The following is a 111,930-nucleotide window of genomic DNA, read 5'->3' on the forward strand; positions in this document are numbered from 1 at the left end:
GAAGAAGGGGTGCGTCTCTTCCTGCGGCTCGTCCGGGTCCCAGTCCGTCGACGGCTGCTGTTGTTGCTGCTGCTGCTGTTCGGCTGCGGCGTCGCGGCGGCCCGGAGGCTGCGGCGGAGGGTAGGCCTCAGGGGTGCCGTAGTAGTCCTGCGATGCGTCGTAGCCACCGGGCTGCTGGGCGTACGGGTCCTGGGGCTCGCCCCCGTACGGCATCGCGGCCTGCTGCCCGGTGTCCCAGCCGCCGTTGTACTGCGGCTGGGAACCCGGCTGCTGGGCGTACGGGTCCTGCTGGGGCGTGCCGTACTGCTGGTGGTTCTGCTGCTGGTGGCTCTGGCGTTGCTGGGCGTACGGGTCCTGCTGAGGCGTGCCGTACTGCTGGGGGTTCTGCTGCTGGTGGCTCTGCTGCTGACCGTACTGCTGATGCTGGTCGTACGGCTGCTGCTGCGGGTACTGCTGATGGTTCTGGTGCTGCTGGGCGTACGGGTCCTGCGGATAGGACTGCTGCTGGTCGCCGTACTGGCCCTGGCCGTGGGCGGCCTGCTGGCCTCCCCATCCCTGGTCCCCGTACAAGGGGTCCTCGGGATGCCACGGTTCGGAGCCGGGGCCCCGGCCATACTCAGTCATCGATCCCCTAGAGCCGCGAGACGACGTTCCGTCTCTTCGCTTCGCTGTGCGGTGTTTGTTCGAACACCGCCGCATCGCGCGGAACGTTACCGTATCGCGATCAGACAACCACTTCGACGCCCTCACCCGGGGGATTGCCTGACGCCCGTTCGGACTCCAGAGCGTTCTGAAGGATCACCACAGCGGCAGCTTGGTCGATGACAGACCGGCCCTTCTTGGACTTCACGCCCGAGGCGCGCATCCCCTGAGCCGCCGTCACTGTGGTCATCCTCTCGTCCACCAGCCGCACCGGAACAGGTGCGATCGAGCGGGCGAACACCTGGGCGAACTCCCGGACCTTGACGGCCGCCGGTCCCTCGCCGCCGCCGAGGGAGCGCGGCAGGCCGAGGACGACCTCGATCGGCTCGTACTCCTCGACGAGTTGGCGGAGCCGCCGGTGGGCGGCCGGGACGTCACGTCCCGGCACGGTCTCCACCGGCGTGGCCAGGATCCCGTCGGGGTCGCACGAGGCGACCCCGATCCGGGCGTCCCCGACGTCGACGGCGAGCCGCCGGCCTCGGCGCATCTGCGTCATCGCGCTCGTCACGCCGTCTCGGTGACGAGGCGTTCGACCGCGGCGACGGCGTCGCCGATGGCGGCCGGGTTCGTGCCGCCGCCCTGGGCGACGTCCGGCTTGCCGCCGCCACCGCCGCCGAGGGTCTTGGCGGCGGTGCGCACGAGGTCACCGGCCTTGAGACCGCGCTCGCGGGCGGCCTCGTTGGTGGCGATGACGGTGAGCGGGCGGCCGTTGGCCGTGGTGAACAGGGCCACGACGGCCGGCCGGCCGCCCTGGATGCGTCCGCGCACATCGAGGACCAGCTTGCGCAGGTCGTCGGCGGAGGTGCCGTCGGGGACCTGGCCGGTGACCAGGGCGACGCCTCGGACGTCCTTGGCGGACTCGACGAGTCCGGCGGCGGCCTGAAGGACCTTCTCCGCGCGGAACTTCTCGATCTCCTTCTCGGCGTCCTTGAGCTTGCCGAGCATGCCCGCGATCTTCTCGGGAAGCTCCTCGGGACGGCCCTTGACCAGCTCCTGGAGCTGGGCGACGACCGTGTGCTCCCTGGCGAGGAAGTTGTACGCGTCCACGCCGACGAGGGCCTCGATACGGCGCACGCCGGAGCCGATGGAGGACTCGCCGAGCAGCTTCACCAGACCCAGCTGGGCGGTGTTGTGGACGTGCGTGCCGCCGCACAGCTCCTTGGAGAAGTCGCCGATGGTGACGACCCGGACCCGCTCGCCGTACTTCTCGCCGAACTCGGCGATGGCGCCCTGCTTCTTGGCCTCGTCGATGGACATGACCTCGGCCTGGACGTCGAGTTCCCGCGAGAGGACCTCGTTGATCCGCTGCTCGACGTCGGTGAGGACCGTGCCGGGGACGGCGGCGGGCGAACCGAAGTCGAAGCGGAAGCGGCCGGGCGAGTTCTCCGAGCCGGCCTGGGCGGCCGTCGGGCCGAGAGCGTCGCGCAGCGCCTGGTGCGTGAGGTGCGTGGCGCTGTGGGCGCGGGCGATGGCGCGGCGACGGGTGTTGTCGATGGAGGCGAAGACGGGGGCCCCGACCGTCACCTCGCCGACCTGGACGACGCCCTTGTGCACATGGACGCCGGGGACCGGCTTCTGGACGTCGCGGATCTCGATCACGGCGCCGGTGTCGAGCCGGATGCGGCCGGTGTCGGCGAGCTGGCCGCCGCCCTCCGCGTAGAAGGGGGTGCGGTCGAGGACGACCTCGACCTCGTCACCCTCGGTGGCAGCGGGCGAGGGCACGCCGTCGACCAGCAGGCCGACGATGGTGGACTCGCCGGCGGTGGAGGTGTAGCCGGTGAACTCCGTGGCGCCGGAGTTGTCGGCGACCTCGCGGTAGGCGGACAGGTCGGCGTGACCGGTCTTCTTGGCGCGGGCGTCGGCCTTGGCCTTGTCGCGCTGCTCCTGCATGAGGCGGCGGAACCCGTCCTCGTCCACGGAGAGCCCCTGCTCGGCGGCCATCTCCAGGGTGAGGTCGATCGGGAAGCCCCAGGTGTCGTGGAGCAGGAACGCCTTGTCGCCGGCGAGGACCTGGCCGCCGGCGGCCTTGGTCTCGGTGACGGCGGTCTCCAGGATGTTGGTGCCGCCCTTGAGGGCCTTGAGGAAGGCGGCTTCCTCGGCGAGCGCGACCGTCTCGATGCGCTTGCGGTCGGTGATCAGCTCCGGGTACTGGAGGCCCATCGTGTCGATCACGACGTCGACCAGGTCCTTCACGACCGAGCCGGTGGCGCCCATGAGGCGCATGTTGCGGATGGCGCGGCGCATGATGCGGCGCAGCACGTAGCCGCGGCCCTCGTTGCCGGGGGTGACGCCGTCGCCGATGAGCATCACCGACGTACGGATGTGGTCGGCGACGACGCGGAGCGAGACGTCCGTTCCCTGCTCGGCGCCGTAGCGGACGCCGGTCAGCTCGGTGGCCCTGTCCATGACGACGCGCAGGGTGTCGGTCTCGTACATGTTCTGTACGCCCTGCAGGATCATGGCGAGGCGTTCGAGGCCGAGACCGGTGTCGATGTTCTTCGACGGCAGGTCCCCGAGGATCGGGAAGTCCTCCTTGCCGTCGCCGGCGCCGCGCTCGTACTGCATGAAGACCAGGTTCCAGATCTCCACGTAGCGCTCGTCGTTGACGGCCGGGCCGCCCTCGACGCCGAACTCGGGGCCGCGGTCGTAGTTGATCTCCGAGCACGGGCCGCAGGGTCCGGGGACGCCCATGGACCAGAAGTTGTCCTTCTTGCCCAGGCGCTGGATGCGCTCGGCGGGAACGCCGATCTTGTCGCGCCAGATCTGCTCGGCCTCGTCGTCGTCGAGGTAGACCGTGATCCAGAGCTTCTCGGGGTCGAGGCCGTAGCCGCCGTCCTCGACGGAGTTGGTCAGCGCCTCCCAGGCGAGCTGGATGGCGCCTTCCTTGAAGTAGTCCCCGAAGGAGAAGTTGCCGCACATCTGGAAGAAGGTGCCGTGGCGGGTGGTCTTGCCGACCTCTTCGATGTCCGGCGTACGGACGCACTTCTGCACGCTGGTGACGCGCGGCGCGGGCGGCTTGACCTCGCCGAGGAAGTACGGCTTGAAGGGGACCATGCCCGCGGGGACCAGCAGCAGAGTCGGGTCGTCCGCGATGAGCGACGCCGAAGGCACGGGGGTGTGACCGCGCTCCTCGAAGAAGCTCAGCCAGCGGCGGCGAATTTCAGCCGACTCCATCAGTGGTCCTCATTCCGGTTGTTCGAGTTGTAGGGGAGCTTGCGGTACGTGTGCGTGGTCGCGGGCGGTTCGGCCGCTTCGACGGCGAAGTGCCGCTGTACGGGAAGGTCGGGGTCGACCGGCGCTTCCAGGCCCAGGGCGCCGCCCAGTTCGGCTTCGCGCCGGACCATGCCCTCGCGTACGTCGAGGGCGAAGTCCTTGAGCTTGTGACCGGCCTCGATCGCCTTGTCCGCGGCCTGCGCCGCGAGGCTCTCGGGGGTCAGCTGCTTGAGCTTGCGGTTGACCTTGGTGGTGGCCCACACACCGGCGGCTGCGCCGGCGGTGAACCAGAACGTGCGGCGGAACATCGCTCGATCAGTCCTTCTGTCCGCGGGCATTTCGGCGTTCGCGCCTGCGTCCGCGCGCCGAGGGTACGGTCCGGCCGACGATCACCGTGCGGCGGGCGGAGCCTCGGCCCCGCGCCGGTTCCGGTTCGGGCTCGGGAGCGGTGCGGCGGCCGAGGGCCTGCCGTACGCCGTAGCCGAACGCGGCGACCTTGACGAGAGGGCCGCCGAAGGTGGAGGCGACGGTGGTGGAGAGCGCGGAGGCGTTGGAGGTGACCTCCTGGACGTCGCTCGCGATGGCGTCGACCTTGTCGAGCTGGGTCTGCGCGGAGCGCACCGTCGCCGATGCGTCGGCCAGCAGCGGAACGGCCTGGTCGGTCACGTCCGCCACGAGTTTGGTGGTCGCCCTGAGCGTCTGGGCGAGCCTCACCAGCACCACGGCGAGGAACGAGACCAGGATCGCCCAGAAGACGGCCACGAGGATCCCGGCCACCTCTCCACCGGACACTGTGCACCGCTCTCTGCTCGTCGATCGGACCCTGCCGGGTCCTGTCTCCGTCGGTCGCGTCCGGGCCTCGGCCCGCGCGCCCGATCGTCGTCGCACGAGCCTATCGCGCCGCGCATCTCCTCCCCTACCGCATTCTCCGCGGGCCGGGCGGGAGTTGCCATAACGAGATTGTACGGAGAGCTTTCAAGCCAGTACGCTCCGTGTTTTATGCGACGCCTGCAGGACCCCTGCCCGAATTCCGGCGATCCGGACGCCCGCCCCGCGGCGGCGCCCGGCAACCTCCCTGCCGAACTGAACCCCTTCCTGGGGCGCGAGAACGAACTGGCCGAGCTGGGCGGGCTGCTGGAGGAGTCCAGGCTCGTCACCGTCGCCGGAGTGGCGGGCGTGGGCAAGACCCGGTGCGTCATCCGGGTCGCCGCACTTCGGGAGAAACGGTACTGCGACGGGGTCCTGCTGGCCGAGCTGTCCGCCGTCCGCCATCCCGACCTGCTGGAACATGCCCTGATCGACGCGCTGGGGCTGACCGATCACACCAGCAGACCCCCGCGCGCCGTCCTCGTCGAACATCTCTCCGAGCGCCGGACGCTGCTGGTGATCGACGGCTTCGAGCACCTCGTCGATGCCTGCGCCGACCTCGTCACCGAGCTCCTGCGCCGGGCCCCGCGCCTCCAGGTGCTCGCGGCCGGCCGCTGCCCCCTCCGGGTGGACGGGGAACGGACGTTCCCGCTCGCCCCGATGTCCGACGGGGACGCCGTGGAGCTCTTCACCGAGCGGGCGCGCGGGGTGCGGCCGGGCTGGGAGCCGACGGCGGGTGAGCGGGCGGCCGTGCTGGAGCTCTGCCGCCGCCTCGACGGGATTCCGCTGGCCCTCGAGCTGGCGGCCGGGCGGCTGCGCGCGCTCTCGGTGGAGCAGGTGCTCCTGCGCCTGGACGACCGGTTCCGGCTGCTGACGGGCGGCCGTCGCGGCGCGCCGCCCCGCCATCAGACGCTGCGAACGGCGATCGGCTGGAGCCATGAGCTGTGCACGCCCGAGCAACGGCTGCTGTGGGCGCGGCTCTCGGTGTTCGCCGGGCAGTTCGACCTGGAGGCCGCCGAGTACATCTGCGGCGGGGCGGATCTGCCGGCCGACTCGGTGCTCGATGTGCTGGACGAGCTGCTCGCCCAGTCGGTGGTGGAGCGGGAGGACGGCCCGGCCGGCGCCCGCTACCGGCTGCTGGACACGGTCAGCGAGTACGGGGCGCAGTGGCTGGCGGCCGCCGGGGACGCCCCGCGGCTGCGGCGTCGGCACCGGGACTGGTTCCTGGGGCTCGCGACCTGGTGCGAGCTGGACTGGTTCAGTCCGCGCCAGGCGGAGGTGGCGGCGCGGATCGACAGCGAGCTGCCCAATCTGCGCCGAGCGATGGAGTGTTCGATGGAGAGCCCCGACGAGGTGCATCTGGCGCAGTACCTGGCGGGCACCCTGTGGTTCTACTGGGCCGGTTGCGGGCGGCTGTCCGAGGGGCGGCACTGGCTGGACCACGTCCTGGAGGAGCCGGCCCCGCACGATGCCGCACGGCTGAAGGTGCTGTGGGTGCTGGGCTATGTGGCCGTGCTGCAGGGCGACGCGGTCGGCGCGATCTCGGCGCTCCAGGAGTGCCGGGAGGAGGCCGAGCGCTCCGGGGACGCGACGGCACTGGCGTACGCGGTGCACCGCACGGGGTGCCTGGCGATCGTGACCGACGACATGCCGCGCGCCGAGGAGCTGCTCCGCGACGCGCTCGGCCGGTACCGCGAGGTCGGCGAGCTGAACAGCAATGTGCTGATGGCGCAGGTGGAGCTGGCCATGGCGGTGGCGTTCCTCGGCGATCTGGACGCGGCGGCGACGATCTGCGACGAGGTCCGGGAGATCTGCGAGGACCACGGGGAGCGGTGGGCGCTGGCGTACGCGCTGTACGTCCTGGCGTACGCGGCGCTGCGGCGGGGGCGGCCCGCCCGGGCGCGGCAGATGCTCGGGGAGTGCCTGACGATCGGCCGGACGTTCAACGATCTGCTGGGCACGGTGCTGTCGCTGGAGCTGCTGGCCCTGGTGACGGTGGTGGAGGGGGACGCCGGGGAGGCCGCCGTGCTCCAGGGAGCGGCGGAGGGCATCTGGCCGTCGGTGGGCCTGCAGCTGTTCGGCTCGGCGTTCTACGGGCGGCCCCGGGCGGAGTGCGAGGAGCAGGCGCGCCGGGAGCTGGGCAACGCGGCGTACGAGGAGGGGCTGCGGGCGGGCCGGCGGCTGGATCCGGGGGCCGCGGTCGACCGGGCCCTGGCCGGCGGCGGACCGGCCTCGGCGGCGGACGGGCCGGGAACGGGCGGGGCACCGACGGGCGGATCCGGGGGAACGCGAAGGCCCGCCGCCTCCCGGATGACAGGGAGGGGCGGGCCGGAGCGCTGGTGAGAGCGGCTACGCCTGGATCAGCGGGCGTAGTACTCGACGACGAGCTGCTCGTCGCAGATCACCGGGATCTCCTTGCGGTTCGGGTCCCGGTCCAGGCGGAAGGCCAGGGCCTTCAGGTTCACCTGGAGGTAGCGCGGGGTCTCACCGTCGGTGTCGTAGCCACCCTCGCGGGCCACCTGGAAGGGGACCTTGGTGCGGCTGCGCTCGCGGACCTGGACGACGTCGTCGGGGCGCACGCGGAAGGACGGCTTGTCGACCTTGCCACCGTTGACCTCGATGTGGCCGTGGACGACCATCTGACGGGCCTGGTAGATGGTGCGGGCGATGCCCGAACGCAGGACCAGGGCGTCGAGGCGGCGCTCGAGCTCGACGACCAGCGCCTCGCCCGTCTTGCCTTCGGCCTTCTTGGCACGGTCGTAGGCGCGCGCCATCTGGCGCTCGCTGATGTCGTACTGCGCACGCAGGCGCTGCTTCTCCAGCAGACGGACCTTGTAGTCCGAGTTCTGCTTGCGGCCACGGCCGTGCTCGCCCGGCGGGTACGGACGAGCTTCGAAGTACTTGACAGCCTTCGGCGTCAGAGCGATGCCGAGGGCACGCGACTTCTTGACCTTGGGACGCGACTGGTTAGGCACGTTCTCCAGACCTCCGTTGTAGGTTAGGTTAGGCTTACCTTACTCAAGGAGATCGCATGTCTCGCCCTGGGAACACCACTCACGTCACGGACAGCACAGACAGCGGCAGCACACCAGAAGGTGCTGCTACGACGGAAGGCCGATCTGATCGTGGTCAGCCGCGTCCCAGCGGGCTTGAAAACACTCGGATGCCGTCAGCAGCCGAGCGCACACGAACTCTCGTACAGAGTACCTGCTCCGCGCTGCTCGTCGTACCGGGGCTCGATCTGGCCCCTGCCGAACCCCTGATCCCGGACAGCAGGAGCGTGGGCCCCGAGGGCGACCTGTTCCTCGAATTCCCCGCGGATTCCCCGGCAGTTCGGGCCGCGACGCACGCGCAGGGCGACGAACTGACCGCCGTGCTGGAGATCACGGACGTCGCTCCGGTCTCCGTACCGCACCGGATCCGCGGCCGGGCGTGGGTCTCCGGCTGGCTCACCTCCGTCCCCGGCCTGGCCCAGCCCGGCCGGATGATGCTGCGCCTGGAGTTCGGCGAGGCGTACGTGGACGACCTCTGGGGCGCCGAGGACATCGAGCCGGAGGACTTCCGGGACGCGGCTCCCGATCCGCTGGTCCTCCACGAGCCGGAGCTGCTCCAGCATCTGCACTCCGCCCACGACGAGCAGATGCGCACCCTGTGCGGTCTGCTGGGCGAGCGCACCGCCCGCGCCTGCTCCTCCCACCAGCCCACGGCCGTGCCGGTCGCCCTGGACCGCTTCGGGCTGCGGGTCCGCTTCGTCGAGGACCAGGGTTCCTGCTTCGACGCCCGCTTCGAGTTCCCCGAGCCGGTCCGCGACGTCGTCGAGCTGCGCCGCGCCATGCACACGCTCTTCGAGGCGGCCGCGTCCTGATCCGGCGGCCGCCTCGGCCCTAGGACGGCTCCGCGCTCTCGCCGGAACGGCCCAGACGCTCGCGGACGCGCTCGACGACGTCCGCGTACCGCGCCTCGGCGCCGTAGCGGGTGGGGGTGTAGTACTGCCGGTCGCGGACCGCGTCCGGGGCGTACTGCTGGGCGGCGATGCCGCCCTGCACGTCGTGCGGATAGACATAGCCCTGGGCGTGGCCGAGCTTGGCCGCGCCCTTGTAATGGCCGTCGCGCAGATGGGCCGGGACGGGCCCCGCGAGCCCCCTGCGCACGTCGTCCTGCGCGGCGGAGATCGCCAGCGTCGCCGCGTTGGACTTGGGGGCGAGCGCCAGGGCGATGGTGGCGTGGCTGAGGGTGAGCGCCGCCTCCGGGAAGCCGATCATGGCCACCGCCTGGGCGGCGGCCACGGCGGTCGGCAGCGCGGTGGGATCGGCCAGGCCGATGTCCTCGCTGGCCGAGATCATCAGCCGGCGGGCGATGAAGCGCGGGTCCTCCCCCGCCTCGATCATGCGGGCCAGGTAGTGCAGAGCGGCGTCCACGTCGGAGCCGCGGATCGACTTGATGAGCGCGCTGGCGACGTCGTAGTGCTGGTCGCCGTCACGGTCGTACTTCACGGCGGCGCGGTCGACGGTCGCCTCCAGCGTCTCCAGCGTGATCTCCGCCTCGCCCGTGGCGATGGCCGCGCCCGCCGCGGCCTCCAGCGCCGTCAGGGCCCGGCGCGCGTCGCCGCCCGCGATGCGCAGCAGATGCGCCTCGGCATCCTCCGGCAGGGTGACCGCCCCGCCGAGCCCCCGCTCGTCGGTCAGCGCCCGCCGCAGCAGATCACGCAGGTCGTCGTCGGTCAGCGATTCCAGGGTGAGCAGCAGGGAGCGCGACAGCAGCGGGGAGATGATCGAGAAGTACGGATTCTCCGTGGTGGCGGCGATGAGGGTCACCCAGCGGTTCTCCACCGCGGGGAGCAGGGAGTCCTGCTGGGCCTTGGAGAAGCGGTGGATCTCGTCCAGGAAGAGGACGGTCTCCTTGCCGAAGCCGCCGGTGGCGCGGCGCGCGCTCTCGATGACGGCCCGGACCTCCTTGACGCCCGCGGTGATCGCGGAGAGCTCGACGAAGCGCTTGTTGGTCGCCTTGCTGACCACGTACGCCAGAGTCGTCTTGCCGGTGCCGGGCGGGCCCCACAGGATGACCGAGGACGCGCCGGCCGGGCCGCCGCTCCCCTCGACGAGGCGGCGCAGCGGCGAGCCCGGCTTCAGCAGATGCTGCTGGCCGACGACCTCGTCGAGGACACGGGGACGCATCCGGGCAGCGAGGGGGCTGCTGGACGGGTCCTTCTCCTGGCGGTCTTCGGCTGCTGCGGTAAAGAGGTCGGGCTCCACGTCATGAAGCCTATGCGACCCCACTGACAGCACCGTCGGGGGCGGACCGCCTACGAGATCGGCAGGTGACCGTCAGCTGGTCCAGAAGTCCCACCAGCGGGTCAGGATCAGCATGCCGATGATCCCGATCCACATCACCGGAAGCACCCAGGGGAACTCGGTGAGCCCGCCGCGCAGCCAGGCCGGGGCCGGGAGGATGCGGTGCTTGACGTTGTGCGTGGTCACGTAGCAGAACATGACGATGGTGGCGACCCAGGCCAGGCAGCACCACAGGCAGAGCGAGTTGATGTTGTACAGCGACTGGTACTGGAGCCAGGTGCAGAAGCCGACGCCGAACAGCGTCCCGGCGTTCAGCCCGAGCCAGAACCAGCTCCGGTAGCGGGCGCCGGCGAGCAGGCCCATCCCGATGGCGATGACCATGCCGTACGTGACCAGGCCCAGCATCGGGTTGGGGAACCCGAACGCGGAGGCCTGCTCGCTCTTCATGATGTTGCCGCACGCGACGACGGGGTTGAGGCTGCACCCGGGGGTGAAGGAGGGGTCCTCCAGCAGCTTGAACTTGTCGATCGTGATGATCCAGGAGGCCAGCAGCCCGGCCGCGCCGGTGATCACCAGGAGCAGGGCGAGACCGCGTCCGGCCCCGAAGGCGCGCTTGCGGCCGCCCTCGTCCTGATCGGAGGAGAGATCGTGGTCTACCGCTGCAGTCGTCATATCGCCGTTCCATCACCGAGTGGTCAGCCGGGCAAGGTCATTGTGCCGTACCCCCGTACGGATCAACCGTTCGATGGACATAAAGGTGTGCGCACATGAGCGCCCCTGCGGGTGGACTCCGGGGGCTGCGGGGCCGGGACGACGCACGATGTACGTGTCCCCGGCACCGGTCCGGCGACGCCGACCGCGCGGGCGGCCCCAAGTCGGGGTCACCGGCCAGGATGAATCCACGCTCGCCGAGTTGACGGTGGACGAGAAAGGCGCGGGCGGCGGGACCGAGGTCCCGCCGCCCGCGCCCCGCTCACGCCCCGGTCAGCCGAGGCGCTTCGTCAGCTCCGCCGCGACATCGGCCAGCGGCACCGGGCCCTGCTCGCCGGACTCCATGTCCTTGAGCTGGACGACGCCCTCGGCGAGATCGCGCTCGCCCGCGACCAGGGTGTAGCGCGCGCCCGAGCGGTTGGCGCTCTTCATCGCGCCCTTCAGACCCCGGCCGCCGAACGCGAAGTCCGCGGCGATCCCCGCGCGGCGCAGCTCGGTGACGACGCCGAACAGCACCCGGCGGGCCTCGTCGCCGAGCGGGACCGCGTACACGCTGGTGGCGACGGGCAGGTCGAGCTCGACGCCCTCGGCCTCCAGCGCGAGGACCGTGCGGTCCACGCCGAGCGCCCAGCCGACGGACGGCAGCGCGGGGCCGCCGATCATCTCGGACAGTCCGTCGTAGCGGCCGCCGCCGCCCACCGCGGACTGCGAGCCGAGGCCGTCGTGGACGAACTCGAAGGTCGTACGGGTGTAGTAGTCGAGGCCGCGGACCAGCTTCTCGTCGTCCTCGAACACCACGCCGGCGGTCGTGAGCAGCGCCCGGACCTCCTCGTGGTACGCCCTGCAGGCGTCGCAGAGGTAGTCGCGGAGCTTCGGGGCGTCGGTGAGCTGCTTCTGTACGTCGGCCCGCTTGTCGTCCAGCACGCGCAGCGGGTTGATCTCGATGCGGCGGCGGGTCTCCTCGTCGAGGTCCAGGTCCCGCAGGAAGGTCTGGAGCGCCTCCCGGTAGACCGGGCGGCACTCCTTGTCGCCCAGCGAGTTCAGCAGGATCCGGAACTGGCGCAGGCCCAGCGAGCGGTACGCCTGGTCGGCGAGGATGATCAGCTCGGCGTCCAGGACCGGGTCCTCGGTGCCGATGGCCTCGGCGCCGACCTGCGAGAAGTGGCGGTAGCGGCCCTTCTGCGGGCGCTCGTAGCGGTAGTACGAGCCGGAGTACCAGAGCTTGACGGGGAGGTTGCCCGCCTTGTGGAGGTTGGCCTCCAGGGCCGCCCGCAGCACGGATGCGGTGCCCTCGGGGCGCAGGGCGAGCTGGGAGCCGCCCTTGGTGGTGAGGGTGTACATCTCCTTGGTGACGATGTCGGTGGACTCGCCGACACCGCGCGCGAAGAGTTCGACGTCCTCGAAGCCGGGCGTCTCGATGTAGCCGTAGCCCGAGTCGCGCAGCGGGGCGGCGATGGCCTCGCGCACCGCCAGGAACTTCGCGGAGTCCGGCGGGGTCAGGTCGTACGTGCCCTTGGGGGCCTGAAAGGTGCTCACGATTACGTCTCTCGTCTACATTCCTCGGCGCGGCGCCGCGTCCAGACCGTTCAGATACGGGTTGGAGGCGCGCTCGCGGCCGATGGTCGTCTGGGGGCCGTGGCCGGACAGCACCACGGTCGAGTCGTCGAGCGGCAGGCACACACGGGCCAGCGACTCGAGCAGCTCGGCGTGGTCGCCGCCGGGCAGGTCGGTGCGTCCGACGGAGCCGGCGAAGAGCAGGTCGCCCGAGAAGAAGACCGGCGGAATGTCCGCGGCCTCGGGCATCCCGAACGTCACCGACCCCTTGGTATGGCCGGGCGCGTGCGAGACGCCGAACTCCAGACCGGCCAGGGTCAGCTTCGAGCCGTCGGTCAGCTCCTTGACGTCGTCCGGCTCCCCCACGGTCAGCTCGCCCATGAGCGGCATCCCGATCGAGCGGCCGAGCGCCTTCTCCGGGTCGCTCATCATGTAGCGGTCCTCGGGGTGGATCCAGGCGGGGACGTCATGGGCGCCGCAGACCGGGACGACCGAGGCGACGTGGTCGATATGGCCGTGGGTGAGGACGACGGCGACGGGCTTGAGCCGATGCTTCTTCAGCGTTTCCTCGACGCCCTGGGCGGCCTGGTGGCCCGGGTCGATGATCACGCACTCCTCACCGGCGGCGGGGGCGACCAGGTAGCAATTGGTCCCCCAGGCCCCGGCGGGGAACCCGGCAATGAGCACGATCGTCCTTAATGTTCGTCCGGAGGATGCGGCAGCGGCGAAGGATGCGGCAGATCAGAGCCTACCGGCGCTCCTCATGACACAGGTAACCCATATACGGTACGGGCAACTCAGGCCCTCATCTCACGACGTAACAAGGAGCCCAACCGGTGTCCAGCAGCGAACAGCGGCGGCGGCAGCTCGCCCGGGAAAAGTTCGAGCGCCAGCAGAAGCGCCGGGAGGAGGCCCGCAGCAGGACGAGGCGCATCACCGCGATCGTCGCGGCCTCGGTGGCCGTGGTCGCCGTCGTGGGCGTGAGCGCGTTCGTCGTGGCGGGCAAGGACGACGACAAGGACAAGAAGAGCGACGCGGCGTCGAGCCAGAGCCCCACTCCGGAGCCTTCGGAGAGCGAGAGCAAGGCTCCCACGCCGCCGATGGAGATCGACAAAAAGGCGAAGTACACGATGTCGCTCAAGACGAGCCAGGGCGACATAGCGTTCTCGATGGACGCGGCGAAGACTCCGGAGACGGTGAACTCCTTCAAGGCGCTCGCCGACAAGGGCTACTTCGACGACACCAAGTGCCACCGGCTGACCACCCAGGGCATCTTCGTGCTCCAGTGCGGCGACCCGAAGGGCGACGGCACCGGCGGTCCGGGCTACAACATCCCGGACGAGAACCTGGACGCGCTCGGCAAGGCGGGCGCCGACGGTACGGTCGTCTACCCGCCCGGCACGGTGGCGATGGCCAATACCGGCCAGCCGAACTCCGGTGGCAGCCAGTACTTCCTGGTCTACAAGGAGACGAAGCTCCCGCCCACCTACACCCCGTTCGGCACGATGGACGAAGCCTCGCTGAAGGCCGTCCAGAAGGTCGGCGAGGCCGGCGTCGAGGGCGGTGCGGGCGACGGCGCCCCGAAGAAGGCCGTGACGGTCGAGAAGGCTTCGGTCGAGAAGGGCTGAACCGGCGGGACGGAACCGACGGTACGGCGACCGGCCGGGCGGCCACCGGCGGGGCAGAGCGCTGCCCCGGACCGGGGCGAAGAATTTCGGCCGTGCTGAGTGCGGACAGCCGGGCGGCCGGTCGCCTAGATTGGCGTTGTGCAGGGCGGGCGATGCCCGCCCCAGGAAACTGTGGACGATGCCCGGGGGGCGAACCCCCTCGCAGGCATCAGGTGGAGGAGGCGCTGTGAGCAGCGACCCGTGGGGCCGCGTCGATGAGACGGGCACCGTGTACGTGCGTACTGCCGAGGGCGAGCAGGTCGTCGGATCGTGGCAGGCCGGTTCGCCCGAGGAGGCTCTGGCCTATTTCGAGCGCAAGTACGACGGCATTGTGGTCGAGATCGGCCTCCTCGAACGGCGGGTGAAGACCACCGATCTGTCGGCGAAGGACGCGACGACGGCGATCGACCATCTGCGGCAGCAGGTCGACGAGCACCACGCGGTGGGCGACCTCGACGCGCTGCGCAAGCGGCTGGACGCGCTCGTCGCGACGGTCGAGGCGCGGCGCGAGGAGCGCAAGGTCCTCAAGGCCAAGCAGACCGACGAGGCCAAGCACGCCAAGGAGGCGCTGGTCGCCGAGGCGGAGGAGCTGGCGCAGAGCGAGCAGTGGCGCTCGGCCGGCGAGCGGCTCCGGGCACTGGTGGACACCTGGAAGGGTCTCCCCCGCCTCGACCGCAAGTCGGACGACGAGCTGTGGCACCGCTTCTCGCACGCCCGCTCGGCGTTCTCCAAGCGGCGCAAGGCGCACTTCGCCGCGCTGGACGCCCAGCGCGAGGACGCCCGCAAGGCCAAGGAGAAGCTGGTCACCGAGGCCGAGGCGCTGTCCGGCTCCACGGACTGGGTGACCACGGCCGCGCGCTACCGCGACCTGATGACCGAGTGGAAGGCGGCGGGCCGCGCCCAGCGCGAGTCCGAGGACGACCTGTGGAACCGTTTCCGCGGCGCCCAGGACGTCTTCTTCGCCGCCCGCAGCGAGGTCTTCGCCGAGCGGGACGCCGAGCAGGGCGAGAACCTCAAGCTGAAGGAGGAGCTCGCCGCGGAGGCCGAGAAGCTGGTGCCGGTGAAGGACCTCAAGGCGGCCCGTGCCGCGTTCCGGTCCATCAACGAGCGCTGGGAGGCCATCGGCCACGTACCGCGTGACGCCCGCCCGAAGGTCGAGGGCCGGATGCAGGCGGTGGAGCGGACGCTCCAGGAGTCCGAGGAGTCGGAGTGGCGCCGGACGAACCCTGAGGCGCGGGCCCGCGCCGCGGGTCTGACCGGTCAGCTCCAGGCCGCCGTGGACAAGCTGCGCGGCCAGATCGACACGGCCCGCGCCCAGGGCAACAACGCCCGTGCGGACAAGCTGGCCAAGGAGCTGGAGGGCCGCCAGGCGCTGCTGGACCAGGCGCTCAAGGGCCTGGAGGAGTTCGGCGGCTGAGACGGCTGCCAGAAGGCCCCGGTACGCATCTCGCGTACCGGGGCCTTTCCGTTGCCGCCGCCAGGGCCGCGCCGCTAGGGCCTGCGGGCCGAGGTGACCCGGTAGACGTCGTAGACGCCCTCCACGCCGCGTACGGCCTTCAGGACGTGGCCCAGGTGCTTGGGGTCGCCCATCTCGAAGGTGAAGCGCGAGGTGGCCACCCGGTCGCGGGACGTCTGGACGGCCGCCGAGAGGATGTTGACGTGCTGGTCGGAGAGGATCCGTGTGACGTCGGAGAGCAGCCGGGAGCGGTCCAGCGCCTCGACCTGGATGGCGACCAGGAAGACCGAGGACTGCGTGGGCGCCCACTCGACCTCCAGGATCCGTTCGGGCTGCTGCGAGAGCGACTCCACGTTGACGCAGTCGGCGCGGTGCACGGATACGCCGCTGCCCCGGGTGACGAAGCCGATGATCGGGTCGCCGGGGACGGGCGTACAGCAGCGGGCCAGTTTGACCCAGACGTCCTCGACGCCCTTGACGACGACGCCGGGATCCGCGTTGGCGCGGCGCTTGCTGCGGCCGCCGTGCGAGGGCGGGGTGGACTCGGCGAGGTCCTCGTTGGCCTCGTCGTGGCCGCCGAGCGCCTGGACCAGCTTCTGCACGACGCCCGCCGCCGCGACATGGCCCTCGCCGATCGCCGCGTACAGCGAGGAGATGTCCGGGTAGCGCATCTCGTGGGCGAGGGTGACCAGGGAGTCGCCGGTCAGGATGCGCTGGATCGGCAGGTTCTGCTTGCGCATGGCGCGCGCGATGGAGTCCTTGCCCTGCTCGATGGCCTCGTCGCGGCGTTCCTTGGAGAACCAGGCGCGGATCTTGTTGCGGGCGCGCGGCGACTTGACGAAGCCGAGCCAGTCCCGGGAGGGTCCGGCGCCGGCCGCCTTGGAGGTGAAGACCTCGACCAGGTCACCGTTGTCGAGCGTCGATTCGAGCGGGACGAGCCGCCCGTTGACGCGTGCTCCTATGGTCCGGTGGCCGACCTCGGTGTGGACGGCGTACGCGAAGTCGACGGGGGTCGCACCGGCCGGCAGCGCTATCACGTCGCCCTTCGGCGTGAACACGAAGACCTCGTTGCGCGAGAGGTCGAAGCGCAGGGACTCCAGGAACTCGCTGGGGTCCTCGGTCTCCTTCTGCCAGTCCAGGAGCTGACGCAGCCACGCCATGTCGTTGACGGTGTCCTGGCCGCGCCCGGTGTTCTTGGGGACGTCGGTGCGCACCTTGGAGGCGCCCGCGACGGCCTCCTGCTTGTACTTCCAGTGGGCGGCGATGCCGTACTCGGCGCGGCGGTGCATGTCGAAGGTGCGGATCTGGAGCTCGACGGGCTTGCCGCTGGGACCGATCACCGTGGTGTGCAGTGACTGGTACATGTTGAACTTGGGCATCGCGATGTAGTCCTTGAACCGCCCGGGCACCGGGTTCCACCGGGCGTGGACGGTGCCGAGCGCCGCGTAGCAGTCGCGGACGGTGTCGACGAGGACGCGGATGCCCACCAGGTCGTAGATCTCGGCGAAGTCGCGGCCTCGCACGATCATCTTCTGGTAGACGCTGTAGTAGTGCTTGGGGCGGCCGGTGACGGTGGCCTTGATGCGGGCGGCGCGCAGGTCGGCCTGGACCTCGTCGGTCACTATGGCGAGGTATTCGTCGCGCTTGGGGGCGCGCTCGGCGACGAGCCGGACGATCTCGTCGTACATCTTGGGGTAGAGGATCGCGAAGGCGAGGTCCTCCAGCTCCCACTTGATGGTGTTCATGCCCAGCCGGTGTGCCAGCGGGGCGTAGATCTCCAGCGTCTCGCGGGCCTTCTTCTCCTGCTTCTCCCGCTTGAGGTAGCGCATGGTGCGCATGTTGTGCAGGCGGTCGGCGAGCTTGATGACCAGGACCCGGGGGTCCTTGGCCATGGCGACGACCATCTTGCGGACGGTCTCGGCCTGCGCGGCCTCGCCGAACTTGACCTTGTCGAGCTTGGTGACGCCGTCGACGAGCAGGGCGACCTGGTCGCCGAAGTCGCGGCGCAGGGTGTCCAGGCCGTACTCGGTGTCCTCGACGGTGTCGTGCAGCAGGCCCGCCATCAGCGTCGCCGGGTCCATGCCCAGCTCGGCGAGGATCGTGGTGACGGCCAGCGGGTGGGTGATGTAGGGGTCGCCGCTCTTGCGCTTCTGGCCCCGGTGCCAGCGCTCGGCGACCTGGTAGGCCTTCTCGATCTGGCGGAGCGTGGCCGTCTCGATCTTGGGGTCGTTGCCCCTGACCGTACGCAGGAGGGGTTCCAGGACCGGGTTGTACGGGCTGGAGCGCTGTACGCCCAGTCGGGCGAGGCGGGCCCGCACACGGTTGGAGGAGCCGCCGGTGCGCGAGGCGGCCCCGGTGGTGGCCCCGGCCTTCGCGGGGGGCCCGGGAGGCGGGGGCTTGGGCGCGGCGGCGGCCGGTTTCCTGGCCGGCGGCTGCGCCGGGCCCGTCGTCCCGGCCGGGTCCGGGGGCGTCTCGGGGCCCGCGGGCTTCGCGGGAGGGGCGGCGGCCGGACCGGCGGGCTTCGCGGCGGCCGGGGGGCGCACGGCGCCGGCGGCGGGCGCGGGCTCCGGCGCGTTCGAGGGCGCGGCCTTTTCCGGCGTGGCGGGGGCCGCCACGGGCTTGTCGGGCTGCGGGGCGGCGGCTGACTGGGCCTCGTCTGGCAAGAGCGCTCCTCGTGCGGATCCGGGGTACCCGGAGAGCCCATGGTATCGATCCCCCGGCGGGACCTCGCCCGGGGACGGTGGGAGCCCGCACAACGACGGATGGGCACCCGGTGTTCCCGGGTGCCCATCCGTCGTGCTCGGTGTCCGTCGCAGGTCGCTGACCGGCGGATCAGACCGTGATCAGGGACTCCAGCGGTGCGCCCGCGAGGCCCGGCTCCAGGCGGGCCCGGCCCGCGAGGAAGCCGAGCTCCATGAGGACCGCGACGCCCGCGACCTGGGCGCCGGCCCGCCGGATGAGCTCCAGCGAGGCCTCGGCGGTGCCGCCGGTGGCGAGGACGTCGTCGATGACCATGACCCGGTCCCCGGCGTCGAGGTCCTCGGCGTGGATCTCGATCTCCGCGCTGCCGTACTCCAGCTCGTAGGGCTGGCTCAGCGTGGCACCGGGGAGCTTCCCGGCCTTGCGGACCGGGATGAACCCGATGCCCGCCCGGACCGCGACGGGCGCGGCCAGGATGAAGCCGCGCGCCTCCAGGCCGACGATCTTCGTGGCGCCGTGCCGTACGCACAGCTCCGCGAGGGCGTCGGTGAGCGCCGTGAAGGCCACCGGGTCCGCGAGCAGCGGAGTGATGTCCTTGAACATCACGCCCGGCTTCGGGTAGTCCGCGACATCACGGATCCGGCTGAGCAGCAGCTCCCTGATGGATTCGGTGGTGCTCGTCATCGTTCAGCGCTTCCCGGGGGTACGGCCGTGCGACCGGGGGCGGCCGATCGCCGTGCCGGCCGTCTCGGCGTCGTCGCGCAGGTCCTCGGGGCCGTCGTCGTCGGGCGACTCGCCCTTGGCGGCCGCGGCGGCCCGCTTGGCGAGGATCCGCTTCTTCAGGGCCTTCATCTGCGGCTCGCGTTCCTTGAGGTCGGCGACGAGCGGCGTGGCGATGAAGATCGAGGAGTAGGCGCCGGCGGCGAGACCGACGAAGAGCGACAGCGAGATGTCGTTCAGCATGCCCGCGCCGAAGACGCCGCCGCCGATGAACAGCAGACCGGCCACCGGCAGCAGCGCCACCACGGTGGTGTTGATGGAGCGGACGAGCGTGCTGTTGATCGACCGGTTGGCGATCTCGCTGTAGGTGAAGCGGGTCTGCTTGGTGATGTCCTTCTGGCCCTCCTTGAGGCTGTCGAAGACCACCACCGTGTCGTACAGGGAGTAACCGAGAATGGTCAGCAGACCGATCACCGTGCCCGGCGTGACCTCGAAGCCGACCAGGGCGTAGACGCCGACGGTGATGGTGATGTCGTGGATCAGCGCGATGAGGGCGGCGACGGCCATCCGCCACTCGAAGGCGATGGCCAGATAGATCACCACCAGGATCATGAAGACCCCGAGGCCCGTCCAGGCCTTGTTCGCGATCTGCTCTCCCCAGCTGGGGCCGACCAGGTCCGCGTTGATGTCGTTGGCCGGGATACCGAGCTCGTCGGAGAGCGTCTCCTTGATCTCGTTGGCCTTGGCGGTGTCGACCTCGGTGATCTGGATGCGCAGACCGCCGTTGCCCAGCTCCTGGACGATCGCCATGTGGCCGGATGCCTCGGTCGCCACGTCGGTGGCCTGGGCGGTGGAGATCTGGGCCCTGGTGTCGGTCGTGAAGACCGCGCCGCCCTTGAACTCGATTCCCATGCGGAGGCCGCCGACCGCCACGCCGATGATGGCCGTGATGGTGATCAGGATCGAGATGCCGTACCAGATCTTGCGGTTGCGGATGAAGTCGTAGCCGACCTCGCCTCGGTAGAGCCGGGCGCCGAGATTGCCGAGTCGCGACATCTCACGCCTCCTTCGGTTCGGTGGGGGCGTTGACACGGCGCGAGCGGCGCAACGGCGGCTGGGCGCCGAGCCGCTTCGGGTCCAGCCCGGACCACGGACCGCCCTTGGAGAAGAACTTCGTCCGGCCCATGAGCGTCATCAGGGGCTTGGTGAAGAGGAACACCACGACGACGTCGAGCAGGGTGGTGAGCCCGAGCGTGAAGGCGAAGCCCTGCACCTTGCCGACGGTGACGATGAAGAGGACCGCCGCGGCCAGGAACGACACGAAGTCGGAGACCAGGATGGTGCGCCGGGCACGCGGCCAGGCGCGCTCGATGGCCGGACGGAGCGTGCGTCCTTCGCGGATCTCGTCTCTGACGCGTTCGAAGTAGACGATGAACGAGTCCGCTGTGATGCCGATGGCGACGATGGCGCCGCAGACCGCCGGTAGGTTCAGCGCGAAGCCGATGGCCGGGCCCAACAGGGCCATGATCGTGTACGTCAGTACGCCGGAGACCAGGAGGCTCAGGAGCGCGATGAACGCCAGGCCCCGGTAGTAGACGACCAGGTAGATGACGACCAGTGCCAGACCGATGGCGCCGGCGATCAGACCGCCCTTGAGCTGCTCGCTGCCGAGCGCGGCGGTCACCGTGGTGACGCTGACCTCCTCGAAGGTCAGCGGCAGTGCGCCGTAGGACAGGATGTTGCCGAGGTCCTCGGCCGACTGCTGATCGAAGCTGCCGGAGATCTGGGCGTTCTTGCTGAGCGCCGTGCGCACCGAGGGAGCGGAGACGACCTCACCGTCGAGGACGATCGCGAACTGGTTCATCGGCGGCTGCTGCTGCGAGAGCCGGCTGGTGATCGTCTGGAACTTCTTGGCGCCGGCGGAGGTGAACTCCATCGACACGATCCACTCGCCGGTCTGCTGCTCGATGGCGCCCTTGGCGTCGTCGACGTCGCTGCCGGAGACCTCGGCCGGGCCGAGGACGTACTTCTCGTAGCTGCCCGGGACGTTCGAACCGCAGGCGACGATCGAGTCGGTGGGCTTGGCGTTCTGCCCTGCCTCCGAGCGCTGCTTGGGGTCGGTGCAGTCGAGCTTGGCGAACTCCTCCTGGAGCTTGGCCGTGGCCGGGTCCGCGGAGGGCGATGCCTCGGGGGAATCGGACGGCTTCGGCTTGTCGGAGGCGCCGGGGGTCGGGTCGTCCTTCGTCAGGGCGCCGGTGACCGCGCGGCCCTGGGTGGTGGCGCTCGCCGAGGGGGTGGCCTCCGAACCGGTGGCCTCCTCGCCCTTGGGCTTGTCCGCGCCTTCGGCGGACTCACCGGGCTTCGGGGTGGCGCTGCCCGAGGGAGTCGCGGAACCGGAGGGCGTGGGCTCTGCGGGGCCGCTCGCCTGCACCGTCAGAACAGGCCGGAAGTAGAGCTGGGCGGTGGTGCCGACCTGCTCCTGGGCCTGCTTGGAATTCGTCCCCTTGGGGATGTTGACGATGATGTTCTTCGAGCCCTGGGTCTGAACCTCGGCCTCGGAAACGCCCAGACCGTTGACACGCCGCTCGATGATCCCGACCGCGGTGTCCATGTTGGTCTTGTTGATCGCGTTCGGCTTGCCGGGCTGGTTCTGCGCCTCCAGCGTGATCGACGTCCCGCCGGCCAGGTCGATGCCCAGCCGGGGCGTGGTGTGCCCGGACAGGAACAACCCGCCGGTGAGCGCGACCATGGCGATGAGGATCAGAGCCAGGGCACGCCCCGGCCTGCCCTGACCGCCGGACGGCCCTCGGCCCTTCTTGGGTGCTGCCACCTTCTCGTTTCTCCCTGTCCAACCGCCCCGCGCCGGGTACGCGCCCGAGCGGCCACGAAGTGTAGTGGGGACCCTGCCCCCGCAGACGACCGCACGGTCCCGGGGACGCCGCGCGCCGGTGGGCGCGCGACGTCCCCGGGATCGTGAGAACTACTTGGAGTCGGCCTCGCCGTCGGTCTTGCTCTCGCCCTTGGCGTCCTTGACGTCCTTCGCGTCCTCGACCTCGGCGTCGTCGGCCGCGTCGTCCTTGGCCAGGTCGATCTTGGCGACACCGGCGTCGTCGGACTCACCGGTCAGCGAGGAGGCGTCGTCGGGAACGACGGTGCCGTCCGCGTCCAGCTCCTGGTCGTCACCGTGCACGATGCGGTTGTACTCCGCGTCGTCCAGGACGGCGCCGATGGAGTTCTTCGCGTAGATGGCGTGCACGCCGGGAGCGACCTCGAGGAGAACGGTGTCGTCGTGGACTTCCTTGACGGTGGCGTACATGCCCCCGATCGTCCGGACGCCGGTGCCCGGCTGCATGTCGTTGCGCATCTGCGCGGCCGCCGCCTGCTTCTTCTTGGCGGAGCGGGTCATCAGGAACATGGCCCCGATGAGCACGATGAAGGGGAGGAGAGTCAAGATATCCACGGGACGGGAATTCCTTCGCACGACCGCGCTGGAATGCGGCCTGTATATACGGGGGTGGGTACACCGACCGGTAAGGGCGGCATCGGCGGAGTCTAAGCGAGTCCGCATCGATGGAACAACGCCCAGCATGGCACCGGGGTTCCTGTACACGCGAACCTGTGACGCATCACGCCCCGAACAGGCCCTGTTGTCCCTTTGCTCCGTGCTGCGGCGGGACCAGTCCCAGATGTGCCCAGGCCGCCGGGGTCGCGACGCGGCCGCGCGGGGTCCTGGCCAGCAGTCCTTCCCGTACGAGGAAGGGCTCGGCGACCTCCTCGACGGTCTCCCGCTCCTCCCCCACCGCGACCGCCAGCGTGGACAGGCCCACCGGGCCGCCGCCGAAGAGTTTCAGCAGGGCGCCGAGGACGGCGCGGTCCAGCCGATCGAGTCCGCGGGCGTCAACCTCGTACACCTTGAGGGCCGCCTTCGCGATCTCCCGGTCGATCGTGCCCTCCGCCTTGACCTGGGCGTAGTCGCGGACGCGGCGCAGCAGGCGGTTGGCGATACGGGGGGTGCCCCGGGAGCGTCCGGCGATCTCGGCGGCGCCCTCCACATCGATGCCGACGTCGAGAAGACTGGCGGAGCGGTGGATGACGCGTTCCAGCTCTGCGGGGGCGTAGAACTCCATGTGCCCGGTGAAGCCGAAGCGGTCGCGCAGCGGGGGCGGCAGCAGTCCGGCCCGGGTGGTGGCCCCGACCAGGGTGAAGGGCGGCAGTTCGAGCGGGATCGCGGTGGCGCCGGGGCCCTTGCCGACGATGACGTCGACCCGGAAGTCCTCCATCGCCATGTAGAGCATCTCCTCGGCGGGCCGGGACATGCGGTGGATCTCGTCGAGGAAGAGGACCTCGCCCTCCTGGAGGGAGGAGAGGATCGCCGCGAGGTCGCCGGCGTGCTGGATGGCGGGGCCCGAGGTGATCCTGATCGGGGCGTTCATCTCGGCCGCGATGATCATCGAAAGAGTGGTCTTGCCGAGGCCGGGGGCGCCGGAGAGCAGTACGTGGTCGGCGGTGGCACCACGGGCGCGGGCGGCCTTGAGCACCAGGTCGAGCTGTTCGCGGACCTTCTCCTGGCCGACGAACTCCTCCAGGTCCTTGGGGCGCAGGGCCGCCTCGACCGCGGTGTCCTCGCCGTCGAGATGGCCGGCGTCGACCAGCCGGTCGTCGAGGACCGGGCCGGTCGGCTCATCGGTCTCGGTTCCGGTCTCGTCCCAGTTCATCAAGGCCTTCTTCGGTGGTTCGGTGCCGGTCAGCGTGCGCGGTTGAGAGTCTGCAGGGCGGCCCGCAGCAGCTGCGGCACGGGGGGTGCCGTGCCCTCGGCGACGGCGGCCTCGGCCTGCGGGGCGACGGCGTTGACGGCCTCGTCGGCCTCGCGGCTCGCGTACCCGAGGCCGATCAGGGCGGCCTGGAGCTGGTCGCGCCAGCCGGAGGTGACGGGGGTGCCGATGCCCTGCTGGCCGATGTGCGCGCCGACCGGTTCGCCGAGCCGGTCCTTGAGTTCCAGGAGCAGCTTCTGCGCACCCTTCTTCCCGATGCCGGAGACGGCGGTGAGCGCCTTCTCGTCGCCGGTGGAGACCGCGAGGCGCAGGGCGTCGGGGCTGTGGGTGGCGAGCATGGCCTGGGCGAGGCGCGGTCCGACGCCGCTGGCGGTCTGGAGGAGCTCGAACACCTGCCGCTCGTCGTCGTCCCGGAAGCCGTACAGGGTGAGGGAGTCCTCGCGGACGACCAGCGAGGTGGCGAGCCGGGCCTCCTTGCCGACGCGCAGGTCGGCGAGGGTGTGCGGGGTGCACTGGACCGCCATGCCGATGCCGCCGACCTCGATGACGGCCGTGGTCGGGGCGAGGGCGGCCACCGGGCCGGAGACGAAGGCGATCATGCGGTGCGGCCTTTCGACGTGCGGGGCGTGCGGGAGATGCCGGGTGCGGCCTGCGTGCGGTGGGCGGCGACGGCCTGCTGGAGCCGGTTCTGCGCGGGGGCGCGCCAGATGTGGCAGATGGCCAGGGCCAGGGCGTCGGCGGCGTCGGCGGGCTTGGGCGGTGCGTCCAGTCTCAGCAGCCGGGTCACCATCGCGCCGACCTGGGCCTTGTCGGCGCGGCCGGATCCGGTGACCGCCGCCTTGACCTCGCTGGGGGTGTGCAGGGCGACCGGGATCCCGCGGCGCGCGGCGCAGAGCATGGCGACCGCGCTGGCCTGGGCGGTGCCCATCACCGTGCGGACGTTGTGCTGGGCGAAGACCCGCTCCACGGCCACGTAACCCGGGGAGTGCTCGTCGAGCCACTGCTCCATGCCGCGCTCGATGGCGACGAGCCGGTCGCCGAGCTCCGCGTCGGCGGGGGTGCGCACGACGCCGACGCCGATCATCGTCAACGGGCGGCCCGCGACGCCTTCGACCACGCCGACACCGCACCGGGTCAGCCCCGGGTCAACACCCAGAACCCGCATGGAGCCCCCTGTCCTCGACGCTCGTCACGCCCACTCGTTCATCTGTTCCCGCAGGCTATCGGCTCGCGCTGACAATCCGCCGCAACCGAACCGTCGCGACCGACAAGACGACGGGCCGACGGGGTGTCCCCGTCGGCCCGTCGCACCGAGCTGTGCCGGCCGCGCCTCAGGCGTCGACCTTCTCCATGACCTCGTCGGACACGTCGAAGTTGGCGAAGACGTTCTGCACGTCGTCGCTGTCCTCCAGCGCGTCGATGAGCTTGAAGATCTTGCGGGCGCCCTCTTCCTCCAGCTCGACCTGCATGGTCGGGAGGAAGTTGGCCTCGGCGGAGTCGTAGTCGATGCCCGCCTCCTGGAGCGCGGTGCGCACCGCGACCATGTCGGTGGCCTCGCTGACCACCTCGAAGGTCTCGCCGAGGTCGTTGACCTCCTCGGCGCCCGCGTCGAGGACCGCGCCGAGGACGTCGTCCTCGGTCAGCTCGCCCTTGGGCACGATCACGACGCCCTTGCGGTTGAACAGGTACGAGACGGAGCCCGGGTCGGCCATGGAGCCGCCGTTCCGGGTCATCGCGACACGTACGTCGGACGCGGCACGGTTGCGGTTGTCGGTGAGGCACTCGATGAGCACCGCGACACCGTTGGGGCCGTAACCTTCGTACATGATCGTCTCGTAGTCGGCGCCGCCCGCTTCGAGACCGCCGCCGCGCTTGACCGCGGAGTCGATGTTCTTGTTCGGGACGGAGCTCTTCTTCGCCTTCTGGATGGCGTCGACGAGCGTGGGGTTGCCGTCGGGGTCCACGCCGCCGGAGCGCGCCGCGACCTCGATGTTCTTGATCAGCTTCGCGAAGAGCTTGCCGCGCTTGGCGTCAATCACGGCCTTCTTGTGCTTCGTCGTAGCCCATTTAGAGTGGCCGGACATCTGCCTTCTCCTTCGCGTCACCAAAATCGAGTCGAACCCGAGAGATCCTACCGGGGTCCGCTCAGTTCACTGCGCGCACCATGTCCACGAACAGAGCGTGTACGCGATGGTCGCCGGTCAGTTCGGGATGGAACGACGTGGCGAGGGCGTTTTTCTGCCGGACGGCCACGATATGCCCGCCGTGTTCGGCGATGACCTCGGTCTCGGCCCCGACGGACTCGACCCACGGCGCGCGGATGAACACACCGTCCACCGGGCCGCCTTCGACGCCGCCGACCTCGACCGCGGCCTCGAACGACTCGTTCTGCCGGCCGAAGGCGTTGCGCCGCACGATCATGTCGATGCCGCCGACGGTCTCCTGGCCCGAGCGCGGGTCGAGGATCTTCTCGGCGAGCAGGATCATTCCGGCGCAGGTGCCGTAGACCGGCATCCCGGCCCCGACCCGCTCGCGGAGCGGGTCCATCATGCCGAAGAGCACGGCCAGTTTGGACATGGTGGTGGACTCGCCGCCCGGTATGACCAGGCCGTCGACCTCGGCGAGTTCCTCGGGGCGCCGGACCGGCCTGGCCAGGGCGTCCGCCGAGGCCAGGGCGATCAGGTGCTCCCGTACGTCGCCCTGGAGAGCCAGCACGCCGATCAGGGGGGTGTCGCTCATCAGTGGTTACCAGCCGCGGTTGGCGTAGCGCTCGGACTCGGGCAGGGTGTCGCAGTTGATGCCGACCATGGCCTCGCCCAGGTTGCGGGAGGCGTCCGCGATGACCTTCGGGTCGTCGTAGAAGGTGGTGGCCTTCACGATGGCGGCGGCGCGCTTGGCCGGGTCGCCGGACTTGAAGATGCCGGAGCCGACGAAGACGCCCTCGGCGCCGAGCTGGCGCATCAGCGCGGCGTCGGCCGGGGTGGCGACGCCACCTGCGGAGAACAGCACGACGGGCAGCTTGCCGAGCTCCGCGACCTCCTTGACCAGCTCGTAGGGGGCGCGGAGGTCCTTCGCGGCGGCGTACAGCTCGTTGTTGTCGAAGCCGCGCAGCCGGGCGATCTCGTTCTTGATCTGACGCAGGTGGCGGACGGCCTCGACGACGTTGCCGGTGCCGGCCTCGCCCTTCGAGCGGATCATGGCCGCGCCCTCGGCGATGCGGCGCAGGGCCTCGCCCAGGTTGGTGGCGCCGCAGACGAAGGGGGTGGTGAAGGCGAACTTGTCGCTGTGGTTGACCTCGTCGGCCGGGGTGAGGACCTCGGACTCGTCGATGTAGTCGACGCCGAGGGACTGGAGCACCTGGGCCTCGACGAAGTGGCCGATGCGGGACTTGGCCATGACGGGGATGGAGACGGCCCCGATGATCTCCTCGATCATGTTGGGGTCGGACATCCGGGCCACGCCGCCGTCCTTGCGGATGTCGGCCGGGACCCGCTCCAGGGCCATGACGGCCACGGCGCCCGCGTCCTCGGCGATCTTCGCCTGTTCGGCGTCGACGACGTCCATGATCACGCCGCCCTTGAGCTGCTCGGCCATGCCGCGCTTGACGCGGGCAGTGCCGGTGGCGGGGTACTCGGCGGACTGCGGGGTGCTGGGAAGCGTGGACACGGGACCTCACTCGGTGAAAGACGCTGGATACTGCAACGCCGAGCATACGCCCCGGGACCAGTCCACAGCAAGGGCCAATGGACAGGCCGTGGATCGTTTTGGCCCTGCCCCGATCCCCGGACCGGTCCGGGGATCGGAGGCTTTCAGGTGCCGGGGCGGTCCGCGAGGGCCACCGGCGGGGCGTCGTCCATCTCGAAGGCGAGCGGGAACGGCGCGTGCCCGGCGAGCCGGAAGAGCCGGACGGTACGGTGCCGGCGCAGGGCTCGGGCGGCGCGCACGGAGTCGTTGTGGAAGCGCCGGGCCATGGGGACGCGGCGTACGGCGGCGGCCAGTTCGGTGGCCGCGTCCTCGCCGCCGGGGATCTCCTTCACCGCGTCGACCTGGGCCGGTTCGCCGAAGACGGCGCGCAGGGCGGTGCTCAGTTCGCTCTCGGCGACCTCGCGGTGGTCCTCCTCGGCCTGGCGGGCGGCGTGCGCGGCCTCGTACAGGACGATCGAGGCGGCCGGGTCCAGGACGCCGGAGGTGGCCAGCTCCTGGGTGACCGAGGCGCGGCGCAGCAGTTGGGCGTCGAGGGCGGCGCGGGCGGCGTCGATCCGGGAGTGCAGGCGGTCGAGCCGGCCGGCGGTCCAGCTGAGGTACACGCCGACCGCGATGAGGGCGACGACGATCCAGACGATGAGGGTTACGGTCACGGGCCCACACGCTACCGTCGCCGAAGGCCCCGGCCCGCCCCCGCGTCAGGTGCGGGCCCCGGGGCTCAGTCCCGTGCGAGTCCGAACCGGGCCCGCAGCCCGGAGCGTTCGTCCGCCGCGACCGACGCGGCCCCGTCGGTCACCGTCTCGTACACCGCGAGGATGTCGGCCCCCACCGTCGCCCAGTCGAAGCGCCGTACGTGGGCCTCGCCGCGTTCGCGCAGTCCGGCCCGGCGCTCCGGGTCGCCCAGCAGCCGGATCGCGGCGGCGGCGAGCGCGTCGGCGTCCTCGTTGGCGAACAGGTCGCCCGCCGCGCCCTGGTCCAGCACCTGCGCGAAGGCGTCCAGGTCGCTCGCCAGCACCGGCGCACCGGCCGACAGCGCCTCGACCAGGATGATGCCGAAGCTCTCCCCGCCGGTGTTCGGGGCCACGTACACATCGACGCTGCGCAGCAGCCGGGCCTTGTCCTCGTCGCTGACCATGCCGAGGAACTCGACGCGCTCGCGCAGTTCCTTCGGCAGGGTCTCCACGGCCTCCTCCTCGTCGCCGCGCCCGGCGACCAGCAGCCGGGCCCCGGGCCGGGCGGCGAGGATCGCGGGCAGCGCCTTCATCAGGACGGGCAGGCCCTTGCGGGGTTCGTCGATGCGGCCGATGAAACCGAGCGTCTGGCCCTGCCATTCGGCCTTCGGCTCGGCCTTGGCGAAGAAGCCGACGTCCACGCCGTTGGGGATGACGACGGCGTCGCCGCCGAGGTGCTCGACCAGGGTGCGCCGGGCGTACTCGCTGACGGCGATCCGCGCGCTGATCTTCTCCAGCGCGGGCTGGAGGATCGGGTACGCGGCGATCATCGCCCGGGAGCGCGGGTTGGAGGTGTGGAAGGTGGCCACGATCGGCCCCTGCGCCGCCCAGCAGGCCAGCAGGCCCAGCGACGGGGAGGTCGGTTCGTGGATGTGGATGACGTCGAACGTGCCGTCGTGGAGCCAGCGCCGTACCCGGGCCGCCGACAGGAAGCCGAAGTTCAGCCGGGCGACGGAGCCGTTGTACGGGACGGGGACGGCCCGGCCCGCCGAGACGACGTACGGCGGCAGCGGCGTCTCGTCGTCGGCGGGGGCCAGGACGGAGACCTCGTGGCCGAGCCGGATCAGGTGCTCGGCCAGGTCCCGGATGTGGAACTGCACGCCACCCGGTACGTCCCAGGAGTACGGGCAGACGATGCCGATCTTCACGTGGGTTCCCCCCGGGGGTCCAGGTCGTCCAGCCAGAGCCGCTGGAGCATGTGCCAGTCCTCCGGGTGCTCGGCGATACCGCCGGCGAAGGCGTCGGCCAGGGCCTGGGTCATGGCGGAGGTCCTCTCGGCGCGGGTGCCCTCCTGCGGCATCTCGACCGCCGGGTGGATACGCCCGCGCATCACCGACGTGCCGTCGTACCAGAGGGTCACCGGCATCAGCAGCGCGCCCGTCTGCTGGGCGAGCAGCGCCGGGCCCGCGGGCATCCGGGCGGTGGCGCCGAAGAACGACACCTCGACGCCGGACGCCGACAGGTCCCGGTCCGCGACCAGGCAGATCAGGCCGCCCGCGCGCAGCCGGCGGGCCAGGGTCCCGAAGGCGGCCCCGCCGCTGTGCGGCAGGACCTCCATGCCCAGGCCCTCGCGGTAGGCGACGAACCGGTCATACAGCGTCGCGGGCTCCAGGCGTTCGGCGACGGTGGTGAAGGGAACCTTCAGATCGGTGGTGACCCAGGCTCCCGCGAGGTCCCAGTTGGCCAGGTGCGGCAGGGCGATGATCACGCCGTTCCCGGCGTCCAAGCCCTCGGTCAGGTGGTGGACGTCGGCGATGTCGATGCCGGCCTTGATGCGCTCGGGGCTCCAGGCCGGCAGCCGGAACGACTCCATCCAGTAGCGCATGTAGGAGCGCATCCCGGCCCGCGACAGCTCCGCCAGTCGCTCCGGGGAGGCGTCGGGGACGACCCGGGCCAGGTTCGACTCCAGGCGCAGCACGCTCTTGCCGCGCCGCTTCCACACCTGGTCGGCGATGGTGCGGAAGAGGCGGGCGGCGGTGGGCTCGGGCAGCCTCTTGACGGCGCCCCAGCCCAGTCCGTACAGCCCGTCGGTGAGCCGGCCCTTCAGGTCGGACGTACCGGCGCTCATCGGTCGCCCTCGCTCCCCCGGCCGGCGGGACCGGCGGCGGACGGGCCGGCGGCGGGCTGCCCCGCGGCGGCCTCCGCGGCGTCCGCCTCGGCGGATTCGCGGCGTACGGTCACCACGCGCTGGATCAGCGTCACGAGGCTGCCCGCGGCGACGATCCACAGCGCGATCGGCAGCAGGATGTCGATACCGGGGACGCCGAACGTGTGCAGTCCGGCGAGGCCCGCGGCGACCAGCGAGATCACCAGGCGCTCGGCCCGCTCCACGAGGCCGTTGACCGCGACCGGCAGGCCGATCGACTCGCCGCGCGCCTTGGTGTACGAGACCACCTGGCCGCTGGCCAGGCAGAAGATCGCGACGGCGCACAGGATGTTGTCGTCGCCGCTGCCCGCGTACCAGAGGGCGAATCCGGCGAAGATCGCCCCGTCGGCGACCCGGTCCAGCGTCGAGTCGAGGAACGCGCCCCACCGGCTGGAGATCCCGGCCTGCCGGGCCATGTTGCCGTCGACGAGGTCGGAGAAGACGAAGATCGTGATGACGATCGTGCCCCAGAAGAACTCCCCCATGGGGAAAAAGACCAGCGCACCTGCCATCACTCCGGCCGTGCCGACGAGAGTGACCGCGTCGGGGCTGACCCCGAGGCGGAGCAGCAGAGCGGCGAACGGTGTGAGGACACGCGTGAAGAATGCACGCGCGTACTTGTTCAGCATGGCCTTCCCGAGGGTTCGGTTCGCCGAGCGGCCCCTTCGGCCACCGGCTGGCCCATCGTAGTCACCGCCGGTGCCTTCCACCGGACGGGCACCCGCCGCCGGGTGTCACGCGCTCTCCCCGCCCGGCCCGGACCGCGCCCCCGTGCGCGACGCGGGGGCCCGGACGGTGCGCGGCGTGCGGACCGTGCCGTGCGCGACGTATGGACGAGGCCCCGTCACGGTGCCAAGCTCGAAGGACCGCGGGCGTCGCCGAAGCCGCCGCGGCGGCCTCCCGTGCCCGTGACCACCGCTGCTCCGCGCGCGGTCGCCCTCCCCGGCACCGCGCCATCGACCGGGAGGCACGCACCATGGGCGACAAGGCACACGCACACCCCGGAGCCGCCGGAGGAGTACCGGCGGCCGGCCACCCCTCCGCCGTACGGAACGTGGTGCTGGTCGGCCCCAGCGGATCGGGCAAGACCACGCTGGTCGAGGCCCTGGCCCTGACGGCGGGAGCCGTGAACCGGGCCGGGCGGGTCGAGGACGGGGCGACCGTCTCCGACTACGACGAGATCGAGCAGCGCCGACGGCGTTCCGTACAGCTCTCGCTGGTCCCGGTGGCCTGGGACGGCTGCAAGATCAATCTGCTGGACACCCCCGGCTACGCGGACTTCGTCGGGGAGCTGCGGGCCGGTCTGCGCGCGGCGGACGCGGCCCTGTTCGTCGTCTCGGCGGCCCAGGACGCGGCGTCCGTGGCCGCGACCACCCGGGCCGCCTGGGAGGAGTGCGCGCTGGCCGGCACACCCCGTGCGATCGTCGTGACGCACCTGGACACCGCCCGCACCTCCTTCGACGACATGACCCGGATCTGCGCCGAGGCCTTCGGGGGCGAGGACCCCGACGCCGTCCTGCCGCTGTACCTGCCCGTGCTGGGGCCCGAGGGCGCCGACGGACACGCCCCGCTGACCGGCCTCACCGGGCTGCTGAGCCGGCGGATCCTCGACTACTCCTCGGGGGAACGCGCCGAGCGCCCCCCGGCGCCCGACCAGGAGGAGCCCCTGCGGGCGGCCCGGGACCGGCTGATCGAGGGGATCATCGCCGAGAGCGAGGACGAGTCCCTGATGGACCGCTATCTCGACGGCGAGGACATCGACGTCGCGACGCTGATCGCCGACCTCGAACGGGCCGTCGCCCGGGGCTCCTTCCACCCCGTCCTCACCGCGGCGCCCGCGGCCGAGGGCGCCCGCCAGGGCATCGGAACCGTCGAACTGCTGGAGCTGATCACCCGCGGCTTCCCGACCCCGCTGGAGCGCACCCCGCCCGCCGTCACCACCCCGTCGGGCGCCCCGCGGCCCGCCCCGGTCTGCGATCCCGGGGGCCCGCTGGTCGCCGAGGTCGTCAAGACGGCCTCCGACCCGTACGTGGGCCGGGTCTCGCTGGTCCGTGTCTTCTCCGGCACCCTGCGCCCCGACGACTCCGTACATCTCTGCGGCCACGGTCTGGACGCGACGGGACACGCGCCGCGCCCCTGTCACGAGGCGGAGATCCGGGTCGGGGCGCTCACCTCACCGTTCGGCCGCCGGCAGCACGCCCTGGACCGGTGCGTCGCGGGCGATCTGGCGTGCGTGGCCCGGCTCGGCGAGGCGGAGACCGGCGACACGCTCTCCCCGGCCGGCGACCCCGTCCTCATCGAGCCCTGGTCGACGCCCGACCCGCTGCTCCCGCTGGCCGTACGGGCGCACGGCAAGGCGGACGAGGACAAACTGTCGCAGGGCCTGGCCCGGCTGGTCGCCGAGGACCCCACGCTGCGCCTCGAACAGAACCCGGACACCGGTCAGGTCGTCCTGTGGTGCCTGGGCGAGGCCCATCAGGAGGTGGCCCTGGAGCGGCTGCGCAGCCGCTACGGCGTCCAGGTCGACGCGGAACCGCACCGGGTGCCGTTGCGCGAGACGTTCGCCGGACCGGCCGCCGGACGCGGACGGCACGTCAAACAGTCCGGCGGGCACGGCCAGTTCGCGATCTGCGAGATCGAGGTGGAGCCGCTGCCGCCGGGCTCGGGCATCGAGTTCGTCGACAAGGTCGTCGGGGGTTCGGTGCCGCGTCAGTTCATTCCCTCGGTGGAGAAGGGCGTGCGGGCCCAGGCCGCCCGGGGGCTGGCCGCCGGGCACCCCCTGGTCGACGTGCGCGTCACGCTGCTGGACGGCAAGGCGCACTCGGTGGACTCCTCGGACGCCGCCTTCCAGACCGCCGGCGCGCTCGCGCTGCGCGAGGCCGCCTCCGACGCCCGCATCCAGCTCCTGGAACCGGTGTGCGAGGTGAGCGTCCTGGTCCCCGACGACTACGTGGGCCCGGTGATGAGCGATCTCTCGGGGCGGCGGGGCCGCGTGGTGGGCACCGAGCAGAGTCCGGGCGGGCGCACCCTCGTACGGGCCGAGGTGCCGGAGATCGAGGTCGGCCGGTACGCGGTGGACCTGCGCTCCCTGTCGCACGGCACCGGCCGCTTCGACCGCGCGTACGCCCGGCACGAGGCGATGCCGCCGCAGGTGGCCGACCGGGTCCGCGCGGAGCGGGCGGACGGGTCCCCCGGCGCGTGACCGGCGCACTGTCGCACACACCGTTCGATGCACGCGGGTGACGGGTGGTGGTGTGATCCGGACGATACGCTGTGGTCGCAGCTCAGAAGGTATGCCGCGTACGGTAGTTGGGCACACCGCAGGAGCAGACGTGCGGCGAGTGGGGGCGACAGGTGGCCAACGACGGATTCGACTTCTCACCCGGGGCCCAGATCCCGATCCAGGGCTCGGGCGGCCAGACCGTGGCGACCAATGCCCTGGCCTCGGCGGCATACAGGGACAGTCCGGTGGAGACGATCCTCGACGCCAACAGCGAGTGGCACAAATCGGCGGTGAAGGCGGGCTCCTCGAAACTCTTCAAGTCCGACTACTTCAAGCCGAATCTCGGCGAGGCGTTCGCCCGTGCCGTCCAGGAGCGGATGCTCGGCGGCGCCCGCAAGGCGCTCATCCAGTCCTTCGGCACGGACCCGCAGACCGTGGTGGAGCACTGCCTGTCGGCGAACAACCTGCGCAAGGCCCGTGACACCCGGCTCACCCTGGTGACCGTGGTGTTCGGTGTCCTGTTCCTGCCCGGCATGCTGGCCTGGGTGATCGCCTTCCGGATCCGGGACGCGCTCAACAAGTCCAAGGACACGGCGTTCCGCGCGGTCGGCACGGTGCTCCTGGCGGCCTTCGGGATCGGCGCGCTGGTCCTGATGGTCAAGCTCCCCCTGGACGGGCTGCTCGCGCTCTACGTCCGGGGCGCGCTCGTCGCCCCGGTGATCGGCTGGCTTATCGCCAAGCGGATCGCGGAGACCTCGGCCAAGGACATGCGGGCCCGCTGGGACGGTCTTCTCTCCGGCACCGGGGTGATCGCGAAGATCCCCGAGGCGGTGCCGAAGAACCCCAACGAGACCGCGCGCGAGGCGCTGCGCCAGGGGCTGGAGAAGCTCTCGGCCGAGCAGCAGTCGAACGCCGTCTTCTACGCCGGGCCCAAGGGCGTCCTCGGGATGGGCACCCGCTGGGGCAGCTGGCAGCTGGCCGAGGAGCTGCACCCCAAGGACCCGACGAAGGAGATCCACCAGTTCCGCAGCTGGGACCTGATCCGGATCATCCACGACCAGCTGAAGATGCTGGAGCGCGGGCCGCTGAACACGGGCGGCTTCCCGAAGCCGGACGTGAAGCACTGGATCGTCTCGCCCATCGGGGAGGGCGCCGACTCCGTCACGCGTCCCGAGGGGGAGGACGTCGCCACCTTCCAGGTGAAGCCCCACGAGATACAGCGGATCTGCAACCACCAGCAGTTCGGCAGCGGTGACCGGCACTACCTGGGCGTCCAGTTCACCCTGTGGGACGGCCAGTTGGTGATCACCATGATGATCACCGTCACCGTGCTCCACGAGACGCTGCGCATCGAGGTCACGGGCCATGCGCTGGGGCCGGTGCACGGGCTGTTCCTCTCCAAGCCTGCGGCGAAGACGAAGACGGTCAACAAGACCGTCCGCTTCTGGGAGACCCGGGACATCCAGCTGGCGCTGGTGGACGCGAAGGAGGTCGTCCGGCTCGCCCTGCGGGCCCCCCTCACCTGGTATCCGCCGCTGCTGGACTACCTGGGCGGGAAGATCGTGCTGCCCGAGCCGTTCGGGCTGCGGCACGCGTGGGCGGCCAAGCCGTGGAACCACCGCTTCATGGCGGACGACGCGATGCGCGCCGCCACCCCGGTGCTGCGGGCCGTCCACACGGCGGCGATGCGCGTCCTCGCGGAGAACGGCGTCGACACGGAGCGCTTCGACAACCGCTCGTCGATACTGAGCGGCCTCGTCCAGGACCCGGCCCCGCGCAAGGCCGACGTCTACGACGCGTAGGCAGGAACGGTACGGGGAAGGGGGAGGCCCGGCCGGGCCTCCCCCTTCCCCGTACCGTGCTCAGCGGGCCGGCAGCTCACCCGCAGGCCAGGCGTCGGCCAGCATCGCCCGGGTGTCGCCGAGCAGCTGGGGCAGCACCTTGGTGTGACCGATGACCGGCATGAAGTTGGTGTCCCCGCCCCAGCGCGGCACCAGATGCTGATGCAGATGCGCGGCGATCCCCGCACCGGCCACGGAGCCCTGGTTCATGCCGATGTTGAAGCCGTGCGCCCCGGAGGCCGCCCGCAGCGCGACCATCGCCCGCTTGGTGAAGTCCGCCAGCTCCGCCGTCTCCGGGCCGTCCAGCTCGGTGTAGTCGGCCACATGACGGTAGGGGACGACCATGAGGTGACCGCCGTTGTACGGATACAGGTTCAGCACCGCGTAGACGTGCTCGCCGCGCGCCACGAGCAGCCCGTCCTCGTCGGATTTCGCGGGGATCGAACAGAACGGACAGCCGTCCTCGGCGCCCGGGCCGCTCGGCTTGTTCTCGCCCTGGATGTACGCCATCCGGTGGGGAGTCCACAGGCGCTGGAATGCGTCGGGCGTCCCCACGCCGATCTGCTGCTCCGGCTCACTCGTCATGCCGATCAGCATATTGCGTCACCCCGGCGGAGCGTGTCGCCGGGGCCGCACCGCTCGGCCGCCCGCGATGCTGAGGCGATGAGCGACCGACCCGCCTCCGATCCACCCGCCCGGCTGACCCGCTGGGAGCAGCGCACGGAGGTTCCGCTCTTCGCCGCGGGGCTGCTCTTCCTGGCCGGGTACGCGGTCCGGGTACTGACCCCGCACGACGACGAACCCTGGAACGACCTCGCCCTGATCCTCGTCTGGTCGACCTGGCTGCTGTTCCTCGTGGACTACGGGACACGGCTGCGGCTCAGCGGACTGGGAGCGCGCTTTGTGCGTGTGCACTGGCTCGACACCCTGGTCCTGCTGCTGCCCCTGCTGCGCCCGCTGCGCATGGTCAAGGTGTACACGGCGGTGCAGCAACGCCGTGACCGCCCACGGCTCAGCCTGTACGCGCGGGTGATGTCGTACGCGAGCCTGACCGCCGCCCTGCTCGGTTTCGCCGCCTCGCTCGCGGTCTACCACCTGGAGCACACGGCCCCCGACGCCTCCATCCGCACCTTCGGGGACGCGGTGTGGTGGGCGTGCGCGACGCTCACGACGGTCGGTTACGGGGACGCCACGCCGGTCACGTTCTGGGGCCGGACGGTCGCGACGGGGCTGATGGCCGGCGGCCTGGCGCTGCTCGGCGCGGTCACGGGGTCGTTCTCGTCCTGGCTGATCCAGGTGTTCACCCGGGAGGACGAGAAACGGCCCCCGGAGCGCGGGTAGCGCTCCGGGGGCCGTTTCCGCGTGACGGATCAGACCTGTACGCGGTCCTCGACGGCCTTCGCGATCTTGGCGAGGGCCTCGTCGGCCGGGATGCCGTTCTCCTGCGAACCGTCGCGGTAGCGGAAGGAGACGGCGCCGTTGGCCATGTCCTCGTCGCCAGCGATGATCATGAAGGGCACCTTGGCCTTCTGCTGGTTGCGGATCTTCTTCTGCATCCGGTCGGAGGACGCGTCCACGTCCACCCGCAGCCCCTGCTTGCGCGCCTTGGCGGCGAACTCCTGGAGGTAGGGGATGTGGGCGTCGCCGATCGGGATGCCGACGGCCTGGACCGGGGCGAGCCAGACCGGGAACGCGCCCGCGTAGTGCTCCAGGAGCACGGCGAAGAAGCGCTCGATGGAGCCGAACAGGGCACGGTGGATCATGACCGGGCGCTGCTTGGAGCCGTCGGGCCCGGTGTACTCCAGGTCGAAGCGCTCCGGCAGGTTGAAGTCGAGCTGCACGGTCGACATCTGCCAGGTGCGGCCGATGGCGTCCTTGCACTGCACGGAGATCTTCGGTCCGTAGAACGCGGCGCCGCCCGGGTCCGGGACCAGGGGCAGGCCCTGCTTCTCGGCGACCTGACGCAGGGTCTCGGTGGCCTCTTCCCAGGTCTCGTCGGAGCCGACGTACTTCTCCGGGTCCTTGGTGGAGAGCTCCAGGTAGAAGTCGGTGAGCCCGTAGTCGCGGAGCAGGTTCAGCACGAAGGTGAGCGTGCGGTCGAGCTCCTCCGCCATCTGCTCCTTGGTGCAGTAGATGTGCGCGTCGTCCTGCGTGAAGCCGCGCGAGCGGGTCAGGCCGTGCACGACGCCCGACTTCTCGTACCGGTACACGGTGCCGAACTCGAAGAGGCGCAGCGGCAGTTCGCGGTAGGAGCGGCCGCGCGCGTCGAAGATCAGGTTGTGCATCGGGCAGTTCATCGGCTTGAGGTAGTAGTCCACCCCGTCGTCGAGCTGCATGGGCGGGTACATGCCGTCGGCGTACCAGTCCAGGTGGCCGGACTTCTCGAAGAGCTTGCCCTTGGTGGCGTGCGGGCTGTAGACGAACTCGTAGCCCTCCTCCTCGTGACGGCGGCGCGAGTAGTCCTCCATGGCCCGGCGGATGACGCCGCCCTTGGGGTGGAAGACCGCGAGGCCGGGGCCGATCTCGTCGGGGAAGGAGAAGAGGTCCAGCTCGTTGCCGAGCTTGCGGTGGTCGCGCTTGGCGGCCTCCTCCAGGAACTCCAGGTGCGCCTTCAGCTCGTCCTTGGTCGGCCAGGCGGTGCCGTAGATGCGCTGGAGCATCGGGTTCTTCTCGCTGCCGCGCCAGTACGCGGCGGCGTTGCGCATCAGCTTGAACGCCGGGATGAACCGGGTGGTGGGCAGGTGCGGACCCCGGCAGAGGTCCTTCCAGCACAGGTCGCCGGTCTTCGGGTCGAGGTTGTCGTAGATGGTCAGCTCGCCGCCGCCCACCTCGACGTCCGCGCCGTCGTCGGAGGAGGCGGAGCCCTTGATGCCGATGAGCTCCAGCTTGTACGGCTCGTCGGCCAGTTCCTCTCGGGCGGCCTCGTCGGAGACCACGCGGCGGGAGAACTTCTGGCCCCGCTTCTGGATCTCCTGCATCTTCTTCTCGACGGCCTTGAGGTCCTCGGGCGTGAACGGCTTCTCGACGTCGAAGTCGTAGTAGAAGCCGTCCTTGACCGGCGGGCCGATGCCGAGCTTGGCGTCGGGGAAGAGCTCCTGCACGGCCTGGGCCATGACGTGCGCGGTGGAGTGGCGCAGGATGTTCAGGCCGTCCTCGGAGGAGATCTCCACCGGCTCGACGCTCTCGCCGTCCTGGAGCTCGTAGGAGAGGTCCTTCAGCTCGCCGCCGATGCGCGCGGCGACGACGGTGCGCTGACCGGGGAAGAGCTCGCCGGCCGTCGTGCCCGTCGTCACCACGTGCTCTTCCCGCTCGGAATCGCGTTGGATGATCACACGGACGTCTGACACCGGTCTCTCCTGACTGAGGGGGTTGCCTGTCTTCGTATTGCCTAGGCAAGGCGAATCGTACCGAGCCGTACGCCCCCGACGCGAACGCCTTCCGGGCAGCCCTACGCCTCCTCCCCCGCGCACGCCTCCTCGAAGTAGTCCACGTTCTCCTGGAGTGCCTTCATCAGCCGGTCCCGCTCGGCCTCGTCGACCTGGACGGGCGCGACCTGCGAGGCCCCGGTGAGCCGCCGGAAGCCGCCCCGGTTCTCCAGCCGCCCCTCCACCCGCAGCGGCAGCCCGACCAGATGGGCGTGGCCCGCGATGCGGTACGCCTCCTCGTCCAGCTCCACCCGGACATGCGCGACCTCGGCCCCGGCCAGTACCCGCAGCCGTACGATCCCGGCGCCGCGCGGCCCCGAGCGGCGCAGCCGGACCACCGCGCCGGTCAGCCGCACCTGCACGGCGGGTTCGTCGCGGAGGTAGCGGGCTCCGGCGGCTCTCAGGGCGGGCAGGTCGCCCGGGGAGAACTCGACGGGCGCGGGGCGGGCCGGGCAGCCGTCCGGGGCGCCCGCGGCGGGCGCCCACCGCAGGTCGATCCCGGCCCCCTCGGAGCCGCGCACCAGGGCGATCAGCGCCTCGGTCAGCTCCCGGCCGACGCCCGCCGCGACCGCGCTGTCGAAGGCCTCCATGCCGCCGGTGGCCCGCTGGTAGTCCACCGCCTCGCGGGTGGCGTGCAGGGCGTGGCAGAGCCGCACGGCGACGGCGCGGCCGGAGTCGACGGGGACGTACGCGGTGAGGCTCCGGCCGCCCGCTCCGGGCCCGATCAGGGCGTCGTCCAGGGCGGCGCGTGCTTTCCGGCGGTGCCGGGCCCCGTGGTAGCCGGCCCGGCCGCGTGCCGCGAGGGCGCCGGCCATGAGGACCTGCCGGGCGGCCGAGCGCAGCTCCTCCGCCTCGGTCCAGCCCGAGGCGCCCGCGGCTCCGGCCGCCGACTCGGGGACCTCGCGCCACCAGCGGATCTCGTCGCTGGGCACGGTGAGGGAGACCAGGATGTCGCGGGCGGAGGGGTCGGGGCTGCGGCCCAGGGCGAGAAGGGCCTCCTCGATCAGTTCCCCGCTGTCGGGAAAGGCCGCGCTCTCGGGCACCAGCAGGCTCGTCGTCCCGGCGGATCCGGGCGGGGTCCAGCGACCGTAGCGTCCCGGCGCTCCGCCGCGCCGCTGCCAGCCGTGCCGGTGCAGGAGGGCCCCGAGGACGGCGGGGTCGGGCAGTTCCTCACCGGCCCCGGCCAGGGGCGGGGGCCCGGGGCGGGCGGTGGGGTGCGAGCGGGCGGCGGGCAGTCCCGCTCCTCCCGTGGGCTCGTCCATCGACCGGTGCATCAGGGTCTCCCTCCGGCCCCGACCCGGGCCATGATGTCGCAGAGTGCGCGGTCGTCGAAGATCCGCGAGGTCGGGATGCGCACAGTGGTCCGGTACCGGCCCGTCACCGCGTGGCCGGCCAGGTTGGTCCAGTAGCAGCAGTGGCGCAGGTCGAGGCCCCCGGGCCCGGCGCGCAGCCAGTCGTCCTGGCTGCGGGGCACGATCATCACGACCAGGATCTTGTGCACCGACACCGGGGTGCGGGCGAGTTTGACGAGGTGGGCGTTGTCCAGCGTGAAGGAGAACGCCCCGCCCGCCGGGTGCGGCGGTATCTGGTAGGTGCACTTGAGCTGCACCTTGATGGTCACTTCGTCGTCGACGGTGTGGGCCGGGGCGCCGTGGCTGACGTGCCAGTCGATGCCGTTGTCGGGGAAGGGCTGGGACAGGGAGCATCCCGCCGCCGCCGCGACGGCGTGCAGATAGCCCACCTGAAGGGTCTCCATGCAGGCGGTGGTGGCGAGGGAGCCGCGCAGCGGCGTGTCGAGCTGCTGCGGCAGCCGCGGCCCGGGGGCCTCGGCGCGGGCGGTTCCCCCGGGGTCGGGCTGCGCGAGCGCCATGGCTCCGTGTGCCTTCCGGGCGTGCCGATCGATGGCAGGTGGCCTGCCGGCGGGGTGTCGTGGGCTGGACGAATCGACGGACGTCGGCAGCAACTTCCCGGCGCCTCAACTGTGTTGTCACCGCATCGGACCGCCCGCAAACGGCGTATCAGGCAAACAGCCCGGGTATCACCGATATCGGGCAGAGGAATCACTCCATCTGCCGTGCGGGTGCGAGGAGTTCGGGGATGATGCACTGGTTCGAGGGGCCACTGGCCGCTTTTGACACGGAGACGACGGGCGTGGACGTCGAGCGGGACCGGATCGTTTCGGCCGCTCTCGTCGCGCAGGACACCGCGGGCGGTCGCGTCCGCGTCACGCGCTGGCTGGTCAATCCGGGGGTTCCGGTCCCGCCGGGGGCGACCGAGATCCACGGTCTGACCGACGATCACCTTCAGCGCAACGGGCGTTGGCCCGCCCCGGTGATGGACGAGATAGCCCGGGCCCTGGCGGAGAGCTGTGCGACGGGCCGGCCGCTGGTCGTGATGAACGCTCCCTTCGATCTGACGCTGCTGGACCGGGAGCTGAAGCGGCATCGGGCGTCGTCGCTGGCCGGGTATCTCGACGGGGTGCCGATGCGGGTGGTGGACCCGAGGGTGCTGGACAAGCATCTGGACCGCTACCGCAAGGGCCGCCGGACGCTCACGGATCTGTGCGCGAGTTACGAGGTGGTGCTCGACGGAGCCCATGACGCGGCGGCCGACGCGACGGCTTCGCTGGAGCTGGTGCGGGCGGTGTGCCGGCGCTTCTCGACCCGGCTGGAGCGGCTGTCGCCGTCCGAGCTGCACGCCCTGCAGGCGACCTGGCACGCGGCCCAGGCGCGTGGCCTGGAGGCGTGGTTCGCGAAGAGCGGGACTCCGGAGAGGGTGGATCCGGCGTGGCCGCTGCGCCCGGAACTGCCCGCGGCGGCCTGAGGGATCGAGGGGTGGGGGAATGCGAAAGCCGGTCCGCGTGATGCTGCGGACCGGCTTTCCCCGGTGGGCGATACTGGGTTCGAACCAGTGACCTCTTCGGTGTGAACGAAGCGCTCTCCCACTGAGCTAATCGCCCGGGAACGGGTTGAACCATACAGGGCTCCGCGGGCTTCGTTCAAACTCCTTCCGGTCGGGCCCTACTCAGGGAGCCGCGGCCGGGAAGTGAGTATCCGAGCGCATGTACGGGTTGTGTGGCCGGGGCCACACTCCCGTACATGGAACATGTGCCCCCGCCCGCCGAGGAACTGGCCCGCCTCGACCGAGAACTGGCCGAGCTGGACGCCCGCCGGGCCCAGCTGCTGACCCGGCGCGCCTGGCTGCTCGCCGCGCTGCGACCGCCCGCGCCGACGGCCGCCCCGGGCTGGAACCCGTCGGCCTGGGGCGCGCCTCCGTCCGGTCGGCCGGGTACTCCGGCGCAGCCGTGGGGCTATATGCCGAAGCAGCCGTCCGCCCCGCGCAGCGCGCAGAACGTCCTGCTGACGCTGGGCGGTCTGCTGTTGGCGGTCGCGGCCGTCGCGTTCACGCTGGTGAGCTGGGGTTCGATGGGGATCGGCGGCCGGTCGGCCGTGCTGGCCGCGGTGACCCTGGGCGCGCTGATCGCCCCGGCGGTGCTGCTGCGCCGGGGCCTGGCGGCCACCGCCGAGGCGCTGGCGGCCCTGGCGCTGGTGCTGACGCTGCTGGACGTCTACGCGGTCCATGCGGTGGCCGCGCCCGACACGGACGGGCTCGGCTTCACGGCCGTCGCGTCGGCGGTGCTCGCGGTGCTGTGGACGGCGTACGGGCTGGCGCTGGGCAAGCTGCGCCTGCCGTTGCCGGCCGCCGTGGTGATGGCCCAGTGGCCGCTGCTGTTCTGGGCGTGGGCCGCGGGCGCACCGGCGCTGGTGGTCGGGTGGGCGCTGCTGGCGACGGCGGTGCTGGACGGAGTGATCGCACGGTGGGGCAAGGGCCCCGGGGTGCGGGTCACGGCGTGCGTCGGCGGGTCGGCGATGGGCTTCTCGGCGCTGATGGTGGGCCTGGCGCTGTCCACGACGGCCTCCGGGCCGCTCGGGGCGGCGGCGCCGGGGGCGCTGCTGCTGGCAGCGGCGGCAGCCGCCCTGGCCGGGGCGTGGCGCGCGCCGAAGGGGTTCGCGCGGACGGGCGGTGTGGTGGCGGGCCTCGCGGCGGTGGCCGCGGTGGGCGGCGTACCGGCCGCTGCGCTGTCGGACGGCTGGCGGGTGCTCGCGTATCTGCTGTGCGGCCTCGCCCTGACCGGGGTCGTACGGGCGGGGCTGCCGAGGGACGCGGCGCGCGGGGTGCTGGCGGCGTCCGGGGCGGTGGTGGCCGGCGCCCTGGTGTGGGCGCTGCCGTCGCTCGCGGCGGTGCTGCTGGGTCCGGTGACGCTGCTGTCGGACGTGTGGGCGGGGTCCCCGGAGGGCTTCCGGTCCGCGCTGGGGTCGACGCTGCCGTGGTCGGAGCTGGCGGCGGCCCCGGTGGTGCTCGCGCTGGTGGCCGGGCTGCTGGGGTCGGCGTACCGGTGGTGGCCCTCGGTCGTGCGGATCGTGGCGCCGTTGGGCGCCCGGGAGGAGACGCCGAAGCCGGACGCGGCGTCGAGCGCGGCGGGTACGCCGGGCGCGGCCTGGACGGCGCCGCCCGGCGCCGGGGCGCCCTGGTACACCGTCGCTGGGGCCGGTGCCCGCGGGCGGCCTTCCGGGGCGGCTCTGCGCGGGGCCGCCGGTGCGGGGGCGCTGGCTCTGGGCTGGGGTGCGCTGCTGCTGGCCGGGGTCGTGCTGGATGTGCCCTACGCGGTCGCGGTGGCCGGGGAGACGGCTCTGGTGGGCGGGCTGCTCGCGCTGGCGGTCCGGGGCGCCGGGAGCGGCCGGGGCGCACCGGCGGTGCCGGTGACCGCGCTGGTGGGGGCGGTGTCCGGGGCGGTGAGCGTCGGGCTGCTGTCGCTGGCGTCCGAGGGGGCCGCCTACGCGGTGTTCGGCGCGCTGACGGTGCTGTTCGCCGGGGCGGCGGTCCGGGTGGGGGCCGAGGTGCCGCGTGCGGTGTTCGCGGTCGCCTCGGTGGTCTGGGGCACCGTGCTCACGGGGTTCGCGGGCCGGTCCCTGGACCTGGACCCGCACGAGGCCGCTCCGCTGGTACTGCTGGTGCCCGCGCTGACGGTGCTGCTCGGGGCACGGCTGCGGCGGAACCCGGTGGCGTTGCCGGTGGAGCTGACCGGCGCGCTGGGTGCGCTGGTCGCCGTGGGGCTCGCGGTGTCCGACGCGCCGTTCCTGGCCCTGGTGCTGGCCCTGTGCGGGGTGCTGGCGGCGGGCGTGGCGGTGCGGCCGGAGCGGCGGCCGGTGGCGGGTTATCTGGCGGCGGCACTGTTCGTGCTGGCCACGTGGGTGCGGCTGGCGGCCTCGGAGGTGTCGTTCCCGGAGGCGTACACGCTGCCGGTGAGCGTGCCCGCGCTGGTGGTCGGGGTACTGCGGCGGCGTGGGGACCCGGAGGCGTCCTCGTGGACGGCGTACGGGCCGGGGCTCGCGGCGACGCTGCTGCCGAGCCTGGCGGTGGCCTGGACCGACGCGGACTGGCTCCGGCCGCTGCTGCTGGGGGTGGCGGCCCTGGTGATCACGCTGCTGGGCGCGCGCCACCGCCTCCAGGCGCTGCTGGTGCTCGGCGGGGTGGTGCTGGCGCTGGACGGGCTGCACGAGCTGGCGCCGTACGTGGCGCAGGTCGCGGGGGCTCTCCCCCGCTGGCTGCCGCCGGCCCTGGCCGGGCTGCTGTTGCTGGTGGTCGGAGCGACGTACGAGCAGCGGCTGCGCGACGCCCGTCGGCTGAAGGACGCGCTGGGGCGGATGCGGTGAGCCACACCCGGTCCGGGGGCACGCTGATCGCGGCGGCCCCCGGGCCGGGGCCCGACGGGCAACGCAAAGGGCCCGGGAGACGGATTCCGTCTCCCGGGCCCTTTGTCCGGGTGGGCGATACTGGGTTCGAACCAGTGACCTCTTCGGTGTGAACGAAGCGCTCTCCCACTGAGCTAATCGCCCGGGCGCACCGCAAACATTACCCCATGTCAGCGGTGCTCCTGGACCGTCCCCCGGGCTACTCGCTGATCTTCCACGGCATGGTGAGCCCGAACTTCCAGACGTAGATCCCGGCCAGCACCGCCATGATCACGAGCCCCAGCGTGGTGAGGATGATGTTGCGTCGCCGGACCTTGGGATCGAGGGCCCGCTGGGCCGCCTCGGTGACCTTGCGCTTGGTCCAGCGCAGGACCAGCTGGGCCCAGACGAACTCGGTCGCCCAGATCGCCATGCCGCCGAAGATCACCAGCCAGCCGGGGCCCGGCAGCACCAGCATGAGCACACCCGCGACCACCACGCCGAGACCGACGATGAAGACGCCGACCTGCCAGCTCAGATGGAGCGCTTTCGACGCCTTGATGAAACCCGGCGCCCGCGAGCCCAGCTCGCGTTCCGCCCGGTCCGATTCCCCCGTGGCGGACGCCGGGGCCGCCTGCTCGGCGACCTCGCTCCGCTCGTCACTCTCCGCGTTCATGAAGCTCAACTTACCCGACCCGTCTTCGTCACTGGAATGGGCGCATAACTCAAAGTTACACGCCGCTGAGCGAGGGACCCGAAGCATCACAAATGGGTCAGAGGGGTTTACAACGCCACCGTAGGTGGCATGTCGATTTCGCCGACGTGCGAATCCCCGAGCGCACACTGAGCGAAAGGCCCTGGCGCTTATGAACACCACGGTCAGCTGCGAGCTGCACCTGCGCCTCGTTGTGTCGAGCGAGTCCTCACTGCCTGTACCCGCGGGCCTGCGGTATGACACGGCCGATCCCTATGCCGTGCACGCCACCTTCCACACCGGAGCGGAGGAGACGGTCGAATGGGTATTCGCCCGTGACCTCCTTGCCGAGGGGCTGCACCGGCCCACCGGCACCGGAGACGTCCGCGTCTGGCCATCTCGTAGTCACGGTCAAGGCGTCGTATGCATCGCCCTGAGCTCCCCAGAGGGAGAAGCCCTGCTCGAAGCCCCGGCGCGGGCCCTGGAGTCGTTCCTGAAGAGGACCGACGCCGCGGTTCCACCCGGCACCGAGCATCGTCACTTCGATCTCGACACGGAGCTCTCCCACATCCTGGCCGAGAGCTGAGCCAGGCAGAGAGCCGCTCGACGCCGTCCGAACTCGGGGCGACGGCGTCGTGCCGACAACCGCATAGGGCAGACACCGGCGCCGTCGTCGCGGAATCCACCGCGACGACGGCGTCGGTGCGTCCACCCCCGCACCTCCCCTCCCAGGAGCCGGAGGCGCCCGTTCCGCTCCCTGGCGGGCCCGCACGGGGCCTGGCACCGGCGGGCCGAGCCAGTAGAGTCAGCCGCCATCGGCAGGCGCCCGCCCGCCGGAAGGCCAGGGAGCGAAGCGTGCTGATCCCTCACGACACCCGGATCGCCCTCGACACGGTGGTCGATCTGGTGAACACCGCGCCGGAGGACGAGCTGCCGCGGGACGAGCCCTCGGACGGCCCCCAGGGCGGATCCGAGGACGGTCTCGCCGATGTCGCCGCGCTGTACGCCTTCGCGGAGCGGCATCTCATCAGCGGAGTCGGCACGCTCGGCGAGAAGGACCTGACCGCCGTGCGCGACGTCCGGGCCCGTTTCGCCGAGGTCTTCGCGGCGCCCGACCCGCGCGCCGCCGCCGACCTGGTCAACCGGCTCGTCGCGGCGGCCGGGACCACCCCGCAGCTCACCGACCACGACGGCTACGACTGGCACGTGCACTACTTCGCCCCGGACGCCTCGATCGCCGACCATCTCGCGGCCGACTGCGGCATGGCGCTGGCCTTCATCATCGTGGCGGGCGAGCAGGAGCGGCTGCGGCGCTGCGAGGCGCCGGACTGCGGGCACGCGTTCGTCGACCTGTCGCGCAACCGCTCCCGCCGCTACTGCTCCAGCCGTACATGCGGAAACCGGCTCCACGTCGCGGCGTACCGGGCCCGGCGCAAGGAAGCCGCGGGCTGACGCCGGAGCGGCCACCCCGCGCGGTGGCGCGACGCGTCACAGCACGAAGAGATCGTGCAGGGCGGCCATCAGCAGCAGACCCCCGATCACCGTCAGGAAGATCATCAGGGGCGGCTGGGAGAGCGCGAAGAGACAGCCGCGGGGCTCTTCGGCGGGGGGTGCGGGGGCATCGCCCCGGGAAGTGTCCACCATCTCGGGGTGATCATGACGCACCCACCGCCGGGTTGGCGATCAACCGGGGTCATTCCCCCGGGAGTTCACCGTCCCGTGGCCATCGATAATCGCTCCGGCGTACGGGTCGCCGTCAGGCATTCGGACCGGCGGCCCGAGCGCCCGCGCCCGCAGGGCCGGCCGCTGTCTCAGATGCCGTGCTTCTTGAGGATCGCCTCGATGTCGCTGAAGTCGTCGCCGGGCGCGGCGGCCTCCTGCTTCTTCTTCGGCTTCGGCTGTGCCTGCGGCTTCGCGGCCGCCGCGGGTCCCGCCGTGCCGCCCGCGCCGAGCGAGGGGGCGGAGGCGGCCGGGGCGACCGCCTCGTTCCGCCCGGCCGCCCGTGCCGCCTTGCGTTCGGCGCGGGTGGTGCCGCTGCGGCGCTCGACGGCGCGGGTGGTCATGAACAGCAGCCAGGAGAGGCCGAGGACCCCGAAGCCGAGCCAGATGCTCGGCTTGAAGGCGATCCCGGCGACCCACTCGACGACCCCGGTCAGCACGAGCCCGACCGGGACGAGGGAGTAGGCGGCGATCCTCGTCGCCGCGAGGAACCGTTTGCGGTACGCGGTCACCGCGGCGATGCCCAGACCGGCCGCCGACGCCGCGGAACAGATGGTCTCGGCAAGCATCGGGGCCTCCAGGCGCAGGGAATACGTCCCTTCCATCCTGCACCGACGACCGCCGTCGGGGCCACGGTGGTCGTCCACCTCAGGGACATTTCAGGGCCGGACTCCTCCCCAGGGGGTGGCCCGGTCCCGGTTGGGACGCGCCCGCCCGGCCTGAAAGACTGGGCGCATGAGCGATTCCTCCCCCGCGGCACCGGTCGTCCTCGACCTCTGGTGCGATCTCGAATGCCCCGACTGCCACCGAGCCCTCGACGACGTGCACGCCCTGCGCGCCCGGTACGGGGACCGCGTCGAGATCCGGCTGCGGCACTTCCCGCTGGACAAGCACAAGCACGCCTACGCCGCGGCCCAGGCCGCCGAGGAGGCGACGGACCAGGGCAAGGGCTGGCCGTACATCGAGGCCCTGCTGTCCCGCACCGCCGATCTCGGCCGCACGGGCGAGCCGGTGCTCCTCGACGTGGCACGGGAACTGGGCCTGGACGCCGAGGAGTTCGACACGGCGCTGATCGACGGCCGGCATCTGCTGATCGTCGACGCCGACCAGGCGGAGGGCAAGGCCATCGGCGTCACCGGTACGCCCACCTATGTGATCGACGACGAGCGGCTGGACGGCGGCAAGAGCCAGGACGGGCTGCGCGAGCGGATCGAGGAGATCGTCGACCGCGTCCTGGCCGCACGGGAGCAGTAGACCGGCTGCGGCCGGTGGCCCGGTAGCTGTCGGTGGCCCGGGGCGCGGTCGGTGGCCCGGCGGCGCCCCGCAGACCGGCAGCGGCCGGGAAGGCCGCTACAGCGCCTTGGCCAGGTTGTACCGCGTCGTCGTGTAGCCGAGGGACTCGTACAGCCGCAGGGCCGGGGTGTTGGTGGCGAAGACGTGCAGGCCGAGCCGGTCCGCGCCCCAGGCCCGGGTGACGTCCTCGGCGAGCAGCATCAGGGTCCGGCCGTGACCCCGGCCCCGGTGCTCCTCGCGCACCTCGACGTCGAAAACGAATCCGGCCGGGCCGCCCGGCGGCAGCTCCCGCTGGGCCACCCACACATGGCCGACGACGGCCTCGCCCCCGTGCACCAGCACTCGGAAGGTCACCCCCTCGGTCGCCAGTCCGTCCGGCAGGAGGGCGGCGTGGTCGGCCTCGGACTTGAGCCGGGCCTGCTCGGGCGGCACCGCACGATCGATCCAGTCCTGCGCGTACGCCCGTACCGCGTCCTGTCGCCAGACGGCGAACTCCTCCTCGCCCATCGCGCGCGCGATGAGCCCGGCGGGGAGCGGGGCGCTGTCCGGGCCGAGCTCCTTGACCATGTTGCGGCTGCGTTCGGTGTAGCCGAGGGCGGCCGCGAGGCGGCGGGCCGGGTCGTTGTCGGCGGGGACCTCCACCCGCACCCGGGTGCAGCCCCACCCCCGCAGCACCTCTTCGGCGGCGAGCGCGGCGATGGTGCCCCGGCCGCGTCTGCGCCGGGACTCCTCGACGCCGAGCGAGCGCAGCACCCCGGCGGTCGCGCCGAACGCGTCGTCGGTACTGATCGCGACGGTGCCGACGGGCCGCCCGTTGTCGCAGACGTCGTAGTCGCGGGCCCGTGCGCCGTCGGCGCCCTGCTGAAGCGGCCCGGACGGCCGGAGTGTCGTGGTCATCAAAGGTTTGTATCCCCTGCGCAACGCCCCGTCACGCGCTTTTCGGGGCGGGACCGGGGCCCGCTACGGGTCGAGGTCGTCGCCGGACCGCTCGGCGAAGATCCGCATGGCCTTCGCCGTCACCGGTCCGATCTCCGGGGTCAGCTCGCGGTCGTCCAGGCGGTGCACGGCCTGGACGTCGCGGAGCGTCGAGGTCAGGAACACCTCGTCGGCCTCGGCGAGGACGTCCATCGGAAGGTCGGTCTCCTCGGCCCCGGTCCACTCCACGGCCAGCGCGCGGGTGATCCCGGCGAGACAGCCGGAGGCCACCGGCGGGGTGTGGATGCGGCCGTCCAGGACGACGAACACGTTGGAGCCGGTGCCTTCGCAGAGGCGGTCGGCGGTGTTGGGGAACAGCGCCTCGGACGCGCCCCGTTTCCGTGCCCGCGCCAGGGCGACGACGTTCTCGGCGTACGAGGTGGTCTTCAGGCCGGCGAGCGCGCCGCGTTCATTGCGTGTCCACGGGACGGTGATCACCGCCGTGCTGTCCGGACGGCGGTTCACCCCGTCGAGGGCGACGACGAGGCTCGGCCCGTCGGTTCCCCGGTCGGAGCCGAGCGGGGACAGCCCGCCGGTGTAGGTGATCCGCAGGCGCCCCAGGGCGACGGGATTGGCGTCGATGACCGCGGCGGCGGCGCGTCGGACCTCGTCGTGGTCCGGATCGGGCAGACCCAGCCCCCGGGCGGACCGGGTGAGGCGGTCGAGGTGCCGGGTCAGCGCGAAGGGGCGCCCCTCGCTCGTACGCACCGTCTCGAAGATGCCGTCGCCCACGGTCAGGCCGTGGTCGAGCACCGACAACCGGGCGTCGTCGGCGTCCCGCAGTCCGCCGTTGACCCAGATCCTCATATCGCGGTCCTTCCTGTCTCCGGATGCGCACCCGACGCTACAGCGAGCAGTCGGGAGGCCTTGAGTTCGGTCTCGTCCCATTCGCGCTCCGGGTCGGATCCCCAGGTGATCCCGGCCCCGGTCCCGAACCGCAGCAGCGGCGCGGGCCCGGTCCGGTCGATCCAGAACGTCCGTATGCCCACCGCGAGGGAGGCGGTGCCCCGGTCGGCGTCGACCCAGCCGACCGCACCGCAGTACGGCCCGCGCGGGGCCCGCTCCAGCTCGGCGATGATCCGCAGCGCGCTGGACTTCGGCGCCCCGGTGACCGAGCCGGGCGGGAAGGCCGCCGCGAACAGCTCGGGCCAGCCCGCCCCGTCGGCCAGCCGGCCCCGGACGGTGGAGACGAGGTGGACGAGGCCGGGGTGCTTCTCGACGACACAGAGATCGGGCACGCTCACGCTTCCGGTGGCGCAGACCCGGCCCAGGTCGTTGCGGACCAGGTCCACGATCATCACGTTCTCCGCGTGGTCCTTCGCCAGCAGGTCGTTCTCGGTCCGGCCGGTGCCCTTGATCGGCCCGGACTCCACGATCCGCCCGTCGCGCCGGAGGAAGAGTTCGGGGGACGCCGTGGCGACCTCCACGCCGTGGCCGGGCAGCCGGACCGTTCCCGCGTACGGGGCGGGGTTGCCGCGTGCGAGCAGAGAGGTCAGGGCGTCGACGTCGGCCCCGGCCCCGCCGTCGGGGAGCGGTGCGGACAGCACCCGGCAGAGGTTGGCCTGGTAGACGTCGCCCGCCGCGATGTGTTCACGGATCCGCCGCACGCCCGCCGTGTAGGCGTCACGGTCCAGCGAGGAGTCCCAGTCCCCGGTGGCGGGCCCCCGCCACGCTCCGGGCACGGGAGGGGGCACCGCCTCCTTGCGCACGTCGGAGAAGCGGGCGCAGACGGTACGCCCTTCAAAATCGGCACATACCGCCCAGAAGCCGGATGAGTCGAGAGCTGCGGGATCGTCGGTCACATCCAGCAGACCGGTGGCGATGAGGCCGTCGAAACGGGCCAAGGGGGCGAGGTCGGACACGCGAATGAGTCTAGGACGGTGTGCGGTGACCTGCGTCGGGGCGAGGTCACCGCAGCACGCTGCACAAACGCGTTTTTGTACTGGCCCAGGAATCCGCTAGAGTTCAACACGTCGCCGGGACGCGCAAGCGGGCCGGGAAAGACAAGCGGACGTAGCTCAGTTGGTAGAGCGCAACCTTGCCAAGGTTGAGGTCGCCAGTTCGAACCTGGTCGTCCGCTCGCAGAAGGTGGGGGATTCTTCCCGAGCCCCCACCCCTGGTGGAGTGGCCGAGAGGCGAGGCAACGGCCTGCAAAGCCGTCTACACGGGTTCAAATCCCGTCTCCACCTCCAAGGACGATTAGCTCAGCGGGAGAGCGCTTCCCTGACACGGAAGAGGTCACTGGTTCAATCCCAGTATCGTCCACTGATCCGCAAGGATCATCGGTCCGCAAGGATCCCCGCGCGATTAGCTCAGCGGGAGAGCGCTTCCCTGACACGGAAGAGGTCACTGGTTCAATCCCAGTATCGCGCACGCAGTACACGCAGGGGCACCTGCGCGATTAGCTCAGCGGGAGAGCGCTTCCCTGACACGGAAGAGGTCACTGGTTCAATCCCAGTATCGCGCACCACCGAGAACCCCCGGTCGTCTCCACGACCGGGGGTTCTTTCGTCGTACACGGTCCGTCCCCTCCGTGCCCCGGTGGCGCGGTGGCCGCCGGGGCACGGAGGGGCGATGGAGACGGTCAGGACGAGAACAGCATCCGGCCGAAGCCCTTCTGGCGGTGGTGGCCGTAGTGCCCACCGTGGCCGCCGTGCTGCGGCGCGCCCCAGGCGGGGGCGTGGGCGGCAGGTGCGGCCGGGTAGGCCTGCGGGGCGGGGGGCGCCGGCGGAGCCTGCTGGGACCACTGGGACTCCAGACGGGTCAGCGACTCCAGCTCGCCGTAGTCGAGGAATATCCCCCGGCAACCGCTGCACTGCTCGATCTGAACGCCATTGCGGTTGTACGTGTTCATCTGCGCGTGACACTTCGGGCACTGCATCATCGGCTCGGCTCCTCGCCCTCGTTGTGCCGTCGCCGGAATGTCTGCCCGGCGGCGGTCCGTTCACCCTACGACGCGTGGTCGGCGGCCAACTCGGGCGGCAACGTAGCGATTCGGGCACAGGATTCGATCATCAGCTGTTCGTGCTCGTCCGGACGCCGTTGCTCCGCGGCGCACTTGGCCAGGGCGAGGGCCGCCGTCTGCACCGTCAGCGCGCGGGCCGGGACGTCCAGTTCGGGCCAGGGATCCCCGTCGGCCGGTACCGCGGGCCCTCCGGCGGACCGGTAGGCGTCCAGGAAGGCGAACCAGTCCTCGGGGGCCAGGAGTCCGGAGGCGTACCAGGCGGCGGGCCGGCCGAGGTCCCAGGCCGGATCGCCCGTCCCCGCGTCGTCCACGTCGATGAGCAGCCAGGGCCCGTCCGGAGCGGGGTGGCGTACGAGCTGGCCGAGGTGCAGGTCCCCGTGGCACAGGAAACCGGACCTCCGGGCGGGTGCCGGGACCTCGCCCCGGGCCCAGGCGGGCAGGGCCCGCCAGCCGGCCAGCACGGGCAGGACGGCCGGGTCGCCGGGAAGGGCGGCACGCATCCGGGCGACGGCCCGCGCGGCCTTGGCGGGTCCGCGCATCGCCGGGAGCCGGAACGGGGGCTCCGTCCGGTGGAGGCGGGCGAGCAGGACCGCGGCCTCGGCCCAGGGGGCCGCCTCGGGGTCGGTGGGGTCGACGGGCGCGCCGAGCGGCCAGAGGGTGACCGGACGCGGGGCGGGCGCGGGCGGCCCGGAGGGCTCGGGGTGTTGGGGGCCGCCGGAGGGCTCCGGGGCTGTGAGCGACCGCCCGGGGGCGGTGAGCGGCGGGAGCAGGATCCCGGTGAGCTGCGGGGCGGCGGCCAGGGCGATCCGGGCCGCCAGCGCCTCGTGGTCGCTGTCGGCGGCGTGGGCCTTCGCGACGATCGCGCCGCTGCGGACCACCGTGCCGTCGGGCCGGTCCGCGAGGACCTGCGGCGGCTCGCACACGCAACGCGCCCCGGCGGGGTGGGAGAGGCGGTGCGCCAGGGTGCCCAGGTCCTGGACGACTGAGGTCTGGGTGGTGGTCAACGGCTCCCCCGGCGGCGGTCGGCCCGGCGTGGCACCGGACCCGCCGTGAGCGTAACGCGGGAGCCCGCACGGGAGGCCGACCGGTCCGGAAGCGGTGCTGCGCGTCGGTCCGGCGGGGAAACGCAGGGGCCCGGGCAGCGCGATGCCCGGTCAGCTCCCCAGCTGACCGGACAAACGCTGCCGTCCGCCGCACCCCCGTCCCCACGGGGCTGTTGGCCGGATGTGCGGGTCCGGACCGCTCTTCCGGACCCCGGGCGCCGCTCAGCGCCCCAGCATCACCGCCACGGACGACGCCTGTGTGACCACCGCTTCCCAGCCGCCGAAGACGACCGCGAGCAGGGCCGCCAGGGGAAGAACCATCGCCGTCGCCACCAAGGGGTGACGGGTGCCGGACGAACGGGCGCCGAACGCGGCGTACGCCTTGCGTCCCTGCGTGCGGACCATCGTCCGCGTTGCCGTGTCCGACATGGTTCCTCTCCTGACCTGATGGGGAGCGGCGGGCGTGTGACCTCGGGGGACGAGTGCTGCGCCCGCCGCTTGACCTCAACATTAGGTAACCGGCGAGCACGGGGCGTCATGCCCGCGTACCGAATCCCGGGCCTCCCGGAGGATGAGCCGTCGCCGATCGGCGTACTCCCCTGGGTGGAGACGGACCATCGGAGGTTGGGGTCATCCCGGAGGGGACGCCGGGGCCGTCCGGCACGTGTCCGGTACGCCTCCCTGACCTCGCGGGCAGGCCGGCCGGGTGACTTCACTCACGCCCACCACCCCCGGCGGGCGGCCGCCCCCGCGCCGGGGTCCACCCGGGACACCACCATCCCGTACGCCCGGGCGGTGGCAACGGCCTCCGTGACGGCCACGCCCCGGCGTTCCCGCGATGATCCAATCCCCCTTGCCCGGGGGCTCATTGGGCGGACCGGCCGGCCGAGGGGCCCGGATCCGCCGCGCCCTGACCCCTCTTCACCTGTCCCGCCCGGCACGGACAATCGAATCCCCGGCGAGGGCGCGGCCTCTGAGCGCGCCGGGCGCGGGGTACGTAAGCTGTGCCTCGTCAGGCGGACCAGGCAGCGGGGATGGGCAGACGATGGCGATGATGCGGCTCCGGCGCGAGGACCCGCGTCTCGTCGGCTCGTTCCGGCTGCACCGGCGGCTCGGCGCGGGCGGCATGGGCGTCGTCTACCTCGGTTCCGACCGGCGCGGCCAGCGGGTCGCGCTCAAGGTGATCCGACCCGACCTGGCGGAGGATCAGGAGTTCCGTTCGCGGTTCGCGCGCGAGGTGTCCGCGGCTCGGCGGATCCGCGGCGGCTGTACGGCCCGGCTGGTCGCCGCCGATCTGGAGGCGGACCGCCCGTGGTTCGCGACGCAGTATGTGCCCGGCCCCTCGTTGCACGACAAGGTCGCCGAGGAGGGCCCCCTGGCCGCCGCCGAGGTCGCCTCGATCGGGGCGGCGCTATCCGAGGGTCTGGTGGCGGTGCACGAGGCGGGGGTGGTCCACCGCGACCTGAAGCCGTCCAACATCCTCCTCTCCCCCAAGGGCCCCCGCATCATCGACTTCGGCATCGCCTGGGCGACCGGGGCGAGCACGCTCACCCATGTCGGTACGGCGGTGGGGTCGCCCGGGTTCCTCGCGCCCGAGCAGGTCCGGGGAGCGGCCGTGACGCCCGCGACGGACGTCTTCTCGCTCGGCGCGACGCTGGCGTACGCGGCGATGGCCGACTCCCCCTTCGGACACGGCAGTTCCGAGGTGATGCTGTACCGCGTCGTGCACGAGGAGGCCCAGCTCCACGGAGTGCACGACGCGTTGGCTCCCCTGATCAGCGCCTGTCTGGCGAAGGACCCGGAGGAGCGGCCCAGCACGCTGCAACTGTCCATGCGGCTCAAGGAGATCGCGGCGCGCGAGGCGCAGGGTCTGCACGAGAGCCGGCCGCCCGTGCAGCGCTCCGCCCAGGACGCCGACCGGCCGACCGGCCGGATGGCCGATCCGTACGCCGATCAGCACACCCGCCGTTCGGAGGGCCCGTCCGCCTCCCGCCCCCAGCCGAGCAGGCGCGGGGCGCCCGCGCGTTCGGGACCGCCGCGCACCGGTGGCTCGCGTCCGCAGCAGGCGTCGCGCGACACGACGCGTTCCGGGAAGCGGCGGGGGGCTCCGGCCGGGACGAACAGTCGGCCGGGGACCCGCTCCGGGGGACGCACGACCTCGGCGGGGCGGCGGCCGGCCAATCCGCGGCTGCTGCGTCAGCGGCTGGTGGTGTTCGTCGTGGTGACGCTGCTGGTGGCGCTGGGCATCGCGGCGGCGCAGGGCTGCCAGGGGCCGGCGCGTGGGCTGGGCGGCACCGATCCCGGCACCGGGACCGGCATCGGGATCGAGCAGCAGAACCGGGCGTCGCAGGTTCAGGAGCCGACGCAGGCGTCCTGACGGCCGGGCCGGCCGGGGCCGACCTGGTCAGTTCTCCGGGCGTCCCGTGGCCACCGCGTAGAAGGCCACGGCGGCCGCAGCGCCCACGTTGAGCGAGTCGACGCCGTGCGCCATCGGGATGCGGACCCATGCGTCGGCGGCCATCAGGGCCTGCGTGGACAGCCCGTCGCCCTCCGCGCCGAGCATCAGCGCCACCCGCTCCAGCCGGTGCGGGGCCGCCTCGTCGATGCTGGTGGCCTTGGCGTCCGGGGTGAGGGCGAGGAGCCGGAAGCCGGCCTCCCGTACCCCTTCCAGGGCCTTGGGCCAGGCTTCGAGGCGGGCGTAGGGGACGGAGAAGACCGCGCCCATGGAGACCTTGACGGAGCGCCGGTAGAGCGGGTCGGCGCAGTCCGGGGAGAGCAGGACCGCGTCCATGCCCAGGGCCGCCGCGCTGCGGAAGATCGCGCCGATGTTGGTGTGGTCGTTCACCGACTCCATGACCACCACCCGGCGCGCGGTGGCGAGCAGTTCGTCGGAGGCGGGCAGCGGCTTGCGCTGCATGGAGGCGAGCGCACCGCGGTGGACGTGGTAGCCGGTGACGCGTTCGGCCAGCTCGGGCGCGACGGCGTACACCGGGGCCGGGACCTCGTCGATGACGTCGCGCATGACGTCGACCCACTTGGCCGAGAGCAGCATCGACCGCATCTCGTACCCGGTCTGCCGGGCGCGACGGATCACCTTCTCGCCCTCGGCGATGAAGAGGCCTTCGGCGGGTTCGCGCCGTCGTCGCAGCTCGACGTCGGTCAGGCCGATGTAGTCGCTCAGCCGCGGGTCGTCAGGGTCGTCGACGGTGATGAGATCTGCCACAGGGTGATACTGCCTTGTCCGGTGTGTGGTGCCAACGCCTGGGATGGAGATAGGTAACCGCGGGTTACTTCACTCCTGGTCGCCCGGCCGGTCCTGGCCGGTCGTCGGTGCGGAGTGCGGGCCGACCGCGACGACGTCGCCGATGACGATCACGGCGGGCGGGCGCACGTCCTCGGCGACCGCGCGCTCGCCGACGTCCGCGAGGGTCGCGTCGACCCGGCGCTGGGCCGCGGTGGTGCCCTCCTGGACGAGGGCGACCGGGGTGGCCGGGTCCTTGCCGTGGGCAATCAGGGCGGCGGCGATGGCGCCGATCTTGTCGACGGCCATCAGCAGGACGAGGGTGCCGCGCAGCCGGGCGACGGCCTCCCAGTCGACCAGCGAGCGCGGGTCCTCGGGGGCGACATGGCCGCTGACCACGGTGAACTCATGGGCCACGCCCCGGTGGGTGACCGGGATGCCGGCCGCGCCGGGTACGGAGATGGTGCTGGAGATCCCGGGGACGACCGTGCACGGGATGCCTTCGGCGGCCAGCGCCTGGGCCTCTTCCATGCCTCGGCCGAAGACGAACGGGTCGCCGCCCTTGAGCCGGACCACGGACTTGCCCGCCTTGGCGTGCTCGATGAGCGCCTGGTTGATCGCCTCCTGGGCCATGAACCGGCCGTACGGGATCTTCGCGGCGTCGATCACCTCGACGTGCGGCGGGAGTTCGTCGAGCAGGTCGCGCGGGCCGAGGCGGTCGGCGATGACCACGTCGGCCTCGGCGAGGAGGCGGCGGCCGCGCACCGTGATCAGGTCCGGGTCGCCGGGGCCGCCGCCGACGAGCGCGACGCCGGGGGCGTGGTTGCGGTGGTGCGGGGCGGCGAGGGTGCCGTCGCGCAGGCCCTCGACGATGGCGTCGCGGAGGGCGGCGGAGTGCCGTGGGTCGCGGCCCTGGGCGGTGGTGTTGAGGACGGCGACGGTGATGTTGTCGATACGGCCGGTCGCGGGGGTCCAGGCGGTGGCGGCCTCCGCGTCGTCGGCGCGGACGCACCAGGTGCGGGTGCGCTCGGCCTCGGCGGAGGCGGCGTCGTTGGCCGTGGTGTCGGAGGAGGCGATCAGGGCGTACCAGGTGTCGGCGAGGTCGCCGTCCTGGTAGCGGCGGCGCTCCCAGTGGATCTCCCCGGCGTCCGCCATGGCCTCGACGGAGGGCGTCGCGGACGGGGAGACGAGCGTGATGACGGCCCCGGTGGCGATGAGCTGCGGCAGCCTGCGCTGCGCGACCTGTCCGCCGCCGACGACGACGACGCGGCGGCCGTGCAGGCGCAGGCCGACGGGGTACGCGGGGTGGTCGGCGTGACCTTCGCGGTCGGCGTGACCTGCGCGGTCGGCGCGGTCGGCGTGGTCTGCGTGCTCGGCCATGGCGGTACGGGCTCCTCGTGCGGGTGCTGCGTAGGGGCCGCTGCGGCGGTGGAGCGGCTGTGACGTGCGGAAAGCTGAGGTCTGGGTCGGGAACACGATACGGGGTGGAGGGCGCCTGCGGCGGGCCTGTCCCCTTCCCTCCCCTTCCCCTCCCTTCCCGGAACCGGGGCTGCGCCCCGGGCCCCCCGCTTGTCCTCAAGCGCCGGACGGGCTGCTTTCGGGGCTCCGCCCCGGACCCCGCTCCTCAAACGCCGGAGGGGCTGGGTGGGCGACCGAGGCTGAGGGCGGGGCGAAGCGAGGGCTGGGGCGGGGCTGGGCAGGGGTGGGGCCGGGGCCAGGGGTCGGGGCGGGGCAGGGTCGGGGCGGGGCAGGGGCGGGGCAGGGGCGGGGCGAGGCTGGGGCCGGGGCGGGGCCGAGGCCGGGGGTCGGTCGGAGTCGGGGCGGGAGCGGGGGCCGGGGCCAGGATGGGGGCCGGGCGAGGCCGAGCCCGCGGGTCGGGGTCGGGTCGGGGTCGGGGGCCGAGGCGGGGCCGGGACCCCCGCCCCCGCCCCCGCCCCTTGCTACTTCTCCGTCACGCCTGCCGAGTCGAACGTCGCCACCTCGTGCATCGCGCGTGCCGCGCTCTGCACGATCGGGAGCGCCAGGAGTGCTCCGGTGCCCTCGCCCAGGCGCAGGTCGAGGTCGACCAGCGGGCGCAGGCCCAGCTTGTTGAGCGCGGCTACGTGGCCGGGCTCCGCGCTGCGGTGGCCGGCGATGCAGGCGGCCAGTGCCTCGGGGGCGATGGCGCGGGCGACCAGGGCCGCCGCTCCCGCGCTCACGCCGTCCAGGATCACCGGCGTACGCAGGGAGGCTCCGCCCAGCAGGAAGCCGGCCATCGCCGCGTGTTCCAGGCCGCCGACCGCCGCGAGCACGCCGATCGGGTCGGTCGGGTCCGGCTGGTGCAGGTCGAGGGCGCGGCGGACGACGTCGACCTTGCGGGCGTGCATCTCGTCGTTGATGCCGGTCCCCCGGCCGGTCACCTCCGAAGCGTCGATCCCCGTGTACACGCAGATCAGCGCAGCCGACGCGGTGGTGTTGGCGATGCCCATCTCGCCGGTGAGCAGGGCCTTGTTGCCCGCTGCCACCAGGTCCCGGGCGGTCTCGATGCCCACCTCGATCGCTGCGAGGACCTCTTCCCGGGCGAGTGCGGGGCCCGTCGTGAAGTCCGCTGTTCCCGGGCGTACCTTGCGGGGCAGCAGCCCCGGGGTCGCCGGCAGGTCCGTGGCCACACCCACGTCCACGACACAGACCTCCGCCCCGACCTGGGCCGCGAAGGCGTTGCAGACGGCTCCGCCGCCCAGGAAGTTCGCCACCATCTGGGCGGTCACCTCCTGCGGCCAGGCGGTGACGCCCTGGGCGTGCACCCCGTGGTCACCGGCGAAGATCGCGACGGCCGCGGGCTCCGGGATCGGCGGCGGGCACATCCGGGAGAGCCCGGACAGCTGTGCGGAGATGATCTCCAGCATGCCGAGCGCACCGGCGGGCTTCGTCATCCGCTTCTGGCGCTCCCACGCCTCGCCGAGCGCCTTCGCGTCCAGCGGGCGGATCGCGGAGATCGTCTCCTGGAGCAGGTCGTGCGGCTCGGCGCCGGGCAGCGCGCGACGGCCGTACGTCTCCTCGTGGACGACCCAGGACAGCGGGCGGCGCTTGGACCAGCCCGCCTGCATCAGTTCGGGCTCCTCGGGGAACTCGTCGACGTAGCCGACGCACAGGTAGGCCACGACCTCCAGGTGCTCGGGGAGGCCGAGCGCGCGGACCATCTCCCGCTCGTCGAAGAAGCTGACCCAGCCGACTCCAAGGCCCTCGGCGCGGGCCGCCAGCCACAGGTTCTCCACGGCCAACGCCGAGGAGTAGGGGGCCATCTGCGGCTGGGTGTGGCGGCCGAGGGTGTGGCGGCCGCCCCGGGTCGGGTCGGCCGTCACGACGATGTTGACCGGGGTGTCGAGGATCGCCTCGATCTTCAGTTCCTTGAACTGCTTCGCCCGGCCCTTGGGCAGCGACTTGGCGTAGGCGTCGCGCTGACTCTGGGCCAGCTCGTGCATGGAACGGCGGGTCTCCGCGGAGCGGATGACGACGAAGTCCCACGGCTGCGAGTGGCCGACGCTCGGCGCGGTGTGCGCCGCCTCCAGCACCCGGAGCAGGACCTCGTGCGGAATCGGGTCGCTGCGGAAGCCGTTGCGGATGTCCCGGCGCTCGCGCATGACCCGGAGGACCGCTTCCCGTTCGGCGTCGTCGTAACCGGGGGCGGGGGGGGTGAACGGCTCGGTCTGTTCGGCGGGCTGCTCCGCTGCCTCGGGCTGTTCTGCCGCCTCGGGCTGCTGGGGTGCCTGGCTCTGCTGCGGCGCCTCGGTCGGTGCCTGCTGGTCGGGCGCCGGGAGTTCCGGTGTCTCGATGACTTCGGGGCCCGTGCCGTCCTCGGCGTCGGGCGCGAGCACGTCGGCTGCTTCGGCCTCCGTTGCCCCGCCGGGCTCGACAGCGGGCTCGGGGGCGGGGGCGGGGACCGGGGCGGCTTCCTGCTCCGTTACGGGGAGTTGCTGGGCTGTCGGCTCCTGCGCCTGCGCTCCCTCCGCCCCCTGCGTCACGGGCTCGGCGGACTCCACAGGGGCTGCGGGCTCCACGGGCTCCGCGAGCTCTGCGGCGACGGGCTCGGGCTGTACGGGCTCGGGTGCGAGCGGCTCGGCCACCGGCTCCGCCACGGCGGTCTCCGGAGCCACGGCGGGCTCCGGGGCCACGACGGCTTCCGGGCTCTCGGCCACCGGTGCCGCCGGGACCGGCTCGGGGGCCGGTTCGACGAGCTCCTGCTCGGGCTGTACCTGCTCGGGCTGCGCCACCGGCTCGACGGCAGGCGCGGCCTGTGCCGGGGCCTGGGGTTCGGGGGCTGCGGTCTCCACCGGGACGGCCTGGGCCTCGGGCTCCGGCGCCACGGCGGCACCGTGCTGCGCCTCCACCGGCTCCGGCGTCCCGGGGGCGGCCACCTCATCGGCCGGGACCTGGGCAGGTGCTTCCGCCGACGCCTCCGGCTGGGCCGCCCCGGACTCCGGGACGGCGACGGGGCCGGCGGGCGGCGCCTCCACGGCGACCGGCTCGGGAACGACCGTTTCTGCCGGGACGGCCTGCGGCGTCGGCTCGGGCTGCGGGGCCGGCTCGGGCTGCGCACCGGCAGCGGGCTGCACCGGCTGCTCCGGCTGTTCGATCGGGGCCGCCGAAACCGCCGTCGGCGCGGGCACGGCCACCGGCTCGGCCGGCTGAACCGCCTGGACCGGCGGAGCCGTCTGAACCGGCTCCGCAGTCTCGACCTCGGTCTGCTCGGCCACCGGAGCCTCGGCCACAACCTGCTCGACCACCGGCTGCTCGGCCACCGGAGCCTCGGCCACCGGCTGCTCGGCCTCGACAACCTGTTCCGGCTGCGGTGCCGTCTCGGCGGGTGCCTGCTCCGCAACGGCCTCGACAACCGGCTCCGGCTGCGGCGGCTGCGCCCCCCACGGGGCGCCGGCCTGCGGCGGGATCTCGCCCAGCTGCGGGCCGGGCAGGGTCGAGGGGTCCTCGGCCGGGGCCTCGAAGTACTCGGGGCCGGTCGTCGGCGGGCCCGCGTGGCGTGCGGGGGCCGCGGTCCGCGTGGCTCCGGCGGGGCCCCGGTCGGCCAGCGAGCGCACGACGCCGCCCTGCGTACCGCCGTACGTCGGGGCCTCGGCGGATGCGGGGCCACGGTGCAACGGGCGGCGGGCGGGGGCGGCGGCCGCGTGCGCGCCGACCGGTGCGGGCGCGGGCGCGGGGATGCGTACGCCGTTGAGGTCCACGGAGCCGGTGTCGCGGCCACCGGACTCATGGGTGCTGTGCGTCTCGGCGGGGGCGGGGGCCGCCTGGCCCTGCTGCGCGGGGACCTGCTGCTGGGGCTGGGGCGCACCGTGCTCGGGAGCGGCGGGCTGCGCCACCGCGGTCTGCGCGGCGGGCTGGCCCTGTGCGGGGGCCGGGGCGGCCTGCGGGTCGCTCCAGGCGCCCTGGGAGGTCGGCATCAGGAGAAGGTCGTCGTCCTCGGGAGTGTGCTCGGAGGGGTCGAGGAAGGTGTACGCGTCCGGGGCGGGGATGCCCGGCTGCTCCACCATGCCTGCGTTCTCCGGCAGTCCCTCGCCCGGGATCTGGCCGGTGTCAGTCATGCGTACCCCTCGCCCATCGTCAGTGCTCCTTCGGCCCTTCGCCCGGGACGCCGAACCACGGCACGCCGGTGCTCGTCATCAAGAACGAGCGGGCTCGCCGCGCGGCACGAAACGCCCGCGGGGCTTCCTATTCTCGCGGCCGTTCGCCGCCGCGACAGGCTGTTCTGCCACGGCTCACTGTGGACTGCGCCACGTTGCGCGTCCCCCGGGTTGTGCCGTACCACAGTGCGGACCAAAACGGTCCACTTTTCCGGACATTGACGAACGAAGCGACGAACGGCCGGGTGCGGTACAACAATCCGCCAGCCTACCTTCCGCACCGGGCCGAACGGGTCAGGGGGCGAGGTCGGAACGCCCCGCGGAGAGCAGGAACACGACGGACCTCTCGCGCTCGGTCCACACCTCGGTGTCCAGGTCGACGGACTGGAGCAGCGAGCACTCGACGGTGTAGCCGTTGCCGGTGAGGGCCGCGCCGAGGGCCTCGGCCTCGTCCCGGTTGGAGGCGTGCGTGACGATGCGTTCCGGTCGCCGGTCGATGACGGCCCGGGCCACCGGGACTCCCCCGCCGCCGATCCGTACGACGTCCGGTTCGGGCAGCCGTTCCAGGACGTGCGGGGCGCGCCCGCGGACGACCTGGACGGGGACGCCGAAGGCCCGGGCGGCGGCCTCGGTGCGGGCGCAGGCGGCCGGGTCGTCGTCCACGGCCAGGACCGCCGCGCCGAAGCGGGCGGCCTCGACGGCGAGGGCGCCGCTGCCGGAGCCGATGTCCCAGACCAGGTCGCCGGTGCGGGGGCCGAGGCGGGCGAGCTGGGCGGCGCGCAGGCCGGGGAACTCGCCCTCGCCGGACTCCTGCATCCGCTCGGCCCCGGCGGCCCGGTAGGCCTGGGCGGGCAGGGCCCAGCCGCGTATCCCCTGGGGGTAGGCGGGCTGTCGGCCGGCGATCCAGGCGCCGGCCGCGGTGGTCTCGGGTCCGCTGCCGATGACGATGACGACGTTGGGGTCGCGCCAGGCGTGGTCGGCGGCCTTGTCGGAGGTGAGGACGGTGACGCGTTCGCGGTCGGTGCCGAGTTCCTCGCAGATCACGAAGGTGCGGTGGACTCCGTCGAGGAGGAGGGCCAGTTCGGCGGGTCCGGCGCCCGGCGAGGTGAGGACGGCGACCTTGTGGTGGGCCCGGCAGACGTTGACCGCGCGGCGCAGGGTGCGGGGGTGGGCGACGACGACCTGGGCGTCGTCCCAGGGCATGCCGGCCCGTGCGAAGGCGGTGGCCACGGAGGAGACGGCGGGGACGACCTCGACTTCCAGGCCGTGTTCGCGGGCGCGCAGGGTGCGGACGACGCCGAAGAAGCCGGGGTCGCCGTCGGCGAGGACCACGGCGCTGCCTCGGTGTCCGGCGATCCTGCGGGCGGCGAGGTCGATGCTGCCGAGGCGGATGCGTTCGGCGTGCGGGGGCACTTCCGGCAGGGCGAGGTGGTGGGCGGCGCCGGCGACGAGCGTGGCGGCCGAGAGCGCGGCCGTGGCCGCTCTGGTCAGTGGCGAGCCGTCCCAGCCGATCACCGTGACCCGGTCGGCCATCGTCGTCTGTCTCCTGGGGTGTCGGAGGGGTGGGGCGCGTCCGCCCGTGCGGTGCGGGGGTTTCCGTGCGGCGTTTCCCGTGCGGTGCCGGGCAGGGGTGAGAGTACCTGGTCCGGACCTCGGGCCTCCGGGTGGCCTCGGGCTCTACTTCCAGGTGTTGTACGTGCCGTACTCGCCGGCGTCGGCGAGCTGCTCCGCGACCCCTTCGAGGTCCTCGGGGAGGAGTCCCCAGACGATCAGGTCGGTGCGGATGTCGGTCCAGCCGCCGTCGGTGCCGTTCTCGGTCCGGGTCCGGGCGATGCGGGCGTTGCGCAGGACGCCCTCGCTGATGCAGCCGAGCTTCTGGGCGACCTGCTGGGAGGCGGTGTTGTCGGCGGGGGTGCGCAGCTCGATGCGTTCGAAGCCCTGGTCGCGGAAGAGCCATTCGGCTATGGCGAGCACGGATTCGGTGGCGTACCCCTCGCCGCGGGCCCAGGGGGCGGTGATGTAGCGGACCTCGGTGGCCAGGGTGCGCCAGTCGGTGTTGAGGAGGCGGACGCTGCCGACGAGCCGCTGGGTGAGGAACTCGGTGACGGCGAGGGCGATGCCGTGGCCCGCGGTGCGCTCCGCAGGAGCGATCCTGCGGACCCAGCGTTCGGCGTCGACCTGGGTGTACGGGGTGGGCCCGTCCATCCACGCGGTGACCGTCTCGTCGTTCATCATCTCGATGTACGCGGGGATGTCGGCCATCTCGAAGGGGCGCATCACCAACCTGTCCGTGCTGATGGAGATGGACGGAAAGGTGGTAGTCATGCGCAGCTCCATGCCGAAGACCGGGTAAAAGCACAGCATGCAGCATCGGGTCCGCCCTGTGCATGGGCGGGTCGGCACGACGGAGCCCCGCACCTCCGGGCGGGAAGTGCGGGGCTCCGTCGGCAAGTGCCGGGCGGGCGTCAGGACTTGGCGGGGGCGCCGAAGGCCGGGACGATCGCACCCTGGTAGGTGTCCTCGATGAACTTCTTGACCTCGTCGGAGTTGAGGAGCTTCGCGAGCTTCTCGACGCGCGGGTCCTTCTCGTTGCCGTCCTTGACCGCCAGGAAGTTGGCGTAGGGGTTGCCCTCGGCCTTCTCCAGGGCGAGGGAGTCCTTGCCGGGCTTCAGCTCGGCCTCGATGGCGTAGTTGCCGTTGATGACGGCGGCGTCCACGTCGCCCAGGGCGCGGGGCACGGTGGCGGCCTCCAGCTCCTTGAACTCCAGGCCCTTCTTGTCGGTGATGTCGCTCAGCTTGGCGCTGGTGCCGACGCCGTCCTTGAGGGTGATCAGGTCGTTCTCGGCGAGCAGCTGGAGGGCGCGGCCGCCGTTGGTGGTGTCGTTGGGGACGGCGATGGTCTGACCGGCCTTGATGTCCTTGAGGTCCTTGACCGTCTTGGAGTAGAGGCCCAGCGGCTCCAGGTGGACGTCGACCACCGGCACGATGGTGGTCTTCTGCTTCGCGTTGAAGTCGTCCAGGTAGGGCTTGTGCTGGAAGAAGTTGGCGTCGACCTGGCCGCTCTGGGTGGCGGTGTTCGGCAGGACGTAGTCCGTGAACTCCTTGACCTCCAGGTTGAGGCCCTCCTTCTTCGCCAGGTTCTCCTTGACGAAGTTCAGGATGTCGGCGTGCGGCGTCGGGGACGCGGCGACGACCAGGGCCTTGGAGGTGTCGGCGTTCGCGCCGGTCTCGCTCTTGGCGGCCGGGTCGGAGGACGTACCGCAGGCGCTCAGGCCCAGGGCGAGGGCGGCGGCGGAAGCGGCGGTTGCGGTGATCTTGATGTTCTTGCGCACGAAAAGTGCCTCTTTCTTGTGGTGGTGCGCCCGGACAAGGAGTTCGGGCTCGGTGGGACGGAAAGTTCTGGGGGCCTCAGGAGGCGGTGCGGCCGCGGCGGGCCAGCAGCCGGACGGCGATGTCGCCGATCACCTGGATCACCGTGACGATGACGACCAACAGGGCGACGGTGACCAGCATGAACCGGTTGTCGAAGCGCTGGAATCCGTTGGTGATGGCCTGGGAGCCGAGCCCTTCGCCGCCGACCGCTCCGGCCATCGCGGAGTAGCCGATGAGCACGATGAGGGTGGTGGTGACACCCGAGACGATCGAGGGCAGGGCCTGCGGGAGGAGCACCTTGCGGACGATCGTGGGGATGGAGCCGCCCATCGACTGCACCGCCTCGACGAGTCCGTGGTCGACCTCGCGGATCGCTGTCTCGACGAGCCGGGCGAAGAACGGGATGGCTCCGACGGCGAGCGGCACGATCATCGCGGTGGGGCCGATGAAGGTGCCGACGACCCAGGTGGTGAAGGGGATCAGGGCGATCAGCAGGATGATGAACGGCAGGGAGCGGCCGATGTTCACGATCACGCCGATGACCTTGTTCACCACGGTGTTCTGCAGCAGTCCGCCCTTGTCGGTGAGGACCAGCAGCACGCCGAGCGGCAGTCCGCCGGCGACGGTGACCAGCGCGGACCACAGCACCATGTAGAGGGTGTCGACGGTGCCCTGGGTCAGCAGGGGCTGCATTTCGGACCAGGTCACTTGACGACCTCCTTGGTGAGCGCGGCGGGCGTCTGCTCCGGTACGACGACGGCGGGCGCTTCGGTCCCGGTGCCGGCCTTCGGGCCGGTCTCGTCCTCGACGACCTCGGCCTGAAGCCCCTGCTCACGCAGGAAGCCGATGGGTACGACGTTCTCCTCGAAGCGGCCGGGCAGCTCGATGCGCATCCGGCCGATCTGCTTGCCGCCGACGGTGTCCATCGCGGCGCCGAGGATCGAGATGTCGATGTTGTACGTGCGCGAGAGCTGGGAGATGACCGGCTGGGAGGCCGACTCCCCCTGGAAGGTGACGTCGACGACCGTGCGGTCCGGGCCGGAGGCGGTCCCGCCGACCGGGAACAGCTCGTGGGCCAGTTCGGAGCCGGGGGTGGCGAGGAGTTCGCCGACGGTCCCGGACTCGACGATCCGGCCGCGCTGCATGAGCGCCGCGGAGTCGCAGATGGTCTTGACGACGTCCATCTCGTGGGTGATGAGCAGGACGGTCAGGCCGAGCTGCTGGTTGAGGTCGCGCAGCAGTTGGAGGATGGAGCGGGTGGTCTCGGGGTCGAGCGCGGAGGTCGCCTCGTCCGAGAGCAGCACCTGGGGGTCGCCCGCCAGGGCGCGGGCTATGCCCACGCGCTGCTTCTGGCCGCCGGAGAGCTGACCGGGGTAGGCCTTCGCCTTGTCGGAGAGGCCGACCAGGTCGAGGAGTTCCTTGGCCTTGCGGGTGCGCTCCTGGCCGGAGAAGTCGAGGATCTCCAGCGGCAGCTCCACGTTGTCCAGGACGGTGCGGGAGTCCAGCAGGTTGAAGTGCTGGAAGACCATGCCGATGCGGGTGCGGGCCCGGCGCAGCTCCGCGCTCGCCCGGCGGCCTCGGCCGGCCAGGGCGGTGAGGTCCTGCCCGGCCACCGTCACGGTGCCGGAGGTGGGGCGTTCCAGGAGGTTGACGCAGCGGATCAGGGAGGATTTTCCGGCGCCGCTCTGTCCGATGACGCCGTACACCTCGCCTTCGCGGACGTGCAGGTCGACGCCGTCGAGTGCGGTGACCTCACGGTCGCGCGACTGGTAGACCTTCGTGAGGCCCGTCGTGGTGATCACAGGGGTTTCCGTCACTGTCGAGTGCGCGGCGCGGTGTCCGCCGGGCACGGGGCGTTCGTCTGAAGAGACTGTTCGGGCTGGTCGGCCGGGGTCTCGGCATGGCTGTACACGGCGATCGGCCGGGGGCAGCGCATGCGCGGGCGCGCTCGTTCCGCGGGGTGCGGACGGCGCAGGCTCGGTCTCGCTTCGGGGCGCGAGGCTCAGGCGGGGGCCCTCAGAAGGCGCGCATTCGACACATACAACGAGCACCGGGCGTGCTGATCGCCTCGGTCGCAAGGGTGCGGCTGCTCGTCGTGGTCATGGGCCAAGTAAAACAGACGTGAGGTCTCCGCGATCCCGGCTGTCCGCATAGCGGACAGTGCTGGATGGCCGGATGCCGACCTTCCGGTTGCCTCGGCCGATCCTCGTTCCACGGCTGTGACCTGCGACGACAGGGTGGCCGCACGGCCTGGTTCCGAGGCGGGTGGGCGTCCGGGGAGCGGAACCGCGCCCACCGGTTGTGGCCAAGGCCACGATGTGCGGCCCGGGACGGTGGCCGCCTCCGCGGTGGCCGGGGCCGCACGCGGGCGGGCGTTCCGTCCGTAATACCCTCGACTCATGCTTGACGCCCTGACGGTCGCGGTCGCCGTGTCCGCGCTCGCCCTCGCCGCCTGGTGCGGTCATGCCGCCTACCGGGACCAGCCGACGAAGGACTGGCATTTCATCGGGATGGCGGTCGTCTCCGTGCTGGCGCTGGCCCAGTTGGTCGTGGGCGTCGTGCAGCTGGCGCGCGGGGAGCGGCCGGAGCAGGGGATGGCGGTGTTCATCGCCTATCTGATCGGTTCGTTCGCCGCCGTGCCCGCGGCCGGATTCCTGTCGTTGACCGAGCGGACCCGCTGGGGTTCGGTCACGGTGGCGGCGGGCGCGGTCGTGCTGGCGGTTCTGGAGGTCCGGCTCTATGACATCTGGGGAAACTGACGTGAGCGACACCGACCGCCCCGAGGTGGCCGAGGCCCCGAAGCCGTCCTTCGAACTGGGCACAGGTCCCGGCCGGGTCCTGGTCTGGTTCTACGGGGTGTTCACGGTCGCGGCGGCCTCGCGGACGATCGTCGAGATGGTCAGGGGCTTCGACCGGGCGCCGCTGGCGTACACGCTCTCGGCCGTCGCGGCCCTGGTGTACGGCTTCATCACGTACTCGCTGGTGCGCGGCGGGGAGAAGGCCCGCCGGGCGGCGCTGGCGTGCTGTGCCGCGGAGTTGATCGGCGTGCTGGTCGTCGGCGCGTGGACGCTGGCCGAGCCGGCCGCCTTCCCGGACTCGACGGTGTGGTCGGACTTCGGGATGGGCTACCTCTTCATCCCGGTGATCCTGCCGGTCACCGGGATGATCTGGCTGCGCCGCGCGAGGACGGTGGCGGCCTGAGGGCCTGGCCTCACACCGCCGTCGACGCCGTTGTCGGGGTTACGGCCCCGCCGCGCGCGGCGCACGGTCAGGCGCTGGCCACGTAGTCCCGGTCGGCGGCGTCCTTCTCCAGCAGGACCATCCGGACGCCGTCGGCTCCGGTGACGGCCCCGACCTGGGCGTATCCGGCCCGCCGGTAGAGCCGCAGATTGCCCTCGCTGCGGTGTCCGCTGTGCAGCCGGAAGCGGGTCGCCGCCCGCTCCGCGGAGAGCGCCGATTCGGCGGAGAGCAGCAGCCGGGCTCCGAGGCCGTGACCCTGGAGCCGGGGGTGGACGCAGAGCTTGCCGATGAGGCCCGTGCCGTCCGGGTCGGTGAATCCTCGGACCGAGCCGACGACTTCGTCCCCGAGCCGGGCCACGAACACCAGGTCGTCGGCGACTTCGGCGCGCAGCGATTCGAGGGTCTGGACGAGCGGGTCGATCCGGTAGTTGTCGTACAGCTCCGCCTCGCGCTGGAAGCAGAGGTACTGAAGTCTGAAGATCTGCTCGACGTCCTGTGCCGTCGCCGCCGAGATGGTCACGCTCATGCCCATGTGTGCACGCCTCCCGCTCACCTGTTCGCCGGTTGCCTACCGCTCCCTTCCCGCACGGAAGGAGCGACAACCTCCGCAGCCAGCATTCTGCGCAGACATCCAAGGCAACGGGAACGGATCGGGCCCAAGCTCCCCTGTGACATACCCAACTCCCCTGCGATTTCCCGGTAGGTCGGGTCGTTGGGGGCGAGCATCGCCTCCAGCAGCCGGGGGCAGCGGCCGGGGAGCCGGGCCACCGCGGAGCGCAGCGCCCGGCGTTCGGCCGCCCCGAGCGCGGCGCGTTCCGGGCAGTCGGCCGGTCCGGTGGCAGGTTCCGTCCCGACGTACGGGCGTTCACGCCGGGCCGTGCGGCGTCCTCGGCGGGCCTCGGCCCGTACGGTGTCGCGCACCCAGCGGGCCGCGTCGGTGAGGGGTCCGGCAGCGGCCGGGCGCTCCAGCAGCCGCACCCAGACGCCCTGTTCGAGGTCGGCGGGGTCGAGCCCGGCGGCCGGGGCCTCGGCCCTCGCCTCCGCGCGCACCAGGGGTTGTAAGGCGCGGACGACGAGGGCGGTGGAGGCGGCCGGGCCGAGGTCATGATCGAGAAGCGTCATGCCCCGGCGGACGTGCCGGGAGCGCCGCCGGTTGCCCCGGCGGCGCTCCACCACCCGACCGGGGTATGCGGTGCGGGCGGCTGACGGCGCACCGCGTGTACGCGTGGTGCGCCGCGCCCGCCCCCGTGCCGGGTCAGCGCCCGGCGAAGTCCGCCGCGGCGAGCAGCGCCGTGTCCGGGTGGTCGGCGAAGATGCCGTCGATGCCGGTGGCGAGGTAGGCGGCGCAGGCGCCGAACACGTCACCGTAGGCGTTGGGGTCGGTGCCGCGCCGGAAGTCGGCGGGCAGGAAGCTGTTCTCGTTGCGCAGTGTGTACGGGTGCAGCCGCAGGCCCTTGGCGTGCGCGTCCCGTACCAGCGTGGTCGGGGTGGTGAGCCGTCCCGAGGCGTCCTTGGGGATGACGAGGTCGAGGGTGGGCCCGATGCCCTGGGCGAAGGAGGCCATCCACGCCAGCCCGGCGGGCTTCACGAGGTCGGCGACGGTGCGCGGGTCGCCCGACTCGACGAAGTCCCAGGGGCGCTCCTTCGGGCCGGACAGCAGGACGATGCGCGGGGTGTCGACGAGGCGCGCGAGACGCTGGACCGAGCCGGGCTCGAAGGACTGGAGGATCAGCGCGGAGTTCCTGCGGTCCCGGCCATAGCGGCGCAGCAGCCGGGCGAGCGGCTCCTCCAGGCCGAGGCCCAGCTTGCGGAAGTAGGTGGGGTGCTTGGTCTCCACGTACAGCCAGACCGGCTGGGAGCGCTTGCGGCCCTCCTTCTCCGCCCAGCGCAGCACCTCCTCGAAGGTGGGGATCGTCCAGCGGCCGTCGTAGAGGGTGTTGTCCGGGCGGTTGCCCGGGATGCGCTCCTTCGCCCGCAGGGTCTTCAGCTCGGCGAGGGTGAAGTCCTCGGTGAACCAGCCGGTCAGGGAGAGGCCGTCGATGCTCTTGGTGGTCCTGCGGCCAGCGAACTCGGGGTGGTCGGCGACGTCGGTGGTGGCGGTGATGTCGTTCTCGTGGCGGCAGACGAGGTGGCCGTCCTTGGTCGGCACGAGGTCCTGCTCGACGATGTGCGCACCCATGTCGAGGGCCAGCTGGTAGGAGCCGAGGGTGTGCTCGGGGCGGTAGCCGCTGGCCCCGCGGTGACCGACCACCGTCGGCACGGGCAGATCGCGCAGCGATCCGTGGCCGCCGCCGTGGCCGCGCCCCCGCCCGGCCGCCTGGGCGGTGGCGGGCAGGCCCAGGGCCGCGGTGCCGAGGACTGCGGCGCCCAGAAGGGTCCGCCGGCCGGGGGTCGTCCGCGCACGCTCCGTCATGAATGCTCCTCGCTTGGTAATGTCCGTGACCGGTCGAGCGAGGCCCGATCGTAGGCTGGGAGATGTACGAGAGGACGGCTCTTCGGCCAACATGGCGGAAACACACGTCAACACTGCGTATCCGCTTCGTGAACCCGATGTGCGATCAGCGCATACCCGCGAGTATCGTCCTCACCTGCACCGACCATCACCCGTCGGCACCGGCCACCGCCCGTACGACCCATTCCATCGCGGCCGGCCAGGCCACGACACCGGAGGAACCGTTGTCCCGTCTCACGGTCATCAAGGCAGTGCTCGGACCGATTCTGCGCCTGATGTTCCGCCCACAGGTGGAAGGCGTCGAGAACATTCCCGGGACCGGGCCGGTGATCCTCGCGGGCAACCACCTCACGTTCATCGACTCGATGATCATGCCGATCTGCTGCGACCGGCCGGTGTTCTACATCGGCAAGGACGAGTACGTCACGGGCAAGGGCCTCAAGGGCAAGCTGATGGCCTGGTTCTTCACCGGCTGCGGCATGATCCCGGTGGACCGGGACGGCGGCCGGGGCGGGGTCGCGGCGCTGATGACGGGACGCCGGGTGCTGGAGGAGGGTCAGGCCTTCGCGATCTACCCGGAGGGCACCCGCTCCCCCGACGGCCGGCTCTACCGGGGCCGTACGGGCATCGCGCGGCTGACGCTGATGACGGGCGCGCCGGTGATCCCGTTCGCGATGATCGGGACCGACAAGCTGCAGCCGGGCGGCGCGGGCCTGCCCCGGCCGGGCAAGGTCACGGTGCGCTTCGGTGAGCCGATGGAGTTCTCGCGCTACGAGGGCATGGACCGCGACCGCTATGTGCTGCGGGCGGTGACCGACTCGGTGATGGCCGAGGTGATGCGGCTGTCCGGCCAGGAGTACGTGGACATGTACGCGACGAAGGCGAAGGCCGCCTGACCCGTACGACGGTTACGGCGAAGGGCCCGCATCCCCTTGGGGGGTGCGGGCCCTTCCTCGTACGGCCGTACGGCCTACGGGTGCTCGACGCCGTCCTCCAGCTTCTGGCCGCGCAGCAGGAACCACGCGGCGACCGCCGCCGCCAGCAGCACCGCCGCACCGACGCCCGCGGCCGACCGCAGCCCGTCGACGAACGCCTCCTGGGCCGCCGAGACCAGCGGCCCCGCCTGGGCGGCGGGCAGCGCACCGGCGGCCTCGACCGCCCCGCCCAGCGACTCGTGGGCGGCCGACTCGACGTCGGCGGGGATGCCGGACGGGGTCGGGAAGCCCCGGTAGACGCCGGTGACGATGGAGCCGAGCAGGGCGATGCCGAGGGCCGCGCCCAGTTCGTACGCGGTCTCGGAGACGGCCGACGCGGAGCCCGCCTGCTCCTTCGGGACGCTGGAGAGGATCACGTCGGCGGTGACGGTGAAGGCGAAGCCCGCGCCGACGCCGACGACCAGCAGCATGGAGCCGAGCAGCGGATACCCGGTGTTCTGGTCGAGCAGGGTCACACTGCCCAGGGCCAGCCCGACCGCGGCCAGACCGCCCGAGACGACGGAGCGGACCGAGAAGCGGCGGGCGGCGAACCCGGCCAGCAGACCTGCGGTCACCGCGCCGATCGCGGCGGGCAGTTCGGCCAGCCCGGCCTCCAGCGGCCCGCGGCCCTGCACCAGTTGCAGGAACTGGGAGAGGAAGAAGACCAGACCCGACAGACCGAGGATGGTCAGCAGGTCGGCGAGGACCGCGCCGGAGAAGCCCCGGTGGTGGAAGAGCCGCATGTCCAGCAGGGGCGCGGGCAGCCGCAGTTGCCTGCGGACGAACCAGGTGAGCGCACCGGCGCCGGCGACGGCCGCCGCCCCGGCCTCCCAGCTCACCCCGTGCGCGGCCGCCTCCTTGATGGCGTACACGACACCGATCATGCCGACCAGGGAGAGCACGACGCTGAGCATGTCCCACGGCCCGGGGGCCGGGTTTTTGGACTCGGGGATCAGCTTGATGCCGACGACGACGAGGACAGCCATCACGGGCAGGTTGATGAGGAAGACCGAACCCCACCAGAAGTGTTCGAGCAGGAATCCGCCGACGACCGGGCCGACGGCCGCGCCCGCCGAGGCCATCGCACCCCAGATGCCGATGGCGAGGCTGCGCTCGCGCGGATCGTGGAACAGGTTGCGGATCAGGGCCAGGGTGGACGGCATCAGGGTGGCGCCCGCGACACCGAGCAGCGCCCGGGCCACGATCATCATCTCGGGGGTGGTCGCGTACGCGTTGAGCACGGAGACCGCGCCGAACGCGACGGCGCCGATCAGCAGCAGCTTCTTGCGGCCGATCCGGTCGCCGAGGCTGCCCATCGAGACGAGCAGGCCGGCGATGACGAAGGAGTAGACGTCACCGATCCAGAGGAGCTGGGTGCCGGTCGGTTCGAGGTCCTCGCTGAGGAACGGGGTGGCGAGACCGAGGACGGTCGCGTCCACGGCCACCAGCAGCACGGCGAGGACGAGGACGGCGAGCGCGATCCACCGGCCGGGGCGGCGTACGGCGTCCGTGGTGTCCGGGTTCTGGTCGATGCTGATCATTGCTCCACGCTCCGGCGTGCTCCGCCGAGCAGCAGCTCGACGATCATGTGCTGGAAATCCTGTGCGGCGACCCGTCCCGCCTGGACGGCCCAGGCGCCGGTGCCGATGAGCCCGTAGAGGGCCTCCGTCAGCCAGGCGGGGGTGAGGTCGATGCGGAACTCGCCGCGTTCCTGGCCGCGACGGAAGAAGGCGGAGACGCGGGCGTCGGCCCGGCTCCAGCCCTCGTTGACCTCGTCGCCCTCGAAGAGCTGGTTCTCGTTGACGAGGAAGGACAGCAGTCCGGCGCTGGGCTCGACGGCCGCGATGAGGCGGCGCAGCCCCTCCTCGGAGGTGTCCTCGTCGAGCCGGGCGGTGTCGAGGGCCGCCTCGAACTCCTGGATGCCGAGATTCTCCAGCGCCCTCACCAGGGCGTCGCGCCCGGCGAAGTGGCGGTGGAGGGTGGCCCGGCCGATGCCCGCCGCCCTGGCGACCTCGTCCATGGTGGCGGTCGATTTGCGGGTCAGCAGGGCGGCGGCGCTGCGCAGCACCTGCTCACGGTCGAGAGTCATGAGACAACCATAACCCACCTGAGACAGGCTCGTCTCACCGCAGGGTGCGCGTGGTCGCTCGGAGGAGAGAGAGGAGGAAGGCAAGGGGGCGGCCGGGGAGGGAGGGCGGCCGGGGCAGGCACGAGGGGAAACAAAAAAGTGGCCGGAGGTAAAAGCACTCCTTGCCACTCTCAACTTATAGCGCATGGGGGGCCTTGCGGCAAGGCCCCCCATATGCCGCAGAATCGTCCGCCGTAGCCCGGACGGGACGCCGCCCCCGTACGTACCGCAGATCGGACCGATGCCGTGAAACCCCTGACCGCCAGTGCTTTCGACCTTCCCGACCGCCTCTCCTCCAAGGCCGACCCGGCGCTGATCGCCGATGACGAGGAGCACTTCGCGGCCATCGCCCACTGCCTGGAACAGTCGATCGCCGAGCTGACCGACCGGCTCGCGGCCGAACGCAGGGCGCCCGGCGGGGCGAGCCGGCAGGCCATGGACCGGGATGTGGAGATCCACCGGCTGACCGGCCGGCTGCGCGCCCTGCGCCGGTTCGGCCTCGACCTGTGCCTCGGGCACATGGTCGCCGCGGACGGCTCCGGGCCGCTGTACGTGGGGCGGCTCGGGCTGACCGACAGCACGGGCCGACGGCTGCTGCTCGACTGGCGCTCCCCCGCCGCCGAGCCGTTCTTCGGGGCCACTCACGCCGATCCGATGGGCTTGGCGAGCCGCCGCCGCTACCGCTGGACCGGCGGCCGGATCAGCGACTACTGGGACGAGGTGTTCGCCCCGGAGGGCTTCGCCGGGCATGCCGCGCTGGACGACCAGTCGGCGTTCATCGCCAGCCTGGGCGGCAACCGGTCGGCCCGGATGCGCGATGTGCTGGGCACCATCCAGGCCGACCAGGACGCCATCATCCGGGCGGGCTCCCGGGGCGCGCTCGTCGTCGACGGCGGCCCCGGCACCGGGAAGACCGTCGTCGCGCTGCACCGCTCCGCCTACCTCCTCTACTCCGACCCGCGCCTCGGCCACCGCCGCGGCGGCGTGCTGTTCGTCGGGCCGCACGAGCCCTATCTCGGGTACGTCGCCGATGTCCTGCCGAGCCTCGGGGAGGAGGGCGTGCAGACGTGCACCCTGCGGGACCTGGTCGCCGAGGGAGCGGAGGCGGGCACCGAGAACGACCCGGAGGCGGCGCGGCTGAAGGCGTCGGCGGACCTGGTGAAGGCGGTCGAGCCGGCCGTCCGGTTCTATGAGGAGCCGCCCACCGCGGGCGTACGGGTTCAGACGCACTGGTCCGACATCTGGCTGAGCGCCGCCGACTGGGCCTCGGCGTTCGGGGCGGCTGACCCGGGCACTCCGCACAACGAGGCGCGCGACCAGGTCTGGGAGGAGCTGCTCACCATCCTCGTGGACAAGCACGACGGCGACGCCCCGGAGGAACAGTTGCGCGCCTCGCTGCGGCGGAACCGGGAGCTGTTCGCACTTTTCGACCGCGCCTGGCCGCTGGTCGAGGCGGCCGACCTGGTCGGCGACCTCTGGTCCGTACCCGCCTATCTGCGCAAGTGCGCCCCCTGGCTGACCTCGGAGGAGATCGGGCGGTTGCAGCGCCCGGACGCCCACGCCTGGACGGTGTCCGACCTCCCTCTCCTGGACGCGGCACGGCAGCGGCTCGGCGACCCGGAGGCGTCCCGGCGCAGGCGCCGCCACGAGGCCGCGGCCGCCGCCGAGCGCGAGCAGATGGACCGGGTCGTCGAGAGCCTGCTCGCCGACGAGACCCTGGCCGACGCGGACGCGGACGGCGAGGGTGCGCTGGTGATGCTGCGCGGGGCGGATCTCCGGGAGTCCCTGGCCACCGCCGACCGGCCGAGCGGCGTCGAACCCGACCTGCTGGCCGGGCCGTTCGCGCACATCGTCGTCGACGAGGCGCAGGAACTGACCGACGCCCAGTGGCAGATGCTGATCCAGCGGTGCCCGTCGCGGAGTTTCACCGTCGTCGGGGACCGCGCGCAGGCCCGGCACGGGTTCACCGAGTCGTGGCGGGAACGGCTGGAGCGGGTCGGGCTGGACCGGATCACCCTGGCCTCCCTGACCATCAACTACCGGACGCCGGAGGAGATCATGGCGGAGGCGGAGCCGGTGGTCCGGGCCGTGCTCCCGGACGCCAACGTGCCGACCTCCGTCCGCAGCAGCGGCATCCCCGTCGCGTACGGCCCCGTCGGGGACCTGGACGCCGTCCTCGCCGACTGGCTCGCCGCGCACGACGACGGGATCGCCTGCGTCATCGGCGACCCCGCGTTCCGGGCGACGCCCCGCGTGCGGTCGCTGACCCCGGAGCTGTCGAAGGGCCTGGAGTTCGATCTGGTCGTCCTCGTCGACCCGGAGGGCTTCGGCGTGGGCGTCGAGGGGGCGGTGGACCGCTATGTCGCGATGACGCGGGCGACCCGGGAACTCGTCGTCCTGACGAGCTCCTGAGGCCGGCGGGGCGGGCTCAGTGCCAGGGCAGGCCGGCGCGGTGCCGCCAGTAGGCCTCCGGCTCCTCGACCAGGGCGTCGAGGCCGGCCCGCTGCTCGTCGTCCAGGTCGACGACGGCGGCGTGCAGATTGCCGGAGAGCTGGCCCACCGTGGCGGCGCCGGAGAGCACGACGCCCGCCCAGGGCTGGTGCAGGACCAGCGCGAGGGCGACCGCGTCGCCGCCCACGCCCGCGGCGGCGGCGATCTCCTGGAACACGGCGGGGGCCTCGTCCCCGGCGAGGCGCCCGTTGGCCATGCCCTCCTTGACGATCACGGTGAGCCCGGCGTCGTGGGCCTCGGCGAGCGCGGGCGCGGCCGAGGTCTCCAGGGCGTTGTAGGTGGCCTGGACCGTACGGAAGAGGGGTTCACCGTCGACCGTGACGGCCAGGGCGGCCCGGATCGCGTCCGCCTGGGCGGGCCCGCTGGTGGAGAGGCCGACGGTGACGCCGTCGGCGGCCAGGGCGGCGAGGCGGCCGAGCAGTTCCTTGTCGGTGAGCGCCGGGCTGTCCGGGGTGACCGAGTGGACCTGGTAGAGGCTGAGCCGGTCGCCGAGGAGGTCCCGGGTCTCGGCGTACTGGCGCTCGAAGGTGGCGAGGCTGTGGTCCTTGACCTCGTGCTCCTCGGCCTCGACGCCCCAGTCCGCGGTGTAGGTGTACCCCCACTTGCTGCCGACGACGAGGTCGGTGAACGAGGGCCGGGCGTCCAGCCACTCCCCCAGGAACTCCTCGGCGCGGCCGTAGGAGCGGGCGGTGTCGACGTACCGGACGCCCTGGGCGTAGGCGGCGTCCAGCAGTTCGTGGGTGCGGGCGCGCAGGGCGTCGGGGTCGCGGTCGGCGGGCAGGTCCCGGTCTCGGTGGAGATTGATGTAGCCGGGCCTCCCGACGGCGGCAAGGCCCAGCCCGATGTGGGCGGTCGGGGTCGTCGCGGCGGCCAGGGCGGCGAAGGGCATCGCGGGCTCCTCGGGGTCGGGTTTCGGTTACTCCTACCCCGGTGAGCGCGGCCCGCGACACCCTTCGCCCATCTGGTGCGACACGGCTCCCGCGCGCACCTGAACGGCGTTACCGCCGGCGGGCGGTCACCCAGGCGTGCTGGGCGGTCAGGTCTTCCTTGACCTCGGCGAGCTGTACGGCGACGGCGGAGGGGGCCGTTCCGCCCCGGCCGTCGCGGGAGGCGAGGGCGCCCCGCACATGGAGCACCGTGCGGACCTCGGGGGTGAGGTGCTCGGAGATCCCGGCGAACTGCTCGTCGGTGAGCTGGTCGAGCTCGATGCCGTGCCGCTCGCACTCCTTGACGCAGGCGCCGGCCACCTCGTGCGCGACCCGGAAGGGGACGCCCTGCTTGACCAGCCATTCCGCGATGTCGGTGGCGAGCGAGAAGCCCGCCGGGGCCAGCTCCTCCATGCGCTCGCGGTTGACGGTGAGGGTGGCCATCATCCCGGTGAAGGCGGGGAGCAGGACCTCCAGCTGGTCGCAGGAGTCGAAGACGGGCTCCTTGTCCTCCTGGAGGTCCCGGTTGTACGCGAGCGGGAGCGCCTTGAGCGTGGCGAGCAGACCGGTCAGATTGCCGATGAGGCGGCCGGACTTGCCCCGGGCCAGCTCCGCGATGTCCGGGTTCTTCTTCTGCGGCATGATCGAGGAGCCGGTGGAGAAGGCGTCGTGCAGGGTGACGAAGGAGAACTCCTTCGTGTTCCAGATGATGACCTCCTCGGCGATCCGGGAGAGGTTGACGCCGATCATCGCGGTGATGAAGGCGAACTCCGCGACGAAGTCCCGCGAGGCGGTGCCGTCGATGGAGTTGGCGACCGAGCCGTGCTCGAACCCGAGGTCGGCGGCGACCGCCTCCGGGTCGAGCCCGAGCGAGGATCCGGCGAGCGCCCCGGAGCCGTACGGGGAGACGGCCGTGCGCTCGTCCCACTGGCGCAGCCGCTCGGCGTCCCGGGAGAGGGACTGGACGTGGGCGAGCACGTGGTGGGCGAAGAGGACGGGCTGGGCGTGCTGGAGGTGGGTGCGGCCGGGCATCGCCACGTCCGGGTGCGCCTCGGCGAGGCCGACCAGTGCGCCCTGGAGGTCGGCGATCAGGCCGCCGATGGTCCGGGCGTGGTCGCGCAGGTACATCCGGAAGAGCGTGGCGATCTGGTCGTTCCGCGACCGCCCGGCCCGCAGCTTGCCGCCGAGGTCGGCGCCGAGGCGCTCCAGCAGGCCGCGCTCCAGTGCGGTGTGGACGTCCTCGTCGGCGATGGTCCCGGTGAAGGAGCCGTCCGCGACGTCGGCTTCGAGCTGGTCGAGCCCGGCGAGCATCCGGGTCAGCTCGTCCTCGCTGAGCAGGCCCGCCTTGTTGAGGACGCGTGCGTGGGCCCGGGAGCCGGCGATGTCGTACGGCGCGAGCCGCCAGTCGAAGTGGACGGACGCGGACAGCTTGGCCAGCGCCTCGGCCGGTCCGTCGGCGAAACGCGCGCCCCAGAGCCGGACGTCACCGTTGTTGCTGCTCACTGCGTGCTCCTCAAAAAAGCAAAGGCAAAGGCCCAGGCGTAGGCCAAGGTGCGGATATGCGGCCGCCTCCCTGCCGCGTGACGACGGGGAGGCGGCTGTTCAACGAAGGAGGGTCAGGCGAGGTCGCGCTTGGCCGCGATCTTGGAGGAGAGGCCGAAGATCTCGATGAAGCCCTGCGCCTTGGACTGGTCGAAGGTGTCGCCCGAGTCGTAGGTGGCGAGGTTGAAGTCGTACAGCGACTCCTCGGACTTCCGGCCGGTGACGACGGCGCGGCCGCCGTGCAGGGTCATCCGGATGTCGCCGGTGACGTGCTGGTTGGCCTCGTTGATGAAGCCGTCCAGGGCCCGCTTCAGCGGGGAGAACCACAGGCCGTCGTAGACCATCTCGCCCCAGCGCTGCTCGACCTGCCGCTTGTAGCGGGCCAGCTCGCGCTCGACGGTGACGTTCTCCAGCTCCTGGTGGGCGGTGATCAGCGCGATGGCGCCCGGCGCCTCGTACACCTCGCGGGACTTGATGCCCACGAGCCGGTCCTCGACCATGTCGATCCGGCCGATGCCCTGCGCGCCGGCCCGCTCGTTGAGCTGCTGGATCGCCTGGAGCACGGTGACGGGACGGCCGTCGATGGCTACGGGCACGCCCTCCTTGAAGGAGATGACGACCTCGTCGGCCTCACGCTGGACGGCGGGGTTCTCGGTGTACTCGTAGATGTCCTCGATCGGCGCGTTCCAGATGTCCTCCAGGAAGCCCGTCTCGACGGCGCGCCCGAAGACGTTCTGGTCGATGGAGTACGGGGACTTCTTGGTGGTCGCGATCGGGAGGTTCTTCTCCTCGCAGAAGGCGATCGCCTTGTCCCGGGTCATCGCGTAGTCGCGGACCGGGGCGATGCACTTCAGGTCGGGGCCGAGCGCGGAGATGCCGGCCTCGAAGCGGACCTGGTCGTTGCCCTTGCCGGTGCAGCCGTGGGCGACGATCCCGGCGTTGTGCTTGTGGGCGGCGGCGACGAGGTGCTTGACGATGGTCGGCCGGGAGAGGGCCGAGACCAGCGGGTAGCGGTCCATGTAGAGGGCGTTGGCCTTGATCGCCGGGAGGCAGTACTCCTCGGCGAACTCGTCCTTGGCGTCCGCGACCTCGGCTTCGACGGCACCGCAGGCGAGCGCGCGCTTGCGGATGACGTCCAGGTCCTCGCCGCCCTGGCCGACGTCCACGGCAACGGCGATGACCTCGGCGCCCGTCTCCTCGGCGATCCAGCCGATGGCGACGGAGGTGTCCAGGCCGCCCGAGTAGGCGAGTACGACGCGCTCGGTCACGGGTTTCTCCTTACGGTGCAATCACTGATGGGTATAACTATGCAGTCCTCCGTATTGTTTGTCAAAACAGCAGGTCAGGGCGGTTCGCTCGACCGCGCGGGCGCACGGAGACGGCAAGCCGAGCGGCGTCGCACACCAAGGCCCGGATGGTGAAATGCCCTGCTCGCCGCTCGGACCGGAGGCCGATAATCACCTCATGGGAAAAACGCATGAGCGCATCGACGGACGGCTCAGAACCTTCATCGAGGAACAGCACATCTTCTTCACGGCCACCGCCCCGCTGGACTCCGACGGCACGGTGAACCTCTCCCCCAAGGGCCTCTCCGGTTCCTTCGCCGTCCTCGACGAGCGGACCGTCGCCTACCTGGACTTCGCCGGGAGCAACGCCGAGACCGTCGCCCACCTCCGGGAGAACGGACGCATCACCCTGATGTGGTGCGCCTTCCAGGGACCGCCGAACATCGTGCGCGTGCACGGCCGGGGTGAGCCGGTCTTCCGCGACGACCCCCGGTTCCCGGCGCTCCTCGCCCGCTTCCCCGGAGCCGCCCCGGCCTCGCACGGGCTGCGCGCGATCATCGTGGTGACCGCCGAACTGATCCGCGACACCTGTGGGTTCGGCGTGCCGTTCCTGAGCTACGACGAGGACCGCACGCTGCACGCGGACCGGTTCGAGCGCGACGACGACGAGAGCCTCAGCGCCTACTTCGCGAAGAAGGAGGACATCGCGACGAGCATCGACGGGCTGCCGGGCCTGCCGCTCCCGCTGCCGCCCCTGCCGGCCGCGCTCCCCGAGTGAGCCCGCCCCGTCCGGAGTGAGCCGCTGGGCCGTACGGAGCAGGTCCGGTGGGGCACGGCCGCCGGCCGCCGTACGGTCCGGAGCATGCGCAGATCACTGGTGACCACCGCCGTACTCCTCGCCCTGGCCTGCTCCCTCGGGGCCGGACCCGGCGGAGCCGATCGCCCTGTCCTGCCGGACCGGCTGGCGGACACGGGCGGCGGCTCCCAGCTGATCACCGCCGAGGCCCCGGACACCGGCTCCACGACAGGGACCGTGACCTGGTGGGAGCGGCGCGGGGGCAGCTGGAAGGAGGCCGGGTCGGCGCCCGCGCGGTTCGGTGGGGGCGGGCTGGCCGAGGGGGCGACCCGGGAGCAGGGCACCAGCACCACGCCCACCGGGCTGTACGACCTGCCGTACGCCTTCGGCATCGAGGACGCCCCGGCCGGCACGACGTATCCGTACCGCGAGGTCACCGAGGACTCCTGGTGGTGCCAGGACAACGACTCGCGCGCGTACAACCGCTGGGTGGAGCCGCGCCCCGCCCACTGCCGGGCGGCGGAGGCCGAGCACCTGGTCTCCTACGGCACGCAGTACGCCCGCGCGCTGGTGATCGGCTTCAACTACGACCGTCCGGTACGGGGCCGGGGCGCGGGGATCTTCCTGCATGTGAACGGGCGCGGGGCGACGGCCGGGTGCGTCTCGGTCCCGGCCGACGCCATGGCGGAGATCCTCGCCTGGGCGGACCCGGCGCGCGAACCGCACATCGCGGTCGGCACCTCCTCGGGCCCGACCGCGATCACGCGCTACTGAACAGGGCTGCTCAGCGGTCGTTCTGAGCGAGTCTCAGCAGGTGGTCGGCGAGCGCCTGGCCGCCGTTCGGGTCGCGGCTGATGAGCATCAGCGTGTCGTCGCCCGCGATGGTGCCGAGGATGTCGTGCAGTTCGGCCTGGTCGATGGCCGAGGCGAGGAACTGGGCCGCGCCCGGCGGGGTGCGCAGGACCACGAGGTTGGCCGAGGCCTCCGCGGAGATGAGCAGTTCGGCAGAGAGCCGGCGCATCCGCTCCTCCTTGGCCGAACCGCCCAGCGGCGCCTGCGGGGTGCGGAATCCGCCCTCGCTCGGCACCGCGTAGATCAGCTCGCCGCCGGTGTTGCGGATCTTCACCGCGCCCAGCTCGTCCAGGTCGCGGGAGAGCGTCGCCTGGGTGACGCTCAGCCCGTCGTCGGCGAGGAGCTTGGCCAGCTGGCTCTGCGAGCGGACCGGCTGCCGGTTCAGGATGTCCACGATCCGGCGGTGGCGGGCGGTGCGGGTCTGCGGCACGGACGGCCCGCCGTGCTCGGATTCCTGCGCCTCGGTCATCGTCGTCGCCTCATTCTCCGGAGGGTCATGCTCCGGATCGTCCGTCCCCGTATGCCGCGTCGAGAGCGCTCGGCAGGATCTCCAGGAACGCGTCCACCTCCGCGTCACCGATGATCAGCGGCGGCATGAGCCGTACGACATCGGGGGCGGGCGCGTTCACCAGGAGGCCGGCTCCCTGGGCCGCCTGCTGCACCTGCGGTGCGAGGGGTCCGGTGAGCACGATACCCAGCAGCAGGCCCGAGCCGCGGACGTGGGAGACCAGCGGGTGTCCCAGCGCCTCCACGCCGTCGCGGATCTTCTCCCCGAGCCGTTTGACGTCGGCGAGCACGCCGTCGGCCGCGAGGGTGTCGATGACGGCGAGTCCGGCGGCGCAGGCGACCGGGTTGCCGCCGAACGTCGTGCCGTGGTGCCCCGGCTTCAGCAGGTCGGCCGCCGGGCCGAAGGCGACCGTCGCGCCGATCGGCAGTCCGCCGCCGAGGCCCTTGGCGAGGGTGACGATGTCCGGCTCGACGCCTTGGTGCGCCTGGTGCTCGAACCACTGGCCGCAACGGCCGATGCCGGTCTGGACCTCGTCCAGGACGAGCAGGGCGCCGGTCGCCCGGGTGATCTCCCGGGCGGCCTCCAGATAGCCCTTGGGCGGGACGACGACGCCGTTCTCCCCCTGCATCGGCTCGATGACGACCAGCGCGGTGCCGGTGGTCACCGCGGCCCTCAGCGCGTCGGCGTCCCCGTACGGAACGTGGGTGACGTCACCGGGCAGCGGGCGGAAGGGCTCCTGCTTCCCGGGCTGGCCGGTCAGGGCGAGCGCGCCCATCGTCCGGCCGTGGAAGCCGCCGTCGGTGGCGACCATGTGGGTGCGTCCGGTGAGCCGGCCGATCTTGAAGGCGGCCTCGTTGGCCTCCGCGCCGGAGTTGGAGAAGAAGACCCGCCCCTGACGGCCGAACAGCTGGAGCAGCCGCTCGGCGAGCGCGACGGGCGGCTCGGCGATGAACAGGTTCGATACGTGCCCGAGGGAGGCGATCTGGGTGGAGACGGCCTCGACGACGGCGGGGTGGGCGTGGCCGAGGGCGTTGACCGCGATGCCGCCGACGAAGTCGAGGTAGCGGATGCCTTCCTCGTCCCACACATGGGCGCCCTCGCCGCGGACGAGCGGCAGCCGGGGCGTGCCGTAGTTGTCCATCAGCGCGCCCTGCCACCGCTGGGTGAGTCCTTCGGCGCCGGTCATGATTCCCCCTGCTGCTGGTGTGCGTGCCCTGCCGGTGTTCCGTGTACGTCGATGGGGGCGTCCGGCACGACCATCGTGCCGATGCCCTCGTCGGTGAAGATCTCCAGCAGGATCGAGTGCTGGACGCGGCCGTCGATGACGCGGGCGGTCTCGACGCCGTTGCGCACCGCGTGCAGACAGCCCTGCATCTTGGGGACCATGCCGCTGGACAGCTCGGGCAGCAGTTTCTCCAGCTGGCTCGCGGTGAGCCGGCTGATGACGTCGTCGCTGTTGGGCCAGTCCTCGTAGAGCCCCTCGACGTCGGTGAGGACCATCAGGGTCTCGGCGTTCAGGGCTGCGGCGAGCGCGGCGGCCGCGGTGTCGGCGTTGACGTTGTAGACGTGATGGTCGTCGGCGGAGCGGGCGATGGAGGAGATGACCGGGATGCGGCCGTCGTCCAGCAGCGCCTGGATGGCCCCGGTGTCGATGGCGGTGATCTCGCCGACCCGGCCGATGTCGACGAGCTCGCCGTCGATGGTGGGCCGGTGCTGGGTGGCGGTGATGGTGTGGGCGTCCTCGCCGGTCATGCCGACGGCGAGGGGGCCGTGCTGGTTGAGGAGGCCGACGAGCTCGCGCTGGACCTGTCCGGCGAGCACCATCCGGACGACGTCCATCGCCTCGGGGGTGGTGACCCGCAGCCCGGCCTTGAACTCGCTGACCAGGCCCTGCTTGTCGAGCTGGGCGCTGATCTGCGGGCCGCCGCCGTGCACGACGACGGGCTTGAGGCCGGCGTGCCGCAGGAAAACGACGTCCTGGGCGAAGGCGGCCTTCAGCTCCTCGTCGATCATGGCGTTGCCGCCGAACTTGATGACGACGGTCTTGCCGTGGTGCCGGGTCAGCCAGGGCAGCGCCTCGATGAGGATCTGCGCCTTCGGGAGTGCGGTGTGCTTCCGCGCGGTGCTCATGAGCTGTACGCGCTGTTCTCGTGGACGTAGTCCGCGGTGAGGTCGTTGGCCCAGATGACGGCCGACTCCTTGCCGGCGGCGAGGTCGGCGGTGACCTTGACCTCCCGGTAGCGCATGTCGACCAGGTCGCGGTCCTCGCCGACGCCGCCGTCTCTGCAGACCCAGACGTCGTTGATGGCGACGTTGAGCTGGTCCGGCTCGAAGGCGGCCTTCGTCGTGCCGATCGCGGAGAGGACGCGGCCCCAGTTGGGGTCCTCGCCGTGGATGGCGCACTTGAGGAGGTTGTTGCGGGCGATGGACCGGCCGACCTCGACGGCGTCGTCCTCGGTGGCCGCGTTGATCACCTCGATCCGGATGTCCTTGGACGCGCCCTCGGCGTCGCCGATGAGCTGGCGGGCGAGGTCGGCGCAGACGGACTGGACGGCCTCGGCGAACTCGGCCTGTTCCGGGGTGATACCGCTGGCGCCGGAGGCCAGCAGCAGCACGGTGTCGTTGGTGGACATGCAGCCGTCGGAGTCGACCCGGTCGAAGGTGGTCCGGGTGGCCTCGCGCAGAGCGGCGTCCAGTTGTTCCGCGGGCACATCGGCGTCGGTGGTGAGGACGACGAGCATGGTGGCCAGGCCCGGGGCGAGCATGCCCGCGCCCTTGGCCATACCGCCGACGGTCCAGCCCTCGCCGCCCGCGACGGCCGTCTTGTGCACGGTGTCGGTGGTCTTGATGGCGATGGCGGCCTTCTCGCCGCCGTGTTCGCTGAGCGCCGCGGCGGCCTGCTCGATGCCGGGGAGCAGCTTGTCCATGGGGAGCAGAAGACCGATGAGCCCGGTGGAGGCGACGGCGATCTCGCCCACGCTGTGGCCCTCCAGCACCTCTGCGGCCTTCTCGGCCGTGGCGTGGGTGTCCTGGAAGCCCTGGGGTCCCGTACAGGCGTTGGCGCCCCCGGAGTTGAGGACGACGGCGGTGACCTCGCCCCCCTTGAGGACCTGCTCCGACCAGAGCACCGGGGCGGCCTTGACGCGGTTGGAGGTGAAGACGCCCGCGGCGGCGCGGCGCGGCCCGTTGTTGACCACGAGGGCCAGGTCCGGGTTGCCGCTCTCCTTGATTCCCGCGGCGATGCCCGCCGCCGAGAACCCCTGTGCTGCCGTGACGCTCACGGTGCCACTCCGATCGTCGAAAGACCTGTGTCCTCGGGGAGTCCGAGGGCGATGTTCATGCTCTGGAGGGCGCCGCCCGCGGTGCCCTTGGCGAGGTTGTCGATGGCGCTGATCACGATGATCCGCCCGGCCGCCGCGTCGTACGCGACCTGGACCTGTACGGCGTTGGAGCCGTACACCGCGGCGGTGGCGGGCCACTGCCCCTCGGGCAGCAGGTCCACGAACGGCTCGTCCGCGAACGCCTTCTCGTACACGGCCCGCAGGCCCTCCGCACGCACGCCGGGCCTCGCCTTCGCGCTGCACGTGGCGAGGATGCCGCGCGGCATGGGCGCGAGGGTGGGCGTGAAGGAGACGGTGACCGGCTCACCGGCGGCGGCGCTGAGGTTCTGGATCATCTCCGGCGTGTGGCGGTGCCCGCCGCCGACGCCGTACGGGGTCATGTTGCCCATCACCTCGGAGCCGAGCAGATGCGGCTTGGCCGCCTTGCCCGCCCCGGAGGTGCCCGACGCGGCGACGATCACGGCCTCCGGCTCGGCGAGGCCGGCCCCGTACGCCGGGAAGAGCGCGAGGGACACGGCGGTCGGGTAGCACCCCGGCACGGCGATCCGCCGCGATCCGGCGAGCGCCGCCCGCCCGCCCGGCAGCTCGGGCAGCCCGTAGGGCCAGGTCCCGGCGTGCGGGGACCCGTAGAACGTCTCCCAGTCACCGGCGTCCTTCAGCCGGAAGTCGGCCCCCATGTCGACGACGAGGACCTCCTCCCCCAACTGCTCGGCCACGGCGGCGGACTGCCCGTGCGGAAGCGCCAGGAAGACCACGTCGTGGCCGGCGAGCACCTCGGCGGTGGTGGGCTCCAGCACCCGGTCGGCCAGCGGCCTCAGGTGCGGCTGGAGCAACCCGAGCGTCTGCCCGGCGTTGGAGTGCCCGGTGAGGGCGCCGATCTCGACGTCCGGGTGCGCCAGCAGGAGACGGAGCAGCTCCCCGCCGGCGTAGCCGCTCGCCCCTGCCACTGCTGCTCGTACCACCATCGGTAACCCTCCTGATCGATGGCATGACTATACGCATCGACGCAGTTTTATGCAAAGATCTATCGGTACGGGGAAACCCGCTTGGGGACTCCGGGTGAGCGTGCCAGGCTTGCGCGGTGATCGTTGAGTTGGCTCCTCACTCGCTGACCTGGGACGACGTGGACCCCACCCGTCAGGCCTTCGACGCCGCGTCCGTCGCGCGGACGGTGCGCTCGCTCGGCCCGGCCCGGTGTGTACCCATCCGCCCGGATATCCCTTTCGGGGACCCCGCGATGAGCGCCTGGAGCCATGGCGAGGCCCAGTCCTGGGCCGACGCCATGTCGTACGCCCTCGTCCAGCACTACGGCCGGTGGACCGTCGGATGGCGCTGGTCTCACGACGAGGGGGACTTCGACGGCGGGCCGGTAGGAAACTGGTGCTGTCCGCGCGACTCGATCACGACGCCGGAGGAGACCCTGGCCCGTGTCGAGGCGGCTCTGCGAGAGTGGCGAGAGTGGCTGGAGTATCTCGTCGGCTGGTTCGAGGCGTACCCCCTGGACCTCAGCGACATCGAGTCCCAGCGGATCCTGTGGGAGCGCTCGGCGAGGAATCTGATCCTGCAGGTCGTCGACCGCACCGGGTGCGGCAGCGGCTGGCACGGCCACTGCCGCCAAGTACTCACCTGGTTCCTCGATCACTGGGGAGTCGCGCCCGAGGTGGCCCGCGGCCTGGTAGACGAGGCGATCGGTGGACGGTTCCACAGCTGGACCGGTCCCGACACGGTGACGGTCGACGGCGTCGCGGAGCAGCTCGCACTCTCTCTGCAGCCGGCCGACGGCCGCGGTCGCGCGGACGCGCCCGCCCGGGACCACTTGCAGCGCTGGCTCGCGGTACGCGAATCGGTGCCGTGGCACGAGATCCCGGACAGCGGTGCCGACGGGCCGGTGGTGCCCCTTCGCGACGGCGCGATGGAGGACATCCGGGCCTTCGACGGCGCCATCGCCCCCGCCCGGGCGCAGGGTCTCCTCAGCGCCCTGGAACTGCTCCGAGCCGACGCGGCACGCGGAGCGCGGCTCGACTTCACCCTGCTCAGCGGCTGGCAGCAGCATGTCCTGGACACGCCCGGGCCGCCACGGTTCCGCAACGCGCCCGCATTCGCCAAGGGGGGCCGGGAGCGCTACGGCATCGGACCGGATACACGCGCCCACTTCGACGCGTGCCTGGCCGGCAGTGCGTCCGACGCCGGCCGGCCGCTCGGCCTGACCGCCCGCGCCGCCCGCGCCTGTCTCGACGTCTGCTTCTTCCACCCCTTCGACGACGGCAACGCCCGATCCGCGTTCCTCACCCTCGTCTTCGTCCTCGCCCGCGAGGGCGTCGCCCTCGACGGAGTCGGCCTCCTGCGCCGCATCAGCTTCGAGGCCGACGCCCCCCAGGACCCGCTGGTCCTCGTCCGCTACATCAACATCCATCTTGCCGAGACCCGGCGCCGCACCGCCGACTCGACCGGCTCGACCGGCTCGACCGGCTCGACAGCGAGGTGAGCGCCTCGGCGGCCCCGCACCGGCGGACACGCCGCCCGGAGTGACGTGGCCGGGGGCCGCACGTCCGGCCGCCCGCGGCCCCGTACGGGGTCGCGGGCGGCGGCGTGCTCAGTGATGTGTCGCGGTGTGTCAGTGGAAGACGACCGAGCGCACCTTCAGCCGCTCCGATGCCCCACCGGTGTGCGGGCGGAGGGGGAAGGAAGCGCCCTCGCAGTCGACGTCCGTGAAGACCTCCGCCCAGGCGTCCGTGCGGTTCTTCGGGGAGTGCCCGGGCTCGGGGTTCTCCAGGCCGACGCCCGGGAGGTTGACGCACTCGCCGCTGGGCGGGCTGTTCAGGAAGCCGGTCGCCTCGTACCCCTCGACGGTCACGTAGTCGTAGCGGAACTGCCCCTCGGCGGCCGACGCGGAGGAAGGGAAGGCGGCGAGCAGCAGAGCGGCGCCGAGTACGGCGGGAAGGGTGGAGCGGAAGCGCATGGGTGAAATCCTTCTGGTGATGGGGGCGTTGCCGTGGCCCTCACCTCCCGGCAGGCAGGGCCGGTCGAGATCGGGGCCACGCGGGGGAACGTGTTTCCGCAGGCGCGCTGACGCACGGGTCACCGAGGCGACAGCGCCGTGACACTGCGTACACATGGTGACACACAAAGCGACCGATCATGATCCGGAACCGACCGGCGGGACCGGCGGGCAGGCGGCACCACCGGTGCGGCGACGCCCGCCGGAGAACCGTGCCGGGCCCGCCCGGCGTCCTCCCGGGAACGCGACAGAGCTGACCGGAGCGGAACGCGGAGAAAGCTGGTCCCATGCCCCCACGACCCGACCACCCGGTGCCGCCGACGAGCGGGATCCCCCAACCCGGCCTCGTCGCCGCGACGTTCACCGTCCTGCGGCGGCGCCGGGGCGCGCTGGCGGGTGCGACGGTCCTCATCGTCGGACTCTCCGGACTGGCCGGGCTGCTGGTGACGGCCGCGGTATTCGCGCTCGCCTGGCCCGTCTTCACCCGCATGCGGAACCAACGCATCTGGTACCACCAGGTCGAGGACCCCTACCTGCACGACCCGACCGACCTGGTGCTGGTCGCCCTCGGCACGCTCCCGCTCTTCCTGCTTCTCCTCGGCACCGGCGGCGCGGCCCTGCAGGCGGTGTGCTCGCGGGCGGTTGCGGAGGAGTCCGCGGAGGCCGCCACGACCGCCCGGAAGAACCGCTCGGGGGACCCGGTCCCGGGCCGGCTGCGACCGGTGCTCGCCGTGTACGCGCTGCGCGGCCTGATCGTCTGGCCCCTGCCCCTGCTCGTCGCATTCGTGGCGGACCGCCTCACCGGCTACCACCTCGACACCCCGGAGCCCCTGCAACGCGGTTCGTGGCCCCACACGCTCGTCGAGACCTCCCCCGCGGTTGCCGTGTTCGTCGCGGTGCTGCTGCGCCTCGCCCTCACCCTCGCCCCGGCCGCCGCGGCCGCCGGTCTCGGCCCCCGCGCGGCCGTGCGCCGTTCCTGGTCGCTGACGTGGACGCGGGCCGGAGCGCCCCGCGTCCTGGCCCTCGCGCTGCCACTGGCCGCGCTCACCGCCGGGGTGTTCCGGCTGGTGGTGCAGTTCGCCCTGCCGCTGCGGCCCCTCGTCCGTGGCCTCGTCGAGCAGGCCACGGGCAACTTCTTCGCCGCGTACTACGCCGGCGTCCTCGCCCCCGTCATCGTCGGGGTCCTGGTCACCGCGGCCGTGACCCTCCCCGTCACGTGCACGGCCTTCGCGGTCCTCCACGACCGGCTGCGGGTGCCCCGCACCACTCCACGGAGCGCCGGGGACGCGGCGGACCCCACCACCCGACACGCCTGCTCTCCGCCGGGTCCGAGGCCGGAATGATCCGAACGGGAGGCCCTAGGGCACTTGGAACCGGACGAGCGCCTCGGCGACCGGTGTGCCGCTGCGTCGCGCGTACGTCAGCCGCTCGCGCACCTCACGCAGCGTCTGTGGACGGAACCCGGGCCCGCCACAGCAGCTCTTGTGGAAGCCCACGCCCGCGTTCAGCAGCACCGCGAGGGCCCGCCACGCCGCGACGTCCCGCCGGCGCGGTGCCGCGAACGCCGATCCCGCATGGATCATCGGCTCCGCGCAGCGCGGGCAGTTCCGCTGCCTGGCCCTGTCGTGGGGCTGCTTGAACGAGACCCGGCAGGGGAGGCAGACATACGAGGTTTTCCCATGGCTCACCGGTTCAGCCTAGAGATCGCACCGGGAGACGGCCATCGAGTTCTTCGGGACCCGGCCAGAACCCGACGGCACGGGCGGAGGCGATACTGGTCGTAGCAGTCGCCCCGCCGTCGAACCGGCTCCTGGCCGGGGCGGCCGGTGGGGCCCTCCTTGCCGATTCCTCCGAGGGGAGCCGTTCATGACCACGGCGAAAGACCTGTTCATCATCGCCATGGACCCGGTACCGGATCACGCCGTGGGGCAGGGCGACCTGTCGCTCGCACTCGCGGGAGCCGAACTGCTCGATCTCATCGGTGCGGGAGTCATCACCGTGGACGGCGACCTCATCGTGCCGGGCGGGTCGTCGGCGCCGGACGACCGGCTGCTCGGCGAGGCCGCCGCACGGATCACCGGGCAACCGCCCTACGAGCGGATCGAGGACTGGCTGTGGCGGCGCGGCCGGGACCTCGCGGCCGCTTACCAGGACGCCCTGGAGGAGGACGGCGAACTCACGCAGAAGAGGAGCGGCCGGCTGCCCTTCGGTCCCAGGCGCGTGGAGCTGGTCGACACTCCCGGCCGCCGCCGGGCCGTCGCGCGCCGGGAGGAGGGGGAACCCGTCCTGGCCGCCCTCGCGTCGGCCGTGGGCATCGACGGCGGACCGTCCGGCGACGACGAGCCCCGCCTCGACGACGGGACGGTGACGACCGTGGTCGCCACCGTCCATGAAGCGGTGATGGAGCTGGAGGCCGTACGCCAGAGGCGGACCATCGAGAACACGGCCTTCGCCAACGTCTGGCGCGGACCGTGAGCCGGATCCCCGGCCGAAGCACACGGCAGGGTTGACCTTGACACGGTGACAAGCTCTTCACTGCTTGCCGAGGAGGTGGTCTCGATGACCGTCACGGGACACGACATGGACACGGTGCGAGCGCTCCGGGGGCTGGAGGACGACCGTGCGTCGGTACGGCTGCGAGCCGCGCTGGCGATCGGCTCGACGCCGGACCCGCGCTTCGTCGGCACGCTCGTCGAGCGGTGCGCGGTCGAGCCGGAGTTCTTCGTACGCGACATGCTGACCTGGGCGCTCACCCGTCACCCGGTGTCCGTCACGCTTCCCCGGCTGCTGGGCGAAGTCCGCTCCGAGGGGACGCGGGCGCGGAGCCAGGCGCTGCACACGCTGTCCAAGATCGGGGACCGGCGGGCGTGGCCGGCGATCACCCGGGCGCTCCTGACCGACGCCGACGACGAGGTGGCGCGGAGTGCCTGGCGAGCGGCGGTCGTCCTCGTACCGGAAGGGGAGGAGGCCGCGTTGGCCGCGCTGCTGGCGACGCAGCTCGGGCGCGGCGGGCGGGAGACCCGGCTGAGTCTCAGCCAGGCGCTGGTCGCGCTGGGGGACGCGATGACGCAGGCCGTGGACGCCGCGACGAGGGCCCCCGAGCCGCTCGTCCGCGCGCACGCGCTCGCCACGCAACGGCTGCTGCGCGACCCGGACGCCGGATTCACGCTCGCCGTGGAGGAGGCGAAGCGCGTCGTGGCCCTCGGCGGCCATGGCGGCTCCGGCGGGGTCAGCGGCTCCCTTGAGGAAGGTCCCTAGGGCGTGTTGATCGGTGAAGTCGCGCGACGGTCCGGGGTCAGCGCCCGCATGCTCCGGCACTACGAGTCGCTCGGTCTGGTGCGGCCCTCGGGCCGCACCGGGTCCGGCTACCGGGAGTACTCCGGGGAGGACATCCAGCGGATCTTCCATGTCGAGAGCCTTCGGGCGATGGGGCTTTCGTTGCGGGAGATCGGGCGCGCCCTCGACGATCCCGGCTTCACGCCCTCGGCACTCGTCGACGACCTGATCCGTCGGACGCGCGAACGCATCGCGGTGGAGACCGAGTTGCTCACGCGGCTGCGTCGGGTCCACGCCACGGATCCGGCCGGCTGGGAGGACGTCCTCCACGTCGTCACGCTCCTGGGGGCGTTGGGGTCCAAGAGCGCCGACGCCCGTCAGCGCGCGGCCCTCGCCTCGGTCGACGAGGTGCCGGTGGAGGCCCTGGTCGAGGCGGCGCTCGGCGAGGGCGACCCGAATGTGGCCGGGGCCCTTCGATGGGCACTGGCCCGATCGGGCGACGGCGGCCCCGCGCTGCTGGCGGAGGGGATCGGCTCACCCGTGGCCGCGGTACGGGAGCGTGCCGTACGGTCCCTCGCCGAGATGCCCGGCGGTGAGGCCACCGCGCTGCTGCGGAACGCCCTGGCGAGCCCCGATGACATGGTCCGCGGCTACGCCGCTCTGGCCCTCGGGACTCGGGGCGAGGCGGACGCGGTCCCGGTGCTCGTCGACCTGGTCGTGGCGGGGACGAACGACACCGACGCGGCCGACGCGCTGAGCCTGCTGGCCGGCGACGACGCGGCGGCGGACCGGATCGCGGCCGAGCTCGTCGACCGCCTCGCCCGCGAGACCACCGGCGCGTCGGCCCGGGGGCGGCTGACCCAGGCGCTGGCGGGCGTCCCGGGGGCGGGTTCCTCACGCGCTCTCCAGGAGCTTCTGCACGACGAGGACCGTGCGGTCGCGCTGACCGCCGCTTACCTTCTTCAGCTGCGCGGCATGGGGTGACGGACCTCGCCCGAGGTGTCGCCCACGGGGGCCGGTGCGACACCGTGGGCCGTCATGCCGGCCGGCTTCTTCGCCCCCGCCGGGTCCCGTGAGGCGTCATCGGGCGCGGTGTCGGTCGGCGGCCGGTCCAGGAGCAGCGGGATCGCCAGGGCGGGCAGCAGCCAGAGGAACACGATGAGGCGGTAGCCGTACAGCTGGCCCAGATTCGGGTGGCCCGCCTGGTTGAGGAGGCCCGCCGCGCCTGCCGCCAGGGCGATCGGCAGCACCACGGAGCGCCGCCTCAGCAGCGCCCAGGCCGACAGCGCGAGCAGGGCGGGGAGGATCGGCTGGGCTGCCTGGCGGCGCAGCCACGCCGACCAGAAGACCCCCTCCTGCACGAAGAACTCGGGCCAGGGGTTGGGGAGATCAGGGCGCTGGTAGTGGTGGGTCAGCAGGTCCTGGGCGCTGTCCTGACCCATGGGCCACCCCAGCAGATGCGCCCCGGCGTAGATGCCCGCCGCCAGCGCACCGCACAGTCCGGCCGCCCGGAGTACGGGGCCGGGCTGCCGCCGCTTCAGGCGGAGCCGGCCGGACCAGGCCAGGAAGACCGCCGCGAGGGCAACCGCAAGCAGCAGGGCCTGGGAGTAGCGGACGAGGAACATCAGGGTGAGGCCGCCCGCGACGAGGACCGCGCCGGTGCGGGGCCCCGCACCGGCCCGGGCCGTCACGCCCGTGCTCGTCCCGGATTCCACGTCCGTACGAGGCCGGCCCCGCAGCAGCAGGACACAGCCGAGGAGGACCACCGTGCCGAGTGCCAGGGAGAGTCCGTCGCTCAGCGGGTTCATGGCGACGGTGCCGGTGGGCAGCGCGAGGTACAGGGCCTGCCCGGCCAGACCGGCGCGCCGGGAGACGCCCGCGGCGCGGAGGGTGAACAGGACGCAGACGCTGCCGGCCAGGGCGATGACGAGCCCGGCGAGCCAGAGGCCCCAAGTGGGGCCGAGGACGGTCAAGAAGGGGACCAGGAACAGCGGATAGCCCGGCCTGGCCTCGAAGATGGCCATGAACCGCTGGTTGGCGAACGGGGCGGTCATCCCCTCCGTGTTGCCGTGGCGGGTCCAGTACGCGACCGAGTCGTTCAGCCGGCGCACGCACTGCTCCTCCGACTCCCCCACGGCCTTCCTGTTGGTCCAGGGGACAGGGCTCAGGGAAGCGTGCTGCCCGCTGGCGCAGGAGTAGGCGATGGCCCTCCGGCCCGCCTCCTGACGGCTCTCGCCACTGAGGCTCAGGGCGTAGGAGAGGTAGTTCTTCGTGTCGGGCGAGGCCCGTCCGGTGACCGCCGTCAGCTGGAGTCCGGCGAAGGCCACGGCGATGAGCAGCACCCCGATGAGGCCCAGGTGCTGTTTTCTGCGGATGTTCGGCATCGGACGGGCGCTCCCCTGCATACGGCGGTTGCCTCATCAACGAGAGAACCCCCGTGGGGTGGCGTTCCCGAGCGGTTCCGGGACCCGGCGCGTGCCCGGACCCGGCGGGCTCGGCTTGCGCTACCGGCCCCGCGGCTTTCCGCGCTTGCCGCTCTGGCCGCCGGCCCGGCCGCCTGCCTGGGGCTTCCTGCCCGCCGCGGGCTTCTGCCGGGCGGCCGACCCGCCGCCCGCGCCGCCCCGCTTGGCCTTGGCCTTGTCCTTCGCCTTGTCCTTCGCCGGGCGCGGCGGGGTGGCCGCGCGGCCACGGGTGCTGTTGACGGTGCGCCCCCGGACGATCCCGATGAACTCCTCCACCAGGTCGGGGGTGACCTCCGCCTCGGGCCAGGACAGGGCGACGCGTGACTCGGGGGCGCCCGGGACCGGACGGTAGGTGAGGTCCTTGCGGTGGTGGAGGCGGGCCAGGGACTGCGGGACGAGGAGGACGCCCACGCCCGCCGCCACCAGCTCGATCGCGTCCGCCGTGGTCGCCGGGCGCTCGACGGCGGGACGGCCGGGCAGGGTCTCCCAGTCGAGGAGGTCGTCCAGCGGGTGCAGCACGATCTCGTCGGACAGCTCGGCGAGCGACACCTCCTCCGCGGCGGTCGCGACGTGGTCCTTGGGGATCACGACGACGGTCGTCTCGGTGTAGAGGGGGATCGCGCTCAGGACGTCCCGGTCGACCGGGAGCCGTACGAGACCGGCGTCGGCGCCGCCGCCCGCCAGCAGGCCCGGCGCCTCGGCGGCGGTGGCCTGGACGAGTTCCAGGGAGGTGTGGGGCAGCCGCTCGTGCCAGACCCTCACCCACTTGGTGGGCGTCACGCCGGGAACGTACGCGAGCCTGAAGGATGAGGGGATGTCCGAGCCTGTCACGGAACCAGGCTACCGGCAGGTGGTCGGAGGTATGTCCCATGGTCGATACCCTGGACCCATGACGTCGCACAAGACCGCCCAGACCATGAAGCCCGCCACGGCGGCGAAGAAGCTGGGTGTGTACCTCCAGGCCACCCCCGCCGAGTTCCAGGAGGGTGCCGTCTCCCGCACCGAGCTCAACGCCCTCCAGACCGACCCGCCCGCCTGGCTGGTGGAGCTGCGCCGCACCGGCCCGCACCCCCGCCCGGTCGTCGCCGCGAAGCTCGGCATCTCCATCGCGGGTCTCGCCCGCGGCGGGGTCACCGAGCCGCTCACCACCGAGCAGATCGACGCGCTGAAGGACGAGAAGCCCGAGTGGCTCGAGAAGGAGCGCGCCACGCAGGCCGAGGTGCGCAAGGAGACCGCTCGGATCAAGGAGCGCAACGCCGAGCGGGCCGCGCAGTCCGGCGACCAGTAGTACGGCGACCGGCGCGCGTGAACGACGCGCGCCCGTCGGGGCGTGTCCGGCGGATCAGGGCCGGCGGCCCCGGCCCTGGGGGGAACTGGCCCATGCTGACCGCGCGGTGAATCGTCGCGGCCAGTTCCCGCGCGTCCTCGGTGAACGTGTCGACCCGGATCTTCCGCGCGTCGCGCAGTTCGATGGCGAATCCGAAGCCCATCCCCCGGGCCTCGGCCAGCGGGCGGCCGTCCTCGGCCGAGGCGGAGCCGATCCGCTCGATGTCCGCCCAGGGAATCAGGGTGGCGTTGCCCGCGACCCGGTGGGTCAGCCCCCGCTCGTGGACGTCGAAGCACTGTTCCCGCGTGCGGAGGGCCTGCGTCAGGCGCCATACCCCGAGACCCAGTCCGACCAGCCCCACTCCGAGCAGCAGGCCCGCCAGTTCGGGTGCGCCGTCGGTGGTGCCGATGGAGGCGATGGTCACGGGCACTCCGAAGGCGAGGCCGATGACACCGGTGACCAGCAGGGCACCGGCCAGCCGTAGACGTCTGCTGCCGTCAGTGCGGTGCTCGCGGACGAATCCGCCCAGCTCTCGTGCGGCATCGGTGCGCCTCATCACGTCTCCCCCGTCGTGTACACATCAGATTCTGCCCGAGTGCGGGGGTGTGTGTCAGGGAAACCGGCGGGCGCATGCCACGGGCCCGCGGCCGGTCCGCCCCGCCGACGCGTACGTCGGTGGAACGGCCCTGCCGCGGGCCCGTCGGGTTGCCGGACCGGTCAGAGAGCGCCGGACTCGGCGATGGTGACCTTGGCGCTGGTGCGGCCGCTAGAGGAGCCGAGCGCCTCGATCTTGCGGACCAGGGCCATGCTGTCGTCGTCGGCGACCTCGCCGAAGACCACGTGCTTGCCGTCCAGCCACGGGGTGAGCACCGTGGTGATGAAGAACTGCGAACCGTTGGTGTTCTTTCCGGCGTTGGCCATCGAGAGCAGGCCCACACGGTCGTGCTTGAGCTGGAAGTTCTCGTCGGCGAACTTCTCGCCGTAGATGCTCTTGCCGCCGGTGCCGTCACCGCGGGTGAAGTCGCCGCCCTGGAGCATGAAGTCCGTGATGACGCGGTGGAAGGACGAGCCGGCGTAGCCGAAGCCCTTCTCGCCGGTGGCGAGCGCGCGGAAGTTCTCCGCCGTCTTGGGGACGACGTCGTCGAACAGGTTGAACGTGATACGCCCTGCGGGCGCGTCGTCGATGGTGATGTCGAAGTAGACCTTGGTTGTCATGGTGACATCCTCACATTCCTGGCAACCGCAGGTGAAACCCGGGTTGGGTCGGCACGTCGGACGTCCTGTTCCGCTCACCTCCCGGCGGCCTCCCCGTACGCCGCGTAGACGGCGTTCACCAGGGCCGTCTTGCGCGGGTCGTCGGCGAGCCGGGAGCCCATCCGGTTCATGACGTACCCGAGGGCGATTCCGGCATCCGGGTCGGCCAGGCCGCAGGAGCCGCCCGCGCCGTCGTGGCCCAGCGCACGCGGGTCGGGGCCGTAGGAGCGGTTCGCACCGCTCAGCCAGAGGCCGAGGCCGATCTCCGTCTCGTGGACGAAGCCGTCGCCGAGGACGAGGTCGCGGCAGGGGCCCTGCCCTTCCCCCACGCGGGCCGCGGCCTTCTCGGAGAGGATCCGGCGGCCGTCGAGGCTGCCGCGCCCGGCCAGGATCCCGTAGAGCGCGGCGACCGCGCGGGCGGTGCCGTGGCCGTTGGCCGCGGGGATCTCCGCCGCCCGCCAGGCGGGCGTGTTCGCGGCGGCCCGGCCGGTGGGCGGGTTCAGCAGGGAGGCGACGGCGACCGGTGTCATCCGGTCCAGGAGGGCTGCCTGGGCGGCCCGGTCGGGGCGTTCCTGGACGAGTTCGGCCAGCCGGTGGGTCTCGCTCTCCGGGAGGCCGAAGGTGAAGTCGATGCCCAGCGGCCCGGTGATCTCCTGCCGGAGGAACGCCCCGGGCAGCAGCCCGGTGATCCGGCGGACCACTTCGCCGACGAGGAATCCGTAACTGATCGCGTGGTAGCCGGAGCGGGTGCCCGGCTCCCACCAGGGGGTGGTGGCGGCGAGCCGGGCGCAGGCCGTCTCCCAGTCGTACAGCTCCTCCAGGGTGAGCGGGGTGTCGGGCCCGGCCACTCCGGAGCGGTGCGAGAGGAGGTGGCGTACGAGGACGGATTCCTTGCCGTTCGCGGCGAACTCCGGCCAGTGGGCGGCGACCGGGGCGTCCAGGTCGAGCAGGCCCCGGTCGGCGAGGACATGGGCGCAGAGCGCGGTCGGGCCCTTGCCGGTGGACCAGACGTTGACCAGGGTGTCCCGTTCCCAGGGGCGGGTGCGGGCCGCGTCGGCCCAGCCGCCCCAGAGGTCCACCACCGGTTTCCCGTCGACCAGGACGGTCACCGCCGCGCCCAGTTCGCCGCGCTCCGTGAAGTTCTCCTCGAAGGCGTCCCGGACTCCGCTGAACCGGTCGTCGCAGTGGCCGTGGATCTGCGGCACGGGGCCTCCCTCGTCGCGGGCGCGGGTCCGGCGGCGGAACCGGATGCCTCCGCAACGTACCGACTGGTCGGACCGGAGGGAAGGGCCGGCGCCCCGGGGTCCCGGGAGGCCCCGGACCCCGCCCGGGTCAGCGGATGCCCGCCTCCAGGCTCAGGCTCCAGCGGCCCGGCAGGCCGGTCAGCGTGATGGTGGACAGCGGGCGGACGTCGACGTTCCAGTACGCGGACGGCGGGGCGTTCAGGGCGTAGACGAGGGCGGCCCGGATCACGGCGGGTTCGGCGACCGCGACGACGAGGCCGTCGGCGGCGGGGCGGGTGTCCAGCCAGCCGCCCACCCGTCCGATGAAGCCGAGCATCGACTCGCCGCCGTGCGGGGCGCTGCGCGGGTCCGCGAGCCAGTGGTCGACGGCGGCCGGTTCCCGTGCGGTGACCTCGCCCAGCGTCAGCCCCCGCCAGCGGCCCATGTCCCAGTCGCGCAGGGCCGGTTGCGCCATCGGCGCGAAGCCGAGGGCGTCCCCGGTGGCACGGCTGCGCGGAGTGGGCGAGCAGTAGCGCAGCTCGGCGGCGCCGAGCGGGACGAGCGTATGGGCGACGAGCTGCACCTCGTGCCAGCCGGCCTGATCGAGCGGCCGGTCGTCGTCGAAACGTTCGGCCAGCCGGGAGGAGCTGCGCGCCGCTGCGACCAGGGAGACCCGAAGCGTCATGGCGGGATCGTGGGGCCGAACGCCTGTTTGGTCAAGAGGGCCTGCGAGCCCGGCCCGGCCGGACTGGTGCCCTCAGCTGCCCGGGAGCCCGTCGAAGGCGGTACGGAGGCGGCGGACGCCTTCCGCGATCTCGGCCGCTCCGGAGACCGCGGCGAAGCTCAGGCGGACGTGGCCGGCCGGCGGTTCGGCGCAGAAGTAGGGGCGTCCGGGGGCGATGGCGACGGAGGCGCGCAGGGCGGCCGAGACGACGGCCGGCTCGTCGGCGCCCGTTCCCGCGCCGCTGCCCGGGAGCCGGAGCCAGAGGCTCCCGCCGCCCGCCGGGAGATGCGGCAGCGCGAGTTCCGGCAGTTCGCCGCTCAGGGCGGCCGCCATGGTCGTACGGCGGTGCCTCAGCTCGGCGGCGACGGCGGCGAGGTGACGGCCCCAGGACGGGGATCCGACGAGTTCCAGCGCGGCTTCCTGGAGCGGCCGGGGCACGAAGAAGCTGTCGACGACCTGGATGGCCCGCAGGCGCTCCAGCACCGGCCCCCGGGCGGCCAGGGCCCCGACCCGCAGGCTGGGCGAGGTGACCTTGGTCAGCGAGCAGACGTGGACGACGACGCCGTCGGGGTCGTCGGCGGCCAGCGGGGCCGGCAGCGGTCCGGCGTCGTCGTGGACGAGCCTGCGGGCGAAGTCGTCCTCGATCACGAATGCCCCGGCCGCCCGGGCGATGGCCAGGATCTCGGGGCGGCGGGCCGGTGCGAGGGTGGCCCCGGTGGGGTTCTGGAAGAGCGGCTGGGTGACGAGGACCCGGGCGCCGGTGGCCCGGAAGGCGTCGGCGAGCAGTTCGGGGCGCACCCCGTCGGCGTCCATCGGCACGGGGACGGGGCGCAGCCCGGTGGCGCGGGCGGCGGCGAGCATCCCGGGATAGGTGGGCGACTCCACGAGGACCGGGGCGCCGGGCGGGGCGAGCGCGCGCAGCGCGGTGGCCAGCGCGCTCTGGCCGCCCGCGGTGATCAGGACGTCGGCGCCGGAGACGGCGGGGCCGATCTCGCGGGCGAACCAGGACCGCAGTTCGGGCAGTCCGTCCGTCGGGGGGCGGCCCCAGGCGCCCGGCCTGCGGCCCGCGCGGGCCAGGGCGGCGGAGAGCGCCCGCTCGGGCTGGAGGGAGGAGTGGAGGTAGCCGCCGTTGAACTCGATGACGCCGGGCGGCGGTGCGGCGAGAGTGACGAGCACCCCGGAGGCGTCCACGGTGCGCGGCACCACTTCGGGCCCGCCGTCGCCGCTCAGCGACACCTCCTGCCAGGACGTGTCGCCCGGCGCGGGGGGTGCGACGCGGGGGTGCGCCCGGAAGGCGCCGGAGCCGGGGCGGGTGACGACGAGCCCCTCGGCGGCGAGCTGGGCGATGGCGCGGGAGACGGTGACGGGGCTGACCCGGAACCGTTCGACGAGCGCTCGACTGGACGGCAGCTTTCCACCAGGTGAGTAGCGGTTGAGGTCGGCCCGCAGGGAAGTGACCAGTTCGGCGACGCTGCTACGCTCGTGCATGAGAGCAGAGAATAGCGCTATCCAGTCCACATCGATAGCAGTTGCCCGGCCGGTCGGCACCTTGCAGGCCGCCCCGGCGATCAGGTCGACAGCGGCTGGGCCCGAGGCTGCTGGCGGGCCGGGAAGCAGGCCCGCGCCGGGGCCGTCGGCCGGCCGGAGCGGCACGGTGCTCGCCGGGCTCGGCGTGGTGGCGTTCTCGCTCACCTTTCCGGCCACGGCCTGGGGCCTGGAGAGCTTCGGCCCCTGGTCCCTGGTCGCTCTGCGCAGCGTGCTCGCCGCCCTGATCGCGGGCAGTGTGCTGCTGGCCGCGCGCGTCCCGCTGCCCGATCGCCGGCACTGGGCCGGGCTCGCGGTCGTCGGGGGCGGGGTGGTGGTGGGCTTCCCGCTGCTGACGACGCTGGCCCTGCGGACCTCGACCACCTCGCATGCGGCCGTGGTCGTGGGCCTGCTGCCGCTGACCACGGCGGTGCTGGGGTCCCTGCGCACCGGTGAGCGGCCGTCGCGCACGTTCTGGACCGCGGCCCTCGCCGGGGCCGCCGTGGTGATCGCCTTCACCGTGCAGCAGAGCGGCGGCGCTCTCGCCTCCGGCGACCTGTATCTGTTCGGCGCTCTGCTCGTGTGCGCGGCCGGATACACCGAGGGCGGCCGGCTGGCCCGGTCGATGCCGGGATGGCACGTGGTCGGCTGGGCCCTGGTCCTGTGCCTGCCGCTCGCGGTGGCGGGCAGTCTGGTGGCCCTGCCCCTCGAACCCGTGCACCTGAACGCCCACGGTGTCCTCGGCCTGGTCTGGGTCGCCGCCGGATCGACCTTCCTCGGGCTGTACGTCTGGTACCGGGGCATGGCGGCGATCGGCGTCGCCCGGGCCAGTCAGCTCCAGCTCGCCCAGCCGCTGCTGACGCTCGTGTGGTCCTTTCTGCTGCTCGGCGAGGAGATGTCCGCCGCGGCTCCGGTCGCGGCGGTGGCCGTGCTCGTCTGCATCGCCGCCACCCAGCGGGCCGGCCGGGGCGCAGCGCGGGAATCCCGGCGCATACGGTCATAGACTTGTCGACACGGACACCGTCTCCCCCTGTGAGGAGGTCGCTCCCGATGGAGGCACACACGGGCGACCGGCTGCTGATGCACGGCAGGACCGTGGGACAGCACGACCGGGTCGCCGAGATCATCGAAGTGCTCGGCGACGGGGGCGCTCCCCCGTACCGGCTCCGCTTCGAGGACGGCCACGAACACCTGATGTCACCGGGCCCCGACAGCGTCGTCCAGCACATGGAGACGCCGGAGGACGAGCGGCGGCGGTAGGAGCGCCGGGACCGGGACCGTACGCCGGGTCCCGGCCCCCGCGCCTCGCCGGAGACCGGGGGCCGGGGACCGGGACGGGTTCACCTCGACGGGCGGCCGCGGTGCGGATATGTGCGGCCCCGGTCCGGGTAGAGCCGGACCCGGTCCGTGTAGTGGTCGGCCACCACGCGCCGCATCGCGCCGATCCGGTCGGCCGCCACGCTCTTCCCGGAGAAGAAGACATGGCCGCCCACCTCCGGGTGGTCCCGGGCGAGGGTGAGGTGGCGGGAGAGTTCCGCCGGGTCCTGCCAGGGGGCAGGCTGGGCTGGGTCGCCCGCCTTGTACAGCGCCTCGCCCGCGTACAGATCGACGCCCGTGCCCCGGACGGTCCCGCTCCACCAGGCGAGGACCTTGGCGTAGTCGGCGGCCGTCTGGCCCACATACCAGTAGATCTGCGGGCAGATGTAGTCGATCCACCCTTCCTTGACCCACTTACGGGTGTCGGCGTACAGGTCGTCGTAGGTCTGCACGCCCGCCCGGGTGTCCGAACCCAGCGGGTCGGTCGCCGCGTTGCGCCAGACGGCGAAGGGGCTGATGCCGAAGCGGACGTGGGGCTTGATCTGCCGGATCCGCTCCGCCGTCTCGCGCACGAGCCGGTCGATGTTGTCGCGCCGCCAGGCAGCCCGGTCGGCGAAACCGCCTCCGTACCGCTCGAACTCCGCGTCGTCGTCGAAGGTCTGACCGGCCACCGGATACGGGTAGAAGTAGTCGTCCCAGTGCACCGCGTCGATGTCGTAGCGCCGCACGGCGTCCAGCATCGCGTCCTGGACGAAGCGGCGGACCTCCGGCAGCCCGGGGTTGTAGTAGAGCTTCCCGCCGTACGGCACGACCCATCCCGGATGCTGCCGGGCCGGGTGGGAGGCGATGAGGCGGGTGGGGTCGGTGTGGTTCGCCACCCGGTAGGGGTTGAACCAGGCGTGCAGCTCCAGGCTCCGGTCGTGCGCCGCGCGCACCGCCGTGCCGAGCGGGTCCCAGCCCGGGTCCTTCCCCTGGGTTCCGGTGAGGCAGGCGGCCCACGGCTCGTGCGGCGAGGGCCACAGGGCGTCGGCGGTCGGCCGGACCTGGAACACCACCGCGTTGAGCCGCAGCTCGACCGCCCGGTCCAGATACGCGAACAGCTCGGCCTCCTGCCGCGCCGCCGTGAGCCCCGGCTCGGACGGCCAGTCGATGTTGGCGACGGTGGCGACCCACATGCCGCGCACCTGACCGGGCGCCGCCCCGGGCCGCCCGCCGCCCCCTCGCCTCCCCACCGGGGAGGCGACCGCGTCACCGGCCGACGTCATCGCCGCCACCAGTCCGGCCGCGCCCAGCACGAACGCCCGTCTCGCCACTCCCGTTCGCCGCATCCCGGCCCACCTCTCTCCACCACGTCACGCACCCGACTCCGATAGCTCTACGTAACCGCATCATGCCCATCCGTGGCCGCCATGACCCGCGGGACGTCCGGGTCGGCATTCGGAGTAACGTCGTGGGGTCGAGGCGGGCACCGGAATCACACGGGACCCTGCGATACGGAGAACAGCGAAAGGCACGAGGTGACGGACTCTATGGCCGACATTGCACGCGTCGGAGTGGTGGGCTGTGGCCAGATGGGCGCAGGTATCGCGGAGGTGTGCGCGCGCAGCGGCCTCGAAGTGAAGGTCGCCGAGACCACCGGCGAAGCGCTGGAGATCGGCCGCACCCGTCTGCACAACTCCCTCTCGAAGGCCGCCGAGCGCGGCAAGATCAGCGCGGAGGAGCGGGACGAGACCCTCGGCCGTCTGAGCTTCACGACCGACCTCGGGGAGTTCGCCGACCGCGATCTCGTCATCGAGGCCGTCGTGGAGAACGAGCAGGTCAAGACCGAGATCTTCCAGGTGCTCGACCAGGTGGTGACCCGGCAGGACGCGATCCTGGCCTCCAACACCTCCTCGATCCCGCTGGTGAAGCTGGCCGTCGCCACCTCGCGCCCGGACCGGGTCATCGGCATCCACTTCTTCAACCCGGCCCCGGTGCAGAAGCTCGTCGAGCTGATCCCCGCGCTGACCACCTCGGACGAGACGATCGCCCGCGCCGAGGCCGTCGTGCAGGACGTGCTCGGCAAGCACCCGATCCGCGCCCAGGACCGGTCCGGGTTCGTCGTGAACGCGCTCCTGATCCCGTACCTGCTCTCCGCGATCCGGATGTTCGAGTCGGGCATCGCCAGCCGCGAGGACATCGACAACGGCATGGAGATGGGCTGCGCCCACCCGATGGGTCCGCTCAAGCTGGCCGATCTGATCGGCCTGGACACCGTGGCATCGGTCGCGGACTCGATGTACGCCGAGTACAAGGAGCCGCTGTACGCCGCTCCCCCGCTGCTCCAGCGGATGGTCGACGCGGGCCGCCTCGGCCGCAAGACCGGCTCGGGCTTCTACCCGTACGCCTGACCACCGCCCGCAGGCCCGGCGCTCACCTCGCCGGGCCCGCCGGGGCACGTTCTCCGAGGTCAGGACCGTGTGCGGCCCGGAAGAGCCTCGTCTGCTCGTGCCGACCCGACGCCGTGCCGGAGCGCTACAGAGCGACGGCGAGGCTGCACGTGCCCGAAGCCCAGGGCCTTCAGCGCTGTCGCGGCCTTCCGTGCTTGTACTGCGAAAACTCCCTCGGATCTCCCTCCGACAGAGCTGAAAGTCCCTGAAAGGACGTCATATAGGAGATCCGCCACTCTTGAGCCGCTTTGGAGGCAACGCTGGAAATACTGAGTGATAGAGCTCCACATCTCAGCCTAAATATTCAACACCTCAGCATGCGGGCCCGCCACTCCCAGGGCCGGATTCAGAGCTCAGGACACGTCCCGGCCGATCCAGCGGTCCCGGAACCAGGTCAGGGTCTCGGCCAGCGCGTCGCGGTTCCCGTCCTTCTCCAGCAAGGCCAACCGGAAGTTGGGACGCAGGTCCAGCTTCCCCTCCGGGATGTCGACGCCGTCCAAACCGTTGACGCGGCCGAGGAGCTCCGCACGCAGCAAGCGGTCGGTGAAAGGCTCGCGGGTGGCGAGGTACTGGAAGACCACCTCCGCCGAACCACCGCGTCCACCACCGGGGTAGAGCACCAGCGGCCAGATCCCGGCGCCGGGGAGACCTGCCGCACCCAGCATCAGGAAGGCGCTGGTAGTGACTTGGCCGGCCCCATAGCCGACCCAGCCGCCCAGGTCCTCCCACCGGGCGAGGAGAGTACGCACCGCGCCCACGGTCTCGGGGGTATCGTCCGCGGCGAGCTGGCGGGAGAACCGCTCGGCCCGGGTTTCCTCCTCTGGCTCCGCTCCGTCGCGCCCCGCCGCCACCGCGCCCTCCGAAGACTGCTCCTGGTCGGGATCGGCCAGCAGCAGTGCTAGGTCGGTGCTGGTCAAGCGTTGCGCGGGGTCCGCGGCCCCGGTCTGGGTGAAGTGGATGCCGTCGGCGCTCAGTCGCGCCCGTACGTCCTCACCCTCCGGCTGCGGGCCGGCCCAGCGAAAGCCGTCGGCGATCCGGCCCTCCGCGTTGAGGACGCGGTAGGCCTGCACGACGCCCGCGGTCTGGGCAAGGTGGTTGCCCACCGCCTGGGCGCCGGAGCCGATGTACGCGGCGAGGTCACCGTACGACGTCCAGGTGCCGTGCGGCAGGGCGGCGAGGACCTGGTGGACGAGCTGCCAGTCGCGGCTCCGCTCGGCTCGGCCCACCCCGCGCAGCGGGGACGGCCACAGCGCGAGCGCCCGCTCGGCCAACTCGTCGGCACGGGAGCCGATCTCGCGGGCGCCCCAGCGGTCGGTGGCGGCGATGCGGCGGTTCATCTCCAGGTGGCTGCTGTGCAGCAGGTCCTGCTTGCGGTCGAAGGGGTGGTTGGAGAGCTCGGAGTTCTGAGCGGTGAGGGTCAGGTTGCCCAGGGTGTGCTGGAGTCGGGCGTGCACGTCCTGTGGGGTCTCGCCGTCGGTGGCGTCCTCGGCGAGAACTTGGAGCCAGTCGTCGCCCGCCGACTGCGGCAGGACGTGCTCGATGGTGAGTTTCGCGGCGGCGAAGTCCACAGGCTCGGGGTGGTCGTAGCTCTCCTCCAGCCGCTGGAGGACCAGTTTGCGCTGCTCCGGCCGGCCGTACAGGTAGAAGGGCGCGGTCCTGAACTTCTCGCGCAGTTCGTCGTCGTCGGGCCAGTAGCGGTTGCTGGCGGAGAGGAGCTGACGCAGCCCGTCGGCGACGGGGACGTCCAGCGGAAGCTGGGCGGGAACCGACTGGAAGATCCGGTTGAGGTTGTTTGGCGGTACGCGACACACGGTGCGGCGTACCAGAAAGCTCTCGATGTACGACAAGGCGCGGGCCGTCTCCGCCGAGTCGGTCTCTCCACGTTCGCGACGGTCGAGCAGCAGCATCAGCGCCGGGTACGTGGCCGCGGCCTCCCAGGCGTCGAGTCCGCGAAGGTGGGCACGGACAGCCGGATCGCCCTCCTCGTCGGGGCGGACCACCTTACGGAAGTGCATGGACCGCCGGTGCAGTTCTTTCACGTACGCCTCGATGTCCGCTTCCCTGACCTCGGTCTGCTCGAAACGGTGCTGCTGAGCCGCGTACAGGTCCTGGCGGCGGACCCGGTCGTCGCCGTCAAGCACGAGCTGCAGCCACATGAGCTGTTCGAGCTCTTTGTTGCTCAGGCTTGCCTGGAGCGGCAACCAGTACGTCTCGTAGACCAGTTCGCCACGGGTCGGCAGCCGCATGAAGAGGTAGTTGCGCAGCAGGTCGGCCTGGCTGAGCTTGAGACCGGTGTTGTTGAGGGACTCGAAGATGCGGTGGACGTTGTCACCGGCCTCGGCGGTCACCGCGACCAGGGTGAGCCGGGAGGTGATCGCCTGCTCGATCCGGAGGACGTCCTGCGGGTCGGCGGGGTCCTCCGCCTCGACGAGTTTGCGGCGGAAGAAACGGTAGGCGACAGAAACGTTGTCCCCCGCCGCCTGCCCCTCGTGGGTGCCTCGGATGTGCGCGGCGTAGTTCGGCCGGTCGGCCTGGGTGGGCAGGAGACGGAACCGGGCGTTCTCGTTCTTCCGCTTGTTGATCAGGTATTCCTCGTCAATCCGCTCGGCCTCGTCCGGCCGGCTCTGGGCGAGGTGGTCCCGGATGGCGGCGAGTGCGAGGGAGATCGTGGTCAGCCGCTGCTGGCCGTCGACCACCAGCCAGCGAGGGAACGTCGCCTCGTTTTGCGGGGACGGGGCAAGCACCACGGAGCCGAGGAAGTGCGCGCTCGCTTTCTCCCCGGTCTCCAGCAGGTCCACCTGATCGAGGATGTCGCTCCACAGCTGAGCCAACTGCTTCTCTGTCCAGGAGTACGTCCGCTGGTAGAGCGGCACCTGGAACTGTTGAGCTCGCCCCTGCACGAGGTCGGCGAACAGCGTCTCTTTGGCCTGCACAGTGGTACCCGCTCCCCTTGGATTCCCTCGACCCCACACCCATACGCCCCGCACAGTGGTGCCTGGAAGACCGACAATAGGGCGTGCCACCAACGCTCTTCCGCAAAACGATCGAGATCGGGCAACGAGACGTGGGAACGGCAACGAACAGGACTCGGGCGTCGTGGTCGCGCGATAGGTCGGTCCCCGGCTCTGCGCTGGAAGCGGCGGGGGATGGTCCGTCAGCGCCCTCCCTGCTGGGCGCGGCGCCGGGCCGAAGGCGCGGGCGCCGGTGGCGGGGGCGCCGGTGGCGGGGGCGCCGGTGGCGGGGGCTCGGGGCTGTCCTTCATCAATTCCAGCAGCCGGAATGCGCGTTCGCTGGTCTCGCGGGATGCGCACAGCGCGGCCAGGAGCAAAACTCCGACAGTGGCCAGTCGGGCGGTGAACAGCACCGCGTCCATGTCGGTGTCCACTGCGTGCTGGTCTGTGGTCTTCATCGGCGTTCTTCCTCTCATTGAGCCGACGCCCGGCACGCCGGGCTTACGGGCTCAGGGTCTACGGTCGTGGAGCGTGCAGGGCCTCGCCGAGGCCACGATCACTCCGACCGGGCTACGGTTCCGCTGGGGATCCCGGGGCCTATGCAGGGAGCTGCAAGAGGCCGGTCTGTGGTTCTTGCAGCGGCGGGTGTCACCTTCCGCCAGGGCGCGGTCTGCCGTCGAGCAGATCCCTGGGGACTGCCTACGCGGCGTCAGCAAGACCGCCGTCAGCGGCCGATCCGGCCGCGCTGATGCCCACGACCTCAAGTGAAACGCCGCGCGCGGCCAGCGCCTTCGCGGTCTGAGCGAGGGTGATCTGGGAGAAACCGAAGAGGGAATCAGGGGTGAGTTCGGCTCCGGTCTTCAGGTGGATGGCGAGGACGAGGCGCTTGGGGAGGAAGTCGTCGGGCAGCGTGCGCCGGCCGTCGCTCGCGATGCGGACGCGCTGGGCGAAGTTCGCGCGGGCGACCGCGGAGTCGTACAGAACCTCGACGGCTACCCGGGCCTGGTTGTAGAGGTGGCTGAGGGCACCGGAGCCACGGGCCTGCTTAACGAGGACGAGGGTGTCGTCCTGCGTGAGGAAGTCGCAGATCTCGATCTGGTCGCTGGGCTTCGCCGGGTTGGGAATGGTCTTGCAGTCGAGCACGACCCAGTCTTCCCAACCGACGGTCCGGGCCGTCTTCTTGTTGTAGGGCGTCTCCGACATTCCGCGAGGCCAGGCCGGCAGGACGACAGAAGGAACGGGAGCGAACAGCCGCTGCACCTCGGTGTGGAGGGAGGCGAGGTATGAGGCCCCGAACTCGTACCACTCGCCGTCCAGCAGGCAGAACACGTGGGAGCCGAGGGAGACGGTGGCCTCGATCCAGCGCAGGGTTCCGACGGTGGCGATCACGTCGTCCGGCGCGCTCCGCCTGCGGCGCTCCCGAAGGAGCTTGACGGTGCCGGACTTGAGGGCTTCGAGGCGGCTCCCGGAGGGGAGATACCGGACGCGGCCGAGCACGTAACCGAGGTCGAACGCGTCCGACTCGAAGCTCCCGTCGCTGTTGATCCGCGTGCGGTAGGTGGCGGCCTCCGCATCGTTGCGCAGGTGGTCGAAGGGCACGGTCTCGGCGATACGGCCGTCGGCGGGCAGGCCGAGCTGGTCGTCCAGCGCCCGCTCGAGCTGGGTGAGGACGGTCTCGTCCTTGACCGGGACGATGTGCTCGACGAACTCGAGGTCCTGATGCGGCAGGCGTTCGGTGCAAGCGCGGGCGATCTGGCGGATGTCGGAGACCAGGTCCGCCGGCTCGACCCCGAGGGGCAGGCGCAGTCCGCAGCCGCCCAGCACGCTGAATCCTCCGGCCCTGCCCTTGAGGGTCCGCGTGAGCGGGGCGTCGTCGAGGTAGCCGCCGAGACTGCGCACGATCCGGGTGTGGTCGCCGAGGCCGAGCGCGGGCACGGGAGCACCGTTGGGAACAAGGGAGATGTCCGTGCGAGCCTGACCGAGAATTCCGGAGACGGCACCGCGGACGAGGGTCGGGTCGATTTCCCGGATCGCAAAGGACAGGCCGAACCGCTTGTCCTTGAGCCGCTCGGGGATGAGCCGGTACCCCTGGTCACAGCCGATGGCGTACACCTGGCCGTCGACGGCGAGCAGCAGCAGGGCGGCGGTGCGACGTACAGCCTCGGTGACGGGGATGCCGGTGGTGCGGGCCATCTGCTCGCACCAGCCGGCCTCATCCTGCTCCATGCCGCAGGTGAGGTAGACCGCAGGCACTCCGAGGCTGTCCGGCGTGTGCAGTTCCGCGCCGAGTGCGCTCAGGTAGTCGTGATCAAGGACGTCGTACATGGCTTCCCTGGTGGGGGCCACGCCGTGAAGCCGGTAAAGGGTGCGCGAGACGGTGGTGGGTGCCATGAGGGGCCTCCGAAGTGTTGAGGGCGCGTGAAACACATGCGGTGGACAAGAGATCGGGCCTTACGAGGAGAACGCGGTGGAAGGAGACGGCCGGGGGATTCAGGCCGCGGTGACGGTCGGGGCGTTGGGCAGCTTCCTGCCTGCATCGTCGATGGCACGCCGGGCGGTGCGCTCCGCGATGCGTCCGGTCGCCCGGCACAGAGCGAGGTTGGCGAGGGTGTCGGCGGTCTTGTTCAGTTCGTGGCCTATGTGGCCCTTGAGCCAGCGGACGTCGATGCGTCCGGCGTGCGGGAGGAGCCGTTCGAGAAGGCTGCCGCTTTCGGGGAAGAGCAGGGCCCGGTGTGCGGGATCAGGTGATCCCTCGGTGAGGCCCGTGTGGAGGCAGGTGACGGCCTGCTTGCTGTCGCACAGGACGACGACCTGCGCGTCGTCGTCCTGTGCGCAGGGCCGAGAGCGCTGCTTCACGGATGCCGATGCTCTCGGCTTCGCCTCCGTATGTGAGCCACGCCTTGTGACGGCTCGCCTTCTTCGGCGCGCCCGGCTCGCCCATGAAGCCGCGTACCTGGGGCGGGCCGGGCTCCTGAAGTAGCGGGGGGAGGTCATGTAGGTCTCCGGTCTGCCAGTTCGGCGCCGGACTCGAATGAGGCCGGTGTCCCGATCGATGTCGTCGTGCTGACAGGGACCAAAGTGGCAGAACTCAAGGCACGTGATGTCCTACAAAGCCGATAACCCGGGTTATCAGACCTCTAAAGTTGAATGAGTGATTCCGCAAGTACTGTGTGCAGAGTTCTGAGGTGCCGCATCCGCGAAGGGTGTCGGAAGCGTCCACGAGGAGGGAGCGGAGCGAAATGACCGGTGCGCATGGAGCGGCTGCTCCCATCCTGCCGGAGGTTATGTCCGGGCGGATCAGTTACGCGGAAATCGCAACACTCGCGCAGGTCAAGCGGCCCGTCGTCACCACCTGGGCCCGCCGGCACGCCGACTTCCCGCAGCCCGTAGGTAACGAGGGCGGCAGTCCGGTCTTCGACGGTCGCGCTGTCATCGAATGGCTCCTGACCACCGGCCGGGGCAAATCCGACGCTCGCCAGCTCCGGGCCGAACTGGCTCTACACACCTTGTCCTTCTGGTGCCGGCGAATGCCCGCCAGGACGATGCTCGACGGAGTGACGGCGCTGATCCACCTGCGGTACGAACTGGACGAGCCCCTGGCCGATCTCGGCTGGGACGCGCTCCTGCAACGGGCCGACGAGATCGACTTCGAGGACACGTACATCCGCCAGGAGGTATTCGCGCTCACCTCTGACGACGCGGCCGGGCAGGCTCTCGCAGGCCTCGCCGACGAGCTCATCGAAGCGGCCTACTCCCCCGCCGAGGCCGTCGAGTGGGTCATGGAAGCCCGCCGCCGGCTGGGCTGCAACGACCTCGCCATGGACGAGCCCGCATCCGCCGTCACCACGACTCTGGCCCGTCTCTCCGGCATCGCGGCTCTGGACGAGGACTCGGAGGACTTCATCGTTGCCGTTCCCTACGCGAACAGCGGCGACCTCCTGGTAGCCCTGCACGCGCAGACCGACCCCGAGGTCCGCCCCTTCTTCCTGGCCGCCGAACCCACCCAGGACTTCGCCCGTCTCGCGCGGCGCCGCATGCTCGTCCGCGGCGTCCAGGAGTACGAGCTGGACATGGCCGACGGTCAGCACCTGGCGACCGACGACTGGGGGTACCCCCGCGTCATCGTCTGCGTCCTTCCCTATGGGGCGGCCGAGGCACGGAGCCCGCTCGCCGTTCTCCAGCAGGTCCAGGACCTCACCGATCTGCTGACCGACCACTGCGCGGCCGTCGTCCTCGGCCCTTCCGACGCTCTCGTCCACGCGCTCCCCCCGCGGGAGGAGGCCGACCGCCTGCGGCGCTCCTTTCTCACCGAGGGCCTCCTCAAGGCTGCCGTCAACCTCCCCGAGGGCGCTATCCCATACCGTCCCGCCTACCGCACAGCGATCTGGGTCCTATGCCGTACGCCGGAGGACGAGCGGCGCGGTCAGATCCTGCTCGCCGACCTCTCCTCGAAGCCGCTCACGGCGCCCTCCCTGGACGCCCTGGTCGAGGACCTCGACATCTTCCGCACCGCTGGTTG

At 72.0% G+C, this 111,930-nt stretch carries 102 protein-coding genes and 7 tRNA genes (2 of these 109 cut by a window edge); 34 read left to right on the forward strand and 75 right to left on the reverse strand.

Features of this window, described 5'->3' with window-relative positions; genetic code table 11:
- The 5 genes from mltG to IE272_RS16965 form a co-directional block, all read right to left on the reverse strand.
- On the reverse strand, positions 1–624 hold the 5' portion of the coding sequence (gene mltG, locus IE272_RS16945) for an endolytic transglycosylase MltG (RefSeq protein WP_190007203.1). The gene continues 1,203 nt to the left of window position 1, outside the view; 624 of the gene's 1,827 nt are visible here — the first part of the coding sequence; it begins with the start codon at positions 622–624; its stop codon lies off the left edge, out of view.
- A gap of 100 nt (positions 625–724) precedes the next feature.
- Positions 725–1,198: a Holliday junction resolvase RuvX gene (ruvX, locus tag IE272_RS16950; RefSeq protein WP_178798498.1), complete on the reverse strand. Its 474-nt coding sequence runs from the start codon at positions 1,196–1,198 to the stop codon at positions 725–727.
- A gap of 8 nt (positions 1,199–1,206) precedes the next feature.
- Positions 1,207–3,876, reverse strand: coding sequence for an alanine--tRNA ligase (alaS, locus tag IE272_RS16955; RefSeq protein ID WP_073960310.1), 2,670 nt, complete (start codon positions 3,874–3,876; stop codon positions 1,207–1,209).
- Positions 3,876–4,223 (reverse strand): DUF6167 family protein, encoded by a 348-nt coding sequence (locus IE272_RS16960; RefSeq protein ID WP_050359381.1) that lies wholly within the window; start codon positions 4,221–4,223, stop codon positions 3,876–3,878. Before IE272_RS16960 ends, alaS begins: the two co-directional genes overlap by 1 nt.
- 7 nt (positions 4,224–4,230) lie before the next feature.
- A complete protein-coding gene (locus tag IE272_RS16965) occupies positions 4,231–4,692 on the reverse strand; it encodes a DUF948 domain-containing protein (RefSeq protein ID WP_007457957.1) in 462 nt (153 codons plus the stop codon).
- 222 nt (positions 4,693–4,914) lie between these two features.
- Here IE272_RS16965 and IE272_RS16970 point away from each other — a divergent pair, with 222 nt between their 5' ends.
- On the forward strand, positions 4,915–7,125 hold the full coding sequence (locus IE272_RS16970; RefSeq protein WP_190007204.1) for an ATP-binding protein: 2,211 nt from the start codon (positions 4,915–4,917) through the stop codon (positions 7,123–7,125).
- Positions 7,126–7,142: 17 nt separating this feature from the next.
- Here the strand turns inward: IE272_RS16970 and rpsD are convergent, their stop codons facing one another.
- On the reverse strand, positions 7,143–7,757 hold the full coding sequence (gene rpsD, locus IE272_RS16975; RefSeq protein ID WP_015607373.1) for a 30S ribosomal protein S4: 615 nt from the start codon (positions 7,755–7,757) through the stop codon (positions 7,143–7,145).
- 188 nt (positions 7,758–7,945) lie between these two features.
- Between rpsD and IE272_RS16980 the strand changes: the two genes are divergently transcribed.
- Positions 7,946–8,647, forward strand: a complete 702-nt coding sequence (locus IE272_RS16980; protein ID WP_073960308.1) for a DUF2470 domain-containing protein — start codon at positions 7,946–7,948, stop codon at positions 8,645–8,647.
- Between the two features lie 19 nt (positions 8,648–8,666).
- Here the strand turns inward: IE272_RS16980 and IE272_RS16985 are convergent, their stop codons facing one another.
- From IE272_RS16985 to IE272_RS17000, 4 genes are all read right to left on the reverse strand, one after another.
- Complete coding sequence (locus IE272_RS16985; RefSeq protein ID WP_050359385.1) at positions 8,667–10,034, reverse strand: replication-associated recombination protein A; 1,368 nt, start codon at positions 10,032–10,034, stop codon at positions 8,667–8,669.
- 72 nt (positions 10,035–10,106) lie between these two features.
- Complete coding sequence (locus IE272_RS16990; RefSeq protein ID WP_050359386.1) at positions 10,107–10,745, reverse strand: vitamin K epoxide reductase family protein; 639 nt, start codon at positions 10,743–10,745, stop codon at positions 10,107–10,109.
- 312 nt (positions 10,746–11,057) lie between these two features.
- Positions 11,058–12,320: a histidine--tRNA ligase gene (gene hisS, locus IE272_RS16995; RefSeq protein ID WP_190007205.1), complete on the reverse strand. Its 1,263-nt coding sequence runs from the start codon at positions 12,318–12,320 to the stop codon at positions 11,058–11,060.
- Positions 12,321–12,335: 15 nt separating this feature from the next.
- Complete coding sequence (locus IE272_RS17000) at positions 12,336–13,025, reverse strand: MBL fold metallo-hydrolase (protein ID WP_007457940.1); 690 nt, start codon at positions 13,023–13,025, stop codon at positions 12,336–12,338.
- Positions 13,026–13,174: 149 nt separating this feature from the next.
- On the opposite strand from IE272_RS17000, the gene IE272_RS17005 reads away from it, so the two are divergent.
- Positions 13,175–13,966, forward strand: coding sequence for a peptidylprolyl isomerase (locus tag IE272_RS17005; protein WP_050359387.1), 792 nt, complete (start codon positions 13,175–13,177; stop codon positions 13,964–13,966).
- A 226-nt stretch (positions 13,967–14,192) separates the two neighbouring features.
- On the forward strand, positions 14,193–15,422 hold the full coding sequence (locus IE272_RS17010; protein ID WP_050359388.1) for a DUF349 domain-containing protein: 1,230 nt from the start codon (positions 14,193–14,195) through the stop codon (positions 15,420–15,422).
- Positions 15,423–15,496: 74 nt separating this feature from the next.
- Here IE272_RS17010 and IE272_RS17015 read toward each other — a convergent pair whose 3' ends face one another.
- From IE272_RS17015 to pgsA, 15 genes are all read right to left on the reverse strand, one after another.
- A complete protein-coding gene (locus IE272_RS17015; protein WP_373304180.1) occupies positions 15,497–18,124 on the reverse strand; it encodes a RelA/SpoT family protein in 2,628 nt (875 codons plus the stop codon).
- 169 nt (positions 18,125–18,293) lie between these two features.
- Positions 18,294–18,845, reverse strand: coding sequence for an adenine phosphoribosyltransferase (locus IE272_RS17020; RefSeq protein ID WP_190007206.1), 552 nt, complete (start codon positions 18,843–18,845; stop codon positions 18,294–18,296).
- A gap of 3 nt (positions 18,846–18,848) precedes the next feature.
- Positions 18,849–19,937 carry a protein translocase subunit SecF gene (secF, locus tag IE272_RS17025; protein ID WP_050359391.1) on the reverse strand — a complete coding sequence of 363 codons (1,089 nt, stop codon included), beginning with the start codon at positions 19,935–19,937 and terminating at the stop codon, positions 18,849–18,851.
- A gap of 1 nt (position 19,938) precedes the next feature.
- Entirely contained in the window at positions 19,939–21,711 is a 1,773-nt protein-coding gene (gene secD, locus IE272_RS17030) for a protein translocase subunit SecD (protein ID WP_050359392.1), read from the reverse strand.
- A 150-nt stretch (positions 21,712–21,861) separates the two neighbouring features.
- Positions 21,862–22,341, reverse strand: coding sequence for a preprotein translocase subunit YajC (gene yajC / locus IE272_RS17035; protein ID WP_057661646.1), 480 nt, complete (start codon positions 22,339–22,341; stop codon positions 21,862–21,864).
- 166 nt (positions 22,342–22,507) lie between these two features.
- Complete coding sequence (gene ruvB / locus IE272_RS17040) at positions 22,508–23,596, reverse strand: Holliday junction branch migration DNA helicase RuvB (protein ID WP_057661648.1); 1,089 nt, start codon at positions 23,594–23,596, stop codon at positions 22,508–22,510.
- Positions 23,597–23,625: 29 nt separating this feature from the next.
- The gene (gene ruvA, locus IE272_RS17045; protein WP_007457926.1) at positions 23,626–24,252 is read right to left on the reverse strand and encodes a Holliday junction branch migration protein RuvA; all 627 of its coding nucleotides are present in this window, start codon (positions 24,250–24,252) and stop codon (positions 23,626–23,628) included.
- Positions 24,249–24,818 carry a crossover junction endodeoxyribonuclease RuvC gene (ruvC, locus tag IE272_RS17050; protein ID WP_007457924.1) on the reverse strand — a complete coding sequence of 190 codons (570 nt, stop codon included), beginning with the start codon at positions 24,816–24,818 and terminating at the stop codon, positions 24,249–24,251. The genes ruvA and ruvC overlap by 4 nt, the downstream gene beginning before the upstream one ends.
- Before the next feature lie 166 nt (positions 24,819–24,984).
- Positions 24,985–25,737: a YebC/PmpR family DNA-binding transcriptional regulator gene (locus IE272_RS17055; RefSeq protein ID WP_032794021.1), complete on the reverse strand. Its 753-nt coding sequence runs from the start codon at positions 25,735–25,737 to the stop codon at positions 24,985–24,987.
- Between the two features lie 61 nt (positions 25,738–25,798).
- On the reverse strand, positions 25,799–26,392 hold the full coding sequence (pdxT, locus tag IE272_RS17060) for a pyridoxal 5'-phosphate synthase glutaminase subunit PdxT (RefSeq protein ID WP_050359395.1): 594 nt from the start codon (positions 26,390–26,392) through the stop codon (positions 25,799–25,801).
- A gap of 6 nt (positions 26,393–26,398) precedes the next feature.
- Positions 26,399–27,319 (reverse strand): pyridoxal 5'-phosphate synthase lyase subunit PdxS, encoded by a 921-nt coding sequence (pdxS, locus tag IE272_RS17065; protein WP_018960500.1) that lies wholly within the window; start codon positions 27,317–27,319, stop codon positions 26,399–26,401.
- 143 nt (positions 27,320–27,462) lie between these two features.
- On the reverse strand, positions 27,463–28,011 hold the full coding sequence (locus tag IE272_RS17070; protein WP_050359396.1) for a hypothetical protein: 549 nt from the start codon (positions 28,009–28,011) through the stop codon (positions 27,463–27,465).
- A 65-nt stretch (positions 28,012–28,076) separates the two neighbouring features.
- The gene (locus tag IE272_RS17075) at positions 28,077–29,237 is read right to left on the reverse strand and encodes a glycosyltransferase family 4 protein (RefSeq protein WP_056712272.1); all 1,161 of its coding nucleotides are present in this window, start codon (positions 29,235–29,237) and stop codon (positions 28,077–28,079) included.
- Complete coding sequence (locus IE272_RS17080; RefSeq protein ID WP_056703242.1) at positions 29,234–30,157, reverse strand: phosphatidylinositol mannoside acyltransferase; 924 nt, start codon at positions 30,155–30,157, stop codon at positions 29,234–29,236. Before IE272_RS17080 ends, IE272_RS17075 begins: the two co-directional genes overlap by 4 nt.
- A complete protein-coding gene (gene pgsA, locus IE272_RS17085; protein WP_050359399.1) occupies positions 30,154–30,864 on the reverse strand; it encodes a phosphatidylinositol phosphate synthase in 711 nt (236 codons plus the stop codon). The genes IE272_RS17080 and pgsA overlap by 4 nt, the downstream gene beginning before the upstream one ends.
- A 347-nt stretch (positions 30,865–31,211) precedes the next feature.
- Here pgsA and IE272_RS17090 point away from each other — a divergent pair, with 347 nt between their 5' ends.
- Entirely contained in the window at positions 31,212–33,437 is a 2,226-nt protein-coding gene (locus tag IE272_RS17090) for an elongation factor G-like protein EF-G2 (RefSeq protein WP_056703237.1), read from the forward strand.
- 152 nt (positions 33,438–33,589) lie between these two features.
- Positions 33,590–35,260: an AbeC-like domain-containing protein gene (locus IE272_RS17095; RefSeq protein WP_050359401.1), complete on the forward strand. Its 1,671-nt coding sequence runs from the start codon at positions 33,590–33,592 to the stop codon at positions 35,258–35,260.
- Positions 35,261–35,320: 60 nt separating this feature from the next.
- On the opposite strand, the gene IE272_RS17100 is transcribed toward IE272_RS17095, so the two are convergent.
- Positions 35,321–35,896 (reverse strand): HIT family protein, encoded by a 576-nt coding sequence (locus IE272_RS17100; protein ID WP_047175727.1) that lies wholly within the window; start codon positions 35,894–35,896, stop codon positions 35,321–35,323.
- Between the two features lie 66 nt (positions 35,897–35,962).
- On the opposite strand from IE272_RS17100, the gene IE272_RS17105 reads away from it, so the two are divergent.
- Positions 35,963–36,640 (forward strand): potassium channel family protein, encoded by a 678-nt coding sequence (locus IE272_RS17105; RefSeq protein ID WP_190007207.1) that lies wholly within the window; start codon positions 35,963–35,965, stop codon positions 36,638–36,640.
- Positions 36,641–36,669: 29 nt separating this feature from the next.
- Here IE272_RS17105 and thrS read toward each other — a convergent pair whose 3' ends face one another.
- The 3 genes from thrS to IE272_RS17120 form a co-directional block, all read right to left on the reverse strand.
- The gene (gene thrS, locus IE272_RS17110; protein WP_190007208.1) at positions 36,670–38,646 is read right to left on the reverse strand and encodes a threonine--tRNA ligase; all 1,977 of its coding nucleotides are present in this window, start codon (positions 38,644–38,646) and stop codon (positions 36,670–36,672) included.
- Between the two features lie 101 nt (positions 38,647–38,747).
- Entirely contained in the window at positions 38,748–39,998 is a 1,251-nt protein-coding gene (locus tag IE272_RS17115; protein WP_098893068.1) for a hypothetical protein, read from the reverse strand.
- Complete coding sequence (locus IE272_RS17120) at positions 39,998–40,594, reverse strand: DUF4365 domain-containing protein (protein ID WP_050359404.1); 597 nt, start codon at positions 40,592–40,594, stop codon at positions 39,998–40,000. The genes IE272_RS17115 and IE272_RS17120 overlap by 1 nt, the downstream gene beginning before the upstream one ends.
- 227 nt (positions 40,595–40,821) lie before the next feature.
- Between IE272_RS17120 and IE272_RS17125 the strand changes: the two genes are divergently transcribed.
- Positions 40,822–41,547 (forward strand): 3'-5' exonuclease, encoded by a 726-nt coding sequence (locus tag IE272_RS17125; RefSeq protein WP_056703230.1) that lies wholly within the window; start codon positions 40,822–40,824, stop codon positions 41,545–41,547.
- Positions 41,548–41,611: 64 nt separating this feature from the next.
- On the opposite strand, the gene IE272_RS17130 is transcribed toward IE272_RS17125, so the two are convergent.
- A tRNA-Val gene (locus tag IE272_RS17130) sits at positions 41,612–41,683 on the reverse strand.
- A gap of 139 nt (positions 41,684–41,822) precedes the next feature.
- Between IE272_RS17130 and IE272_RS17135 the strand changes: the two genes are divergently transcribed.
- Positions 41,823–44,438, forward strand: coding sequence for an SCO7613 C-terminal domain-containing membrane protein (locus IE272_RS17135; RefSeq protein WP_190007209.1), 2,616 nt, complete (start codon positions 41,823–41,825; stop codon positions 44,436–44,438).
- Positions 44,439–44,549: 111 nt separating this feature from the next.
- Here the strand turns inward: IE272_RS17135 and IE272_RS17140 are convergent.
- A tRNA-Val gene (locus tag IE272_RS17140) sits at positions 44,550–44,621 on the reverse strand.
- A 55-nt stretch (positions 44,622–44,676) separates the two neighbouring features.
- Positions 44,677–45,132 (reverse strand): TIGR02611 family protein, encoded by a 456-nt coding sequence (locus tag IE272_RS17145; RefSeq protein ID WP_007450508.1) that lies wholly within the window; start codon positions 45,130–45,132, stop codon positions 44,677–44,679.
- A gap of 190 nt (positions 45,133–45,322) precedes the next feature.
- Here IE272_RS17145 and IE272_RS17150 point away from each other — a divergent pair, with 190 nt between their 5' ends.
- The gene (locus IE272_RS17150) at positions 45,323–45,736 is read left to right on the forward strand and encodes an SsgA family sporulation/cell division regulator (RefSeq protein ID WP_003959770.1); all 414 of its coding nucleotides are present in this window, start codon (positions 45,323–45,325) and stop codon (positions 45,734–45,736) included.
- 269 nt (positions 45,737–46,005) lie between these two features.
- Positions 46,006–46,602, forward strand: coding sequence for a CGNR zinc finger domain-containing protein (locus IE272_RS17155; protein ID WP_057661657.1), 597 nt, complete (start codon positions 46,006–46,008; stop codon positions 46,600–46,602).
- Positions 46,603–46,638: 36 nt separating this feature from the next.
- Here the strand turns inward: IE272_RS17155 and IE272_RS17160 are convergent, their stop codons facing one another.
- Together IE272_RS17160 and IE272_RS17165 are read right to left on the reverse strand one after the other, a co-directional pair.
- Positions 46,639–46,794: a hypothetical protein gene (locus tag IE272_RS17160; protein ID WP_164494018.1), complete on the reverse strand. Its 156-nt coding sequence runs from the start codon at positions 46,792–46,794 to the stop codon at positions 46,639–46,641.
- Positions 46,795–46,961: 167 nt separating this feature from the next.
- Complete coding sequence (locus tag IE272_RS17165) at positions 46,962–47,438, reverse strand: hypothetical protein (protein WP_050359407.1); 477 nt, start codon at positions 47,436–47,438, stop codon at positions 46,962–46,964.
- Positions 47,439–47,604: 166 nt separating this feature from the next.
- Between IE272_RS17165 and IE272_RS17170 the strand changes: the two genes are divergently transcribed.
- Positions 47,605–48,123, forward strand: coding sequence for a DsbA family protein (locus IE272_RS17170; protein WP_007450514.1), 519 nt, complete (start codon positions 47,605–47,607; stop codon positions 48,121–48,123).
- 96 nt (positions 48,124–48,219) lie between these two features.
- Here the strand turns inward: IE272_RS17170 and IE272_RS17175 are convergent, their stop codons facing one another.
- From IE272_RS17175 to IE272_RS17185, 3 genes are all read right to left on the reverse strand, one after another.
- Positions 48,220–49,059, reverse strand: a complete 840-nt coding sequence (locus IE272_RS17175; RefSeq protein WP_190007210.1) for a GNAT family N-acetyltransferase — start codon at positions 49,057–49,059, stop codon at positions 48,220–48,222.
- 63 nt (positions 49,060–49,122) lie between these two features.
- Positions 49,123–49,944 (reverse strand): aminotransferase class IV, encoded by an 822-nt coding sequence (locus IE272_RS17180; protein ID WP_190007211.1) that lies wholly within the window; start codon positions 49,942–49,944, stop codon positions 49,123–49,125.
- Positions 49,941–50,999: a chorismate-binding protein gene (locus IE272_RS17185; RefSeq protein ID WP_050359410.1), complete on the reverse strand. Its 1,059-nt coding sequence runs from the start codon at positions 50,997–50,999 to the stop codon at positions 49,941–49,943. The genes IE272_RS17180 and IE272_RS17185 overlap by 4 nt, the downstream gene beginning before the upstream one ends.
- Before the next feature lie 145 nt (positions 51,000–51,144).
- On the opposite strand from IE272_RS17185, the gene IE272_RS17190 reads away from it, so the two are divergent.
- From IE272_RS17190 to IE272_RS17210, 5 genes are all read left to right on the forward strand, one after another.
- Positions 51,145–51,217, forward strand: a tRNA-Gly gene (locus IE272_RS17190).
- Positions 51,218–51,255: 38 nt separating this feature from the next.
- A tRNA-Cys gene (locus IE272_RS17195) sits at positions 51,256–51,329 on the forward strand.
- Between the two features lies 1 nt (position 51,330).
- Positions 51,331–51,402: transfer RNA gene (locus tag IE272_RS17200), tRNA-Val, on the forward strand.
- Positions 51,403–51,438: 36 nt separating this feature from the next.
- Positions 51,439–51,510, forward strand: a tRNA-Val gene (locus tag IE272_RS17205).
- A 22-nt stretch (positions 51,511–51,532) separates the two neighbouring features.
- Positions 51,533–51,607 (forward strand) — tRNA-Val (locus IE272_RS17210).
- Positions 51,608–51,721: 114 nt separating this feature from the next.
- Here the strand turns inward: IE272_RS17210 and IE272_RS17215 are convergent.
- The 3 genes from IE272_RS17215 to IE272_RS17225 form a co-directional block, all read right to left on the reverse strand.
- The gene (locus IE272_RS17215; protein WP_032791581.1) at positions 51,722–52,021 is read right to left on the reverse strand and encodes a TFIIB-type zinc ribbon-containing protein; all 300 of its coding nucleotides are present in this window, start codon (positions 52,019–52,021) and stop codon (positions 51,722–51,724) included.
- A gap of 65 nt (positions 52,022–52,086) precedes the next feature.
- Positions 52,087–53,106: an aminoglycoside phosphotransferase family protein gene (locus tag IE272_RS17220; protein ID WP_056712276.1), complete on the reverse strand. Its 1,020-nt coding sequence runs from the start codon at positions 53,104–53,106 to the stop codon at positions 52,087–52,089.
- 261 nt (positions 53,107–53,367) lie between these two features.
- Complete coding sequence (locus tag IE272_RS17225; RefSeq protein WP_032791582.1) at positions 53,368–53,574, reverse strand: hypothetical protein; 207 nt, start codon at positions 53,572–53,574, stop codon at positions 53,368–53,370.
- A gap of 616 nt (positions 53,575–54,190) precedes the next feature.
- On the opposite strand from IE272_RS17225, the gene IE272_RS17230 reads away from it, so the two are divergent.
- Positions 54,191–55,522: a serine/threonine-protein kinase gene (locus IE272_RS17230; protein WP_050359413.1), complete on the forward strand. Its 1,332-nt coding sequence runs from the start codon at positions 54,191–54,193 to the stop codon at positions 55,520–55,522.
- Positions 55,523–55,549: 27 nt separating this feature from the next.
- Here IE272_RS17230 and IE272_RS17235 read toward each other — a convergent pair whose 3' ends face one another.
- From IE272_RS17235 to IE272_RS17270, 8 genes are all read right to left on the reverse strand, one after another.
- Positions 55,550–56,368, reverse strand: a complete 819-nt coding sequence (locus tag IE272_RS17235; RefSeq protein WP_050359414.1) for a TrmH family RNA methyltransferase — start codon at positions 56,366–56,368, stop codon at positions 55,550–55,552.
- A gap of 69 nt (positions 56,369–56,437) precedes the next feature.
- Positions 56,438–57,766, reverse strand: coding sequence for a uroporphyrinogen-III C-methyltransferase (cobA, locus tag IE272_RS17240; RefSeq protein WP_078961276.1), 1,329 nt, complete (start codon positions 57,764–57,766; stop codon positions 56,438–56,440).
- Positions 57,767–58,326: 560 nt separating this feature from the next.
- A complete protein-coding gene (gene cobT / locus IE272_RS17245) occupies positions 58,327–61,959 on the reverse strand; it encodes a nicotinate-nucleotide--dimethylbenzimidazole phosphoribosyltransferase (protein ID WP_190007212.1) in 3,633 nt (1,210 codons plus the stop codon).
- 333 nt (positions 61,960–62,292) lie between these two features.
- Positions 62,293–63,531, reverse strand: a complete 1,239-nt coding sequence (cbiE, locus tag IE272_RS17250; protein WP_050359416.1) for a precorrin-6y C5,15-methyltransferase (decarboxylating) subunit CbiE — start codon at positions 63,529–63,531, stop codon at positions 62,293–62,295.
- A 144-nt stretch (positions 63,532–63,675) separates the two neighbouring features.
- Positions 63,676–64,362 (reverse strand): GNAT family N-acetyltransferase, encoded by a 687-nt coding sequence (locus IE272_RS17255; RefSeq protein WP_050359417.1) that lies wholly within the window; start codon positions 64,360–64,362, stop codon positions 63,676–63,678.
- A gap of 101 nt (positions 64,363–64,463) precedes the next feature.
- The gene (locus tag IE272_RS17260) at positions 64,464–65,330 is read right to left on the reverse strand and encodes a MetQ/NlpA family ABC transporter substrate-binding protein (RefSeq protein ID WP_050359418.1); all 867 of its coding nucleotides are present in this window, start codon (positions 65,328–65,330) and stop codon (positions 64,464–64,466) included.
- Positions 65,331–65,406: 76 nt separating this feature from the next.
- Positions 65,407–66,078, reverse strand: coding sequence for a methionine ABC transporter permease (locus IE272_RS17265; RefSeq protein ID WP_050359419.1), 672 nt, complete (start codon positions 66,076–66,078; stop codon positions 65,407–65,409).
- The gene (locus IE272_RS17270) at positions 66,075–67,172 is read right to left on the reverse strand and encodes a methionine ABC transporter ATP-binding protein (protein WP_190007213.1); all 1,098 of its coding nucleotides are present in this window, start codon (positions 67,170–67,172) and stop codon (positions 66,075–66,077) included. Before IE272_RS17270 ends, IE272_RS17265 begins: the two co-directional genes overlap by 4 nt.
- 597 nt (positions 67,173–67,769) lie before the next feature.
- Here IE272_RS17270 and IE272_RS17275 point away from each other — a divergent pair.
- Both IE272_RS17275 and IE272_RS17280 read left to right on the forward strand, forming a co-directional pair.
- A complete protein-coding gene (locus IE272_RS17275) occupies positions 67,770–68,129 on the forward strand; it encodes a hypothetical protein (protein ID WP_007445890.1) in 360 nt (119 codons plus the stop codon).
- A 1-nt stretch (position 68,130) separates the two neighbouring features.
- Positions 68,131–68,571, forward strand: coding sequence for a hypothetical protein (locus IE272_RS17280; RefSeq protein ID WP_190007214.1), 441 nt, complete (start codon positions 68,131–68,133; stop codon positions 68,569–68,571).
- 67 nt (positions 68,572–68,638) lie between these two features.
- Here IE272_RS17280 and IE272_RS17285 read toward each other — a convergent pair whose 3' ends face one another.
- The 3 genes from IE272_RS17285 to IE272_RS17295 all read right to left on the reverse strand — a co-directional run bounded on the left by IE272_RS17285 (position 68,639) and on the right by IE272_RS17295 (position 71,023).
- Positions 68,639–69,142 (reverse strand): GNAT family N-acetyltransferase, encoded by a 504-nt coding sequence (locus tag IE272_RS17285; RefSeq protein WP_050359422.1) that lies wholly within the window; start codon positions 69,140–69,142, stop codon positions 68,639–68,641.
- Between the two features lie 17 nt (positions 69,143–69,159).
- On the reverse strand, positions 69,160–69,732 hold the full coding sequence (locus tag IE272_RS17290) for a sigma-70 RNA polymerase sigma factor region 4 domain-containing protein (protein WP_050359423.1): 573 nt from the start codon (positions 69,730–69,732) through the stop codon (positions 69,160–69,162).
- 133 nt (positions 69,733–69,865) lie between these two features.
- Positions 69,866–71,023 carry a glycerophosphodiester phosphodiesterase gene (locus IE272_RS17295; RefSeq protein ID WP_056703206.1) on the reverse strand — a complete coding sequence of 386 codons (1,158 nt, stop codon included), beginning with the start codon at positions 71,021–71,023 and terminating at the stop codon, positions 69,866–69,868.
- Positions 71,024–71,286: 263 nt separating this feature from the next.
- Between IE272_RS17295 and IE272_RS17300 the strand changes: the two genes are divergently transcribed.
- Complete coding sequence (locus IE272_RS17300; protein ID WP_050359578.1) at positions 71,287–71,958, forward strand: lysophospholipid acyltransferase family protein; 672 nt, start codon at positions 71,287–71,289, stop codon at positions 71,956–71,958.
- 74 nt (positions 71,959–72,032) lie between these two features.
- Here IE272_RS17300 and IE272_RS17305 read toward each other — a convergent pair whose 3' ends face one another.
- Positions 72,033–73,577 carry an MFS transporter gene (locus IE272_RS17305; RefSeq protein ID WP_190007215.1) on the reverse strand — a complete coding sequence of 515 codons (1,545 nt, stop codon included), beginning with the start codon at positions 73,575–73,577 and terminating at the stop codon, positions 72,033–72,035.
- Complete coding sequence (locus IE272_RS17310) at positions 73,574–74,125, reverse strand: TetR/AcrR family transcriptional regulator (protein ID WP_047175757.1); 552 nt, start codon at positions 74,123–74,125, stop codon at positions 73,574–73,576. Before IE272_RS17310 ends, IE272_RS17305 begins: the two co-directional genes overlap by 4 nt.
- Before the next feature lie 285 nt (positions 74,126–74,410).
- Between IE272_RS17310 and helR the strand changes: the two genes are divergently transcribed.
- Positions 74,411–76,576 (forward strand): RNA polymerase recycling motor ATPase HelR, encoded by a 2,166-nt coding sequence (gene helR / locus IE272_RS17315; RefSeq protein ID WP_190007216.1) that lies wholly within the window; start codon positions 74,411–74,413, stop codon positions 76,574–76,576.
- A gap of 16 nt (positions 76,577–76,592) precedes the next feature.
- On the opposite strand, the gene IE272_RS17320 is transcribed toward helR, so the two are convergent.
- From IE272_RS17320 to IE272_RS17330, 3 genes are all read right to left on the reverse strand, one after another.
- Positions 76,593–77,564, reverse strand: coding sequence for an aldo/keto reductase (locus tag IE272_RS17320; RefSeq protein ID WP_056703196.1), 972 nt, complete (start codon positions 77,562–77,564; stop codon positions 76,593–76,595).
- Between the two features lie 109 nt (positions 77,565–77,673).
- Entirely contained in the window at positions 77,674–79,104 is a 1,431-nt protein-coding gene (gene argH / locus IE272_RS17325; RefSeq protein WP_050359428.1) for an argininosuccinate lyase, read from the reverse strand.
- Positions 79,105–79,217: 113 nt separating this feature from the next.
- Positions 79,218–80,411 (reverse strand): argininosuccinate synthase, encoded by a 1,194-nt coding sequence (locus tag IE272_RS17330; RefSeq protein WP_007445871.1) that lies wholly within the window; start codon positions 80,409–80,411, stop codon positions 79,218–79,220.
- Between the two features lie 196 nt (positions 80,412–80,607).
- Here IE272_RS17330 and IE272_RS17335 point away from each other — a divergent pair, with 196 nt between their 5' ends.
- Together IE272_RS17335 and IE272_RS17340 are read left to right on the forward strand one after the other, a co-directional pair.
- Complete coding sequence (locus IE272_RS17335; protein WP_073960288.1) at positions 80,608–81,207, forward strand: pyridoxamine 5'-phosphate oxidase family protein; 600 nt, start codon at positions 80,608–80,610, stop codon at positions 81,205–81,207.
- A gap of 84 nt (positions 81,208–81,291) precedes the next feature.
- A complete protein-coding gene (locus tag IE272_RS17340; RefSeq protein WP_190007217.1) occupies positions 81,292–81,999 on the forward strand; it encodes a L,D-transpeptidase family protein in 708 nt (235 codons plus the stop codon).
- A gap of 10 nt (positions 82,000–82,009) precedes the next feature.
- On the opposite strand, the gene IE272_RS17345 is transcribed toward IE272_RS17340, so the two are convergent.
- From IE272_RS17345 to argC, 5 genes are read right to left on the reverse strand one after another with little or no spacing between them, the layout of a single operon-like run.
- Positions 82,010–82,546, reverse strand: coding sequence for an arginine repressor (locus IE272_RS17345; RefSeq protein WP_006123291.1), 537 nt, complete (start codon positions 82,544–82,546; stop codon positions 82,010–82,012).
- 25 nt (positions 82,547–82,571) lie between these two features.
- Complete coding sequence (locus tag IE272_RS17350) at positions 82,572–83,771, reverse strand: acetylornithine transaminase (protein WP_050359431.1); 1,200 nt, start codon at positions 83,769–83,771, stop codon at positions 82,572–82,574.
- Positions 83,768–84,715, reverse strand: coding sequence for an acetylglutamate kinase (gene argB, locus IE272_RS17355; protein WP_050359432.1), 948 nt, complete (start codon positions 84,713–84,715; stop codon positions 83,768–83,770). The genes IE272_RS17350 and argB overlap by 4 nt, the downstream gene beginning before the upstream one ends.
- Positions 84,712–85,866, reverse strand: a complete 1,155-nt coding sequence (gene argJ, locus IE272_RS17360) for a bifunctional glutamate N-acetyltransferase/amino-acid acetyltransferase ArgJ (protein WP_190007218.1) — start codon at positions 85,864–85,866, stop codon at positions 84,712–84,714. Before argJ ends, argB begins: the two co-directional genes overlap by 4 nt.
- Complete coding sequence (gene argC / locus IE272_RS17365; protein WP_056703188.1) at positions 85,863–86,891, reverse strand: N-acetyl-gamma-glutamyl-phosphate reductase; 1,029 nt, start codon at positions 86,889–86,891, stop codon at positions 85,863–85,865. The genes argJ and argC overlap by 4 nt, the downstream gene beginning before the upstream one ends.
- Before the next feature lie 272 nt (positions 86,892–87,163).
- Here argC and IE272_RS17370 point away from each other — a divergent pair, with 272 nt between their 5' ends.
- Positions 87,164–88,411 (forward strand): cell filamentation protein Fic, encoded by a 1,248-nt coding sequence (locus IE272_RS17370; RefSeq protein WP_308433856.1) that lies wholly within the window; start codon positions 87,164–87,166, stop codon positions 88,409–88,411.
- Between the two features lie 129 nt (positions 88,412–88,540).
- Here the strand turns inward: IE272_RS17370 and IE272_RS17375 are convergent, their stop codons facing one another.
- Positions 88,541–88,885, reverse strand: coding sequence for a hypothetical protein (locus IE272_RS17375; protein ID WP_050359436.1), 345 nt, complete (start codon positions 88,883–88,885; stop codon positions 88,541–88,543).
- Between the two features lie 326 nt (positions 88,886–89,211).
- Here IE272_RS17375 and IE272_RS17380 point away from each other — a divergent pair, with 326 nt between their 5' ends.
- Positions 89,212–90,267: a hypothetical protein gene (locus tag IE272_RS17380; protein WP_229897331.1), complete on the forward strand. Its 1,056-nt coding sequence runs from the start codon at positions 89,212–89,214 to the stop codon at positions 90,265–90,267.
- A gap of 15 nt (positions 90,268–90,282) precedes the next feature.
- On the opposite strand, the gene IE272_RS17385 is transcribed toward IE272_RS17380, so the two are convergent.
- Positions 90,283–90,612 (reverse strand): deoxyxylulose-5-phosphate synthase, encoded by a 330-nt coding sequence (locus IE272_RS17385; protein ID WP_190007219.1) that lies wholly within the window; start codon positions 90,610–90,612, stop codon positions 90,283–90,285.
- Between the two features lie 178 nt (positions 90,613–90,790).
- Here IE272_RS17385 and IE272_RS17390 point away from each other — a divergent pair, with 178 nt between their 5' ends.
- The 3 genes from IE272_RS17390 (at position 90,791) to IE272_RS17400 (ending at position 93,184) form a co-directional block, all read left to right on the forward strand.
- Positions 90,791–91,399 (forward strand): GOLPH3/VPS74 family protein, encoded by a 609-nt coding sequence (locus tag IE272_RS17390; protein WP_190007220.1) that lies wholly within the window; start codon positions 90,791–90,793, stop codon positions 91,397–91,399.
- A gap of 84 nt (positions 91,400–91,483) precedes the next feature.
- Positions 91,484–92,182, forward strand: a complete 699-nt coding sequence (locus tag IE272_RS17395; protein ID WP_190007221.1) for a HEAT repeat domain-containing protein — start codon at positions 91,484–91,486, stop codon at positions 92,180–92,182.
- Between the two features lie 3 nt (positions 92,183–92,185).
- Positions 92,186–93,184 carry a MerR family transcriptional regulator gene (locus tag IE272_RS17400; protein WP_190007222.1) on the forward strand — a complete coding sequence of 333 codons (999 nt, stop codon included), beginning with the start codon at positions 92,186–92,188 and terminating at the stop codon, positions 93,182–93,184.
- Here the strand turns inward: IE272_RS17400 and IE272_RS17405 are convergent.
- Positions 93,163–94,584 (reverse strand): hypothetical protein, encoded by a 1,422-nt coding sequence (locus IE272_RS17405; RefSeq protein WP_190007223.1) that lies wholly within the window; start codon positions 94,582–94,584, stop codon positions 93,163–93,165. The genes IE272_RS17400 and IE272_RS17405 overlap by 22 nt on opposite strands.
- 120 nt (positions 94,585–94,704) lie before the next feature.
- Positions 94,705–95,493, reverse strand: coding sequence for a LysR family transcriptional regulator substrate-binding protein (locus tag IE272_RS17410; RefSeq protein WP_073960278.1), 789 nt, complete (start codon positions 95,491–95,493; stop codon positions 94,705–94,707).
- Positions 95,494–95,551: 58 nt separating this feature from the next.
- On the opposite strand from IE272_RS17410, the gene IE272_RS17415 reads away from it, so the two are divergent.
- Complete coding sequence (locus tag IE272_RS17415) at positions 95,552–95,950, forward strand: DUF5997 family protein (protein WP_050359443.1); 399 nt, start codon at positions 95,552–95,554, stop codon at positions 95,948–95,950.
- Here the strand turns inward: IE272_RS17415 and IE272_RS17420 are convergent.
- The 5 genes from IE272_RS17420 to IE272_RS17440 form a co-directional block, all read right to left on the reverse strand.
- Complete coding sequence (locus IE272_RS17420; RefSeq protein WP_229897332.1) at positions 95,904–96,545, reverse strand: hypothetical protein; 642 nt, start codon at positions 96,543–96,545, stop codon at positions 95,904–95,906. The two genes, IE272_RS17415 and IE272_RS17420, sit on opposite strands and share 47 nt — an antisense overlap.
- Before the next feature lie 161 nt (positions 96,546–96,706).
- Positions 96,707–97,204, reverse strand: a complete 498-nt coding sequence (locus tag IE272_RS17425; RefSeq protein WP_050359445.1) for a peptidylprolyl isomerase — start codon at positions 97,202–97,204, stop codon at positions 96,707–96,709.
- 74 nt (positions 97,205–97,278) lie between these two features.
- Positions 97,279–98,448, reverse strand: coding sequence for a serine hydrolase domain-containing protein (locus IE272_RS17430; RefSeq protein WP_057661704.1), 1,170 nt, complete (start codon positions 98,446–98,448; stop codon positions 97,279–97,281).
- A 127-nt stretch (positions 98,449–98,575) separates the two neighbouring features.
- Positions 98,576–99,151 (reverse strand): histidine phosphatase family protein, encoded by a 576-nt coding sequence (locus IE272_RS17435; RefSeq protein ID WP_007457533.1) that lies wholly within the window; start codon positions 99,149–99,151, stop codon positions 98,576–98,578.
- 72 nt (positions 99,152–99,223) lie between these two features.
- A complete protein-coding gene (locus tag IE272_RS17440; protein ID WP_056703161.1) occupies positions 99,224–100,678 on the reverse strand; it encodes an aminotransferase-like domain-containing protein in 1,455 nt (484 codons plus the stop codon).
- Between IE272_RS17440 and IE272_RS17445 the strand changes: the two genes are divergently transcribed.
- Positions 100,677–101,717 carry a DMT family transporter gene (locus IE272_RS17445; RefSeq protein WP_190007224.1) on the forward strand — a complete coding sequence of 347 codons (1,041 nt, stop codon included), beginning with the start codon at positions 100,677–100,679 and terminating at the stop codon, positions 101,715–101,717. The two genes, IE272_RS17440 and IE272_RS17445, sit on opposite strands and share 2 nt — an antisense overlap.
- A 47-nt stretch (positions 101,718–101,764) precedes the next feature.
- Positions 101,765–101,974: a DUF1918 domain-containing protein gene (locus IE272_RS17450; protein WP_032793896.1), complete on the forward strand. Its 210-nt coding sequence runs from the start codon at positions 101,765–101,767 to the stop codon at positions 101,972–101,974.
- 80 nt (positions 101,975–102,054) lie between these two features.
- Here the strand turns inward: IE272_RS17450 and IE272_RS17455 are convergent, their stop codons facing one another.
- The gene (locus tag IE272_RS17455; protein WP_229897333.1) at positions 102,055–103,359 is read right to left on the reverse strand and encodes a glycoside hydrolase family 10-like protein; all 1,305 of its coding nucleotides are present in this window, start codon (positions 103,357–103,359) and stop codon (positions 102,055–102,057) included.
- A 201-nt stretch (positions 103,360–103,560) separates the two neighbouring features.
- On the opposite strand from IE272_RS17455, the gene IE272_RS17460 reads away from it, so the two are divergent.
- A complete protein-coding gene (locus IE272_RS17460; protein WP_032793898.1) occupies positions 103,561–104,421 on the forward strand; it encodes a 3-hydroxybutyryl-CoA dehydrogenase in 861 nt (286 codons plus the stop codon).
- Positions 104,422–104,813: 392 nt separating this feature from the next.
- On the opposite strand, the gene IE272_RS17465 is transcribed toward IE272_RS17460, so the two are convergent.
- The 4 genes from IE272_RS17465 to IE272_RS17480 form a co-directional block, all read right to left on the reverse strand.
- Positions 104,814–107,393 (reverse strand): GmrSD restriction endonuclease domain-containing protein, encoded by a 2,580-nt coding sequence (locus tag IE272_RS17465; protein ID WP_190007225.1) that lies wholly within the window; start codon positions 107,391–107,393, stop codon positions 104,814–104,816.
- A gap of 221 nt (positions 107,394–107,614) precedes the next feature.
- Entirely contained in the window at positions 107,615–107,869 is a 255-nt protein-coding gene (locus tag IE272_RS17470) for a hypothetical protein (RefSeq protein ID WP_190007226.1), read from the reverse strand.
- A gap of 241 nt (positions 107,870–108,110) precedes the next feature.
- Positions 108,111–109,802: a TIGR04141 family sporadically distributed protein gene (locus IE272_RS17475; RefSeq protein WP_190007227.1), complete on the reverse strand. Its 1,692-nt coding sequence runs from the start codon at positions 109,800–109,802 to the stop codon at positions 108,111–108,113.
- Between the two features lie 99 nt (positions 109,803–109,901).
- Positions 109,902–110,267 carry a hypothetical protein gene (locus IE272_RS17480; RefSeq protein ID WP_190007228.1) on the reverse strand — a complete coding sequence of 122 codons (366 nt, stop codon included), beginning with the start codon at positions 110,265–110,267 and terminating at the stop codon, positions 109,902–109,904.
- A gap of 383 nt (positions 110,268–110,650) precedes the next feature.
- On the opposite strand from IE272_RS17480, the gene IE272_RS17485 reads away from it, so the two are divergent.
- Positions 110,651–111,930, forward strand: partial view of a hypothetical protein gene (locus IE272_RS17485; RefSeq protein WP_190007229.1) — the 5' portion only. 865 nt of this gene lie beyond the right edge of the window; the window shows 1,280 of its 2,145 coding nt (coding positions 1–1,280); the start codon lies at positions 110,651–110,653; its stop codon lies beyond the right edge, outside the window.

This window comes from Streptomyces anulatus (genome assembly GCF_014650675.1).
Classification (GTDB): domain Bacteria; phylum Actinomycetota; class Actinomycetes; order Streptomycetales; family Streptomycetaceae; genus Streptomyces; species Streptomyces anulatus.

Excerpts from the sequence above, each read along its gene's own strand:
- ruvX (WP_178798498.1), bottom strand. The coding sequence starts at position 1,198 with ATGACGCAGATGCGCCGAGGCCGGCGGCTCGCCGTCGACGTCGGGGAC.
- alaS (WP_073960310.1), bottom strand. The coding sequence starts at position 3,876 with ATGGAGTCGGCTGAAATTCGCCGCCGCTGGCTGAGCTTCTTCGAGGAG.
- IE272_RS16960 (WP_050359381.1), bottom strand. The coding sequence starts at position 4,223 with ATGTTCCGCCGCACGTTCTGGTTCACCGCCGGCGCAGCCGCCGGTGTG.
- IE272_RS16970 (WP_190007204.1), top strand. The coding sequence starts at position 4,915 with ATGCGACGCCTGCAGGACCCCTGCCCGAATTCCGGCGATCCGGACGCC.
- IE272_RS16980 (WP_073960308.1), top strand. The coding sequence starts at position 7,946 with ATGCCGTCAGCAGCCGAGCGCACACGAACTCTCGTACAGAGTACCTGC.
- IE272_RS16990 (WP_050359386.1), bottom strand. The coding sequence starts at position 10,745 with ATGACGACTGCAGCGGTAGACCACGATCTCTCCTCCGATCAGGACGAG.
- IE272_RS17020 (WP_190007206.1), bottom strand. The coding sequence starts at position 18,845 with ATGACGAGCACCACCGAATCCATCAGGGAGCTGCTGCTCAGCCGGATC.
- secF (WP_050359391.1), bottom strand. The coding sequence starts at position 19,937 with ATGTCGCGACTCGGCAATCTCGGCGCCCGGCTCTACCGAGGCGAGGTC.
- ruvB (WP_057661648.1), bottom strand. The coding sequence starts at position 23,596 with ATGAACTGGGACGAGACCGGAACCGAGACCGATGAGCCGACCGGCCCG.
- ruvA (WP_007457926.1), bottom strand. The coding sequence starts at position 24,252 with ATGATCGCCTTCGTCTCCGGCCCGGTGGCCGCCCTCGCCCCGACCACG.
- ruvC (WP_007457924.1), bottom strand. The coding sequence starts at position 24,818 with ATGCGGGTTCTGGGTGTTGACCCGGGGCTGACCCGGTGCGGTGTCGGC.
- IE272_RS17055 (WP_032794021.1), bottom strand. The coding sequence starts at position 25,737 with ATGTCCGGCCACTCTAAATGGGCTACGACGAAGCACAAGAAGGCCGTG.
- pdxT (WP_050359395.1), bottom strand. The coding sequence starts at position 26,392 with ATGAGCGACACCCCCCTGATCGGCGTGCTGGCTCTCCAGGGCGACGTA.
- IE272_RS17080 (WP_056703242.1), bottom strand. The coding sequence starts at position 30,157 with ATGAGCGCCGGTACGTCCGACCTGAAGGGCCGGCTCACCGACGGGCTG.
- pgsA (WP_050359399.1), bottom strand. The coding sequence starts at position 30,864 with ATGCTGAACAAGTACGCGCGTGCATTCTTCACGCGTGTCCTCACACCG.
- IE272_RS17090 (WP_056703237.1), top strand. The coding sequence starts at position 31,212 with ATGGGCGACAAGGCACACGCACACCCCGGAGCCGCCGGAGGAGTACCG.
- IE272_RS17100 (WP_047175727.1), bottom strand. The coding sequence starts at position 35,896 with ATGCTGATCGGCATGACGAGTGAGCCGGAGCAGCAGATCGGCGTGGGG.
- IE272_RS17105 (WP_190007207.1), top strand. The coding sequence starts at position 35,963 with ATGAGCGACCGACCCGCCTCCGATCCACCCGCCCGGCTGACCCGCTGG.
- IE272_RS17115 (WP_098893068.1), bottom strand. The coding sequence starts at position 39,998 with ATGCACCGGTCGATGGACGAGCCCACGGGAGGAGCGGGACTGCCCGCC.
- IE272_RS17120 (WP_050359404.1), bottom strand. The coding sequence starts at position 40,594 with ATGGCGCTCGCGCAGCCCGACCCCGGGGGAACCGCCCGCGCCGAGGCC.
- IE272_RS17125 (WP_056703230.1), top strand. The coding sequence starts at position 40,822 with ATGATGCACTGGTTCGAGGGGCCACTGGCCGCTTTTGACACGGAGACG.
- IE272_RS17135 (WP_190007209.1), top strand. The coding sequence starts at position 41,823 with ATGGAACATGTGCCCCCGCCCGCCGAGGAACTGGCCCGCCTCGACCGA.
- IE272_RS17145 (WP_007450508.1), bottom strand. The coding sequence starts at position 45,132 with ATGAACGCGGAGAGTGACGAGCGGAGCGAGGTCGCCGAGCAGGCGGCC.
- IE272_RS17150 (WP_003959770.1), top strand. The coding sequence starts at position 45,323 with ATGAACACCACGGTCAGCTGCGAGCTGCACCTGCGCCTCGTTGTGTCG.
- IE272_RS17160 (WP_164494018.1), bottom strand. The coding sequence starts at position 46,794 with ATGGTGGACACTTCCCGGGGCGATGCCCCCGCACCCCCCGCCGAAGAG.
- IE272_RS17165 (WP_050359407.1), bottom strand. The coding sequence starts at position 47,438 with ATGCTTGCCGAGACCATCTGTTCCGCGGCGTCGGCGGCCGGTCTGGGC.
- IE272_RS17170 (WP_007450514.1), top strand. The coding sequence starts at position 47,605 with ATGAGCGATTCCTCCCCCGCGGCACCGGTCGTCCTCGACCTCTGGTGC.
- IE272_RS17175 (WP_190007210.1), bottom strand. The coding sequence starts at position 49,059 with ATGACCACGACACTCCGGCCGTCCGGGCCGCTTCAGCAGGGCGCCGAC.
- IE272_RS17180 (WP_190007211.1), bottom strand. The coding sequence starts at position 49,944 with ATGAGGATCTGGGTCAACGGCGGACTGCGGGACGCCGACGACGCCCGG.
- IE272_RS17215 (WP_032791581.1), bottom strand. The coding sequence starts at position 52,021 with ATGATGCAGTGCCCGAAGTGTCACGCGCAGATGAACACGTACAACCGC.
- IE272_RS17225 (WP_032791582.1), bottom strand. The coding sequence starts at position 53,574 with ATGTCGGACACGGCAACGCGGACGATGGTCCGCACGCAGGGACGCAAG.
- IE272_RS17230 (WP_050359413.1), top strand. The coding sequence starts at position 54,191 with ATGGCGATGATGCGGCTCCGGCGCGAGGACCCGCGTCTCGTCGGCTCG.
- cobA (WP_078961276.1), bottom strand. The coding sequence starts at position 57,766 with ATGGCCGAGCACGCAGACCACGCCGACCGCGCCGACCGCGCAGGTCAC.
- cobT (WP_190007212.1), bottom strand. The coding sequence starts at position 61,959 with ATGACTGACACCGGCCAGATCCCGGGCGAGGGACTGCCGGAGAACGCA.
- cbiE (WP_050359416.1), bottom strand. The coding sequence starts at position 63,531 with ATGGCCGACCGGGTCACGGTGATCGGCTGGGACGGCTCGCCACTGACC.
- IE272_RS17255 (WP_050359417.1), bottom strand. The coding sequence starts at position 64,362 with ATGCTGTGCTTTTACCCGGTCTTCGGCATGGAGCTGCGCATGACTACC.
- IE272_RS17275 (WP_007445890.1), top strand. The coding sequence starts at position 67,770 with ATGCTTGACGCCCTGACGGTCGCGGTCGCCGTGTCCGCGCTCGCCCTC.
- IE272_RS17285 (WP_050359422.1), bottom strand. The coding sequence starts at position 69,142 with ATGGGCATGAGCGTGACCATCTCGGCGGCGACGGCACAGGACGTCGAG.
- IE272_RS17290 (WP_050359423.1), bottom strand. The coding sequence starts at position 69,732 with ATGACGCTTCTCGATCATGACCTCGGCCCGGCCGCCTCCACCGCCCTC.
- IE272_RS17295 (WP_056703206.1), bottom strand. The coding sequence starts at position 71,023 with ATGACGGAGCGTGCGCGGACGACCCCCGGCCGGCGGACCCTTCTGGGC.
- IE272_RS17305 (WP_190007215.1), bottom strand. The coding sequence starts at position 73,577 with ATGATCAGCATCGACCAGAACCCGGACACCACGGACGCCGTACGCCGC.
- IE272_RS17310 (WP_047175757.1), bottom strand. The coding sequence starts at position 74,125 with ATGACTCTCGACCGTGAGCAGGTGCTGCGCAGCGCCGCCGCCCTGCTG.
- IE272_RS17320 (WP_056703196.1), bottom strand. The coding sequence starts at position 77,564 with ATGCCCTTCGCCGCCCTGGCCGCCGCGACGACCCCGACCGCCCACATC.
- IE272_RS17335 (WP_073960288.1), top strand. The coding sequence starts at position 80,608 with ATGGGAAAAACGCATGAGCGCATCGACGGACGGCTCAGAACCTTCATC.
- IE272_RS17340 (WP_190007217.1), top strand. The coding sequence starts at position 81,292 with ATGCGCAGATCACTGGTGACCACCGCCGTACTCCTCGCCCTGGCCTGC.
- IE272_RS17345 (WP_006123291.1), bottom strand. The coding sequence starts at position 82,546 with ATGACCGAGGCGCAGGAATCCGAGCACGGCGGGCCGTCCGTGCCGCAG.
- IE272_RS17350 (WP_050359431.1), bottom strand. The coding sequence starts at position 83,771 with ATGACCGGCGCCGAAGGACTCACCCAGCGGTGGCAGGGCGCGCTGATG.
- argB (WP_050359432.1), bottom strand. The coding sequence starts at position 84,715 with ATGAGCACCGCGCGGAAGCACACCGCACTCCCGAAGGCGCAGATCCTC.
- argC (WP_056703188.1), bottom strand. The coding sequence starts at position 86,891 with ATGGTGGTACGAGCAGCAGTGGCAGGGGCGAGCGGCTACGCCGGCGGG.
- IE272_RS17370 (WP_308433856.1), top strand. The coding sequence starts at position 87,164 with ATGAGCGCCTGGAGCCATGGCGAGGCCCAGTCCTGGGCCGACGCCATG.
- IE272_RS17375 (WP_050359436.1), bottom strand. The coding sequence starts at position 88,885 with ATGCGCTTCCGCTCCACCCTTCCCGCCGTACTCGGCGCCGCTCTGCTG.
- IE272_RS17380 (WP_229897331.1), top strand. The coding sequence starts at position 89,212 with ATGCCCCCACGACCCGACCACCCGGTGCCGCCGACGAGCGGGATCCCC.
- IE272_RS17390 (WP_190007220.1), top strand. The coding sequence starts at position 90,791 with ATGACCACGGCGAAAGACCTGTTCATCATCGCCATGGACCCGGTACCG.
- IE272_RS17395 (WP_190007221.1), top strand. The coding sequence starts at position 91,484 with ATGACCGTCACGGGACACGACATGGACACGGTGCGAGCGCTCCGGGGG.
- IE272_RS17405 (WP_190007223.1), bottom strand. The coding sequence starts at position 94,584 with ATGCCGAACATCCGCAGAAAACAGCACCTGGGCCTCATCGGGGTGCTG.
- IE272_RS17415 (WP_050359443.1), top strand. The coding sequence starts at position 95,552 with ATGACGTCGCACAAGACCGCCCAGACCATGAAGCCCGCCACGGCGGCG.
- IE272_RS17420 (WP_229897332.1), bottom strand. The coding sequence starts at position 96,545 with ATGAGGCGCACCGATGCCGCACGAGAGCTGGGCGGATTCGTCCGCGAG.
- IE272_RS17425 (WP_050359445.1), bottom strand. The coding sequence starts at position 97,204 with ATGACAACCAAGGTCTACTTCGACATCACCATCGACGACGCGCCCGCA.
- IE272_RS17435 (WP_007457533.1), bottom strand. The coding sequence starts at position 99,151 with ATGACGCTTCGGGTCTCCCTGGTCGCAGCGGCGCGCAGCTCCTCCCGG.
- IE272_RS17445 (WP_190007224.1), top strand. The coding sequence starts at position 100,677 with ATGAGAGCAGAGAATAGCGCTATCCAGTCCACATCGATAGCAGTTGCC.
- IE272_RS17440 (WP_056703161.1), bottom strand. The coding sequence starts at position 100,678 with ATGCACGAGCGTAGCAGCGTCGCCGAACTGGTCACTTCCCTGCGGGCC.
- IE272_RS17450 (WP_032793896.1), top strand. The coding sequence starts at position 101,765 with ATGGAGGCACACACGGGCGACCGGCTGCTGATGCACGGCAGGACCGTG.
- IE272_RS17455 (WP_229897333.1), bottom strand. The coding sequence starts at position 103,359 with ATGCGGCGAACGGGAGTGGCGAGACGGGCGTTCGTGCTGGGCGCGGCC.
- IE272_RS17460 (WP_032793898.1), top strand. The coding sequence starts at position 103,561 with ATGGCCGACATTGCACGCGTCGGAGTGGTGGGCTGTGGCCAGATGGGC.
- IE272_RS17470 (WP_190007226.1), bottom strand. The coding sequence starts at position 107,869 with ATGAAGACCACAGACCAGCACGCAGTGGACACCGACATGGACGCGGTG.
- IE272_RS17475 (WP_190007227.1), bottom strand. The coding sequence starts at position 109,802 with ATGGCACCCACCACCGTCTCGCGCACCCTTTACCGGCTTCACGGCGTG.